Below are 112,593 nucleotides of genomic sequence, written 5' to 3' on the forward strand. Positions count from 1 at the left end.
TCGAAAAGACGGAAAATTCGGATCGAGAGTCGGCGGCCGAGTCGTCGCTCGAGCCGATCAGTCGTCGGCGGGCGTCGCGCCGCTGCCGCCTTCGGCCTGCTCTTTCGTCCACGAGAGCTTGCCGCCGGCCGCGAGGATTGCGCGCTCGCGCTCGGAGGCGTCCAGCGTCGCCGTGTACTCGTCCTCGCCGTTGATGCGGACGGTAAACTCCTCCTGTCCGCTGGTGACGGCGTCGTAGACGTTGTCGACGATCTCGACGTCGTCGCCCTGGTCGATGTTCTCGTAAGTGTCCTCGTCGATCGTCAGCGGGACGATCCCGAAGTTGAAGAGGTTCGCGCGGTGGATGCGCGCGAAACTCTGTGCGAGGACGCCCTCGATACCGAGGTACATCGGGCAGAGGGCGGCGTGTTCTCGCGAGGAGCCCTGACCGTAGTTCTCGCCGGCGACGAGGAAGCCGCCGTCGGCCTCGAGCGCGCGGTCGGCGAAGGTCTCGTCGACGCGCGAGAGGGTGAACTCGCTGAGTTTGGGGACGTTCGACCGGTACATCAGGATGTCCTGGGTCGCCGGGATGATGTGGTCGGTCGTGATGTTGTCCTCCATCTTCAGGAGTGCCTCACCCTGAATGTCGGTGCCGAGCTGGTCTTTCAGTGGGACGTCGCCGATGTTCGGTCCCTTGATGAGTTCGTCGTCGACGGCCTCGTCGGGAGCGATGAGGTCCGTCTTGGAGCCGTCGTACTCGTCGGGGAGCTCGACGCCGGGGGCCTCGAGGTCGCCGAGTTCCTCGGCGAGATTTCGGGGGTCGACGATTTCGCCCTTGAGCGAGGCCGCGGCCGCGACCTCCGGCGAGCAGAGGTAGACGTTGTCGTCTTCGATGCCCGAGCGGCCCTCGAAGTTGCGGTTGAAGGTCCGCAGGGAGACGGAGTCCGAGGAGGGGACGTGGCCGATGCCGATACAGGCACCGCACGTCGCCTCGGAGAAGTTGACGCCAGCGGCCATCATCTCCGCGACCCAGCCCTCACGGGCGAGCATCTCGGAGGCCTGCTTGGAGCCGGGTGCGACGATCGTGTCGGTCTCCATCGAGGTCTCGCGACCCTCGAGCATCTTGGCGACGGGGAGGATGTCCTCGTAGCCGCCGTTCGTACAGGAGCCCACGATGACCTGCTCGACGGATTCGCCTTCGACTTCGCTGACGGGGACGACCTTGTCCGGCATCGAGGGCTGTGCGATCAGCGGCTCGAGGTCGGAGAGGTCGACGACGATCTCGTCGTCGTACTCCGCGTCGTCGTCGGGCTGGAGTTCGACGTACTCGTCGCCGCGGCCGACGCGCTGGAGGTAGTCCTCGGTCTGCTCGTCGGTCGGGAAGATCGACGTAGTCGCGCCGAGCTCGGTGCCCATGTTGGTGATGGTCATCCGCTCGGGTGCGGTCAGGGTCTCGACGCCCGGCCCCGTGTACTCGAGGATCTTGCCGACGCCGCCCTTGACCGAGAGGCGACGGAGCATCTCGAGGATGACGTCTTTCGCGGTGGCCCACTCGGGAAGCTCGCCCTCGAGGCGGACGTTGACGACTTCGGGCATCTCGATGTAGTACGGTGCGCCGCCCATGGCGACGGTGACGTCGATCCCGCCGGCACCGATGGCGAGTTCGCCGAGGCCGCCGGGCGTGGGCGTGTGACTGTCCGAACCCAGCAGCGTCTTGCCGGGGGCCGCGAAATTCTCGCGGTGAACGTTGTGACAGATACCGTTACCGGGGCGAGAGAAATGAGCGCCATATTTGCCGGCCGCAGAGCGGAGGAAACGGTGATCGTCGGTATTTTTAAAGTCGAACTGGTAGGTCTGGTGGTCGCAGTACTGCGCGGCGATCTCGGTCTGAACTTCGTCCAGTCCCATCGCTTCGAACTGAAGCCAGACCATCGTCCCTGTCGTGTCCTGGGTAAGTACCTGATCGATCTCGATCCCGATCTCCTCGCCGGTCTCGAGTTCGCCCTCGACGAGGTGATCGTCGAGAATCTTCTCGGTGAGTGTCTGTCCCATAGCACCCGTAACTCGGCTTTCCGTCCTGATAAATCCAGCGTGTTCTGTGAGGATCGACTGTGTGAAATTCCCGTTCGATACGGCGAATGCGATGCAATTCTTACCACGCAGATGGACGCTCGTTGGCCATACTTCGTCAGGGTCCGACGTGTCGTCTGGGATAAACTCGCCGACCGTCGAACCGTTTCCGTCCGGACATCCTCGCGCGAATACAGAACTCACAGAGTTCTTCATATCGACTCGTAGGCCGTCCGTCCTACCGATATGGTTATTTTTACAGAATAACCGAGGCACTCGCCTCGTTCATCTGTAGATACCCTACGACGAATCGATCCAAACCGAAACGCACTCACTGATATCCGCTCTCTCCGTTCGTATGTTCCGCTCCGGTACGTTCGTCGCCGAGCACGTTTCGCCGACGGCCGACGACCAGATTCAGCCGAACGGGGTCGACCTCACCCTCGATATCGTCTTCGAGCAGCTCGAGCCGGGCCGCATCGGCCGGGACGGGAAACAGGTCGGCGACCGGGTCGCCCGGCCGCTCGAGGAACTCGAGGAGGCCGATCCCGACACCTACTACCTGCCCGAGGGAGCCTACGTCGCCCGGTACGGCGAGCGGATTCACATTCCCGAGGGGCACATCGGGTTCGTCTACCCCCGGTCGTCGTTGATGCGCAACTCCTGTATGCTGAACACGGCGGTCTGGGACGCCGGCTACGAGGGGCGAGGCGAGGGGCTGTTGCAGGTCCACCACGACATCGAGATCGAACGCGGTGCCCGGATCGCCCAACTGGTCTTAGTCGAGGCCGACCACGAGGACGTCTACGACGGGAGCTACCAGCGCGAGAACCTCGAGTAGCACGGAGACCGCCGGTTCGCGTACCCTTTTGCCCATCCTCGACTGAGAGTCCGGTACCGATGATGGCGACCACGCACGTCTTCGCCGGACTCGCCGCCGTCGCGCCCGTCGCCGTCCGGTTCCCGGAGTTCGCGACGCCGCTCGCCGTCGGTGCCGTTCTCGGTGGTCTCGCTCCCGATTTCGACCTCGTCTTCACGCACCGGCGGACGCTCCACTTTCCCGTCGTGGGGCTCGCGGTCGCCGTCCCCGCAGCCGTCCTCGGCACCGTCGCTCCCTCGAGTCCGACGCTCGGGGCGGCCGCGTTCGCCGTCACGGCCTGGCTCCACGCCGCGAGCGATGCGATCGGCGGCGGCCCCGAGATGGACCCGTGGAACGAGCGCACCGAGCGCGCGGTCTACGACCACGTTCGCGCGCGCTGGGTCCGCCCGCGTCGGTGGGTCCGCTACGACGGCGCTCCCGAAGACGCCGTCCTCGGGATCGTGCTCGCGATCCTCCCGCTGGCCGTCTTCGACGGCTGGGTCACCGCCGCCGTCGTCGGCGGCGTCGCCGTCTCGCTGGTCTACGCGCTCCTCCGGCGGCGGCTGGTCGCGTGGACGCCCGACTGGCTCGAGTAACGAGGGCGACAGTGAGCCGCGATCGCGGCGGGGGACGGGATGATCGTGACCGGAAACGTGACAGCAGCGCGTACTGTCACGCCGCCGGAAGTCGGAACGCTGATACGCCCACTGTTCGAGCGAATCCGTATGGTCGACGTTCTCGCCGCCAGAACGGCACATCTGATCTTTGCGGCCCTCTGGGCCGGCAGCGTCTGTTTCGTCGCCGCCGTCGTCTTGCCGCTCGCTCGCGACGGCGCGTTCAATACGACCCGACCACTCGAGGTCATCTCGGGGAAATTGACGTCGATATCTCGCGTGAGTTCGGTCGTCCTCCTGCTCTCGGGCGGGCATCTGGCCGGGAATCGCTACACGAGCGAGACGCTGTTCGGCTCGACCAACGGCCGGCTGGTGCTCGCGATGGTCGCGCTCTGGCTCCTCCTGACAGCGCTCGTCGAAATCGGTACGAAACGGTTCGAAGCCGGGCTCACCGGGAAAAAGATTCGCGAGCCGGCTCGCGACGCGCTGCCGGTGTTCCGGGCCGCGGCCGTCACCGCGATCGGGTTGCTGGTGGTCGCGGGCTTGCTCTCGGCCAACGTCGCTCGCCTGCTCTAGCCTGTCGGCCGGACAACTATTTCAGACGCGAACATCTTAGAAATGAACATTCTTGCGAAAGATACTTAGTCAGTTGCTGTAAGGTACTCGCTAATGATCAGGGGTAAAGACATGGCCCTGTCGCTCCTCGTGGTGGGGACGGCCGCTGTGGCCGGGTACGTCCTCCGGTCCGAGCGGTCGGGAACCCGCACATCTCGATCGAAAGCGAACCTCGGCGCACGCGTCATCGCCCCGGAGGACGTTCCGGACGATGCGACCGTCGTCGACGCATCCGCTCAGCGACTCGGCGAAATTCCCGGGGCGCGGCGAGCGCTCGACCGGGCGATCCGAAACGGTGCGCGCGAGGAATGGGAACACATCACGCTCGAACGAGACGGTGCCTGGTCCGTCGTCGACCGCATCCGGCAGACGCTTCCCTATTACGACGCCGACGGCGACGAGTACAACGGCGTCTACGTACAGTACAACGATCGAATCGTCGTTCTCGATGCGATCGGTTGGGCGCACCTCGAGGAGCCACTCGCCTAGATCCGTTCGCCGATGTCGTGCCATTTTGCGGTGAATTGCCACAACAGTACTCACCGACGGCGGCCTCCGCTGGTCCGTCAGTGAACCGAGGCGGCCAGTCTCTCCCTCTCGACGGCCGCCCCCTGCCGAGTCTGGGCCGACTCCGTGCGACTCGTCGTCGCCGACGACGGGCCCGGTATTCCACCTGCGGAGACCGACGTCGTCACCGGGGAGACGGACGTCACGCAGTTGACCCACAGCAGCGGCCTCGGACTCTGGCTCGTCCGCTGGGTGGTCGACAGCTACGACGGCTCCGTCTCGGTTTCGGAGTCGCCTCCGGGCGGTAGCCGGGTCGAGATCGCTCTCGAAGCCGCGCCGCCGGCGTCGACCGACGCAGCGTGAGACGGGCCGGGCGACCGTCCTCGCGATCGTCGGGCGGTCCACCCCGGTACCGCAACCACTACGTGGCAACTACGCGGAACCGCAACCACTACGACGCCGGCCGGCCGATGCCTACCCATGCAACTGGGCGTAATCGGACTCGGACGGATGGGGCAGATCGTCGTCGATCGAACGGTCGCGGCGGGCCACGACGTCGTCGCGTTCGACCTGGACGACGACGCCGTCGCGGCGGCGGCCGAGGCGGGTGCCGACCCCGCCGACTCGATCGACGACTTCGTCGACCGACTCGGACCGGAGAAGCGCATCTGGCTGATGGTCCCCGCCGGCGAGGCGGTCGACGTCACGCTCGAGGAACTCGAGGACCACCTGAACGACGACGACGTCGTCGTCGACGGCGGTAACTCCTTCTTCGAGGACTCCGTCCGACGCGCCGAGTCCTGTCCCGCGGCGTACCTCGACTGCGGGACCTCCGGCGGCCCCGCCGGGGCCGAACTGGGATTCTCCCTGATGGTCGGCGGCCCCCAGTGGGCCTACGACGAACTCGAGCCGGTCTTCGACGCCGTCGCGACCGGTCCCGACGGCCACGGTCGGATGGGGCCGTCGGGCTCGGGCCACTACGTCAAGATGATCCACAACGGCGTCGAGTACGCCCTGATGCAGACCTACGGCGAAGGGTTCGAGCTGCTCCACGAGGGGCGGTACGACCTCGACCTCGAGAACGTGGCCGCCGTCTGGAACAACGGCGCGGTCATTCGCTCCTGGCTGCTCGAGCTGTGTGAGGAAGCCTTCCGCGAGGAGGGGACCGATCTCGGGACCGTGGCCGACCGCATCGAGGGCGGCTCGACCGGCACGTGGACCGTCCAGGAGGGACTCGAACAGGAGGTCCCCCTGCCGCTGATCTACACCGCGCTGGCCGAGCGGTTCGGCTCGCGGGCCGACGACGGTCGGTTCTCGCGGCGACTCGCGAACCGCCTCCGGTACGGCTTCGGCCGCCACGAGGTCCCGCGTCGCGAGTAGGGCGCTCGCGCCGGTCGGCGCGGACACGGATACCGAAACGCGTATACCTAACGTCGAAATACTCGATAGCAGTCGCAACCGCTCGGCCGCGCATTCCGGCGTGCTGAACGGTCCTTTCCTCCGAAATACGGCGCATGAAATATTGGGACATGTTCTTTACTCCCGGTCCCGCAGCAGGAGTTATGAAACCGGTCGAGTCCACATCCGTTTCCGTCACCCCCGCCGACCAGCTCAGTATGACCGTTATCGACCTCGTCGCCCGGACCGACGACACCGAGCCGATCGAACTCGAGCCGCTGTACGACGCGATCGATCCGGACCTCCTCGATTCGCTTCCCGACGCCGACGGCTTCACCGAACTCGAATTTTCCTACGAGGGCTATGCGGTAACGGTCGCGGATGCGGACGACGGGGTCGAGGTGACGCTCGAGAGTGCGGCGATCTCCGCCGACGGTTCGACCAGCGAGTTCGTCGACACCGGCTCATCGATTTAGGCCGTGCTGCGGCCGATTCCGGCGTTTCGCCGAATCGACCGTGAGCGAAGGGGAACCGTTATGTCGCCGTTGACGCTAGGTTTTCTCGAGGGCGCGTAGCTCAGTGGACAGAGTCCTTGGTTCCGGACCAAGATGTCGGGGGTTCAAATCCCTCCGCGCCCGCTCCGTTTCCCCGTGTTTTGGGACTAATGTCGATCCGACAGTAGACGCCTCGAGAGCGGCGTCTTCGTCCGTTTCGGATGGCCAATACGGCCGCTCCGAATCGGATACAAAGCGGGGTGCATAAATTTACACCCAGGGAGAGCGTATATCGAAGCATAGAGATCGGCGAAGCATGGAGATCGTATTCACATCGGGTTTGGTGGTCGCCGTGATCGCCTTGTATATCGCATACAAGATGCTCCAAGGTGCGTCGGAAGGATGGAACGGGTACAGTGAGACGAAACGATAACGAGATCCATCTTCCCGTCCCGGTCGAGTTCCGAGAAGAGATAGTTCACCGACGGAGGTCACTCCGCGCCCGGGTTTCGTCGAACGAGGGTCGGAGGGAGGGACCTCACCAAGCGCGATGAACGCTGTGATTCCGGCGATCACGGGCTGATAGCGACAGACACACACCACCGTTGCAAGTGAAGCCACATCACGCGGGGGGAGGGAGGTCGCCGTCCGCCGAGCGAACGGGGCGGAAAAACTGCGACCGAGTCTCGAAGCTCCGAAGCCGCCGATCACGTCCGCTCCGTGGCCGAAATCACGGTCGTTTCGCAGCCGAAAGTGTCACCGCTTTAGATGAAATGGCGGACTGTTCTCGTCCGGTCGACTGAGACACCCGTCTTCACATGAAACAGTGGTGTGTCTGAGTTCACTTGAATCAGATGAAAAGGTGGTTTTAAATATCGTATCTCTCTTGATACGGACATGCCTCGGTTCGAGCGGAAGCAGAACATCTTCCAGAACAAGGATGCGCTCGGGGAATCGTATCAGCCCGAGCGGATCGAAGAGCGGGACGAAGAGATCGAGGCGTACATGGACGCGCTCCAGCCCATCATCGACGGCTGGGAGCCGAACAACATCTTTCTCTACGGGAACACCGGCGTCGGAAAGACCGCCGTCACCGAGTATCTCCTCGACGTGTTGCAGGACGACGTCACCGAGTACGACGACGTCGACCTCTCGGTGCTGGGAGTCAACTGCAAGACGCTCAACTCGTCGTACCAGGTCGCGGTCGAGCTCGTCAACACGCTCCGCCCCGACGGCGCGGAGATCAGCACGACCGGCTACCCCCAGCAGACCGTCTTCAAGAAGCTCTACAGCGAACTCGAGGCGCTGGGCGGAACGGTCGTCATCGTCCTCGACGAGATCGATTCGATCGGCGACCGCGACGAGTTGCTGTACGAACTCCCGCGAGCCCGCTCGAACGGCTACCTCGAGTCGACGAAGGTCGGCCTCATCGGCATCAGCAACGACTTCAAGTTCCGCGAACAGCTCGATCCCCGCGTCCAGGACACGCTCTGCGAGCGCGAACTGCAGTTTCCGCCCTACGAGGCGTCCGAACTGACCAACATCCTCGAATCTCGAGCCGAGGTCGCGATCGCGGAGAACGGCTGCGAGACCGGCGTCCTGAACCTCTGTGCCGCGCTCGCCGCTCGCGACAGCGGGAGCGCTCGGCAGGCGCTGGACCTGCTCCGGCTCGCCGGCGAGGTGGCGGAGAACAACGACGACGAGGCCGTCCGGGAGCACCACGTCGATCGGGCGCGGTCCAAGCTCGAGCAGGAGCGAGTCGAGGAGGGGATGCGGGAGCTCACGACCCACGGCCGGCTCGCCCTGCTGGCGGTCGTCTCGAAGGCGGCCAAGGAGTCGACCCCCTGCCGAACGCGAGAGCTCTATCAGGAGTACGAAGCGCTCTGTGCGTCGTCGGGAACCGACTCGCTCGCCCAGCGGTCGGTACACAACCACCTCTCCGATCTCCGGATGCTCGGCATCCTTTCGGCGAAGGAAAACAGGAGCGGCTCCCGCGGCAACTACTACAGCTACGAACTCGACGTTCCGTTCTCGAGTGCCGTCGACGCGATGGCCGACGTGCTCTATCTCGACGACGAAATCGAGACGATCCGCGACATCGCGCGGATGAACAGCGTCGTCTGAGACTCTCTTCCGGACCCAGCGGCAGTCCGCGACCACCCCACACCACCGTTGCAAGTGAACATCGAACGACACGACGCCGGACCGCCGTTTCACTTGTACCGGTGGTGTGTCACCACGTCACAGTTCGAGGCGAACGGAGTCATCGATTCTCGGTCGGACACCTGACGATCGTCTTCACGCGAAACGGTGGTGTCTCGGCTAGGCACTCGTCGTCGTTGCACTCTGGCCATCGAACCGTGCTGCCGTCGCCTGTTCACGTGCAGCGGTGGTGTCTGTGGGGCGGACCCTCGAGCGAAATTCCCCCGACGGAACCCGCTCCTTCAGATGCAACTGTGGTGTGTCTCCCGGCCGATTCGTACCCGTGTCGATTCACTTGAACCGGTGGTGTGGTGGTTGTCGAATCGGTCGTCAAAGGGACTACGCGGGCACCGACTACTTCGGCAGCGGACGAGTCCGCCGGCCGTCGGCGCTACGCGTCCTCCTCCGGCTCGTACTCCTCGTAGATGCGGTCCATCCGGGCCGCCATCACGAAATCGGTCTTGTGGAGGCCGTCGATCTTGTGCGTCCACAGCTCGATCGTCACCTCGCCCCACTCGAGTCCGATATCCGGATGGTGCCACTCTTCCTCCGCCAACTCGCCCACCTCGTAGGTGAACTCGAGGGCGTCACGGAAGTCCTCGAACGTGTAGATTCCCTCGAGGTGGTGGTCGTCGACGACCCTCCACACGTCGTCGCGGATCTCCGCGCGGTAGTCGGCGTACGCCTCGGGCTCGAGTGGCTCGTCCTCGCTGGTACAGGCCTCACACTCCTGATCGGCGAGTGCTGGCTCGGACATGGGTCGGACTACGACTGCGAACGACGTGAAGATTTGTGCGGTGACCGCCGCCGCCGTGATTCGTCTTCGGTCGTGCCGCTCGTTTTAACTGGCGTCCCGATAACGACAGAGTTACCGCATCACACGATGGGAGGGACCAAACGCAACATCGCAGTTCGATTTTTCGGCGGTGCGGGGAACTATACGGTCGTTCTCGAGGAATTCTGCACGTACGTCCTCACCGAGGCCCCAACCGAAGCGGCGGTTCTCGAGTGGCTCAAGTCGAACACGCGAGCGACCAGTGACGACGGCATTCGGCGTCGCCTTCTCTTTCTCGAGGGAATCGGGCTTCTCGAGCGCGATGGCGATAGCGTTCGACTCACCCAGCAAGGGATGGCGTGGCTTTCGGAGACGGAGCCGGCAGTACTCTACGACCTGCTCTCGAGCACCGTCCACGGGTTCGACACGATACTCGAGGCGCTCCTCGACGGGCCGAAGACGGACGCCGAACTGGGTGACGCGATCGCGTCCGAGCACCCCACGTTCGATTGGAACGACACGTCCGGCCCCGCTCAACACAGGGGCTGGCTGCAGAGTCTGGGCTACGTCGAGCGCGCCGACGGCGTGAACTCGCTGACCGACAGTGGCCGGGAACTGGCGCGGCGTCGGACCTCGGTGTATCCGAACCTCGAGCGGGGCGAGTGCTACGCACAAACCGACCTCGAGGACGCGTTCGACACCAGCTTCGGTTCCTACATCAAGGGCATCAGTCCGCGAACGGACGACGACGGAGAACTGGCGTACATCATCGTGAAGGCTCGCGAGGACGGCCCCTACGACGACGAACTCGACGGCGAGCGGTTCACCTACATCGGGGAAGGTGTCCCGGAGAAGGGGGACCAGCAGGTGACCGGTGCCAACGGGGCGCTCCTCGAGCAGGCCGATCGATCGACCATCCCGGTGTACTTCTTCTACCAGCCGGCGGACAGCGACGACCTCCGGTACGAGGGACTGGTCGACGTCGTCGACGCCGAGTACGTCTCACGGGACGGGCGGATGGTCTATCAGTTCACGATGGAGCGACTCGGGCTCGAGCCGGCCGAATTCGAGGCGCTCTCGGAGTCGGTGTCCGAGGGGATCGCGGACGCGGAGGACGACGAACCGGCCCTCACCGACGACGAGGAGGAGTTCACCGCGGTCCAGCGCCGGGTTCGCTCGAGCGCGTTCCCGAAGGAAGTCACGGCCGCCTACGACGGCCGGTGTGCGATCTGCGGGAACTCGCGCGAGTCGCCGAGCGGGACGATCGACATCGAGGCGGCCCACATCTATCCGAAGCAGGCGAACGGCCGGGACAACGTGCAAAACGGCCTCGCGCTCTGTCGGCTCCACCACTGGGCGTTCGACACCGGCTGGCTCGCGGTCTCCGACGACTACCGGGTGCTGGTCGCCGATCGCCCCGATCTCGAGGGCTACGAGGAGTTCGCGGCGCTCGAGGGGGACTCGCTGACGCTGCCGGCGGACGAGGGCCGCCGTCCGCACGCGACATTCCTCGCTGCACATCGGGAACGGCACGGGTTCGAATCGCCGTAAAAGATCCTTTGAAAGAGCTACTGAACCGGTATGTACGGCGAGTCTCACTCACAGATGCAATCGTGCGTCCGCGTCAACTCGACGACTTCGTCGTGCAATTTCGAAGCAAGCTGATAGACTGTCTTGGCCCGGTATTCCCCTGCGATTCCCGTTCGGTAGTATGACTCTGAGCGGTTCTCGAGCCAGAGTGCCTCCAGACGGTCAGCGATGTCTTCCGAAAAGAGGCCTGCCTGGACGGCCAACTCGTACACTTCGGTGTGTCGCTGTGCAGCCACGTCGTACCCCTTCTCCTGGACGTAGAACTGGATCGATCGTTCGATAGCCACGAACGACGACTCGATGATGACCGTGAAGTGACCGTTGCGCTCGAGCAGGAATCCCGCTGCATCGAGGAGACGACACGCTTTCCGAAGTTGGATAACCGACGACTCGGTGACGTACTCGAGTCCTGTTTCCGGGATTTCGGGCGTCCGCTGGAACGCATCCTCGGCGTCTCCGAGTGCGTCCTCGAGATCGTTCGACGTCATTCGCTTTCACCCCCGAACGCAGCACGTTTCACCTGTGTGAGCGTTTCGTCGGCGTACAGCTCGACCCCTTCCTGAAAGATCGGCCGAAGGTCCGACCCTCGGTTTCGAGCACTCTCGTCCGACTCGACGAACACCTCGAATTCGTATCGGTGTCCATCGATCGGTTCGTCCTCGAGTTCGCGTTTCAGATCCGAAACGGTCCGTCGAACGGATACAAGTTCGTCGTCATCATCGACGAGTACGAAGACGTCGATATCGCTCACACGGTCGGCCTCACCGCGAGCCACGCTGCCGAAACAGAGGATTCCCGCGATCGAGGGAACCGTTTCGGTGAGACGGTCGACGAACAACCGGAGCGGTGCTCGGAATTCCGCCTGTGGGATCTCGAAAAAAGGGTCGTCGGAATCCGAGAGGTGTCGCTCGGTGATCCGATACAGCGTTTTGGTGCCGGTGTCGCGCCGGACGACGAGATCCAACTGCTCGAGCAGTGACAGCGCCTTCGAAACGCTCGGCCCGCCGAATCCGGTGAGGTCCTGGAGATCTCGATTCGAGAACTCTTCGGTCGGATTCTGGGCTGTGATCTCGAGGATATCGTCCATCGCCTCGTACCTGAAGATCTGCTCCTCGGGAAGCGGAAGGTGCATCTCGATCCGCATGCGTTATGCCTCATGTAATACGTTATATCACATATAACAGTTCTGCCGAGACTCACGCTCGGTTCCGATGAACGGGTGCTGTCACTGGAGAGAACTACTCGTCGGCGGTGATGAGGTCATTCGTCAGCACGATCATCCCCACTATCCCCGCGCTGGCGCTCGAGTTCGCGCTCGAGCGCCTCCGCATCCGGCCCGAGAGAGGTGGTCGTAAATGACCCCGATCGATCGGTCGGCGACGAATCGCGGTCGGGATCGTCGCCCGGCCGGTAGGGGATTACCGCTTCAGGGCCGACCAGCAACAGTCCGACCTGGCTGGCCTCCGCTCTGATCCCGCGGACGTGTCGCGCGGCCTCGCGACGGTTTTCGTGGTTGGCTGTCTCGAGGTCTGTCTCCGCATCTCGGATGGCCGAGAGCAGGGTGCGCGTGAAGTAATCGATCGCCGCGAGGCAATCGTGAATGGTATCGTTTCGGGTACCTCCATCAGCGCGGACTCGAGCGTTCGACATCGATGCCACTGATCGGTCGGGGCCTTCAAGGTCCCGCGAATTGTGGTCGGACATGGCTTCCGCAGCTGGAATACGGGAGCTAGCGCAGTCCGGTGCCCATACACTGGACTGCATTTTGCCACGGATCGATCGAATAGACCCGTATATAGTCCCCGTGACAAACAGTATTGTTTCAGCCGGATTAAAACTAACAACAGTACTGTTTGTCTATCAAATCATATTGTTTCTAGCCACTACCCAATGAAAATAGTCAAACAGGGAGAGAACGTCGTGGTGGCAGATGCGCCCGAGGTTAGCCGACTGGATGACGCCGGTCGATAGAGATATCCTCGAGTTGCTCCACAATGACGGAGGGTTGCACGAACTCGTTTTGTCTCCTCGAATCATCGCAGAGAATATCGACTGGAGTCGTCAAACGGTCCGGGAACACGTGATGACGCTTCGTGAGCACGGACTCGTCGAATACTACGATGAAACCGGCGGGATCTACCAACTCTCCGATCGCGGCCGTTCGTATCTCGAAGGCGACCTCACTGCCGATGACCTCGAAACAAGAGATCAATAGGACCCATCAGGAAATGAAACACGACTCCGGCTATGAGAGAACGCGCTGACTGGATGGTCCCGACTGACGACGCGATTCTGGAGTACGTCCGGGATGCAGGCGAGGTTCCGCCAGCGGTTATCGGACGGAATATCGACTCTCATCCGAATTATACCGGTCAGCGCTGTCGCAACCTTGCCGATCACGAGCTACTCGACCGCAAGAGTGACGGCTACTATTCGCTCACCGAACTGGGTGCTCGCTATCTCGACGAGACACTCGAGCCGGGCGAATTAGAGACGGGGTAGGATCAGAAATGCGTCCGAAAGTAGCCAACTGGATGACGCCGGTCGACAGGGATATCCTCGAGTTGCTCCACAAGGACCGGAGAGTGAATGAATTCGTTCTATCTCCCCGAATCATCGCAAGAATATCCTGCACTACGCGCAATAACAGTAGTTACAGGAGTAACGCATATAACACGCGCGACAGTAGGCTCGATCATGTCCATCGACCGGGAGACGTTCGACCGCTCGAGCGAGGACGAACTCGAGGACCTCTCCAGCACGGAGCAGGTGCTCGGCTTTCTGGCCGCGAATGACGACCGCGCGTTCAAGGCGACGGAGATCGCGGCCCGAACGGAACTCGACGGGGGGACGGTCAGCACGGCACTGACGCGACTGAAAGACCGTGAGTTAGTCGAACACAAGGGGACGTACTGGGCGATCACGAGCGATGAACAGCGCCTCGAGCGACACGACGGCTACAGCCGTGCGACGCGACTGTTCAACGAGCAACTCGGGGCTGAGGAGAAAGCGGCGTGGAAAGAACACGCGCCGGCGGAGCCACATCCGAGTCTCGAGGAGGACTCGCAGTGAGTGCCGACGAGCCGATTTATCAGGATGGAGACGTCGTCTACGGTGCTGATCCGTACAAGGGGGACGATGCAGCGCGACCGTGGCTCGTCCTTTCGAACCACGAAGGACGGCCGTTCCACGGCGAGCAGTACATCACGCTCACACTCACGACCAAAACCTGGATGGATGGACTGATCGACATTCCTGCGAACGCATGGATTCGTGGCGGCACTCCCGACGATAGTCGCATCGTTCCGTGGGGCGTCCAGTCGATTGCACGAGACGATATCGACTACTGGCAAGGGCGAATCGAACGCAGGCTCGTGACCGAGGCAACTGACTCACTCGTCAGTTACGTTCGCTGATAGTCCCGTTTCCTCGAGCGTTGGCAACGTCTGCCCATCGCTGCGCCGACATTATTTATCAGAATTCTCATCTCTACGCTCCCCGCGCTGGCGCTCGAGGGCCTCCGCCTCCGGTCCGAGATAGGTGGTCGTGAACGAGCGCGGGCGATCGGTCGGCGACGAATCGCGGTCGGGATCGTCGCCCGGCCGGTAGGGGATCACCGCCTCGGGACCGACCAGTAGCAGCCCGACTTGGCTGACCTCCGCTCTGATCCCGCGGACGTGTCGCGCGGCCTCGCGACGGGTCTCGGGGTCGGCGCTCTCGAGGTTCGCTCCCTCAGTCTGAACGGCTGCGTGCAGGGTGCGCGTGAGGGAGTCGATCGCGGTGAGGCAATCGCGGATGGTGTCGTCGGTCGTCCCGCCATCGGCACGGACTCGAGCGTTCGAAATCGATGCATCTGATCGGTCGAGGCCTTCAAGGGCCCGCGAATTGTGGTCGGACATGGCTTCCGTAGCTGGAATACGGGAGCTGTCGCGGTTCGGTGCTCATACACCGGACCGCTTATTTCTGGCAGGCCTACCGATTAGTCTGCCATTCTCACTTTCCCGTAATTCAACGGCTCTGTTGCCACCCTCATAAATCTAATCACTAATACATGATCTATGGGTAGGATATTGATGACTCGAATGTGATGGACCGATAGGCGTAAGAATCTATTCAGGAACACCCATACGATGCGAAAACCCGGCGAATGGATGCAATTGCCAACTGACGAGCGCATTCTCGAAGTCCTCCACTCGTCGGGTCTCACCCTCTCACCGGCCGTTATCGGGAAGAATATCGACAAAAGTCGAGAGCAGGTCAATCGTCGCCTCTCGGTCCTCGTCGACTACGAACTAGTCACTCGAGTCGAACGCGGTTACTACGAAATCGACGACCTCGGAGTCGCGTATCTCGAGGGGCAACTCGATGCCGACGATCTCGAACCAGCCGACGAGTAACGGCCACGCTGGTCCATCTACTCGCTCGCAGTTACACTCGAGTACGCGATAGCAGGTGCACCAAACCACCGCTGGGTAGCGACACGTGTTTTCCCACGGTGATATCTCGAGAAGCGCGAAACAGATCGAAACAACAGAATTCGCTACGGTGTCGCCGGTGCCGTATCGCCGTCATCGTGTGCGAACGGACTGATGATGAGGTCGTCGTAGGGGAAGACCGGTCGCTTCGATTGGCCGTCCTCGTCGAAGCGGATGATCCCCAGCGCCTCGAGGGTCGTCACTTCGTCGTGGACGTTTTTCACGTCGCGGCCGACGAGGCGCGCAGTCTCACGGATGCTATCGGGTTCGTCGGCGCGGATCACCCGCAAGAGTGTGTACGTACGCTCGTTGAGCACGTCGCTGAGCCGCTGTTCGTTCGGAAACGTTACCATCGCGGGCTGGTCGACCGAGTCACTGCCGCGAAGCGTTCGAATCGCTTCGCGTCCCGCTTCGTAAAGCGACTCTGCATTCCCGATCGTGACCAAGAGTACGTTGGTATCCGTCATAGTGTCCAATCCTCTGCATATTACTCCAACAGATACCGGAAATCTTCGACGAGACTTACTAGTACGATTCCTACCAACAAAACATACGCTACAAGCAGTATCTCACCAATGGGTCCTGTAACCTGTGGCTCTACGATGAACAACACGAACAACACAAAGGTTGCAATGACACCGGCCCTGCGAACGGTACCACGATCCATGCCGAATATTGACTGTGTCATAGTTGAAACCCACACAGCGCTCGCAAAACCCCTTTCGGGGTGTTTCGGGGTTTTCACCCCGGTTATGCGAGCAGTCCGCGAAGCAGTCTCCACAGGGCGTAGGAAACCACGGCGAGTTTCGCCGCGACGGTTGCCCACTCCTTCAGCCACTTCGGCGGTGGGTCAATCTGGGTCACTGCGACCCATTTGATCTATTGTTTTACTCCTACTTCAAACGGTTGGTTTGTAAACAAGTAGTTGAGATAATGGATACGCTTAGGGGCCCTCATCTCGAATTGGAAAATGGGTCAATCTGGGTCATCATCCGGTGCGAAAGCACCGGACTGACTCGTTACTACGATTCGATAGTGGCAAGTTTGGTTTTCGAATCGCGAACGCGACCGAATCAGACCGGCTCCCGAAGCGCCCAAATATCCTCGAGTGGCTCGAGCCGACTCGGTTCCGCCCCACGCTGCGTGAGAATGCCCGCGTGGTACAGCATCGCCTTCAGTTGAAACACCGTCGGCGAGTGGTAGACGGAGCCGTCCGCGAGTACCGCGGGCCGAAGCTCGCCGTCTTCGGTAAGCACGCGACTCCGGACGCCGTCGGTCCCCCGAACGAACAGTTCGACGGTAAACGACGGGTGGACTTCGTGCAGGTACTCGACCACGTCCACGAGCGACGGCTCCGTGATCCCGTCCGCGTGCATGCACTGGAGTTCGCGGACGAGCAGCTCCGTCGCCTCGTAGTCGAACAGCACACGGCGGGCCAACTGGCCCCACGCCGGCGCGAGATCGACGAACCGGTTCCCCGATCGGTACCAGTTCTCGAACTCCGCGAGGGCCGCCTCGACGGACCCGCACCGGGATTTCGCGAACCGAACGACCTCCTCGCCGAGCGAGGTCAGTTCGACACGCGCGCTGCCCTCGACACCGACCCCCTCCTCGATCAGTCCGAGGAACGCGGCTCCCTGCCGGGCGCTGTCGACGGCGCTTACGACCTTGTACTCGGACAGCAGTGCCTCCGTGTCCCCGGCCGCGTAGTGGGCCAGCGGATAGCCGAGGTAGTTCTTGGGATGGTTCAGGCCGAACGACGCGTCCGCGACTCCCTGCGCGCTGGCCTGAAACCGCAACGCCGTCGCCTCGGTCGTCGTCCGGTTGCCGACGACGCGGGGCACCTCGAGCGGGTCCACGGTCCCCGCCGAATCGACGCCGAGCACGCCGACGTTCAACTCCCGCGCGAGCGTCCGATCGGTCTCGGAAATCGCGGCCGCCGGCGCGGCGAGATAGGCCGCGTTCGCCTCGTGGAGCCGGTCGTACGCCTGTAGAATGCCCCGTTGCGTATCGACGCCCCCACTGGTCTCCCCCTTCGCCTCGATGGCGATCAACGGCGGCTCGTCGCCGAGGCGCTCGACGGCAAGCAGCTCCGACTCGAGAGTCCCAACGCCGACCAGATCGGGATACCCGCCGCCGATCCGGACGTGGTTGAACGGGGCCAGACGGTCGCGGATCTCCTGTGCGACGGGGTGGCCGGGGAGCCACTCCGCTTGCGAGAACTGGGTGTCGGCCACCGCGTACGCGGTCGACTCGTCCTCGGCTGGAAAGAGTCGCTGCTTCGTGTGGGCCAGCACCTGCGGTTCCGAGAGCGGCCGGGCCGCGCTACTCATGGTTCTCGATTAGACAGTAGTCCCAATAATGTTCTGGCGAGCAGACGGTTCGGCGGACGGAGCGACCGGTCTCGGGGAGCGACGGTTCTCGGACGGAAATCCGCGCCCGCGACGAGGACCGATCGTCGAACGCGACACAGTAGTTATTTCGGTTGACATGGTCGCCCCATTCATGGGTTGCCACGACCTGACACGGGTGAGAGAACCACAACTGCGAGAGAGTGCACCACAGTCGACCGCGCCCGCTATCGAGGTGGTGCGATGAGCTCGAAACCGCGGAGTCGCTGGGGATGGGGGTTCGAGGGCGAAATGATCGACGAGACCGAACTCCGCGAGCGCAAGGCGTTCCTCGAGTCGACGCTCGGCTTTCCGGAGCGGCCCGTCCGCGATCCCGTCCCGCTGTCCGACACGACGATCCCCGATCCGGCGATCGAGATACCCGACGAACTCGCGGATTTCTGTTCGTCGGACCGAGCCGTTCGCGCGAGGCGAACCTACGGCATGGCTCGTCCGGAGACCATCCGGGCGTTCCACGGGGATTTCACGCCCGCCCCGGACATCGTCGCGCGACCGACGACGGAGACGGAGGTCGAGGCGGTACTCGCGTGGGCTTCCGACCGGCGCGTCGCCGTCTCGCCGGTCACTGGCGGAACCGGCGTCGCCGGTGGGACGGGGCCGCCGGCTGGAGACATCCGCGCTGGCTACACAGGAACGATCGCGCTCGATCTCGGGAACCTGAACGACGTCCTCGAGGTCGACGAACGATCGCGAACCGCGCTGATAGAGGGCGGGACCCTGGGGCCGGCCATCAACCGCCAACTCGACGAGTACGGGCTTCACCTCCGGCACTATCCGCAGTCGTATCGGCTCTCGGGGCTCGGCGGGTGGATCGCGACCCGATCCGGCGGCCACTACGCGACCAGATACACCCACATCGACGAGCTCGTCGAGAGCGTCCGGATGATCTGTCCGGCGGGACCGTTCGAAACCCAGCGGCTCCCCGCCCACGGTGCCGGCCCGGACGCGAACCGGCTCGTCTGTGGCTCCGAGGGCAGTCTCGGCGTCATCACGCGGGCGTGGATGCAGGTCGAACCGCGACCGCAGTACCGATCGGACGCGGCGGTGTACTTCGACGGCATCCTCGAGGCCGCGGCGGCGATACGCCGGATCGTCCAGGCGAAACTCTATCCCGCGAACTGTCGCCTCCACGACCGCGTGGAGACGAGCCTGTACGGGATGGACGATGTCGAAGCGGACCTCGTCATCCTGGGGTTCGAATCTACGGACCAGCCGACGGACGCGGCCCTCGATCGAGCCCTCGAAATCTGCGAGGCGGAGGGCGGTTCCTGTCCGGACGGACCGGACCATTACGGCCCGGGCTACGGCCACGATCGCCCCGAGGACAGCGACGTGGTCCGCTGGGGTGAGGCGTTCCAGCTCGGCGGCTCCGGAAGTACCGACCTCCCGCTGTGCGTCGTCGGTGGAACCGTCGAGACTGCAGTGACGTGGGACCGCTTCCCGGAGTTTCACGAGGCGATGCTCGCGGCCGTCACCGATGCGCTCGACGCGGAATGCAAGATGGGACACGTATCGACCCGTTTTACGCACGTCTATCCGGACGGCCCCGCCGTGTACTACACGTTCCGCGCCCCCGGCGATCCCGATCCCGATCGGCGGATCGAACAGTGGCGGCGGATCAAACGCGCCGGCCTCGACACCGTCATGGAGTACGACCTGACGCCGACGCACCACCACGCCGTCGGCCGGGATCACAAGGAGTGGTACGCGAAGCAGATCCCCGAACCCTACGGGGACGCACTGCGCGCAGTGAAAGGCGTCCTCGACCCGGCGGGCGTGATGAATCCCGGCGTCCTCGTCGATCCACCGGGTCGCGACTGAGGTGGGATTCGGTCGGTGAGCGGTCGCTCTCACTACCGATCTCGGCGGCGCTGCCCGTCCCGAACAGGGATCGGGACGAGTACGACACCGCCGCCAACCAGCAGCACCCACCCGCTCTCGAGCCAAGCGTTTGTATCTCGAGCCCGTTCGAACGAACATGACCGAGGCGACACTCGTCTACGACGACGACTGCGGCTTCTGTACGTGGTGGGCGGCGTATTTCGACGAGCGAACGGCGGACATCCGTATCGTCGGGTTCAGCGACCTCACCGACGAACTGCTCGAGCGACTGCCCGCGAACTACGAGGACTGTGCGCATCTGGTGGCCGACGATGGCGTCTACTCCTGTGGAGCCTCGATCGAGGAGGCGGTCCGCCGTACCGACATCGCCGAGCCCGCGGGGGACGTCGTCGAGTTCCTCCGACAGTTCGAGGATTACGAGCGCGTCCGCGAGCGCACCTACCGGTGGGTCGCGGACAACCGCGACCGCTTGGGGACGTACCTCTCGAAGACGCCGCCGGCGCGCCAGCAATCCGACGACGGCTGACCCGGCCACCGGGACGAAAACCGAGTCACCACAGTCGCGGCTGCCGGACCCGCGACGCCTCGAGCGCGGACGGACAACGGAGTGACGCGTACGAACGGGCGGTCCGATCGACCGGTTTCGTCCGTGTTCGCCACCACGACGCCTAGTCGCTGTACCGAAACCGCAACACCCCGCCGGCGACGGCCACGACGAGCCCTGCCGCGGCCAGCAGCCCCAGTCCCGGTGCGTACGAGCCCGTGAGGTCGTGCAGGCTCCCGACGATCACCGGGCCGAGGAACCCGCCGATCTCGCCGACGGCGAAGATGAATCCCACGGCCGTCCCGGTCAGCCGCGCGCCGATCCCCTCGAGCTCCGGCGGGATCGCCCGGATGAGCGGCGAGAGGCCACCGAAGCCGAATCCGGTGACGACGACGCTCCCGAGCAACAGGAGGCCGATACCGCTTGCGATCACGCCCGAAACCCCGAGCCCGGCGACCAGCCCACAGAGCATCAGCGCGGTCCGGCGAGCGCCGAACCGGTCGGCGGCCGCGGGAACGGTCAGGACGCCGACGACGTTGGCGGCGACGAGCAGGCTCGTCGTCCGCCCCGCTCGGTCCGGCGAGTAGCCTCGGGCCTCGAGCAGCGTCGGGAGCCACCCCTGCATGCCGTGGGCGATCAGCAGGTACATCGTCCCGACGACGACCACGAGCTGCAGTTCGCGGTGGGTCAGGACGAGCACGAGATCCCGACGGATCGCGGCGAACGAGAGCGACGAGTCGGCTTCGTCCGCGTCGTTGGCCGCCCGGTTGCGGGCGTCGATCCGCAGTCGCCGCGCGACGACGAACCAGAGCAGGCCGTAGCCGATCGCGACGACGCCGCTCCAGAAGAAGAGGGCGCGCCAGCCGCCGAGCAGCGGCCCCAGGACCGGTCGACCGATCGCGAAGGCGCTCGCGGTTCCCGCCGACGCCCCCACGAGGTAGATCGAGGAGGGGAACCCGGTCTCGTCGGGCGGGAACAGCACCGAGACGAGCTTCGGCAGTCCGAACGTGATGGCGGTCGCACCGACCCCGATCAGCAGCGTCGCCGCGAGCAGCGACGGAAAGCCGACCGCGAAGCTGCGACCGGTCTGGGCGACGCCGTAGATCAGCACGCCGGCCGCGAGGGTCCGGCCCGGACCGACGCGGTCGACGACCATCCCGGTGAACAGCGCGATCGGAATGTACGTCAGCGGAACCGCACCCGCGACCACGCCGGCCTGAGTGCCGGACAGGTCGAGTTCGCCGATGATCGTCGAGAGGTACGCCGGCAGCGAGAACCAGATGAACATCAGGACGGTGTACCCGAGCGTCCCGACGGCGACGGCACCGTACGCGCGACGCCGACTCAGCCGATCAGTCATCTGGACGTGGATGGGTGACGGCGGCCCGAGTAGTTTGCCGTCGCGGTACGTCTCCCCGGAATCGTCCCCGGACAGCTCTTTCCCGCCGGTCGGTGTCGGTGACCCTATGACGCCCGACGAACGCGCCTTCCTCGAGCGGGCCCGCGTCGGTTCGCTGGCGACGGTCGACGCCGAGGGGCGACCGCACGCGGTCCCGATCTGTTTCGCGCTGCTCGAGCCGGCGGCGTCCCCGGCGGACGCGACCGGGGCGCGACGCGGCGACGCCGACGGTGGCGACGGCCGCCGAATCGTCTCGGCGATCGACGAGAAGCCGAAGGCGACCCGCGACCTCCGTCGCGTTCGGAACGTCCGGACGAACCCGCGGGTGACGCTGCTGGTCGACCGCTACCGCGAAGACTGGTCGCGCCTCGCGTGGATTCAGGTCCGCGGTCGCGCACGGATTCTCGAGCCGGACGGCACGACCGGCGATCGACCGACCGGGGCGATCCACGACGCCGCGGTGAGGGTGCTCGAGAACAGGTACGACCAGTACGCGGACCAGGACCACGCCCTCGACGATCGGCCGATCGTTTCGATCCGGGTCACGCGAGTCGTTTCGTGGGGGGCGCTCGAGAGCGAGTCAGGGAGCGACTCGGAAGACGCGAGTACAACTGCGCGGGCGAGCGATCGGGACGGTGCGGAGGACGCCTGACGGCGAGCGGTCAGTCGTCGACGAGCGATCGCTCCGCGTTCCCGGCGATGAGGAGCGTGCCGATCACGACGGCGACGGTCGTCACGAGCGGGTTCACGAGACCGAGCGCGGCCGGCGGGATGGCGATCGCGTTGTAGACGAACGCGAGCGCGAGGTTCTGTCGAATCCGGTCGCGCGCCGCCGCCGCCAGCGCGAACGCCCGCTCGACCGCGGCGAGGTCGTCGTCGACGATCGCCACGTCGGCAGCGTCGGCGGCGAGCGCCGTGCCGCTGCCCAGCGAGATTCCCAGATCGGCCGCGGCGAGCGCGGGCGCGTCGTTCGTCCCGTCGCCGACCATCGCCACGCGGGCCTCGGCTTTCATCCGCTCTACCGCCGCGGTCTTCCCGTTCGGCGGGACGCCGGCGAAGACGTGATCGACGCTCGGATGGCGATCGAAGATGTCCGCCGCCGTCCCGTCGTCGCCGGTCAGCACCACGACGTCGATCCCGTCGGCGGAGAGCGCCGTGACCGTCTCCTCCCACGCCTCGCGGGGCTCGTCGCCGACGATCACGATTCCCTCGGCGACACCGTCCCGGCCGACGACGACCGGCAATCGGCCCGCTTCGCGCACCCGGTCGATCCGCGCCTCGAGGCCGCTCTCGAGGGACCAGTCCCGCTCCCGAAAGAGGTCGGGGTGGCCGACCAGGACCGTCCGGCCGTCGACCGAGCCCTCGACGCCGGTCGCGTGCGTGTGGAAATCCCGCACCGCCAGTTCGTCCGCCGCGGCCGAACCGCCGTCCGCGCGAGTCGCCCCGCCGTCGACATCCTCGGCCGGCCCGGTCCCATCGAACGCGTCCGCGATCGCTGCGGCCGCCGGGTGCGCCGCCCGCCGCTCGAGGGCGGCGGCCGCCGCGAGGAGGTCGTCGGGCGCGTCGGCCTCGCGGACGGTCATCTCGCCGGTCGTCAGCGTCCCCGTCTTGTCGAAGACGACCGCGTCGATCGCTCGCAGGCGCTCGAAGATCGTCTCGTCGAAGACGACGATCCCGTGCTCGAGGGCCTCCTGCAGGCTCGCGGCGACGGAGTACGGCGTGGCGAACCCGAGCGCCCAGGGGCTCCCGACCATGACCGTCATGAGGACGGCCAGCGAGGCAGCCATCGCGCCCGCGCCGGTGAGCAGGACGCCCGCGCCGACGACGACCGCAGCGCCGACGACGACCGGCACCAGCATCGCGGCGAACTCGTCGGCCCGTCGCGTGACGCCGTGGTCCGCGCTCTGGACGTTCCAGACGACGCGGGTGAGCCGTTCGATGCTACTGGTCGTCCGGTCGCCGACGTCGACGACCGCCGCGTCGGTCGTCACGACCGAGCCGCCGACTACCTCGTCGCCCTCGCCCTTCGTGACCGGGAGCGACTCGCCCGTCACGACGGCTTCGTCGACCGCGCACTCGCCCTCGGCGAGTCGGCCGTCGACGGGGATGCGCTCGCCCTCGCGGACGAGCACCCGATCGCCCGACTCGAGTTCCGCGACGGGCACGTCCGCCGTCGAACCGTCCGCGGCGTAGCGCCGAGCGGTATCGACCTGCGAGACGGTGAGGTCGGTCAGCCGGTCGGTCGCGCGGCGTTTGACGGTCGACTCGTAGTAGGTCGCCCCCATCACGACCGCGGCCACGACGATCGTCAGGTCGAAGTAGAGGTCGTTGCGTCCGAGCCCGGAGACGACGACGCTGTAGACGTACGCGCTGACGATCGTCAGCGCCGCGAGCAGGTCCGTGGTCGGTCGCCGGAGCGTCAGGCTGACGTACGCACCCCGCAGGAGCGGCCCCCCGGTCAGATAGAGGATCGCGCCCGTCCCGACGAGAAAGAGCGGCAGGTACAGCGGGCCGCTGAAGCCGGTGAAGGCACCCTCGAAGTGCGCGATCGCGCCCCAGTCGGTAAACGACGTCAGGAACATCGGGTAGAGGACGGCGACGAACGGCAACAGGAGGAACGAGCCGAAGACGACGCCGACCACGTACCGCATCTCGAGCATGTCCTCCGAGCGGCGCTTCCGGAGCCCGGACATCTCCCGCGACCGCCGGGTGCCGCCGGTCTCGTCCTCGGCCGTCGCGTCGTCCCGCAGGTACGCCGTGTAGCCGACCGTACTCAGCGCGTCCTCGAGCGCGTCGGCCGAGACCCGGTCCGGATCGTGGTCGACCCGGATCGTCTCCGTGACGTAGCTCGCCTCGGCCTCGGTCACGCCGTCCCGATCCGCCGCGACGGTCTCGAGGAACGTCTCGCAGGTCGCCGAGTGCATGCCGTCGACTCGGAGGAACGTCCGACGGGTCTCGGGTCGCCCGTCGGCGTCCGCGCTCGCGGTCTGCCCCGGATCGGTCGGCGGGCCCGCTGGACGAGGATCGGTCTCGTCGGCGGGCCGATCGCTGCCTTCGTCGGGTGCACGATCGCCGTCACCCGTCCCGAACTCGGCGGCCACGTCGCGGCAGCCGGTCGAACAGAATTCGGGTGGCTCCGACTCGCCGACGGCCGCCGAAAGCGGCGTCCCACACAGCCGACAGCGGTCGCGTCCGTCACACCCCACGTGTCGATCGCTCACAGCGGCAACTGCGGGTTCGACGGCAATAACAGTGACCGATCACGCCGCTCGCCGCGCCGGTCTCCCCGTCGGTGCATCTCACCCGCCTCAGGTCGTGTCCAGATCGAGCCGCGAGAACCTCCACGACGAGATCGAACTCGACTCGAGGGCGAGTCCGTCCTCGAGGTCGCGCGCGAGGAGCGTCCGGGCCGTCGGCTGGACCAACGCCGAGAGGGGAAATCGCGTGTCCGGATAGAACCGAAACCGGAGCGGCGTCGGCACCGTCTCCCCGAACGCCTCGACGTAGCTGCGGTCCGCGTGATCGTCGAGCGCCGAGGCCAGCAGTTGCTCGAGCGCCGCGTCTTCCGACTCGATCGTCCGCGGGAGCGTGTCGACGATCCGGACGTGATCGCCGACGGTCGAGACCACGAGGGCGGCGATCGGGTCGCCGTCCCGTCGGGCGACGTACGCGGCGTAGGTGTGCGCCGGGTTGTCGAACCGCCAGCGGTAGAACGCCGCGGACCGGTTGGTGTGGATCATCTCGGGGACGGAGCGGTGATAGATCGCCGCGAGGACGTCGGCCGGCGGCGTCTCGTAGCGCTCGACGGCGATCTCGGAGTCGGAACCGACGAGCAACCGATCGCCGGCCCGGTGGGAGGTCGCGATGGCGGTCTCGAACGCCTCCCTGACCGCGGTGGCCGGTCCCCCGTCGGCCGACCGCGAGTCCGCGTCTCTGGCCGTCAGCCCGGTGCTTCCCTGCCCCTCGAGGGCGCTGAGGGGGTTCTGCGGTCGGTAGTAGGCCGGCACCGTGCCGACCTCGCGCCAGCCGTGCGCGAGGTTGCCGGGCTTCGAGTTCTCGTTCGGGAAGTTGAAGAAAAACGACGGCTCGCCGTCGGCGTAGCGCTCGACGGCCCGCTCGTTCATGCGATCGAACAGCCCGCGCCCGCGGTGGTCCGGGTGGACCATCGTATCGCAGGGCTGGAACGCGGTTCTGACGAGTCCGCCGACGCGCATCTCCTGGGCGAAGAACGACCGGAAGCCGACGGGTTCGCCGTCGGCGCTCGCGACGAGAACTGGGACGTGATCGACGTACGGGTTCTCGCGGAACTTCCAGCGGAACCACCCCGAGCTTCTGTCGTGCCCGAAGACGGTGTCGTACATCGACAGAAACGTCTCTCGATCGTCGGGTTCGAACGTGCGGACGGTGTATCGCGTCGCCGTTCGTGTGGGTACACTCATGATCGAGGTCGGTGCACGCCCGTCTACGAGGCGAACGGGGGACGCCCCGCTGTGCGGTCGTGACGGGTGGATATCCGTCTCGGAAGGGAAAGCCGGTTGACCCTGAATACGCCACCCCGACAGGTCCGCGATGGAGTCGGTTCGGCCGACCGTCAGTCGATCGGACTCGAACCGAGACCGGTCGACGCCGCGTCGACCGTCCGCCTCGATACCCGCGAGCTCGGCCGTCTCGACGTTCGAGCGGCGGTCCGCCTCGGCCGCCGCCCTCGGCGAGCCGTCTCACCGCCGTTCGACGACGGTGCCGTCCTCGCCCACTGCGACCGCTCGAGCCCCGTCCGGCGCGACCGAGACGTCGATGAGCGATTCCGGCGCGCGCGTCTCGACCTGCTTCCAGCCCGCCGCGTCGGTCCGCTCGTAGATCGCCCCGTCGGCGTCGCACGCGATCGTCTCGCCCTCGCGCCGGGCGAGCCCGCAGATCGCTTCCTCGCCGACCCGCTCGGGCGTCCACGTCGACCCGCCGTAGCGGTGGACGACACCGTCGTCCGCACTCACCAGACAGTCCCCCCGTCCGAGCGTCGCGAGGCTCTCGAGGGTCCCGCTCGCACCCCCGAGGCCGACGCGATCGAACGACTCGCCCCCGTCGGTCGTCTCGAAGACGCCGTCGTTCGTATCACAGCAGTAGCCCACCGACGCGTCGGCGAGCGCGATCCCGCTCAGGCTCGAGCCGTCGCCGGGTTTGACGGGGTCGTCCCACGAGCAGTCGCCGTCGCGGTAGCGGCCGCGCAGGACCGCGCCGGAGCCGTTGATCAGCAGGATCGTCTCGTCGCCGCCGGCCCCGCCGACGGCGACCCCCAGCCAGTTGTCGGTGACGTCCGCCGGGGCCGTGTAGTCCGTGTGGCGGCCCGTCTCGGCGTCGATCCGCCCCACGGCACCGCTGTCGCCCGCGACCCAGACGGCGTCCCCATCGTCGGTCGCGTCGACCGCGAGGAGGTCCTCGCCGGCGGCGGCCGGGCCGTCCTCGAGGGTAATCGACCACTCGCCGGCGTCCCGGCCGGCGAGGGGAGCCGCGGTGAGAACCACGCCGTCCTCCCCCACGGCGTAGACCGCGCCGCGTGCGGTCGCGCAGACTCCCCGGAGCGTCGCCTCGGTGGGAACGTCGACGACGCGCCAGTCCCGAGTGCGCTCCGCTCGGCCCTCGTCGTCGGCCGGCACGTCGCCACCGGCTTCGGGTTCGCGACCCCGGCGGTCGACGGCAGCGCCCGTCGGAGCGCCCGCTCGATCGGCGTGCGTCCCGCTCTCAGTTCGCCCGTCGGTCTCGGTGTGCTCCCCGCTCTCGGTGTCCTCGAGCGGTTCCGTCTCCGCTGCCGATTCTTCGCCGGCCGCCCCCGTCGGTCGGGCGGCACGCTCTCGGTCGACCGCGGGGTCGCCCGCCGTTCGATCCGCCGACGGCCGCCGGAGATACAACACGATCGGTGGCAGGACGTAAGCGGCGAGCGCGAGCACGGCGAACCCGCGGTGGACGATCGTCAGCGTCCCGAAGGCCGTCATGCCGGCCGCCGCGACCGCGTGGACCCACGACTTCGCGTAGCGGCGAAAGAAGGGGACGAAGTCGTTTCCGGACCGTGAATCGTGGGTAGCCATGGTCGAGCACCGCCGCTCGAGTCCAGCTACCGGGCTGGCGAGCAAAAACGTGCTGCAGGCACGGCCCGAGACGCGACGACCGGGTTCGCGAGCCGCGGTCGCCCGAGAATCCGTTCGGCTCGTCGGTCTCCCCAATCCGGGTCCCGCGGTAGTCACCGTTCGGCGTTCGACGTTCGGCGAGATCGACGCGGGGCAAGCGACTGCCAGTGTCACCGCCGGGTCGGGCTCGGACTACCAGCGTCGAGGGACGGCCTCGAGCGAGACGGTGAGGACGCCGTTGTTGTAGACGGCCTCGCGGTCGTCGCCGACGACGTGCCCGCGGGGGAGGGGCGTGAGCGTTCGTTCGGCGACGCCGTCGACGCCGCGGTCGACCGCGATTCGGAGTCGCCGCGAGCCGGCTTCGACCGTCACGTCCTCGACGGGAACGGGATCGACGTCGACGGCGACGCGAAGCCGGCCGACCCGCCCGTCGTACACGACCTGAATCGGAAACGGAAACGGTGCCGTGTCGGGAGGCGAAGTGAAGGACACGGGGTCACGTTCCGACGACGACCGGATACGTTTCCGCGTGAACAGGTGTGTGCTTGATGTGCCCGGGACGCGGCCACCGATCAGCTATGGACCACGCTTCGTCGGCAGCGCTTCGATGGCGGCGAAGGCAGCCCGTGCCGCCACGAGTACCACTCACCGTGCGGGGTCGTGTCGGTACCGAAATCACCGGCGAATCCGCCGGCGCTTCCGGCCGGTGACGGCAGTCCGACTGACGCGACCGCGATCGGCGTCGCTCGAAACCGGCGGTTCCGGAACCGACCGCACCGAACGGCTCAGAGGTACCCCAGATCCGCCAGTCGGTCTTTGGTCCCCTCGCGCATCTCCACCTCGCCGGCGGCGTCAGCCTCGCCGAACGGCTCGAACCGCCCCTCGAGCCGTCGCCGAAGCGTCCGCACCCGCTCGGGTCGCTCGTCGCTGATGTCGGTGTCCTCGAGCGGGTCCGTCCGGACGTGGTGAAGCCGTTCGAACCCGTCGTCGCCGCGGACGTACTTGTACTCGGGCGTCCGGACCGCTCGCAGCCGGCGATCGAACGTCCGGACCCGATCGGGAATCTCGCCGAAGCGAGCCTCGAGCCGTTCGATCGACGGCTGGGGTGCGACGTACTCGGCGAAGACGGCGTTGCGGGGCTCGGCGTCCGAGTGGGGGTGGAGCGACCGGCTCGACCACTGCTCGCGCAGCGCGGGATCGTCGACGCCGGCCGTCTCGAGCAGCGTGGCCGGCAGGTCGAGTAACTGGACGAGGTCGTGCCGCCGACCGCCGCCGGTGAACGGGCCGCCGTGACAGACCAGCGGAACGTTCAGCAGCGTGTCGTAGAGGTTGTACTGGTGTCCGAAGAAGTCGTGTTCGCCGATGTGCTCGCCGTGGTCGCCGCAGACGACGAACAGGGTGTCCTCCCACTCGCCGGCCGCCTCGAGTGCGTGCCGGAGCTGGCCGAGCTGGTGGTCGACGTAGGCGATTTCCCCCCGATAGAGCCCGCGAAGGAGGGCGAACTCGCGGTCGGAGATGTCGTAGCCGTCGCAGTCGTAGGCGCGGGGGTCCTGTCTGATCGCAGCCGCCTCCTCGTAGCTGGCTCCTGCGGGGAGGAACCGCTCCGCGTACGCTCTCGGCGGGTCGTACCGAACGTGGGGTTCGATGAAGTTACAGAACAGGAAGAACGGCCGCTCGTCGTCCCGACTCGCGAGCCAGTCGCCGATCCAGTCCGTCGACCGGTCGGAGCCGTCGTCGCCGGCCGGCTGCAGGAGCTCGCTGTAGAGGATGTTGGCCGCGTTGACGAGCGGATTCCCGTCGAGGATTCGATTCCGGGTCGCGACGAGCTTCTCTCGGAGGTCTTCGCCGCGGACGACCGCGCCCATGTCGGCGTCGGACTGAATGTACTGCCAGCCCTTGCGAAGATCGTCGAACCCGCGATCGAAGCCGAACTCTTCGGTAATCCAGGTGTTGTTCGAGACGCCGATCGTCTGAAACCCCGCGTCGTCGAAGGCCTCGGGCAGCGTTCGAAGCTCGTCGTCGAGATAGGTGTGGTCGCCGTGGGTCCCGTGTTCGGAGGGAAACGTTCCGGTGAAAAACGATGCGTGGGAGGGAAGCGTCCAGGGCGCGGTCGCGAACGCGTTTCCGAACGCGACCCCCTCGTCGGCGAGCCGCGTCAGCGTCGGCGTCGGGTTCGCACCGCCGCGATTGCCGCTCGAGCGGGGTCGGTCGTCCGGCGGGGGTTGCGCGCCGGCGTGGTCGTCGATCGTCGGTGGGCCGTCCGAGAACGGCTGCATGCCGACGCTTTTGGCCCGGGCCGTATCGAGAACGACGAGAACCACGTTCCGCACAGTACTATGTGACTCGTCGTCACGTCCGTTAGAGTCCGCCATGGATACTGTACGTCCACGGCAGATAGGGAAGGCCACCCGCCCGGAGTATGCAGGGCCGTAATGCGATCTATGGCCCAATATCCGGCCGAAACGGACCGAGTACGGTCCGCTTCGAGATCGACCCGACACCGACTGCGGCCGGGTCCGGGTGCGGCCCGGGTAGTCATCTGCCGGTCGAATCTTCATCCGGCCGGATCACGTACACTCTCCGATGACTGAGCACCAGGATCACGACGCGACGACGGACGGTTCGACGAACGACCTCGAGGGTATCGAGGAAACGGCGGACCTCGAAGCGCTAGAGGCACCGGCCGGCGCGCTCGCGAGCGGAACGCTGCCGCTGGTCGGTGGTGGGCTCTTGCTGGTGGCCGCGGTCCGCTCGCTGATCGCGAACCGACGGCGAGCGATTCCGCTCGCGATCGTCGGCAGCGGGCTGATCGGGATCGGACTCCGTAACCGGCGCTCGAGCGACGAGTCGACGGAGGGCGGCCCCCCGGAAGTCGAGGAGGGAACCGACGGGAAGGAGACCTCGGATCAGGCCACCGCCGCTGCCAACCGCGTCGATTCGGGACGGGAGTCCGAGACCCAGCCCGACGGCGAGATCTCGGAGGAGCCCGAAATCGACGACGCGGTGGATTCGGGCTCGCAGATCGAGTTCACGGACGAACCGGACGAGGATGCATCCCGGTCGCGACCGAACCTCGGGGCGGACGAGGAAGAGCCCCGGCACGAGACCGAGTCCGACGGGGTCGAGGTCGACGTCTCCGATCCGGCGATGGCCGACGAGGTCAGCGAGGCGACGGGGCCGTCACCCGAGCAGGCCCAACCGACCCAGACCGCGGACACCGAACCGGAGGAGAGCCCCGCGGAGGACGCCTCTGGGATGAAAGTCGAGCCGCCGGACGAGGACGAGTCCGAATCGGCGGAGAGCGAGGGGGACGCCGGGGACGGAGAGAACGACGGAGACACGGACAGAGAGAACGACGGAGACACGGACAGAGAGAACGACGGAGACGCAGACAGAGAGAACGCCGACGGCGAATCGGCGGAGAACGACCGCTGACTCACACCGAACGCTCGTCTTTCGGGATCCTCTTTGTCTCAAACAGAACCGAAAATATAGTATGGTCCCTCTGTGCGTATGCGTCGCTATTGCGGAACGGTGTTACATGGACCCGTCGCTTCCAATCGCCAGAGTCAGTTAGAGATCTGCAATACCATCGAGTAGAATTTCGAGTTCAGTGTGTCCTCGATACTGGACCACGTTGCTCCTCGCGTCGTAGTCAACGACACCGGCATCCGCTAATCGAGGAAGTGCTGAGTGGTGTAACTGTCGGGCAACCCGTTCCGCATCGCCGGGGCACTGGTCGCTGATTTCGTTTGCGAGGGTACTAACCGAAGTGACGTCCGCCGTCGAATCGCGGAAGTAAGAGAGGACGGAACGACGACGGTGATTGGCAATCAGGTTCAGAAGATCGTCGATCTCACGGGGATACAGTTGCTGTTGCGTCATTATTTTGATTCACTTGTGATCGAGTGATCACAACTTGGGGCGGTCTATCGAGTTCGACGAGGAACCTGACGGCGTGTTGGTTCCGAGGGAGGCCCAACCCTAACCGATCTCTCTGATCGATCTCTCCCACACGACGATGGGGCCGACTCGCTCTTAACTCTGTTGTGAGCGACTGGCTACATATTCGACTTTTCGCAATCGTGCCGTCCGAAATTGTGTGTTCTGCATTCGAAGGTGTGTATTTCCCCAATTTACATCCGAAATTCTGTGGAAAGTCGACTTCATATCACATGTCATTCATTCGGCGATTCGTCGTCTCCGTCGTCGCCGTGCGCGTCTACGTCCCCCGTCCCTTGCAGGAAGAAGTGATTGAACGGCTGAACGTGCCGTCGTCTCATCATCTCCGAACTTTCGATCTCGAGGCCAAGGTCGTGGATGCTATCGGTGATTCTGGTAACGTCGGTCGTGTTCGTCCCGACGACATCGACGTGGAGATTGCGTCTGCCAGTGAGCATCTCGCGGACGTCGATGATGCCTTTGATCGATCGGACCTTCTCCGAGAGAGGGGAGAGTTCGGTTGGAGACACGGTGACGACGAACGTCATTTGCAGCGGGAGGTTGGCCGCTTCGTAGTCGATTTCTGGATGGTATCCCTTGATGATGCCATCCGCCTCGAGTCGGTCGATGCGGTTGCGAACAGTACTGGCCGAGACGCCAGCCGTATCGGCGATCTCCTCTGCCGTCGTATTACGGGCATCTCTCTGAAGCAAATAGAGGATACTCCGATCGACATCGTCCAAGTCACGACCCATACGACGAGTTACGTCGCGAAGGCTCCTAACATAGGTGCATACCGCGTTGGTTCCCTGATGGGTTCGTTCACGGAACAGTCTCGAAGTCTCCGTGCTGCTACTATAGGTCGGACCGTTCGATCCGACGCTGTACTGGGCGGTCGTCCTCTACTGAAAGGAACGGAACGTTGCTCCGCGTCAAACCGAGGCCCAGCGGACGTGTCCGCAGGAGTGCTCAGAACGACTCTTCCGGTTCCTCGCTTTGCTCACCGAGTGCCGGCGGCGTGCGATCACTGTACCCTTTCCGTCCGATGGCGCCTTCGGGGACGTTGCTGAAGATGGCCGTGCGGACTTCCGTCGCCGAGTCGAACCGCTCTTCGGGCACCGGGCTCAGCACCTCCTCGAGCGTCTGTTCGCCGTCTTCGAACCCGAGGACCGCAGTCCCGTACGCGTCGAGCAGTTCTTCGCACGTCGCCGGATACTCGTGTCGATCGAGTCGGTCGGCGAGCGGGCCGAATTCGACCCCCAGTTCTCTGTCGCGTTCGCTATCGGACATTACGGGAGGATCCTTCATCATCGATCATAATAAATTGCTCGCGTGATTTCTTGACCTGTTTCGTTCGGCACAGATGACGGGGACGCGCTCCGTCGACAGCACGGCGTGGCGAACGGCGGGTGTACTCGAGAGTGATCCCGGCGTTCAGTCGAACGTGTACGTCCGCAACTGCTGTGTCCGAGGACGGGAGAGAGTAGCGCACATTCTTCAAGAATATCCGATTTTTCCACAATCTCTACCACATACACATGCAAATAGTTCCGATTTGTCAACGGTCTGTTTTCGAAGGGGAATCATTACTCACTGCGCTGGAGAAAAGTTATACTGTTATCCAATCATCATCTGAGCATGAGCACTCCGCTTGCAAATATTTGGGGGAATACGGTGATACGAGGAGTGATTGCAATAAGTGCGCTAGTTATATTCACACATTTCTTTACAGGTATGTCCTCTGATGGGGTATTTCCTCTAGTAATATTACTTTCTGGAGTGGTACTGAACGATGTTCTCAGCGAATCGTTTGAGTTTCCGAACGGGACAGAATGGGTCGTCTTTGGCACGTCGCTTCTCATCACCGGTGCATTTTTCGGACTAGTCGAATCTGTACTGATCGGTGTTATATTTTCGATTATTGGAACGTGGTTTTTGTTCGATGGTCTGACAATAATCGGGTACAAGCCATCCCCTGCAACGGAGGAATACGTAGTGACTCGAGAAAATGGAGAATTGCTACTCCGCTTGCAGATATTGAATACCGTATATCAGAATCTCAAGGAAAGTGAGGAGCCACAAACGGTCGAGTCCCTCGCCTCTAAATCGGATCTCACGGAATCACGCGTTCGGGATGCTCTAACGTACCTCGAACGTAGAAATCGCGTAAAACGGATTGAGAATACATATCAAGCGATTCTACCGAAGTGGGGTCGACTGACACCGATTGTGTTATTCATTTCGTGGGTAGTACAACGAGTCCGTTTACCGTTCCAGCGCGCTCGTTCGATAGATTGATTTCCGTCGCTGAAACGGGGTAGGAGAACCTCGTGCGAGTACAGTCGGCGAGTTCGCACAGAGAGGAACCGCCACTGGCCCGCCGGAACCTGTCCAGAGCACTGATTCTCCCACCGCAAAAATCGTGCCGTCCCACCCCCTCCGTCCTCACACGGAGTCGCCGTCGGTTCGCTCGAGCAGGTCGGCGGGAACCGGACAGCCGCAAGGCGTGGCCTTGTGCGTGAGGGGGCCGTAGCTGACGACCAGCGCGATCGCGGTGTCACAGCGCGGGCAGCGAAGCGGCTCTCGGCCGCCCGGCGAGTTGCTGGCGGGGATGACGTCGGCGTCGACGACTATCTCTCCGAGCCCTTCGGGTTCGTCGTCGGCGTCGGCGGTGTCGTCGGCCTCGTCGCTCATCGGCCCCTCCCGCGGCAGCACTCCCGCGATCGGTGCCGGTTCTGCGGATAGCGCCGCCGCTCGAGCGGCGCAGTCGATCGGGTGCGATACGGTCGTCGTGCGAGACGTTTATATCTCGGTAGGAGTAAGCGAATCATGGCTTGCAAACGGCTCGTGTTTGGAAGCCAGTCTCGGGTGTCATCAGCACCCGGGGCGTTTGCGTACGCCCCCGCTGGAGCTGACTTCCAGCGCGAAATGCGCGAAAGAATTACTTATAGCTAATGGAACACGACGGACGAGTACCGCGGTTTCTCGCCTGTATCGACGAACGCGCGCGACGTCGACACCGCCGTCCGAACCGCCGAATCGGCGAATAAAGGGTGAACCGTCGCTCGAGTCGCCGCGGCGACGGCCCGCGAGCGCTACTGCGATCGGGAGGCCGACCGGTTCCGGAACCCGCCGTCGTCCCCGGTGCGGTAGAGGACCGGCGCGACGACGAACGCGGCGACGAGCAGCCCGAGGACACCGCTTCCGGCGAGCAGCGAGACCGGCCAGTAGTAGCCGGTGAGGCCGACGAGCGAGGCGACCGAGAGGACGACCGCGGCGGTTCTCGCGGTGAGCGGGCGACTGGCCCGTATCGGCCCGCGCCCGGCGTCGAGCCCGCGAGCGACGAGGGCGACTTGCCAGCCGGCGAACGCGCCGATCGACGCACCCGTCAGGAGCACGGCGTCGGAGTCCCCGCCGGTCGTCCAGAGGGCGACGGCCGCGAGAACGACCGCGAGCCCGAACCCGAGCGTGCCGCGGTGGGTGGGGTGCCGATCGAAGAGCCGCCAGACGAGAACCAGGAACCCGAGCCCGACGCCGACGCCGGCGATCACGTCGACGAGGTAGTGAACGCCGAGCCCGACGCGCGAGAGACAGACCGCGGTCACGAGCCCGGCCGCGCCGAGGTACCGCCGCCGCCGCGTGCTGACGGAAGTGTACCTGGCCAGACTCAGGTAGACGATCGTCGTCATCAGGGCGTGGCCGCTCGGAAAGCCGTAGCCGGTCGCCGTCGCGGTGGCTTCGTACAGCGGGTGTACCGCTTCCGGAAGCGCGCCGATCTCGACGAGTACGCGGTTCGGCCGCGGCAGCGCGAACGCGTGTTTCAGCGCCGTGATGAGCGAGAGTCCGGCCAGTAACAGCCCGAAGACGGCAGCGATCCGTCCCCGGTCCTCCGTTTCGAACCAGTAGAGCGTCCCGACGAGCAGCCCGAGAAACCACACGTCGCCGAGCTGGGTCACGAACCCGAGCAGTACGACGGCCCACTCCGGTGCGACCTCGCGAAACGCGTCGAACCAGCCGAACCCTCGGGACATATCCGTGTTACGTGCGACGAGACATATAAACGATTCCGCTTGGTCGAACAGTCGTCGGCCGGGACCGATCTCGACCGCGAGTATCGCGATCACCATCGTTCACGCCGCGCGGAGAGTCACTGGAACGCGGGAAAACCCTCATTTTCGCGTCACCTGTAGGCTACCGGAACACGCCGTCGGTCGGCGTCTCGAGGGGAGTCCAATGAGTGAGACACCAGCACCCGAGCGCGAGCGCATCGATCCGGAGTACGACCACCTGCGCGAGGACGGCGTCGACGAGGCCGCACTCGAGGCCCTGCTCGACGAGTACGCGATCGGGCGGGACGAGCACGAGAACGCGCCCGCCTTCGTGATCCGCCCGGACGACGTTCGGGCGGTCGTTCGGCTGCTGCGCGACGAGGCCGGGTTCGACCACCTCTCGTGTATCACGCCCCAGCAGTACGAGGATCGCTACGAGTCGATCGTCCACATGACGAAGTACGACCAGCGGACCCACGAGGTGACGCTGATCGTCCCGCTGCCGACGGGGGAGCCGGTCTGCGAGTCCGCCGAACCCGTCTTCCGAACGGCCGACTGGCACGAGCGCGAGGCCTTCGACCTCGTCGGCATCGAGTACGCGGACCACCCGAACCTCACGCGAATCCTCCTCCCAGAATCGTGGCAGGGCCACCCGCTCGCGCTCGATTACGATCAGGACAAACCGCAGGTCGTCCGGTACGCCGAACACGCCAATCCGCTCCAGGCGGACCGCCGGGCCGAGGAGTCGGACACGATGTTTCTCAACATCGGCCCCCACCATCCGGCGACCCACGGCGTGCTCCACCTCGAGACGGTGCTCGAGGGCGAGACCGTCGCGGCCGTCGAGCCGGACGTCGGCTACCTCCACCGCTGTGAGGAGCAGATGTGCCAGCAGGGCACCTATCGACACCAGATCATTCCGTACTCGAACCGCTGGGATTACACGGCGAACCTGCCCAACGAGTGGGCGGTCGCCCGCGCGATCGAGGACATCGCCGACATCGAGGTACCCGAGTACGCGCAGGTCCTGCGGACGATGACGACCGAGTTCGGGCGCATGCTCGGTCACTTCCTCGCGGTCTCGACGTTCGCGCTCGACGTCTACGGCGACTTCACCGCCATCTTCCAGTACGGCATGCGCGACCGCGAAGTCGTCCAGGACATCCTCGAGGATCTGACCGGCCAGCGGATGATGTTCTACTACTTCCGGCTGGGCGGCGTCTGCTGGGACCTCCCCGAACCCCGCCAGGAGTTCGTCGAGAAGTGTCGGGACTTCCTCGACGAACTCCCCGCCAAGGTCGACGAGTATCACGACCTGCTGACCGGCAACGAAATCTTCCAGCGACGGACGATGGGAACGGGGGTCCTCGAGCCCGAGGTCGCCAAGGATTACGGCTGTACCGGCCCCGTCGCCCGCGGCTCGGGGGTCGACTACGATCTGCGGCGGGACGACCCGTACGGCTACTACGAGAACCTCGAGTGGAACGTCGTCACCGAAGACAGTTGCGACAATCACGCGCGCGTCCTCGTTCGGCTTCGCGAAGTCGAGGAGTCGGCGAAGATCATCGAACAGTGTCTCGACCTGCTCGAGGACTGGCCCGACGACGAACGAACCGTCCAGAGCAACGTGCCGCGGACGCTCAAACCGGACGCGGGAACCGAGACCTACCGAGCCGTCGAGTCCGCGAAGGGCGAACTCGGCATCTACATCCGCGCGGACGGCTCGAACTCGCCGGCCCGGTTCAAGATCCGGAGCCCGTGCTTCCACAACCTCTCCGCGCTGCCCGAGATGGCCGAAGGCGAGTACGTCGCGGACCTGATCGCATCGCTGGGCAGTCTCGACATCGTCCTGGGGAGCGTCGATCGCTGACGCCGGTTCGAGCCGACCGGGGCGTCTCGACGGTCGTTCGACCACGCCCGCGGCGTCTCGCCCGTCGGGGGAGCACCGAGACGCCGACTGTACGAACTTATTTGACCGTGAGCGCGCAATCCACCGTCGTATGGAAACCGGAGGATTCGAGGGATACGGCGGGCGACACGTACCGGAGCCGCTGCGAGAACCGCTCGAAGAGCTAGCCGCGGCGTACGACGACGTCGCGACCACCGACGCGTTCCAATCGGAGCTGCGCGGCCTGCTCGAGGAGTTCGCCGGTCGCCCGACCCCGCTGTACTACGCGCGCAACCTGAGCGAGCGCTACGGGGCCGACATCTACCTCAAGCGCGAGGATCTGCTCCACGGCGGGGCGCACAAGATCAACAACTGTCTGGGGCAGGCCCTGCTCGCCAAACGAGCCGGTCGCGACAGACTGATCGCCGAGACCGGGGCCGGCCAGCACGGGACCGCGACCGCGATGGTCGGTGCCCTGCTCGGCCTCGAGACGGAGATCTACATGGGGAGGAAAGACGTCGAGCGCCAGGAGATGAACGTCTTCCGGATGCGGCTGATGGGAGCCGAGGTCAACGAGGTCACTCGCGGCGACGAGGGGCTGGCCGACGCCGTCGACGCGGCGCTCGAGGACTTCGCCGAGAACGTCGAGGACACCCACTACCTGGTGGGCAGCGTCGTGGGTCCCGATCCGTTCCCGCGGATGGTTCGGGACTTCCAGAGCGTCATCGGCCGGGAGGCCCGCGAACAGATCCGAGAGCGGACCGGAGCACTCCCCGACGCGGCGGTCGCCTGCGTCGGCGGCGGCTCGAACGCGATCGGCCTCTTCCACGCGTTCCGCGACGATCCCGTCGATTTCTACGGTGCCGAGGGCGGCGGAGAGGGTCCGGACTCGAGCCGACACGCCGCCCCGCTCGCGTCGGGAACGGACGACGTCATCCACGGCATGAAGACGCGCGTCATCGACGACGACGTCGAGGTCCACTCCGTTTCGGCGGGGCTGGACTACCCCGGCGTCGGCCCCGAACACGCCATGTACCGGGCCGTCGGTCGCTGCGAATACACGGGCGTCACCGACGACGAGGCGCTCGCGGCGTTCCGCGAGCTGAGCGAGACGGAGGGGATCATCCCCGCGCTCGAGTCCAGTCACGCGATCGCTCGCGCGATCGACCTCGCCGAAGCGGGCGAGCACGACACGATCCTCGTGAGCCTCTCGGGTCGCGGCGACAAGGACATGGAGACGGCGGCGGCGACGTTCGACCTTTGAACAGCACCGCGACTGGTTCGAGCGTCGTCTCGGGACTCGAGAAACCGACGCCGTTAGGACGGCGGTAGCGAGACGAAAGCCACGGCGGTCGCCGCGGGAGGCTGTCAGAGGTGTGCTCGAACGCGGTCTCGCAGTCGCGTCGCGTCGTCGGGATCGAGCCGCTCCCGCGAGAGCGAGAGCATCACGTCGTCGCCCTCGAAGCGGGGGACGAGATGCACGTGCGCGTGGTCGACGGTCCCGACCAGCGGACCGGTCGTGTGAAAGACGCTGAACCCGCTCGGCTCGAGCGTCCTCTCCAGTGCGTTCGCGACGGTCCGCACCGTCTCGAAGACGGCCGTCGAGGTCGGTTCGTCGATCGTCAGGACGTCTTCCTCGTGGCTCCGCGGTACGACGAGACTGTGTCCCTTCACGGCCGGATTCGCGTCGAGAAACGCGACCGTTTCCTCGTCTTCGTGGAGAACGTGCGCCGATCGGTTTCCGGCGACGATTCGACAGAACTCACAGTCGTCGTGCATACCCGAACGTCCTCCCGAGTGAACATATACGTACCTCCAAGTGAGTCCGTCCGGAGAACCGACCGATCGACCGTCACCAGTCCATCGGCGGCGGCTCAGAGCAATCCGTGGTCGTCCTGTAGCGTGCGGTAGAGATCCAGATACCGATCGGCCACCGCCGACCGGTCGTAGTCGACGAACCGATCGTCGTACTCGCGGTGCTCGAGATCGCCCGCGGCGAGGATGGCCTCGGCGAGTTCGTCCTCGCTGGTCGTCCGGTATCCGCGGTCCCAGCCCTCGACGAGTTCGTGGGCGCTCGAGTTGACGTGGTACTCGGAGATGCCGACGCAGCCGGCGGCGATCGCCCACAGCATCTCCGTCGGGAAGACGCAGTGGTCCGCCGTCTGGGCGAAGACGTGGGCGCCGCGGTAGGCCGCGATCCGTTCCTCGAGTTCGAGGTCGCCGGCGAACGTCACCCGATCGTCGATACGGAGGTCGCTCGCGAGGCGCTCGTAGGTGTGTCGTTCGGGCCCGTCGCCGACGACTTTCGCCTCCCAGTCGCGGTCCCGGAGCTCGGCGAGGGCCAACAGCAGGCTCTCGAGGTTGGCTCCCTCGTCGAGTCGGCGGGCGTAGATCACGTCGACTTCCTCGCCCGGTTCGACGTCCCGAATCCGGTCGCAGTCGATCGGGTTCGGGACGGTCTCGACGAGGTCGCCGTCGGCCCCGATTTCGCGAACCCACGTGCCGACGAGTTCCGACGGGGTGACGATTCGGTCTGGGCGGCCCGTCGCGAACCGCGTCCACCGCGTGTCGGCCACGCCGCCGTCGCCGTACCACTCGAGGACGAGCGGCGTGCGCGCGAGCGTCGCGCCCCACTTGGCCGCGATGACCTGACTGGGCGGCCGTGCGCCGACGTGAATCACGTCCGGATTCGCGGCCGCGAGGACGAACGGGAGACGCAGGAGGAACGAACTCCGGGCATCGAGTCCGGTCGAGACCGCGTGGTAGGTGATCCCGTCGTGGTCGTGCGTGGTTTCCTCGCCCGCCCAGAATCCGGCACAGTACCAGTGGACGTCGTGGCCGTGCTCCGCGAGTAGCTCGCAAATGGTCAGAAACCGCTGGTTCGTCTCGGTGTCGTAGTGGTGTACCGTTTCGAACGAGACGAACGCGATTCGCATCTGCTTGCTACATGCGAGCGAGAGAATAAAAACCCACCCAGTTTCCGCTGAGGCGGACCCGCGGGACGGTTCGACCGATCGGGCTACTCGTCGCTCTCGTTGTCCGGAAGGGCGTCCTCGACGAACGAGCCGACGTCCTCGAGAAAGCCGTCGTCGCCCGTACCATCGTCGTCCGCGTCGTCGCTCCCCGACTCGGGTTCGCTGTCGGTCGCGTCGTCACCGGTTTCCTCGTCGTCGGGGTCGTCCGCGTCGTCGGGGTCGTCCGCGTCAGCGCCGGTATCCTCGTCGTCGGGGTCGTCACCCTCGGACGCGTCACCGTCGCCCCCGTCCTCGTCCGCGCCGGCACCCCGATCACCGGTTTCGTTGCCATCGTCGCTCTCGTTCCCGCCGGCGGTCTCGTTTCCACCACCCGCGGTCGGCTCGGTCTCCGACTCGTTGTCCGCAGGGTCGTCGCTCTCGTTCCCGCCGGCGGCCTCGTCGCTCTCGTTTCCGTCCCCGTACCCGCCGGCGGTCGTCTCGCCGGCGTCACCGGCCTGTGGTCCCAGCGACTCCGTTTCGCCGTCGGCCTCCGAACTGGCCGGCGAATCGGCCACGAACAGCCCCGGGCCGACGACCGCGACCATCAGCCCGAACGCCGCGAGGATGATCACGGTCGCCACGAGGACGGTCCCGACCGGCGACACGTCGGTCTCACCTGCCATCGAGTGTGCTCGCCACCCTCGGCGGCTTTGTTAAGCGCAGCCATTGCGGCCGTCGCGCTGCCTCGCCGGGCGTCGGCTCCGCGCGGCTCGAGTCACGGAGCCGGCACCGAACGGGGTGTAACTGCACCCTACTCGTCCGTTTCCGCTGCCCTGCTTACGACCGAAACGACTACTCCCTCGCGTCCGTACGGCCTGCTCATGAGCGGCTACGATATCGAGCGCTATCTCAACGTTCGCAGCGCCTACGGTGCCTCGTTCGGTCCCGACGGCGAACGGCTCTCGTTCCTGATGAACACGACCGGCACGCCACAGGTCTGGACCCTCGACGAACCCCGCGGCTGGCCCGAGCAGCGGACCTTCTACGACGAGCGAGTCACCTTCGCCTCGTGGTCACCCGAGCGTCCGGAGTTGATCTTCGGGATGGACGAAGGCGGTAACGAGCGCGCCCAGCTGTTCAGGCTCGACGCCGAGACCGGGGTGATTGAGGACGTAACGGCGATGCCCGGGGCCAAACACCGCTGGGGCGGCTGGAGCGACGACGGCGAGCGGTTCGCCTTCGCCTCGAACCGCCGCGACGAGTCCGTCTTCGACGTCTACGTGCAGGGTCGCGACGAGACCGGCGCGGACGCCGAACGCGTCGTCGAGGGCGACGGCTGGCTCTCGCTGTCCGGCTGGAGCCCCGACGACACACGGCTGCTGGTCTCGCAGGCGTACTCCAACTTCGATCAGGACCTGTACGTGCTCGACCTCGCGGCCGACGAGCGCGAACTCGAGCACGTCACGCCCCACGAGGGCGACGTCCGCTATCAGAGCGCGAGCTGGGCACCCGACGGCGAGGGACTCTACCTCGTTACGGACGAGGGCGAGGCCGACACCCTCTATCTGGCCTATCTCGACCTCGAGAGCGGCGATCTCGAGACCGTCATCGACGGGGACGGGTGGAACGTCGACGGGATCGCGCTGGACGACGAGACCGGCCGATTCGTCTGTTCGCGCAACGTCGACGGCTACACCGAACTGACCGTCGGGGCGTTCGACGGCGAGGAGCCGACCGCGTTCGAGACGTTTCCCGAGCCCGACCTGCCCGGCGGAATCTCCGGCGGCGTGAGTTTCGATCCCGACGCGGAGCGGTTCGCGCTCTCGACGACCGGCGACACCGTCAACACGAACGTCTTCGTCGTCGATCTCGAGACCGGCGAGGCGGACCAGTGGACGAGTGCGCCGACCGCGGGCATTCCCCGCGAGTCGTTCGCCGAGTCCGAACTCGTCCGCGTCGAGAGCGTCGGCGTTGACGGGCAGCGCCCGTCGGCCAGTGGGACTCCGGAGGAGTCCGACGCTGGGCTCGAGGTACCCGGCTTCCTGACCCTTCCCGACGACGCCGCAGCGGGCGATACGCCGGTCATCGTCGACATCCACGGCGGCCCAGAGAGCCAGCGCCGACCCTCGTTCTCGAGCGTCAAACAGTACTTCCTCGACCGGGGGTACGCCTACTTCGAGCCGAACGTTCGGGGCTCGTCGGGCTACGGTGCCGAGTACGCCGCCCTCGACGACGTCGAAAAGCGGATGGATTCGGTCGCCGACATCGAGGCCTGCGTCGAGTGGCTGCGGGACCACCGCGCGATCGATCCCGACCGGATCGCCGCCAAGGGCGGCTCCTACGGCGGGTTCATGGTGCTGGCTGCGCTGACCGAGTACCCCGATCTCTGGGCCGCCGGCGTCGACATCGTCGGCATCGCCAACTTCGTCACGTTCCTCGAAAACACGGGCGACTGGCGGCGCGAACTCCGGGAGGCGGAGTACGGCTCGCTCGCCGAGGACCGCGCGTTCCTCGAGGAGATCTCGCCGATCAACAACGTCGAGCGGATCGAGGCACCGCTGTTCGTCCTCCACGGGGAGAACGACCCACGCGTTCCGGTCGGCGAAGCGGAACAGATCGCCGACCGAGCGGCCGAACAGGGCGTTCCGGTCCGAAAGCTGATCTTCGACGACGAGGGCCACGGCTTCTCGAAACTCGAGAACCGCATCGAGGCCTACTCCGCGATCGCGGATTTCCTGGACGAGCACGTCTGAGAGGCCGATCTGACGGCCATAACTACGGTACAATAATTACAAAAACTATACATGACAGGGGTACAGAGGGGCAGCCATGGCCGCCATTCAAACGAACGGTCTCACCAAGCGGTACGGTGAGTCGGTCCTCGCTGTCGACGACCTCGATCTCACGGTCGAGAACGGGGAAATATTCGGCTTCCTGGGTCCCAACGGCGCCGGGAAGTCGACGACGATCAACATGTTGCTCGACTTCGTCAGACCGACGGAGGGAACTGCGACCGTACTCGGATACGATGCCCAGGACGAAACGGGAGAAATTCGAGAACGGATCGGCGTTCTTCCGGAAGGTGCGACCCTCTACGAGCGTCTGACCGCACGCGAACACATCGAGTGGGTCGCCGACACCAAGGACGCAGCCATCGACGTCGATGCGATCCTCGACCGCGTCGGCATCCTCGAGGACGCGGACCGAGCCGCCGGCGGGTTCTCGAAGGGGATGGCACAGCGACTGGGACTCGGAATGGCGTTGGTCGGCGATCCCGACCTACTGCTGTTAGACGAGCCCTCCTCCGGACTCGATCCGACGGGCATTCAGGACATGCGCGAGCTGCTGCGAGACGAGGCCGAGTCGGGAACGACCGTGTTCTTCTCGAGCCACATCCTGTCGGAGGTCGAAGCCGTCTGTGACCGCGTCGGCATCATGAACGAGGGTCACCTCGTCGCTCTGGACAGCATCGAGAACTTGCAGGACGAAGCAACCGGTGCAGTGACGATCGACGTGGAACTCGCCACGCCCGTGGATCCCGCCGTCCTCGACGTCGGCTCGATCTCGGGCGTGCAGCAGACCGACATCGACGGGGATACCGTCACAACCGTCTGCGATGACGCCACCGTGAAAGTCGACGTCGTCCGACATCTCGACGACCGGGCGACCGTGACGGATATCCTCTCGACGGACACCTCGCTCGAAGAACTGTTCAATCAGTATACGGGAAGCACGGACGGCGACGGCGCGGTCGAGTCACCGACCGATCCGGAGCGGGAACAGGAGGTGACCGTATGAGCGCCATTTCGGTCGCCAAACGGGACTTTCTGAACGTCCGACGGGCGAAGCTCGTCTGGATCCCCGCCGCACTGTACGCCCTGTTCATGCTCCTGTTCTACTGGGGGCAGAGCAGTCGACAGGAGCCCGACTTCTACAGGGTCCTGTGGAGTCTCGCCGGGATCGGCGGCGCGCTGGTCATTCCGCTGGTCGCGATCGTCGCGGCGTATCTCTCGGTCGCCGGAGAGCGCGAGTCCGGCAGCGTCCGGTACCAGCTGAGTCTCCCCGTCTCTCGGTCGGATGTCGTCGTCGGCAAGCTGCTCGCCCGGACTGGTGTCGTCGTCGTCTCACTGCTCGTCGCGTTCGCCATCGGAACCGTCGCCGCGCAGCTGCTCGTCCCGGAGATGACCATCGAATACGCCGAGTACGCGGCATTCATCGGGCTCACCCTCGTGTACGCGCTCGCGTACGTCGCCGTCGCCGTCGCGATCTCCGCGGCGACCTCGAGTCGGTCGCGGGCGATGAGCGGTGCGATCGGCTTCTTTTTCGTGTTCAACCTCGGATGGAACTTCCTGCCGGTCAGCCCCGTCCAGATGGCCAGGTTCGTCTTCAACGAACTCGGCGTCGACTACAGCGATTCGGTATTAGATTTCATCTTCAGCCTCAGCCCGACTGGGGCCTATCTCAACGGGATGAAACTCGTCTTCCCGGATAACTTCGTCATGCTGCAGACGACCACGGCCGAGAGCAACCCGTTTTACGTGCAGGGCTGGTTCATGCTCGTCATCCTCGCGGGCTGGATCGTCGTCCCGCTGCTCCTCGGGAGTTGGCAGTTCCGGCGGACGGACCTCGGCTGATGGGACGGACCGACCCCGATTGACGCCGTCGATCAGTCGATGACGCCCGTTTTCGTCGCCACGTCTCGAGCGGCCCGCTCGTTCATCCCGTCGCCGAGGATCGTATAGCGATCGCGGATCTCGTGGCAGGTCGTCAGCGCCTCGATCACCGTTTCGTCGTCGATTCCGAGTTCCACGGCGGTCGTCGGCGCGTCGATGCTCGCGAGCGCGTCGCGAATGTCCCGCCAGATGCCCCGATCGCCGCCGTGGAGGTAGGCGGTCATGATCGACCCGACGCCGACCTGGTGGCCGTGGAGGGCCGCCTCGGGTTCCAGTCGGTCGAGTTGATGGGAGAACAGGTGTTCGGCTCCGCTGGCGGGTCGTGACGAGCCGGCGATGCTCATCGCGACGCCCGACGACATGAGCGCCTTGGTGACGATCCAGGCCGACTCTTCGAGCCCCGGTCGAATGAGGTCGGCGTTGTCCACGAGGATCTCGGCGGTCATCTCCGAGAGCGCGGCGGCGTACTCGGAGTACTCGACGTCTTTGAGCCGCTGGGCGAGCCGCCAGTCCATCACCGCGGTGTAGTTCGAGATGATGTCGGCGCAGCCGGCGGTCGTCAGCTCCCACGGGGCGTCGGCGAGAATCCCGGTGTCGGCGACGACCGCCAGCGGCGGTTCCGCCGCGACGCTGTGGCGGGAGTCCCCGTCCGGCACGGAGCCGCGATTGCTGACGATCCCGTCGTGGCTGGCCGCCGTCGGCACCGAGAGAAAGCCCATCTCGAGGTGGTGGCTGGCCAGTTTCGCGATGTCGATGGCCTTCCCGCCGCCGATTCCGACGAGGTAGGACGCGTCCTCGGCTTCGGCGGCCTCGATGACTCGCTCGACGGCGTCGAAGGTCGCTTTCTCGATCGTGACGATCGCGGGATCGATTCCGGCGGCCTCGAAATCGGCCGCGATCGGGTCCGCGGCGACGTCTCGAGGCGTCGGACTCGTGACGAACAGCGGCCGCCCCTGCAGGTGGAGATCGTCGACCACGTCGACGACCTCGCTGCGAACGCCGTGACCGACGACGACATTTCGCGGGAGACGAATCCACGTCGACTTCTCGAACATACCGGTTCTGACACACCCCCGGGACATGTGCTTTTCCTCGTCGCGCTCCCGTCGACGGGAAATCGCGTGCCCGCTTTGCGAGACCGTGGCTCGAGCGACTACCGACCGCTCGCGTCGGACGGAAAGCGACACGTTATAAATTTCCAACTAAACAGTCCAAATATGATCGGAATAGTCACGCGCTGGCTCGGACTACTCGTCGTCGGCTACGTCGCGGGCCGCCTGTACGGCCGGTACGCGATCCGGAGAGCCGACGACGAGCACCGATCGCGCGGGACGTATCGCCTCCTCACTGTCGTGGGCCTCACGACCCTTTCCGCGCTCGTGTTCTCCGGCCTCCTCGGCGCGACCGAAACCGCGCTTTCCGCCGTTCACCCGGCACTGTCCGGCGGACTCGCCGCGTCGCTCGCCTGGGGGGCGACGGGGATCGGCACGATCGTCGCGGTCCTCGTCACCTATCTCGGCGTCTTTCCGTACGCCCGCGAGCGGCGGGACCTCGAGATCAGCGCCGCGACGGCCCTCATCCGGCTCGCCAAGTACCTCGTGGCGATCGGGATCTTCTGCGTCGGTGTGATCGCTCTCCTCACGGTGCTCCTCGGGGCGTCAGATCCCGATCCACGGCTGATCCCGGTCGTCCTCCTCGTCCTCGTCGTCGGAATCTACGCCTGGGTACAACACGCCGTCCGACTCTCGCAGGACGTCTCAGAACCGACGGCCGAACAGCGCCGGCGACTCGAGGCCGCGGCCGACCGGGCCGACCTGACCGCGGTGATCGCCGGCGTGTTTCCGGGTCGCGAAACCGAAGTCGCCGCGGTCTATCTCGATGGCCCGTTCTGGAACCGGCGGGCCTACGCCACCGACTACGCGCTGGAGATCCTCGACGACGACGAACTCACGGCGCTGTGTGCGCGGGTCGACGCGGCCGACGAGCGCTGGCTCCTCGAGCGACGAACGCTCGTCGCGGCGCTTCTGTTCGGCGCGTTCGTCGTCCTGACCGTCTGGGCATCGCTGGCCCTCGCGCTCGTCGGTCTGCTCGTTGGCTGGCCGCTGCTCGCCCGGCATCTCCAGCGCTGTGAGTTCGCCGCGGACCGCCGCGCGGCGAGCGAGGTCGGCGTCGATACCTTCGCGAACGCCTGCGAGGCCGGTCGTGACCTCGCCGCGGGTCGGAGTCGAATCCTCGAGCGCCTCGCCACGAGACCGTCGACGGCGCGGCGACTCGAGCGACTCCGGAAACTGGAGTCCTGATCAGAGCGTCTCGAGAATGCCAAGCACGCGCTCTTCGGCCACCCGGTCCGGGCCGTTCTCGTCCCCGTCGCGGTCGCTCTCGAGGTGGGACTCGACCGACCGGTCCATCGCCGCCTCGAGCGGTGTCGATTCCCAGCCCAGCGCGGCGAGTTTCGCCGTCGAGAGGACGTGTGGATACGTCCGATAGAGGGGGTAGTCGTCGAGTTCGATGTCGCCGGCCGCGAGCTCGCGCGGGCCGGCGTGGACGGTCTCGACCGCAGTGTCCAGGGAATCGGCGATCAGCTCGATCATCTCCTCGAGCGTGACGAGCCGTCGATCGCCGACGTTGTACGCCTCGCCGGCCGCGCCGCGCTCGGCGACGACCCGCAACGCGCTGGCCACGTCTTCGACGTAGACGCGGTGTCGGAGGTTCGTTCCGTCGCCGGGGACCACGATACGGTCGAAGCGGTGCAGCCGGTCGATCCACCAGTCCAGACGCTCGGTGTAGTCGTGGGGACCGTAGACGATCGGCGGCCGGACGGCCATGGCGCGGACGCCGCTCTCGGCCGCCGCGAACACCGCCCGATCGCACTCGGCCTTCCGGTTCCCGTAGGTCTCGACGGAATCGTCGGTCGACTGCTCGGCGGTACAGGGGTGCAACGGCGTCTCACCTTCGCGTTTCGGGATCTCCTCGCGGCCGTACGCCGCGCCGCTCGAGACGTAGACGTAGGCCTCGCAGTCCGCGAAAACGTCGGTCGCGGTACGGACGTCCGCGGGGTGGTAGGCCACGCAGTCGAAGACCGCGTCGGGATCGACCGTCGACGCTGCCGACTCGAGCACCGCGTCGTTCGTGCGATCGCCCTCGATGTGGGCGACGCGGTCATCGTCCACGAAGGGGTTCTCGCGGGTGCCGCGAGTGAGGAGGGTGACGCGGTAGTCGTGCTCGAGCAGATCCTCGACGAGATGGCGGCCGATGAAGCGCGTGCCGCCGATAACGAGTGCGCTGTCCATACGTAGCCGTCACGAGTACCGGAGAAAACGGTGACGGACGAACCGTCGTCGGTCGGGCGATCCCGGTTTGACCGCCAGAAATAGTTTCTCAGTCAATAAGTGTTCTATAGTAACCAGATAATATTGAAAGGAACGCGCGTCGACGACGGTATGCCAAACTGGCATCGCCGTTCGATACTGGCGACTGGTGCAGCACTTTCGACCACCGGCGCGCTCGCGTCGATCAGCGCGACGACCGAGGAGGCGGCTTTGGACACGTCGTCGGGGCCGACCTCGACCGGCGATCCCGACGGCTGGTCCTCCGCCTGGGGCAACGCCGCGAACTCGAATTACCTGCCGCTCGAGGACGAGTTCCCGGAGCCGGAGACCGTCGCCTGGCGATACAAACTCCCGAGTATGCGCACGTGGCACGACGGGACGGTCGCCGCCGTCGACGGGCGGATCTACCTCCTGACGAATTACGAGCGGACCGACGAACGAATCGGCGGGCTCTTCCAAAGTTACGAGACCGAACTCCACGCGATCGACGCCGACGACGGCGAACTCGACTGGCAAGCCGCGGTCGAGGCGACGGGTCGGCCGACGGTCGCCGACGGAATGGTCTACGTCAACGGCAGGGATAGCGTCACGGCGTACGACGCCGCGGATGGCTCGGTCCGGTGGGAGCGGAAGCTCGATACCGTCGAGTGGATCACCAATCCGACGGCCGCCGACGGGACGCTCTACGTCGTCGCCGGGGAGGCTCTCTATGCACTCGACGGCGACGACGGATCGATCCAGTGGCGGCGCGAACAAGTCACGGTACGGGCGGCGGACGACACGGACGAGTCCGTGTCGACGTCGTTCGCGACGGAGCTCGTCGCCGTCGTGGACGGGACCGTTTACGCGATAACGACACCGTGTCCCGAGGACAGCCCCGGTGCCGTCGCGCTCGAGGACGGCGTCGCTGCACTGGATGCGACGACGGGCGACACCGAGTGGGCAGTCGCGCCGGAGGGCGGCGTTTCGACCAGTCTCGTGGCGAGCGAAGCGTTCGTCTTCGGCATGAGAGTAGTCGACATGCATGGGGGCCCGCTCCTCGACCCCGACACTGGCGACGTCGTGCAGCAAGAAACACAGACCACCGTCGCCGCGACACCCGACGCTCGAGTGACCGTGCCGTTTCCGGGCAGCAGTGACATCAGTGTGTACCCGTCCGACGACGGGGAGCGCTGGACCGCTCCCGACGCGTCGGAGCCGCTCATCGCCGGGGACACCCTGATCGCCTTCCGCGACGGTTCGGTCGTCGGCTTCGACCTCGAGACCGGGGCCGTGACGTGGCAATGGGAGGGCGGTCCCAGCAGCACGCGGACGCTCGTCGCCGTCGACGAGAACACCCTCTACGCCGGGTTCGACGATGGAATCGTCGCGCTTCGTCCATCGGACGATGAAAACGAGGGCGACGAGTGCGGCGAGGACGACGAAGACGAGGGCGACGAGAACGACGGAGACGAGTGCGGCGAGGACGACGAAGACGAGGGCGACGAGAACGACGGAGACGAGGGCGACGAAGACGACACCGATTCGGACTGTCCCCGCGAGGGGGCCGGCTCCGCTCGAGCAGACCAGTAAGCCCAGTGACGATCAGGGGCGGGTTCTATTTGGCCACCCGTGGAACCACGTCTCAGCATGTCAGAACGGCTCCAGACGGATCGCACTCCCCAGTACCCGCTCGAGTGCGACTACTGTCACTACCCGATACCCGCCGATCCCGAAGAGAGCGAGGACGGACGATACTGTTCGACCGCCTGCCTCGAGGCCGCCGCGGACGCCGATTCGGCGATGCCGGAACCCGACGCCTACAAGCGATTCATCACGGGCGTCGAACCGCTGGACTCCCTGGTCCCGAACGGCATCCCCGCCGACTCGTTTCTCCTGCTCTCGGGCGACGAGGGGACCCGCTCTGCCGAACTCGGGATCGAACTCGCCTGGCGCGCCCTCGAACGCGGCGAGCGCGCCGTCGTCGTCTCCGTCGCCAACCCGCCGACGGCGACCTTAGAGCGGTTCTACGCGAACGGCTGGAACGTCCTGCCGGCGCTGGAGAACGACCGGTTGCGGATCATCGACTGTTTCACCCATCGGCTGGACGACCGGGAGGATTACCTCGACAGGCGGAACGACTGGTCGACCTTCCTCGGCGAGGCCGCCGACGAGGCGATCGTCGACGTGCGCGATCCGAGCGATCGCCGCGAGGTCGCGAACAGCCTACACCGCGCGCTCGACGCCCTCGAGATGACCGAGACCGGACTGGTCACGATCGACTCGCTGGACGAACTCGAGTCGCTGCTCCAGGAGCAGTTGCTCCGCGACTTGGTCAGAGATATCCGCGCGACGGTCTGCAAGGCGCGGTTCGTTCCCATCGTCGCCGCCACGACGGCGGGGCGGGACGGCTATCCCGAGGACGGTCACGCCGTCGACGGGATCGTCGATCTGCAGCTGACGGAGCAGACGGCGGCCGAGACGCGGCTCAAACGCCTCGCCGTCCGCAAGCTGATCGGGGCCGAGTTTCTTCCGCAGTGGGTGACCTACGACCACGAGCCCGGCCGCGGACTGTTCGCGCTCAGTCCGAACGCCGACGCTCGACGGGGAACCGATCTCGGAAACGGACAGCTCGAGCCGAACCGGCCGCGGTAGCCGAACGCGGCACCGTGACGAGCCGCTTCGGCTGGGCTCGAACGCGGTACTCGAGACCGACGTCAATCGTTCTCGGCCGTTTACGGCCGTCATCGTCCCGAAACGGGCATGCACGCGAACGCACGCTCAGGATTTATCCGCGCGTTCGGGGTAGCCCCGATCGCAGTACCACGACGACCAGCGACGAGCGCAGCAATCGGGGCGAGTCCGGAATCGACGATCGAACGAGTCCGACGATCCACACGGCCATACCCATGAACGACAGATACGACAGCGACCGACGGACGGAAGACCGACGCACCGATCGCTCGAGCGACACGGAGAGCCGAAGCCGGCGCGAAGGACGGGGCCAGAAGACCGACCGAAACCAACAGAGCGGCGACCGCGGCTGGCTCCACGGCATGTTCAGCCGCGGCGAGAGCGAGGACCGCGGCGCCCAGGGGCCCGAACACCGAGGGCGCGGGCGCGAGCGAGCGGAGGGCCACCAGGAGACGGCCGGCGACGCCGGGTGGGGACGCGGCTCCGGAACGACGGGCGGCCGAGGCCGACAGCGCGAACAACAGGCCGGCAGTGAGCAGGGCCAGCAATTCGGCCAACAGTCGGGCCGACAGCGAGGCCCCTCCGGTCGGCAGGGCGGCCAGCAGCGAAGCGGGTTCGAAACCGACGCGCTCGAGCAATCGAACCTCGAGTACGGCGGCGAAGCCAGACACGAGGGCCATCGCGGCAGCCAGCAGGGCTATCAGGGGCAGCAAGACCGAATGCAGAGCCGGCAGGGCCAGCAGGGTAGCGAAGAACGACAGGGAACCCAGCAACGCTGGCACGAGGGCCGAGACACCGGGGCCGACACGATGGACCGCGAACGCGGGTACCAGGGCCGACAGCATCGCGGGCAGCAAAACCGGATGGCGGACCAGCGGGGGACCCAGTCCCAGCGAGGCAGCGAGCAACACGGCAGCCAGTACCGGCAGGGACAGCCCGAGTCCCGTCGCCACCAGCGGGGCGAAGGCCACCAGTCGGGGATGGAGCGAGACCGCAGCGGCAGCGACCAGCGAGGAGAGCGATCACAGCGAGACGACCAGGATACCCAACAGTTCGACCGCGGCGGCTCCGAGCGCCGCGCCGGCGGTCACACGAACCGCGAGCATCAGTCCGGCGGCGGCCTCGAGTACCGCCAGCAGGGACGGCGATCAGAGCAGGGCGAGTGGACGGAGAATCGCGAGACGGAGCGGCGCTCGAGCGGCGACCGGAACCAGCAGTTCCAGGACGAAAACATGAGCAACCGCCGGCATGTCCACGAGCGCGATCCGACCGCCGACGAGGACCGGTCGCGCTAACGCCCGGTACCGATGACCCGCGGCCGACACCGCGGGCTCGAATCAGCCCCGTTTTTACCGCAGCCGCCCCGACGACCCGTATGAGCGGCACGTACGTCCTCGTCATCGACCTCTCTCGAGCGACGACGATCGAGATCGGCGCGCTCGGTGACCGCAAGTTCACCGCCGGCGCGTACGCCTACGTCGGGAGCGCCTTCGGTCCCGGCGGCTTCAGTCGGGTGGAACGCCATCGCGAACTCGCCGCCGGCGAGCGCGAGACGCGTCACTGGCACGTCGATTACCTGCTCGGCCATCCGGCGGCGCGGCTCGAGGCCGCGATCACGTTTCCGGACGTCGACCGGGAGTGCGAACTGGCGACTCGGCTGCCGGGCGAGTCCGTCCCCGGGTTCGGCGCATCGGACTGCGACTGCGAGGCGCACCTCCTCGACGCACCCACCGCAGCGGCGGTTCGAACGGCGGCAATCGACACCGGCGGCGTCGTCGACGGGTGACGAGCGGGGTCCTCGCCCCTCGAGTTATTACGAGGGCTTGCGAACCGGTAGCTATGGGCAATTCAGATTCCGACCCGTCGGCCGAACCGACCCCGGAACTCAGCGACGACGCGATGGCTCGATTCCCCGTCCCGGCGTTCGACGACCTCCCAGCGGACCTCCGGGAGCGAATCGCGGAAGAGACCGACCGCGCCGGCTTCACGCCGAACGTGTTCTCGGCGTTCGCGTACAAACCCTCGCACTTCCGGGCGTTCTTCCAGTACCACGACGCGCTCGTCGAGGACACCGCTCTCGAGCGCGAGGAGATCGAAATGATCATCGTCGCCGTCTCCGGCGTCAACCACTGCTACTACTGCAACGTGGCCCACGGGGCGCTCGTTCGGATCTACGCCGAAGACCCGACGCTGGCCGACCAACTGATCGCGAACTACCGCACCGCGGATATCAACGAGGCCCATCGAACGATGCTCGACGTCGCAGTCACGCTCACCGAACGGCCGACCGAAGTCGAACCGGCCGACCTCGAGGCGCTGCGCGAGGCCGGCTTCAGCGAGGAAGCGATCTGGGACATCGGGGCCGTGACCGCCTACTACAACATGAGCAATCGTATGGCGACGTTCGCCGAGATGCGGCCGAACGACGAGTTCCACACGCTCGGTCGCGAGTAGCCGACCGCGTCACTGATTCCGTGAGCGATCGACCGAGCTGACGAGGACCGTTATTAGATAGGGCTAAAGATTAAGTTAGATGCGGCAAAAATAGGAGACTGCGGAGGTGATCACGCAACGAACGCACCACACGGAACCCTCGACGATCACATCTACCGGGACCGATCGTGCCAGGTGGAAGTCACCCGGTAGACAGCGGAACCCGACGCGCGGCTACGACGCACCCACGTTGACGTGATCAGTCGGCGTAACCGCCAGTCGGTCGGTGAGCTCCTGTCTTCTTGTACCGTTCCGCTGTTTAGTACGCGCCACTGCTCGCGACGCCCGAACGATGACCGTACGGTCTCGAGCGACGGGGACACCGTCCGTATTCGGCGGTCCGTAACGCGGTTCGAAACGGATCGGACTCGTCTAACGCAATGCCCGGGGTAGTGATCGCACCGGTCGCCGATGCTGTTCCCCGGAGCGATCGTGTGTGTCACGCACCCACAGCGACCGAAGACACTTATCGCTCACGCGAGACCGACGGCTATGGTCGACAGGGACGACGTCCGCCGTGCCTACGACGAGATAACGGCGACGTACGCGACCGAGCGGGCCGCGACGCAGGACGAGGCCGAAACCGCCGCTCTCGAGTCGCTGTTCGACGCGTTGCCGTCCGGCTGTCGCCTCCTCGACGCCGGCTGCGGGCAGGGGACCCCGGCGCTCGAGTACGCCGTCGCCCCCTCGAACGGAACCGAGTGCGAGCCGGCGCTGGCCGTCGGCCTCGACCTCTCGCGGGGGCAACTCGAGACGGCGACGGGGCTCGTTCCCGATGCGGCGCTGTGCCAGGGAGAGATGACGCGGCTACCGTTCGCCGCGGACACGTTCGACGCCGTCACCGCGCTGTACTCGCTGATTCACGTGCCAGCCGACGACCACCCGGCGGCGATCGAGTCGTTCGCACGCGTGCTCCGCCCGGGCGGACGGCTCCTGCTCACGGAGGGGTGGGCCGAGTGGACCGGCTCGAACCCGGACTGGCTCGAGACCGGCACCGAGATGCGCTGGAGCATCGCCGGCGCGGCGGCCACGCGGGACCAGCTGGAGTCGGCCGGGTTCGAGCTGGTCGACGAAGGGGAGTTCAGGGACGCACTCGCCGACGAGGAAGACGCCCGGTTCCCCTTCTTCCACGCGCGGCTGGCGGAGTGACCGAGTGCCGGGGGAACGGGACGCGCCGGTCGATCGATCAAGTGCGAGTCGAGAGCCGACCGTCGAGAGTACTGGCAGCGAGAAAAGACGCGGCGCGAGTCAGTCGTCGCTGGCCGCGAAACTGGCCGATTCGGCTTCGGCCGCAGCCTCGGGTTCGCCGGGCAGTTCGTTCCGGACGTCGTCCGACCCTTGCTCGGTGATCGCCTCGTAGTAAGCATCGGGCATGACCTTCACGAAGGCCTCGAGCGCACGCTCCCAGTTGTCGAGCAGGTGTTGGCCCCGCTCGGAGCCGGTGTAGGCGACGTGGTTCTCGACGAGTCGGCGGAGCATCCGTTCGTCGCGCTCCTCTAAGTCCTCGTACAGCGAGACCATACCGGTGTTGGCCTTGGCCGCGAACTCCTCGTCGGGGTCGTAGACGTAGGCGACGCCGCCGGACATGCCGGCGGCGAAGTTCGTCCCGGTCTCGCCGAGGACGGCGACGACGCCGCCGGTCATGTACTCGCAGCCGTGGTCGCCGACGCCCTCGACGACGGCCTTGGCACCGGAGTTCCGGACGGCGAAGCGCTCGCCGGCGACGCCGTTGACGTACAGCTGGCCGTCGGTCGCGCCGTAGAGTGCGACGTTTCCGATCGAGACGTTCTCGGTCGGATCGTAGGCGGCGGCCTCGGGGGTGCGAATCGTGAGTTTGCCGCCCGAGAGTCCCTTGCCGACGTAGTCGTTGGCGCTGCCATCCAGGTGCATCGAGACGCCGCTGGCGAGGAACGCGCCGAAGCTCTGGCCGGCGGTGCCCGACGCGTCGACGGTGATCGTATCCTCGGGCAGCCCGGGTTCGCCGTAGCGGCTGGTGATGCGATTCGAGAGCATCGCGCCGACGGTGCGGTCGACGTTCGTCACTTCGGTCTCGATCGAGACCGGCTCCTGCTCCTCGATGGCGTCGGCCGCGGCCTCGATGAGGTCGCGATCGAGCTGCTCCTCGAGTTCGTGGTCCTGCTCGCGGATCTTGCGGCGGACGTCGCTACCGGGGTCAGCGAGGACGTCCGAGAGGTCGACGTTGCGGGCCTTCGGGTGGTCGACGTCGGTGCGCTGCTCGAGCACGTCGACCTGACCGATCATCTCGTCGACGGTTTCGAAGCCGAGTTCCGCCATGATCTCGCGCAGCTCCTGGGCGATGAACGTCATGTAGTTGATGACGTGTTCGGGCTCGCCGGGGAACCGCTTGCGCAGGTCCTCGCGCTGGGTAGCGACGCCGACCGGACAGGTGTTCTTGTGACACTGCCGGGCCATCACGCAGCCGCCGGTGACCAGCGAGGCGGTGCCGAAGACGTACTCCTCGGCACCGAGCAGGGCGGCGACGGCGACGTCGCGCCCGGTCTTCATCCCGCCGTCCGCCGAGACGCGGATGCGGTCGCGGAGGCCGGTCGCACAGAGCATCTGGTTGGCCTCGGCGAGGCCGAGCTCCCAGGGGAGGCCGGCGCTCTTGATCGAGGTGCGGGGCGAGGCCCCGGTGCCGCCGTCGTGGCCCGAGATGTGGACTACGTCCGCGTTCGCCTTCGCGACGCCGGCGGCGACCGTGCCGATGCCGGCCTCGGAGACGAGCTTGACGTTGATGTCGGCGGCCTCGTTGGCCGCTTTGAGATCGAAGATCAGCTGCTTGAGGTCCTCGATCGAGTAGATGTCGTGCAGCGGCGGCGGCGAGATGAGCCCCACGCCGGGGGTCGACTTGCGGACGTGGGCGATCATCTCGTTGACCTTCGAGCCGGGGAGGTGGCCGCCCTCGCCGGGCTTGGAGCCCTGGGCCATCTTGATCTGCAGTTCGTCGGCGCTCGAGAGATACGTCGAGGTCACCCCGAATCGACCCGACGCGACCTGCTTGACGTTACACTCGCGCTCGGTGTCGAACCGCTCGGGCGGTTCGCCGCCCTCGCCCGAGTTCGACTTCCCGCCGAGGCGGTTCATCGCGATCGAGTTGTTCTCGTGAGCCTCCGGCGAGAGCGATCCGAGGCTCATCGCCGCGGTGGAAAAGCGCTGGACGATGTCCTTGATCGGCTCAACCTCCTCGACCGGGATCGGGTCGCGGTCCGACTCGAACTCGAGCAGGCCGCGAAGCGTCTGGAGGTTCTGCTGCTGATCGTTGATCTGTTCGGCGAACTCCCCGTAGCGCTCGTAGTCGTTCGAGCGGACGGCCTGCTGGAGCGCGCCGACGGTGGCGGGATTCCACTGGTGGTGGATGCCGTCCGAGCGGTGTTCGAACTCGCCGTGGCGGTCGAGGGTCGACTCGTCGCCGTCGGCGTCGAAGGCCGTCGCGTGGCGCTCGCGGAGGTCGTCCTCGATTTCGGCGAGCCCGATCCCTTCGGTGCGGTTCTCGGTCCCCTCGAAGTACTCCGCGACGAGGTCCGAGTCGAGGCCGACGGCCTCGAAGATCTGCGCGCCCTGGTAGCTCTCGACCGTCGAGATCCCCATCTTGGCCATGATCTTCAGGAGTCCGTCCTCGATCGCGCCGACGTATGCGTCGATCGCGACCTCGGTGTCGGCACCGTCGGGGCCGGCGGTGATGTCCTCGATGGTCTGGTAGGCAAGGTACGGGTTGACCGCGCCTGCACCGTAGCCGACCAGCGTCGCGAAGTGGTGGACGGTGCGCGGATCGGCGGATTCCACGACGAGCCCGACGTGGTTGCGCAGCCCGTTTCGCACGAGGTGGTGGTGGACGCCGCCGGTCGCCAGCAGGCTCGGAATCGCGACGCGGTCCTCGTCGACGTTCCGATCCGAGAGGACGATGACGTCGCTGCCCGCTTCGATCGCGTCGACGGTATCCTCGCGGACGCGTTCGATCGCCGCCTCGAGATCGGCCCCGAGTTCGTCGCTCTCGGGCTCGTAGGTGATGTCGATCGTGGCGGCCGTGATGTCGTTTTTCGAACAATTCCGGACCGACTCGAGTTCGGCGTCCGTGAGAACGGGCGAATCGAGCACGAGCTGGCGGGCATGTTCGGGCGATTCGTCGAGCAGGTTCCGCTGGAATCCGAGTCGCGACTCCATCGAGGTGACCAGTTCCTCGCGGATGTAGTCCAGCGGCGGATTGGTGACCTGCGCGAACAGCTGTTTGAAATAGGAGAACAGCGGCCGGTTGTACTCGGTCAGCACCGACAGCGGCGTGTCGTCGCCCATCGAGCCGACGGGGTCTTTCCCCTTCTGGGTCATCGGCTCGATCAGGTTCTCGAGTTCGTCGTGGCTGTAGCCGAAGGCGGCCTGGTAGTCACGAAGGCCGTCGACGGTCCGCCGAGGGGTTCGGTCGTTGGTCGTCCGGATGTCGTCGAGGTGGACCTGTTCCTGCGCGACCCACTCGCCGTAACGGTCGTCGGTGAGGTCGTCGAAGACTTCGTCGTCGGGAATGACGCGCCCCTCGTTGGGGTCGGCGAGGAAGAGCTGGCCGGGCTTGAGCCGGCCCCGCTCCTCGATGTGCTCGGGGTCGGTCTCGAGCGCGCCGGCCTCGCTGGCCATGATCAGGCGGTTGTCGGTGGTCACGTCGTACCGGCAGGGGCGGAGTCCGTTGCGGTCGAGGACGGCACCGACGCGTTCGCCGTCGGTCGCCGCCACGAGCGCGGGGCCGTCCCACGGCTCGACGAGCGAGGCGTGGAAGTCGTACCAGTCTTTCCGATCGGGGTCCATCGCGTCGTCGCCGCGCCAGGCTTCCGGGACGAGCATCCGGAGCGCGTGTTCGAGGTCCCGCCCGTCCTGCATCAGGAGTTCGAGGGCGTTGTCGACGCTCGCCGTGTCCGACTGCTCGGGGTCGTCGATGATCGGCTTGACCGCCTCGAGATCCTCGAGCACGTCGCTCTCGATGTCGGTCTCGCGGGCGCGCATCCAGTTGATATTGCCCTGAATGGTGTTGAACTCGCCGTTGTGGATGATGTTTCGGTACGGATGGGCGAGGTGCCAGGCGCCGAGCGTGTTCGTCGAGAAGCGCTCGTGGACCATCGCGAACGTCGACGCCATGCGCTCGTCGGTGAGATCGGGATAGTAGGCGGGGACCTGAACCCCCTTCAGGAGCCCCTTGTAGACGATCGTCTTCGAGTCGAGGGAGACGACGTAGAACCGATCCTTGTTTTCGATGTCGGCGTCCTCGACGGCATTTTCGAGGGCGCGACGGGCGACGTAGAGGCGTCGGTCGAAGTCGTCGCCGGAGATCTCGTCGTCGGGAGCCACCGCGACCTGCCAGACGTCCGGCTCGGAGTCGACCGCCGTCTCGCCGAGGTCGTCGTTGTTTGTCGGGACGTCCCGCCACTCGAGGACGTCGAGGTCGTAGGTCGAGAAGGTCTCTTCGACGAGCGAAACGAGTTCCTCGCGTGCCGCCGCCTCCTGTGGGAGAAAGAGCGATCCGACGGCATAGGTTTCGGGCAGCGCGGCATCGAGAACGCTCTCGAAGAACGAATCGGGCGTCTGGAGCATGATCCCGGCCCCGTCGCCGGTGTTTTTCTCCGCACCGGTCGTCCCGCGGTGCTCGAGATTGACGAGTAGTTCGAGACCGTCGGCGACGACGTCGTGGCCCCCGTCCCCATCGAGGTCCATGACGACGCCGACGCCGCAGTTCGACCGCGCGTCCGCGGGGTCGGCGAGCCCCTGTGAACGCTCGGTGGATGACGCTCTATGTGGCTGTGACATACACACTCCTATCGGGAACACCTATATGAGGCTAACCCATTATGACTAAGCGTATTATTAACACATATGTATTAGTATAAGGTATGGGCGACGCCCTTAGTCAATCCGCCGACGGCCTCGTCGGCCGGCCGTTTCACGAACGGGTCGCTATCGAGAAGAGCGCCGAGTACGGAAGCAATCGAAACCCCGTCCGGAAAGTACCACTTCCCGGTCCAGGGAATGTCAGAGGCACGTAGTGTTCACCCACCAGAGTGAACACCACATACCCTCCCTCTCTCTCCCCCAATAAGGACTCTCGGGTTAAAGAGTTAGGTTCGAGTGTCAAAAGCACACACTATCAGGCGGAAAACACCCTCGAGGGAGCGCCGGAACCGACCGTACTGCTCGAGGCGGCCGCGGTTGCGGATCAGTACGACGTCGAGAAGGAGGCGATGTCGTCGGTGAGACTGCTACGGATCACAGACTCCGTGTCGCTGCCCTCGAGTCCTTTCGGGCTACTTCTTGGAACTATCAAACAGTACGTGACCGGCTGATTCCAACGCCAGATAGCGATTCAATAGCGACCTCTGACCCGACGTACTCCGAACTCGATCCCTGCGAGCAACAGCATGGCGACGAGAACGATGGGGAAGACGAGGCCGAAGTGAATGACGAGACTGTTACTCTCGTGGCTGACAGTGAACATCGCCCAGAAGGCGTTGTACGTGACTGCGAAGAGTCCGAGCGTTGGACTGACCGACAGCCCACGGCCGAACAACCACAGTGTCGGGAGTGCCTTTCCGGCCAACAGTAGCCAAAATGCGACGAGCGCCGCAAAAAATAGCAGCACATCGAGCGGACCGGCGAACTCGGCTATTAGATCATTCGAACCGGGATCAAGAAGCAACTGTCGGACGATCCACATACAAAAAAACAGCGTTCCCCCAAGGAGACAGCCAGCGAGGGCCGTTCGTCCGGACTCGGTCAATCGCGATCGAAAATAGTAGCCGAGGCCCGCTACGAGCACCCCGACGATGCCAGCTATCGTGAGGATCGTCTGTTCGTCTAAAAACAGCGCTGATGACGATTCCATTTATATAGTTGACAAATATTTTGAATGAGTAGAAGTCTTTTGATTCATATATTCGGGAGTGTGCACTCGGTTGGTCGCGTCGCAAAGTCGTTTAGAGAGGCGGCCTGGGAGGTAGTTACCCTCTGGTAGCTGGGGAACGGCTCAGTACGACTTCGCGAAGTAGGCGATTTCGTCGGCGGGATCGCCACAGACGCCGCACTCGTCGTGATCCGGCTCGGGAACCTCGGCGGCCGACGAGCCACCCTCGTCGATCAGGGGCTGCATGACGATTTCGGCGGCGATCTTCTCCTTGATGGCCTCCTCACAGGCCTCGTCGCCGCACCACGGCGTCTTCACGTAGCCGCCGTGTTTGCCGATCGTTCCCAGAATCTCCTCCGGGCTGTGGGCTTCGCGGACGTTGTTCTCGAGGGTCTCCTCGGCCGCCGCGTAGAGTTTGTCGAAGATCTCGTCGAGGTGGTCGTCGACGGCGTCGACGATCCCGTCGCGGTCCGCGACGGCTTCGGCGTTGTCCGGCCGGTGGACCAGCGTAGCCTCCTCGTCGTCGACCTCGTGGGGACCGATCTCGAGCCGCAGCGGGATTCCGTTGAGTTCGTGCTCGTTGAACTTGAAGCCGGGATTGCGCTCGTCGCGGTCGTCGAGTTCGACGCGGAAGCCGGCCTCCTCGAGGTCGTCGGCGATCCCCTCGGCGTACTCGAGGACGTCGTCTTTGGTGTCTTCCTGCCAGATCGGGACGACGACGACCTGCGTGGGCGCGACGGTCGGCGGGAGCACGAGCCCCTGATCGTCGGAGTGGGTCATGATGAGCGCCCCCAGTGCGCGCCACGAGAGTCCCCACGAGGTGGTGTACGCCGTCTGTTCTTCCTCGTCCTCGTCGGCGAAGGTGATGTCGAACGCCTCGGCGAAGCTCTGGCCGAGGTTGTGGCTAGTCGCCCCCTGGACGGACTTGCCGTCGGGCATCAGCGCCTCGACCGTCGTCGTGGTGTCGGCACCGGGGAACTTGTCGTGTTCGGGCTTCTTGCCGCGCAGCACCGGAATCGCCAGCACGTCCTCGTAGACGCGCTCGTACTGGCCGAGACGGGTCCAGACCTCCTCCCACGCACCCGCGTTACTCGCGTGGGCGGTGTGGCCCTCCTGCCACATGAACTCCTTCGTCCGGAAGAACGGCTTCGTCTCCGTGGCTTCCCACCGCACGACGGAACACCACTGGTTGAGTCGCATCGGCAGGTCGCGGTGGCTGCGCGTCCAGTCGGCCATGAAGGGGGTGATGATCGACTCGCTGGTCGGTCGCACCGCGAGGCGCTCCTCGAGTTCCTCGTGGCCGCCCTGCGTCACCCACGCGACCTCGGGGTCGAAGCCTTCGACGATGTCCTTTTCCCGCTCGAGGAAGCTCTCGGGGATGAACATCGGGAAGTAGACGTTGTCGACGCCGGTCTCCTTGAACCAGCCGTCGAGCGCGCCCTGAATGGCCTCCCAGAGGGCGTAGCCCCGCGGTTTCGTGACGATGAACCCGCCCATCGGGGCGTAGTCCGCGAGACCCGCTTTCTGGACGACCTCGGCGTACCACTCGCCGGGTTTGTGCGATTTCGACTCGGTGATTCCGAGTTCTTGACTCTCGTCGCTCATTGGTACGACATGCAGGCAGCGCGGGCTTAAACCATGCGAAGGACGGACGCTCGCGAGACCGTCGGGGGAGTCGCGTCGTTGCGGTTCGATGTCGCCGCCGGCCGTAAACTACAAACTGTAAATTCGTTTCCACCGGTTCTGACACATTTATGCGGATGAGCAGGTTATATACGGCCGACATGAAGGCCATAGAAATCGAGTCCTACGGAGAGAGCGACGAACTCTCGGTCGTCGACGTCCCGACGCCGGAGCCCGGTGCGGGCGAGGTTCGAATCGATATCGAAGCGGCCGGCATCAACTTCGCGGACATCATGCAGCGCCGGGGCCACTACCCGGACGGTCCCGAACCGACCTACGTCCCCGGCATGGAGGCCGCGGGAACGGTCGACGCGGTCGGCGACGGCGTCGAGGACCTCTCGGAGGGGGACCGCGTCGTCGCGATGCTCGACACCGGCGGCTACGCGGAGTTCGTCACCGCCGATGCGAACCTCCTCTTTCCCATCCCCGACGAGATGAGCTTCGAGGAGGCCGCCGGATTCCCCGTCCAGTTCCTCACCGCCCACGCCTGTCTCTTCGAGTGGGGCGGCCTCGAGGCGGACGAATCGGTCCTGATCCAGGCCGCGGCTGGCGGGGTCGGCACCGCCGCCGTCCAGCTGGCGTCGAACGCCGGGGCGGAGGTGTTCGGCACCGCGAGCACCGGCGAGAAGCTGGACCTCGCGAACTCGCTCGGCTGTGACCACGCGATCAACTACACCAACACGGACTTCCGCGAGGTCGTCGACGAGGAGACCGACGGCGAGGGCGTCGATCTCGTCCTCGAGAGCGTCGGCGACGACGTCTTCGAGCGCAGCCTCGACGCGATGGCCCACTTCGGGCGGATGGTCGCCTACGGCGTCGCCAGCGGCGTCCCCGCGGAGGTCAGCAACCAGCGGCTGCTCTTCGAGAACAAGACCGTCAAAGGGTTCCACCTCGGGCAGGCCTCCCTCCACGATCCGAGCAGAGTGATGAAGGCCGTCCCCGAACTGACCGACGGGTTCGCCAGCGGCGACCTCGAGGTCATCCTCGGCGAGTCGTTCGCGCTCGAGGACGCGGCCGAAGCCCACCAGTACATCGAGGACCGGAAGAGCTCCGGGAAGGTCCTGCTGAAGCCGTAAAACTGGTCCGGGTTCTTCGTTTTCCGTCGCTTTCATTTGGTGTAGCAGCGACACGTCGACGACGGCTTGTTCGAGGGACAACGCGTGGAACCGACGCCGCTCTTCGAGCGCCTCGAAATGAACCAGGCGCTGAGCGATGCCGACCGTGCGGTGCTTACGCTCGCTGTAGAGCGTAGTGCGGTCGCGGTAATGGATGAACGACACGGACGAGCCGTCGCCCGAACGGAAGGGGTTCAGACTCGTGGAACTGTGTTTCTCCTCCTTTCGCTGGCCAGAGACGGCCATATATCGCCTTCAGCGGCCCGAACGACGCTCGAGACGATTTGAATAACGGATAGTACTGCTCACCTGACCGCTACGCAAAGATCTCCGAGAAATTGGAGAGCATGCGGTAGGTCGATCGTTCAGTACGATCGCTTCTCGTCCTGATCGCCCTCGAGCGAGGCGTCCCACGCCATCTCGTGGTCGACGAAGTCGGCTTCGTCCAGCGGCGTTCCGCCCTCGAATCGAAACTCGCCGGCGACCGTCTTCCCCTCGAGCACGCCGGGGAGCCACAGTCGGTCGTCGTCCCACATCCGATCGTAGGGGACGTCGTCGACGGGGACCCACTCGGGGGCGGCCTCCTCGGAGGCCGTCGGCTCGCCCTCGAACGAGCGGGTCCGGTAGACGTGACAGAACGTGTGTGCCTCGCCGTCGAGCAGGAAACGGAGTTCGCCCGCCTTCTCGAGGTCCCGAACCTCGAGGCCGACCTCCTCGCGGGTCTCGCGGATCGCACACTCCCGCGGGGTCTCGCCGGGTTCGCACTTGCCGCCGGGACCGTTGTACCAGCCCTCGCCGAGGCCGCGGCGTTTCTCGATGAGGAGCACTTCGCGCCCGGTTTCGTCGTCGGTGGCGAGATCGGCGTCTGTGGCGGGATCAGCGCCGGTCTCCCCATCTCGGAGCGGGAAACACAGCGTCGCCTCGATCATATCTGCCGATTCGTTCGGAGTGTGAAAAACGTGTACTCTTGCTCGAGCAATCCACTCTTTCGAGAGACGCGAGTCGGCCGCCGCTGCGCACCGGTTTCGCGATTTCGCTCCGGAGAGACGCTGGCACCCGAATCGACGAATTAGTCACCGACGCCGTCGGCGTGCGAGAAGACGAACTCACGGACCAGTTTCGCGGCGAGCGCGGCCGCCTGGCCGTCGTCGCGGTCGTTGACCTCGACCACGTCGAAACCCCCCGCGTACGGGGCGACCGCGCGCACCACGTCGCGGAGTTCGCGGGACTCGAGGCCGAACGGCTCTTTGGTTCCGGTTCCGGGCGCGTACGCGGGATCGGCGGCGTCGACGTCGACGCTCAGATAGACCTCGCGGTCCGCGAACCGGTCGCCGGGCGTCCACTCGCCGACGTCCTCGGGCGGGACGACGGTCACGTCGTCGTCGGCTGCGCGCTCCCACTCGGCTTCGCTGCCGGTGCGAGCGCCGAGGATGATCGCCTCCGTGACGGAATCGACGTCCTCGAGGATTCGCCGCGTGACGGCGGCGTGTGAAAACGGCTCGCCGTCGTACGCGTCGTACAGATCGAGGTGGGCGTCGAGGCAGACGAACACGTCGGGTTCCACTGCGCGCACACCTGCGAGGGAGACGGTGTGTTCGCCGCCCAGCGTCAGCGGAACGGCGTCGTCCCAGACCGCCTCGCGCAGGGCGCTGGTGAGGTACTCGAGGTACGCGCCGACGTCGTTCCACGCGCGGACGTCGCCGCGGTCGGCGACGCCGAGTTCGGAGAAGTGCCGGCCCGTCCGGTGGTCGTAGTCGTCGAACGGTTCCGCAAAAGATCGAATCCGGCGGGGCCCGAAGCGGGTCCCCGGCTGAAAGGTCGTCGTGGCGTCCAGAGGCGCACCGACGACCACGAAGTTCGCGCCGCCGCGGTCGGCCGTCGGGCCTCGCGCGTCGGTGTCGCCTTCACGGTCGGCAGCAGCCGCCGCGTCGGTTCCCTCGCGTTCGTCGGTCGCCCCGGGAAACATCAGACGATCTTTCGCTGGTCTTCCATCTCGAGGTACTCGATGTTCTCGTCGGGGGAGACGTCGGCGTCCTCGGGAACTCGCATCGTGATGGTCTCGTAGGTCTCGAGGTCCATGACCTGCATGTCGTCGCCGTCGACGGAGACGACCTGCCCCTGTTTGCGTTCGATGATCGGGACCCAGATCTTCGCGTCGACGGGCTGGGAGAGCGAGCGCTTCTTGCCGTCGAAGACGCCTTCTGCCTCGACGCGGGCCTTGGCGCTGCCGTGCTTGCCCGGCTTGGCCGTCGAGTAGGCGTTGATTTTACACGGTGTGTCGTCGATCATGACGTAGCTGCCTTCCTGGAGGTCGCGAACCTCGGTCTGCTGTTTCGCCATGTCCCGGCGTAATCAATCGACGTGCATAAACCGTTTGGAATGCGCGCTGTGACGAGTTCAGCCGATAGCGCGGCGTCGCGGACGTCTCGACGGACCCCCGATCGCGCGAATAGCGCCCAGCCGACGGACCGAGCCACGGTCTCGGCGGCGAGTCGTCGACGAGCGGACCGCGGCGTCGGTGCGGTCCGAACGCCGGTCACCGAGGTCGGCCGCCCCCGTCGGGGGCGATACTCGAGGGCAGTCCGTCGAATTGCGGGCCGTCCCACCCCTCCAGCGTCGCCTCGACCGCGTCGGCCTCGGCGACGAGTCGCTCGGTCGTGATCTGTTCCTCGCGACGGACGGCTTCGCGACCGACTCGGCCGGCGAGATGGCGGACGTCGCGAATGCTGAACCCTTCCGTCGCGTCGGCTACCGTGGCGAGATCGACGTCCTCGGCGACGATCCCGCCCGGAAGTGCATCGTCGAGGACCGCGCCGCGAGTTCTGGCGTCCGGCGGTGGCACCTCGATCCGTTCGTCGAAGGTCCCGGCGTGGAGGACATCGATGTGAACGCGGTCGATCGCCCGTGCCGTCCCGACGACGAGCACGTCGTCCTCGAGCGTCGGCAGGAGGGTTTCCAGGCGCGTTGCGACCTGGCGAGTCGCCCTCGATCCGCCCGACGCGGGTGCGAGTTCGTCGAGATCGTCGAGGACCAGGACGCTCGGGGCGATCGACCGCGCGTCCTCGATGATTTCCGCCGCGCGATCGGCCGGATCGTCGACGGCCTCCCGGCGGAAGCGGTCCGGACTGATCTCGACGGTGGGACGGTCGAGTTCCGCGGCGATCGACCGGGCGAGCGTCGTCTTCCCCGCGTCGGGCGGGCCGTACAGCAACGCGCCGTCGACCGGCGTGACGCCGTAGCGCTCGTAGCCGTCGGCGTTGCGAATCGGATCGAAGACGCGGCGCTCGATCGCGGCCGTGAGATCGTCCATCCCCGGAAGGTCGTCGAAGGAGACTGGCTCCTCGGTCGACGACCGGCCGAGATCCTCGTCGAACCGATCCTCGTAGCGGTCGAGCCAGCCCGGGATACTGGTGTCGATCTCGTCGACCGCCTGGCGGAGATGCGACTGCCTGACCGACGTCTCGTCGGCGATCGCGTGGCGGATCGCGACGTCGGCGAGCACCGTCACGTCGCTCGAGGCGTAGCCGGCGGTCGCGTCCGCGATCGCTTCGAGGCTCACGTTGTCGGCGACCGGTGCGTCGGCCAGTTCGAGGTCAAGGATCTCCAGCCGCGCCCGACGATCCGGCGGCGGCACCTCGATCCGCTCGTCGAACCGGCCGGATCGCAGGATTGCGTCGTCGACGTCCTCGAGGTAGTTCGTCGCTGCGAAGACGACGATCTCCGAGTCGTCTTGCGTTTCGAGTTCGGTCAGCAGCTGGTTGACCATCTGCTGTTCGCTCGTGGCCATTCGCTCCGACCGGTCGCCGGCGATCGCGTCGATTTCGTCGATAAACACCAGACAGGGCTCGTTCTCGCGGGCGGCTTCGAACACCGTCGCGACGTTGTCGGCGGCCTCGCCGATGTACTTGCTCGTGACGTCGGTCGGCGTGACTTCGATGTAGTTGTACGCCGTTTCGGCTGCGACCGCGCTCGCAACGAAGGTCTTGCCACAGCCGGGCGGACCGTGAAAGAGGACGCCGTTGACGGCTCCGATCCCGTAGTGATCGTAGACGTCCGGTCGGGTCAACGGGTCGATGACCCGGTCGCGTATCGTCTCCGTCAGCGCGTCCATGCCGCCGACGTCGGAGAAGTCGTGACCGGGCGGGTCCGTATCGAGCTGGTCCGCGTCGAGTGCGGTGTCGTCCCCGTCACCTGCCTCCGAGCCGTCGTCCCCTCCCCCGCTCGGCGAGCCGCTCCCAACCGGCGCGACGTCCGTCCGTTCCGTGACGAACAGCCAGACGAGGGTCGCCGTCGGCGGTGCGAATACGAGCGCGAGGTCGCGGGTCACGACGAACCCCACGACGCCGACGACGTACGCCAGACCGAGCAACAGACGGTCGAGCTGGGTCGTCGCCATCCAGGACACCGTCCGAAGGACGACTGCGAGCGTTCCGAAGACGACCACTGCTGTCAGAAACGCGCTCGAGCCGGGGACGAACGCGCTCCAGCCGCCGGCTTGTGCGGGCGTCAGTAGCGAAACCATTAGCCAGTACGTGACACGAACTCAACAAAACGGTTCTGGTCTCTCCCGGACCCGCGAACGGAACGAGACCGGCGGGAGAGCCCGACTGGGACGGTCGGCTACTCTCGCAGTCGGGGCGACAGCCGGCTGACAGCGACCACCGGACCGCGACGGGGAACCGGCGGAAGCGAGGGCGGAATCGTCGCAATCGCTACCGAGACGGGTCCCACCGGAATCCGATCGACTCCGTCGGCGGTTCGAGCGGACTCCGGGGCAGTCCGTCTCCGACCGCGGGATCGTTGTACGCCCGCGGGGCGACGTCGTTGGGCCCGTCGGGGTAGCACAGCGACGCCAGCGTCTGGAGCTGCCCGCGGCCGACGCCGAGTTCGAACTGGCCGCCGCCGTACAGTCGAATGTCGCGGTCCCCGCAGTAGGCGATCGTCTCGAACAGCGACTCGAGCGACCCGAAGCGGGAAGGTTTGATGTTGAGCCAGTCGGGTTCCCACGGCAGCGCCTCGACGTCCGCGAGCCCGTGAATCGGGGCGTCCCACGAAACCCGGGCTCGAACGGCCGGCTCCTCGAACAGCGGCCGCGTCTCGTCGGTCAGCGCCGGGTCCTCGATCACGGCCTCGGGGAAGGCCTCGAGCACCCGCTCGTACAGGTCCGGATCGGCTGGCACGTCGACGTCCGTACCCTCGTACTGGCCCTTGAGGTCCAGAATCCGGACGGCATCGCGCCCGACAGTCTCGTCGATCCCGGCCACGAGGTCGTCGTCCCACGCCGGGATCGGGTCCAGTTTGAACTCGAGATTCGAGACCTGCCCGCGGAGCGACTCGAGTCGATCGGTCGTCGGCGGCTCGCCCAGTCGGGTGCTGGCGACGAACCGGACGGGATCGTAACTGCGACCCAATTCGCTTCCGAGGTCGGTATCGGACTGCCGGAGCGCGAGGTCCAGCGCGGCGCTCTCGAGTCCCCACCGACGATAGTTCCGGAAGACCTCGCGGTCGGGCGCACCGCCCGGGAAGAGATCGCAGTCGTCGAGCCGGTCCGAAAACGACTCGAGGGTGTACTCGCCGGTGAGGTCGGGCAGTCCAGTCTCCGCCAGCCGGTCGTGATCGGCGGTCTCGTAGGTGACGTCCTCGCCGCGTCCCGTGACCGGTGTGTCGCCCTCCGGAGCCGGCCCCGAAAGCGAGAATTCGGTCGTCACGCGAGTGAACTCGCTCGAGGTCTCGCGCTCTACGCGCTCGGTGGCGACCGCGTCGATCGTCAACGACAGGTCCGCGATCCGATCGTACTCCATACCGGTCGTTCGAGGCCCTCCCGGAAAGAGGCTTGGAGCCGGCTATTCGACCGGGTTCCCGCCGCCCACCGTCCGTCAGGCCGATCCGATGTCGGACCGGGACGCGCTCGAGGCGACCGACACGGTTCGCGTGTGCGAAACCGGCTCGAGGTCGTCGGCTCGCAGGACCCGATCGCGCCAGACGGCGTAGCCGGCCAGGTTCCACGCGAGGCCCGCGGAGCGGTCGACGAGGTCGCCCGGCACGTCCGGGGCGAACGCCGGAACGTCGTAGCGGTCGAAGACGTCCCCGAGCGGGCCCGACGTGAGGAACCGCTCGGCAGGGAAGTTCCCGTTCCCCTTCGGCTTGGACCGGTCGTAGTCGGGGTACCACTCGCCGAGGAGCGTCTTCGGGACGTGTTTCGACTCGCCGTCGCGGAGGTACCGCTCGGGCGAGGAGAGACCGAGCGCGAGTTCGGCGACGGCCTTGCCCGCGAACGGCGTGTACATCTCACAGCCCCGCGCGAGGCCGGCCTGACGCCAGACGGAGACGGCGTCCTCGCAGAAGAAATCGATCCACTGCCCGACGTGCATCTGACGGGCGTAGGGAGAGCCGCTCGCGTCGGGAACGCGGGCCATCGCGTACTCGTATCGCTCCCGCTGTCGCCGCTCGTAGCGCCGGCGACCGATCGCGTCGACGACCGACGGCACGTCCGTGTAAACCGCGAACTGGAGCGCCCGCCCGTCCGGTTCCGACGGATCGCGCCGGATCTCCGCGAGGATCTCGCGGTGTCGCCGCAGTTTCTCGGCGACCGGCGGAACGTATCGGAGGTGGCGCGTCCGCCACACCGTGTGTCCGGTCTCGAGCTGGCCGCTCAGCCCGAAGACGGCGTCCGCGACCTGCCCGCTGACGAGCGTCTCGCCGTCGTCGACCGCGCGATAGATGCCGTCGAACGTCGGCGTCTGGAGCTGGTGTGGCGGCATCCCCAGGGCGTCGACCGCCGCCTCGAGTCGCTCGAGGTACGACGACTCCGTCATCTCGACGATCTCCCGATCGGTCTCGACGAGGGCGTTCGCGCGGTCCGCGTACTCCCGCTCGAACGCCAGTTCGGGCGTATCGAACGAGCCGGTCACGCTCTCGGTCGGGTTCGACAGGTAGGGTTCGAGGACGGTCGAGTCGACGCCGCCGGAGAGCATGAGCGACGACTCGTCCGCGATCGGCGCACAGACCGCCGACAGCACCTCGTCCAGCCGGCGGTGCGCGCTCGCTGGCGACAGCCTCGTCTCGGGCTCGAGTGTCTCCGTCAGCTCCGTCCGGGGCGTCGTCTCGCCGGGCGTCCAGGTGAGCGTCTCGCCGTGGCCGAGGCGGTGGATTCGTTCCACGTAGGAGTCGATCGGCGTCGTCCGGTAGAGCAGGTGGTCTGCCATCGCCCGATCCGGCACCGTCCGGTCGGCGGGTTCGAGGCGAGCGAGCGCGTTCCGGAAGAGATCGGAGACGACCGGTTCGCCGCTCGAGTCGAGGCAGTAGAACACCTCGTAGGCCGACGTGATACCGCGGTGGGCGCGTATCGTCGGCTCGTCCGCGCGATCGGAGAGGACGACGACCGTTCCCTCGCCGGGCAGCGAGTCGTGGAGGGCTTTCACGTCCCGACCGGCGGCTCCGCGTTCGATCGCCGCGCGAAGCTCCCGCCGGTGGGTCCCACAGAGGATCCACCGTCGCCCGTCTCGGTCAACGACGTCGGCGTTCGGATTCGCGAGCAGTACTGTTGCCATCACCCGTCCGAACCGGCATCTCGGGCATTGTAATGGGACGACTACTCCGCTCGAGGTGACAGTCAGCCGATACTGAATGCCTCGCCGTCACTCTTTGCCCCGTCGCTGGCGCAGGTTCTGCCGCGTAAACTGCGGTCGCGCGCCGATCGATTTCGGCTTGCGGAACGAACGGTAGAGTTGAACCGTCACGATCACCGAAAAGATCGCCGCGACGATCGACGCTCTGGGGGCCTCGAGCGCGTACAGCACGCCCATCGAGAACAGCGACATGGTGAGCAGCATGCCGTAGACCAGTCGTTTGGCGAGTTTGTCGAAGACGTTCTCCTCGTCCTCGACACCGATGCGGACGAAGAGGTCGTCGCGGTCGAGTCGGTCCAGCGCTCGCTCGGCCTTGGGCGCGAGTCGGGTCAGCGATTCGCCCGTCCGGCGGAGCTGTTGGCCCGTCTCGTCGATGTACTGTCGGATGGACTCCTCGCGGTAGCCCTCCTCCGTCAGGTAGTCGGTCGCGGTCGAGATGAAGTCGAAGCCCTCGTCGAGGGTGACGCAGACCCCCTCGACGACGGTGGCGACCCGGAGGACGAGCGCGAGATTCTTCGGTAGCCGGAAGGGGAACACGTAGATCGAGTCCTCGATCTGCCCGACGATCTGGTTGACCCGGTACTGCTCGACGTCCTCGCCGCGGGCGTCCTGGATGGCGATCTCCATCACCTCGGCCATGACCCCCCGATCGGCGTCGGGGCTGAGCGTGCCGATCTCGATCAGGGCATCGAGGATCGCGTCGATGTCCTGGTTCGCGACGGCGATGTAGAAGTCGATGATCTTCTCCTGGACGAACGGATCGACCCGGCCGGACATCCCGAAGTCGTAGAAGACGATCTGCCCGTCGTCGGTCACCGCGAGGTTGCCCGGATGTGGATCCGCGTGGAAGACCCCGTCGTCCATAATCATCTGCAGGTAGGCTCGCTCCAGGTTCTCCGCGATCCGGGTCCGGTCGATCCCCTTCCGCTCGAGCGTCTCGAGATCGTTGATCTTCGTCCCCTCGATGTATTCCATCGTGAGCACGCGCGGCCCGGAGTGGCTCTCGATCACGTCGGGGATGCGAAAGCGGTCGTCACCCGCGAAGTTCGCGCGGATCTCGGCGAGCATCGCCGCTTCGCGCTCGTAGTCCATCTCCTCGCGGATCGTCTTCGAGAACTCCTCGGCGAGGTTCTCGAGCGAGAACGAACGGGCGTCGTCGACGAAGTACAGCAGGATCGGGAGCGACCACTTGACGACCCGCAGGTCGGCCCGAACGAGGGCCTCGATGTTCGGTCGGCGGATCTTCACCGCGACCTCGTGGCCTCCCGCACCGTCGGTGCGCGTCGCCGTCGGGTCGCCGTCGATGTGGGCCGCCTCGCGGGCGTCGGGCTCGACCCGCGCCCGATAGACCTGTCCGAGGCTCGCACCGCTGATCGGTTCGGTGTCGAATTCCGCGAACCGCTCGTCGACGGGGCCGAGTTCGTCCTCGAGGACTGCTTTCGCCTCGGGCCAGGGTGCCGGTGGGACCTCGTCCTGCAGCGCCGAGAGCACGTCGATGTACGCCGGCGGGAGCACGTCGGGACGGGTCGACAGCAGCTGGCCGAGTTTGATGAACGTCGGGCCGAGCGTCAGCAGCGACTCGAGCAGCACTTCGGCCCGGTGGCGGTGCGTCTCGGGGCCGACCTGCCGGGGGCGGCCGAACAGGAGAAAGCGCCGCCGGTCGCGGGCGTAGGCGAGCAACAGCGGGAGGAACTGCCACGCGACGATGAAGAACCGTTTGTAGGCGCGGAGTGAAGCCAGCCTCGGTCACCCCGTGTTAGGAGTCCTCGTCGACGATGTCGATCGTGGTCTCCCCGGCGGACCCGCGTTTCGGAAGCCGCAACTCGAGAACGCCGCGGTCGACCGTCGCCTCGGCGCGGGCGTCGGACGCATCGTCGGGCAGCGGGAGGTCGACATCGAGAAAGAGCGAGCGGTTCTCCTCCACGTAGTGATAGTCGTCGGTCGGCGCTTTCTCCCGGTGGGCGTCGATGGAGATGCGACTGTCTTCGATCGCGAGCTCGAGCGAGTCGGCCGAGACGCCGGGGACGTCGAGCACGAGCAGATAGGCGTCGTCGCTCTCGAGCAGATCGAAGAAGATGTCGTCGGAGAGGTCCCGCAACGCGTCGCGGAGCGCTGACATGGATACAGGTTCGAACGCCGATACGAAAAAGGCCGCGGTCGCGGCGAGTCGTCGACCGCGTGAAAGCGGACCGTTGACATCTCGGCGGCGGGTCGTTCCGGGGGGTCGCTCGGCGGAGACGGTTCCGGTTCGGACGACGGCGGACACGGAGCGCCGACGTTCCGTCTCGCCCCGATACGGCCCCTTCGAAGCAGCTACGCCGAACCGGTCGAACGACCTGCGGTGGCGTGCGCTGTCGGCCGTCTGAGCGGGTCCGACACGCCGAGTCGCCCGGAATCGAGCGGGCGGACGACGGGTCCCCCACGCTTTTGGCCTCCGGCGACTCGAGTCAGGGTATGGAAGGTGCCGACCGCGAGCGCACGGAGGCCGGGTTCAAGGTTCGGACGCCGGTCGACGAGGCGCGCCGGATTCTGCAGGAGGCAGTCGAGGGGAGCGGGGACGCCGACGCGGACGTCCCGTGTCGGACGGGGACCGAGACCGTCGACGTCGACCGCGCGGACGGCCGCGTCCTCGCCGCGCCGGTCACGTCGGCTCGAGACGTCCCCCACTACGAGCGGGCGGCGATGGACGGCTACGCCGTCCGGGCCGCGGACACGTTCGGCGCGAGCGATCGGTCCCCCGAAGTGTTGCGGATCGCGGAGCCGGCCGCCGCATCCGACGACAGCGACGAGCACGCCACCGCCGACGGCATCGACCCCGGGGCGGCCGCGCGGGTGCACACCGGCAGCGCGCTCCCCGAAGGTGCCGATGCCGTCGTCATGATCGAGCGCGTTACCGAACTCGAGGCGGCCGGCGAGCTCGAGGTCGAAGACGCCGTCGCGGCGGGCGAAAACGTCGCGCCAGTCGGCGAGGACGTCGTGGCGGGCCAGCAGCTCTACGACGCCGGCCACCGGCTCCGGCCGTCGGATCTGGGGCTCCTGCGATCGGCGGGCTACGGCCGCGTCGCGGTCGCACAGCAACCGACGGTCGGGGTAATCCCGACGGGCGAGGAGCTCGTCGAGGGCGACCCCGGCCCCGGCGAGGTGATCGAGACCAACGGGCTCACCGTCTCGCGGCTGGCCCAGCGCTGGGGCGCTCGCGCGACCTACCGCGACATCGTCACCGACGATCCCGAGTCGCTGCGGGTCGCCATCCAGCGGGATCTCACGAAGGACGTCGTCGTCACGACCGGCGGCTCCTCGGTCGGCGAGCGCGACCTCTTGCCCGAGGTGATCGACGACCTCGGCGAGGTGCTCGTCCACGGCGTCGGGCTCAAACCCGGCCACCCGGTCTGTCTGGGGATCGTCGAGGAGACGCCCGTGCTCGCGCTGCCCGGCTACCCCGTCGCGTGCATCGTCAACGCCGTCCAGTTCCTCCGCCCGGTCCTGCGCTGGCTCGAGGGGACGACCCCCGATCCGCATCCGTCCACGCGGGCCCGACTCGAGCGCAAGATCCCGAGCGAGCCCGGGACCCGGACGTTCGCGCGGGTAAAACTCGAGAAACGCGACGGGGGCGATCTCGGCCCCGACGAGCCCCGATACGAGGCGATCCCGACGCGAGCGAGCGGCTCCGGCGTGCTCTCGAGCGTCGCGCTGGCGGACGGCTGGGTCGTCGTCGACGACGACAGGGAGGGGATGCCGGCGGGCGAGACGGTCGCCGTGGCAGATTGGGAGCCGAACGCGTGAGCATGACCTAGGTTGTTCGTTCTCGCCGTCGAGACCGCGTCACGATCAGGAACCCCGTCAGGAGGGCGACGGCCGCGACCGCTGCGGTGAGAACCGGTCGGTCGGCGGCGACCGAACCCGCGGCCGCGAAGAGCGATCGCTGGCGGCCGTAGTAGACGACCGCGCCGACGGCCGCGTAAAACAGGAGGGTACCGGCCGCCGTGTAGACACCGAACCGGGCCGCCGGCATTCCGGCGAGCCCCGCTGGGATGGAGACGACGGACCGCAGCGCCGGCAGAAACCGGCCCCAGAAGACCGACGACTGCCCCCACCGGCGGAACCACCGCCGGCCGCGTTCGGCCGCCTCCTCGGAGACGTTGATCCGCTCCCGGAGCCGACCGAGCCCGCGCGATCCGGGTCCGCGGAACGCGTAGTACGGGACGTACGCGCCGACCGTTCCGCCGACGGTCGCCGCCGTGACGAAGACGACGAACGAGAGCGGGTCGACGATCAGCAGTGCGGCCGCGGCCGGAACGACGACCTCGCTCGGGAAGAACGGAAAGAGCATCGACGTCTCGAGGAACGTGAAAATGAGCAGCGCGAGCGGCCCGTACAGCCGGATGAATCGCACCGCGGCCGGGCCGAGATCGATGGCGAAGTCCACCATACCCGGAGTTGGGACAGACGACGTATCACGTTTCGGATGACGCGGTTGGCGGTTCGGAAGATGCGTCTCCGTTCCACACGACGCGTTCGACGGTGACCTCGACGGCGGCCGAGACCGCCACCGTCACCGAAGCGCCTGTCGAACCGCGTCGGCCAGCGCGTTCACGCGCGCGACGTGTTCGTAGGAGCCGTCGCGAACCCCGTTCGTCACGTAGGAAAAGCCGATGTTCTCCTCGGGGTCGGCCCAGCCGACGCTGCTCCCGAGACCGGCGTGTCCGAAGACGTATTCGGGGGAGAGCGACCCGTACGGCGCGACCGCCGTGCCGCCTTTCCAGAAGCCGAGCGCGAACCGGGCCTCCCGGCCGATCGTGCCGTCCGCATCCGTCTCGGCCTCGAGTCGGGTCATCCGTTCGACGGTCTCGGGCTCGAGGATCCGCGTGCCCTCGAGTTCGCCGCCGTTCGCGAGACAGGCGTAGAAGCGCGCCATGTCGCCCGCGGTGCCGAGTCCGTTGGCGGCGGGGATGACGGCGCGGTGGATCGCTTCGGAGTTGAACGGCGCCGCGACCTCGGTGTGATCGCCGAGCCCCTCCCCGGGGTCACGACAGCGGTCGAACTCCTCGAAGCCGACCAGCGTCGCGACGTCGTCGTCCTCGCCCTCCCGCAGGCCGATGCCGGTGTCGTCCAGTCCGAGCGGGTCGAACACGCGTTCGGCCGCGGCCGCCTCGATGGGCGTCCCGGAGACCCGGCGAACGAGTTCGCCGACCAGCCAGCCGAACGTGAGCGCGTGGTAGGCCGGGACCTCGCCCGGCGGGAAGTTCGGTTCCATCGCCTCGAGGTGCTCGACGACCGCGTCCCAGTCGCCCCACAGGTCGGGTCGGTCGTCGATCTCGCCCCGGTTGAGCCCCGCGGTGTGGCTGAGCACCTGCCGGACGGTGATCTCGGCCTTCTCGGTTCCCTCGTCCGCGAACTCGGGCCAGTGCTCGACCACCCGATCGTCGTAATCGAGTTTCCCCTCCTCGACCAGGGAGTGCAGTGTAACGCCGGCGTAGGGTTTCGTGCTCGAGAAGAGGACGTGACGCGTCTCCCGGGTCTCTTCCGCGCCGTCCGGCTCGCTGACGCCGCCGGCGAGGTCGATCACGGGCTCCCCGTCGACGTAGACGGCTAGCTGCGCCCCGTGGTGAAGCCCGGCTTCGAGGTGGCGGTCGAAGAGGTCGGCGATGCGCTCGCGGTCCGTCTCGGAAATCCGTGACATGGGTCGCACCTCTTCGGGCGGACGCTTAATCGTTGTCGTACGAGAACATCCCACAGACGGATCGAGGCGGCCCGCAGTCCGCGGCGAGTCGGCCGACGTTTTTATCCTCGGCACGCCAAGGACCGCTATGAACCGCAAGGAGTTTCGCGATCTCGCCTCGCCGGCGGCGGCACGCGAGGCGATCGACTCGCTGTCCCTCGAGGGTGGCGTCGAGCGCGTTCCGCTCGAGGCGGCGCGCGGCCGGGTGCTCGTCGCGCGACTCGACGCAGAACTCGACGTGCCGGGATTCGACCGGGCGAGTCTCGACGGCTACGCGCTCCGGGCGCGGGACACGTTCGGCGCGGACGAGGCCGATCCGGCTCGACTCGAGCTCGTCGGCGAGGTCCACGCCGGCGCGACACCGGACGTGGCGCTCGAGTCGGGAACGGCGGCGGAGATTTCGACCGGCGCGGTGATGCCCGACGGTGCCGATGCGATGGTGCCGGTGGAGCGAACTGATACGGACGCCGACGGCGACGACGTGCTGATCCGCACCTCGGTTGCCCCCGGTGACAACGTCATGTTCGCGGGTGCCGACGTGGCTGCGGGCGAGCGCGCGCTCGGTCCCGGAACCACGATCACGCCCCGGGATATCGGGCTGCTGTCGGCGCTGGGGATCGACGAGGTGCCGGTCCGAGCCAAGCCGCGCGTCGGCATCGTCTCGACGGGCGACGAACTCGTCCGACCGGGCGAGGACCTGCACAGCGAGCGCGGAGAGATCTACGACGTCAATAGCTACACCGTCGCCGCAGGGGTCGAAGACGCGGGCGGGGAGGCGGTCCTCTACCCTCACGCCGGCGACGATCAGGACGAGATGGAACGGATCCTCCGCGAGGCTGCCGACGAGTGCGACCTCGTGCTCTCGTCGGGGTCCACCAGCGCGAGCGCGGTCGACGTAATCTACCGCGTTATCGAGGAGCGAGGGGAGTTGTTGCTCCACGGCGTGAGCATCAAGCCGGGGAAGCCGATGTTGATCGGTCGATTGAACGACTCCGCCTACGTCGGGCTGCCCGGCTACCCCGTCTCCGCGATGATGGTTTTCCGAACCTTCGTCGCGCCGGCGATCCGCGAGGCGGCCGGCGTTCCCGAACCCGCGTCCGCGACGGTTTCCGGACGGCTCGCCCAGCAGGAACGCCACGAACAGGGTCGGCATCGGCTCATGCCCGTCGGTCTCGTGAAAGACGGCGACGGCGAGATGCTCGTCTACCCCGTCGACAAGGGCAGCGGCGCGACGACCAGCCTCGCCGACGCCGACGGCGTCGTGGAGGTCGGCCCGGAGACCGACTACCTCGAGGAAGGCGAACCCGTCACGGTCACGCTGTTCTCGCCGGACGTCCGGCCGCCGACGCTGTTCGGCGTCGGCGAGGACGATCCGACGTTCTCGCGAGTGCTCGACCGGCTCGAGAACCCGCGCTACCTCTCGGTCGGAACGCGGCCCGGCCTGCGACGGCTCCGGGACGGGGTCCCCGACGTGGCCGTCGCCGCAGGCCCGCTCGAGCGCGATTTCGAGGGCGCGACGGAACTCGACGGGTGGGAGCGCGAGTGGGGGCTGGTCGTCCGCGCCGGCAACCCGGACGAGATCGATGGACTCGAGGATCTGGTCGATCGCGATCTCCGGTTCGTCAACCGGACGACCGACTCCGGACTGCGCTCGAGCCTGGGCGCGGCGGTCGCCGAGTTCGCGGCCGAGCGAGGGACCGATCGCCACGAGATCGTCGACGCCGTCGACGGCTTCGATCTCGGACTGCGTGCCCACGAGAGCCCCGCCCGTAAGGTCATCGCGGGCGACGCCGACGCCGGTCTCGGCCTGCGCGAGACGGCCGACCGGCTCGATCTCGGGTTCGTCTCCCTCGGCGAGCAGCCGGTGCGCGTGCTCGCGAACGCCGATCGAACGGCGAAGGAGGGGGTCCGGGAACTCGAGGCGGCGCTTTCGGACGCGTCGACGGCGGAACGCGCTCCGGATCGGTCGGCGTAGTCGAACGACCGAGCGCCCCTGACCGCTCGATTTTTTGTCTTCTAATTGCGGTGCCGAGTTCTCAGTTGTTGGTAATACGATTTCTTTATTCAGACTGCACCGTGAATGTTTGTCGGGCGATTCTACCTTGTTTTCGTCACCAGAAGAAGTGCCTCGAACTCTCCAACACTTCTGATAGATCGGGTGCGTCCTCAGTATCGATCTCCTCCGTGTCGTAATCGATTGCTTGGAGCACGCGCTTCGCTGTGAACACCTTCACCTCCGCAAGATCGTGCTCCTCACCCAGTTCGTCCGACCGAATGATGTTCGCCACCACCCAGAGGTTGTAGAGGTGGACGGCAAAATTGAAGTAGAACAGCCGCATCTGCGTCCGTCGACCCTCCTCGTGTACGTACTCGTCGGCTTCCCCGCCGTCGTCGCTGTTATCTTTCTCCCGTCACTCGGCCCTCTGGGGCTGTTCGTATCCGCGTTTTTCGTCCTTCTCATCGTCGCGATTCGGTCGTGGAACGACGGCGACGAACGACCGCCCCGGACGAACTGTTCCGAATGCGGCGCGCCGAACGAGCCCGACAGAGTCCGGTGTACGTACTGCGATTCGCCGCTCGAATCCGTCCACGAGGACTGATCGTCGAGGCCGCCGTTTTTGGTCGCTCGCTCCCTACGAGCAACCATGCGAATCGTCACGACGCTCCCCTCGGCGACCGAGACCGTCGCCGCGCTGGGGCTCGAGCCGGTCGGCGTCTCCCACGAGTGCGACTATCCACCGAGCGCGGCCGCCGCGCCGTCGATCACCCGGTCGCGAATCGACGTCTCGGCCTCGAGCGGCAAGATCGACCGGCAGGTGCTCGAGACCGCCGACGCCGAGGGTGGGATCTACGACGTCGACGTCGCGACCCTCGACGACCTCGAGCCGGACGTGATCGTCACGCAGGGGATGTGTGACGTCTGCGCGGTCGACGTGGCCGCGATCGAAGACGCCGCAAACCGGATCGAGGGGGACCCCGAGATCGTGCCGACCGATCCCCACGGTGTCGCCGACGTGCTGGACGACCTCGAGCGGATCGGCCGCGCGGTCGGCCGCGAGCAGCGCGCTCGCGAGGTGCGGGCCGACCTCGAGTCGCGAATCGAGGCGATTCGGAACCGAACCGCCGGTTTCGACGCTGCGGACCGCCCGCGCGTGGCGATCTTCGACTGGACCGACCCCGTCATGATCGCGGGCCACTGGACGGCCGAACTCGTCGACTGGGCCGGCGGCGAGTACGGGCTTGCCGACGCCGGCGACCGCTCGCGACCGCGGGAGTGGGACGACATCCGCGCGTACGATCCCGAGGTCGTGATCGTCGCGCCCTGTGGCTTCGGCCTCGAGCAGATCGCGGAAAACAGGTCGGACCTCACCGATCGCGAGGGCTGGGACGAACTGTCGGCGGTGCGGGAGGGCCGCGTCTGGGCCATGGACGGCGACCACTACCTCAATCGGCCCGGTCCGCGGCTCGTCGACACGCTCGAGGCGCTCGCACCGATCGTCCGCCCCGATCGGTTCGACGGGCCGGACCCGGCGGTCGCGGTTCCGTTCGACGAACTCGAGGCGCTCGACTCCGCCGGTCCCGGGTCCCGACCCGCCGTCGACTCGAGCCCGTGATCGTCCTGCCGACCGCCGTCCGCAAGGCGATCCTCGAACGCGCCCGCGAGGGCAGTCCCGAGGAGATCTGTGGGGTCCTCGGCGGCGAATACGAGCCCGACGGGCGGAGCCGCGTGCGGTCGCAGTATCCGGCCGAAAACGTCGCCGAGACCCCGCGGACGCGGTACGAGATCGACCCCGAGCAGCAGCTGACGATCTTCGAGCGACTCGAGGACCGCGGCGAGGAAATCGTCGGCTTCTATCACTCCCACCCCCGCGGCCCGCCGCGGCCGAGCGCGACCGACGCTGCGCGGGCGACCTGGCCCGATCGGTCGTACGTTATCGTCTCGCTCGAGCCGCTCGAGGTGGGGTCGTGGCGGTGGCGGGCGGAGTCCACCGACGGACGATTCGAGCGGGAACGGATCGTCGACGACTGATGCCCAACGGGTCTAATTCGTCGAATACAAGAAAGGCATTATATATTTAGAATGACGCATGAATATTAGTACCATTGACAATTCTGTATAGCCATTATCACCCACACGTAGGAACAAACTGCCGGCCAGTCAGAATATCTAGCCAGTCGTATTTGCTATAGTAGTCGTTAGAAGTCATAGCACTACCGCTCGCGAATTAGCGGCCAGCACCGTTCGTGTTAGCCACTCGAGTGCGAGCGGTGAGTGAATCGTTTCAACGACTTCTGTGGTGCTTTTCTACTGAGAGAGGATTCCACCACGAGGACTGGTTCGACGTTGTGGTTTAGCGCCAATTCTGTGAGTGAACCGGTGTCGTGAGAGCGATTGGATCGTCCAATCTATAGTATCCTATATGAAATATATAACTAAAATATAAAATTTAATTTGGAGGTGGGCCCAATAGATATTATGGGAGAAAATTACTTCCAGGAGAGGTGAGCAGTTTTGAAGACTACCGGTGCGGTTCTTGCCGGACTTGTCGGCATAGTAGGAACAGGATCAGGGCAGCAGAATAGTGAGTACGATCCATCTACGGTTACCTGGTCAGACGAGGAGTCCGTGGTACGTTATAGTAACAGAGTGAATGAACTCAACGAGAGCCAGCAAAGGGAGATAATAGACGAATTATCCGTCGAACAAGAAGAAGCGATCGTCGCTGCGCAAGATGATCAGTTATCTTACGTCCGTACTCGGACAGTCAGCAGGGAACAATCGGATATGGCAACTGAAAATAGGGAACCAACAGCGGCTGCTGCCCCTGGGGTGCCCACGAATTACAAAGAATCCGTCGTCGGTTACGATGGTATCGGACCGTTCAAAGATAAGAAATTCGAGTTTCGCCATACGATTGAGTGGAACTACGATGGTGACGACTACTACGCAAACGTGAGTAGTATCAATGGAGAGACGTATGACTGGGTTTGGAGCTATGAGGGGCCAGGTGCAAAAAGTGACGCAGAGTACGGGTCATTTTTCGATCACCGGAGAGAAGGTGTTTTCGAGGCAGGTATTACTAATCCCACGACGGTTACGCCCCATATAGAACTTCGGGGAACTGCAGACGGTGACGGCAGAACCGTATCTCAAGACGACGACTGGCCGGACGAAAACCTCCCGTGACAGAATACCAAGACACACCTTAGAGATAGCGAAGATCCAGTATATCGAAGCATGGCTACCCTCATGAACTACAAGACTGCTTGTTGCATGCCGAATCAGGGTCAACAGGTTACAAGATATACTGAACGGACAACTGAGTTGCTACCATGGAAAAGAACGAGAATCCGTTCGACGATTACAAGCTTCGGTGTGGGAGAGGACACAGACCAACAGTGACTGAAAAAGCCGAAGTACAACCGGACGACTCACTCGTCCGTCGGTATCGATGTCCGAAATGCGATCAAGTATTCCGGGTGAGAATGTCAGCGGACGGGTCGACCACTGAGACGGTCCGAGAGTGACGAGTATCATGAGTCTCCGTAGTCGAAACCGATCACCGATCTACGTGACACCAAACCAGACGCTCCGTCCGCTCGAGCCCGAGTTCGAAGACGGACGGAGAAACCGGACACCTCAGGCTGTGCGTCCGACGACAGGCCCGGAGATCGAGAATGTAGTCGGGGAACGCTCAGTCGTCCGACTCGTCCTCGAGTTCGTCCGCCCGTTCTCTCGCCTCCGCCGCCCGCTCGCGGAACTCCTCGATCCGCGTTTGCAGCTTCTTGCCGGCGGTGTACGTGAACTCGTCGGGCATCATCCCGTACTCGATCTCGAGAGTGATCATCGTGTCACAGCCCTCGACGATTTCGGGTGCCCAACTGCCCTGTGCCAGCTTGGACTCGTCCGTGACGACGGCCTCGCCGTCCTCGACGTCGATAAAGGCGCTCACGATGTTCCAGATGTTCGGATTGCTCGAGCTGACCTCGTCGAACAGCCCCTCGAGGCGCGACTCTTTGATCTCTGCGTCGCGTAGCTCTTCGAGGAGATCCTCGAGGGCGTCGGCGATTTCGTCGTATCTGGCGGCGTTCTCGCGGAGGTCGGCCGGCGGTTCGTCGGCGTTCGAGTCGGGTCCCGTCATCGTAGCCCCTCCGTTTCGTCGGTGTCCGCAGTCATGTACGACTGGTACCCGCTTCGGCACTGTAAACGTACGCTTCCGTCTCGAGATCGGACGTGGGAACGCGTATCGCGAGTCCGGACGGCGACAGCGACTCTCCTGCTTCCGTGGCAACGCGGAACGGCCACACCCTCCCCAGCCGATTCGTTCGCGATCGCAGATCGCTCACTCATCCCTCGCACAGTGTCGTCTCGCGATTCACTCTCGTTCATCGCTCGACAGCGCGCGCCACCGCAGGATCCGTGTCGGAACGGTTACGACGCATTTTCCAGCACGCCCGTCACCCAGACGCGGTTCGGATCCTCTGTCGCCTCCATCCAGTCGACCAGGCGGTCTCGCATGTCCCGCCGCACGTCCTCGTATGCGGGGTGGTCGATCAGGTTCCGTAGCTCCGCGGGATCGGCCTCGAGATCGTACAGTTCGTCGATATCCGGCCCGTTGTAGACGTACTTGTACCGATCGGTGCGGACCATCCGCTGGCTGTAGAGCCCGAACTCGTCGCCGTGGTACTGAGCGAACGTCGAATCCCGCCAGTCGAGGTTCGCGGGCGGCTCGCCGCCGTTCTCGAGCAGGGGAACCAGGCTCCGGGAATCGAAGTCGTCGGGCACGGGAACGTCGGCGAGCTCGAGGAACGTCGCCGCCAGGTCGTGCAGGTGAACGGGGGCCTCGCTGGTCGTCCCCGTGTCGGCCACGCCCGGCCAGCGAATCTGTAGCGGAATGTGGTAGGTGTCGTCGTACATCAACGGTCCCTTGTTGAACTGGCGGTGGCTCCCGGCGAAGTCGCCGTGGTCCGAGGCGTGGACGACGACCGTCTGCTCTGCCAGTCCGTGCTCGTCGACCGCGTCGAGGACCCGTCCGATCTGGTGGTCGATCAGCGTGACGAAGCCCCAGTACTTCGCGAGCGCTTCGGCCCACAGCTCCCAGTCGAAATCCGCCACGCCGCGGTACGAGAGGTAGTTCTCGTGGACCCGTGGTTTGCCGTCGTAGGTCTCCGCGTAGCTCGCGGGCGGCTCGATCTCGCCGGGGTCGTACAGCGAGGCGTAGGGCTCCGGGACGACCCAGGGGTGATGGGGGCCGTAGAAGTCCGCCCGGTGGAAAAAGGGGTCGTCCCGGTCGCCGTCGGCGTGAGCCTCGATCGCGTCGATCGTCCGCTCGGCGAGGAAGTACGCCCGCGTCTCCTCGACGTCGACGGGCGTCTTCGCGGCGACGAACGTCCCGTTCTCGCCGTCTCGCGGATCGTCGCCGGTGTAGATTTCCTCCTCGAGTTCGACCTCGCCGATCGGCACGTCGCGCACCTCGCGGTGCTCGCGGAACGCCTCGTCGATGTCGTCGTGGTGTTTGTCGCTGCCGCCGAGATACGAGAAGCCGAAGTCGGCGGGCGTCCGATCGCGGCCGGCGTGCCACTTTCCCGTGTACGTGAGGTCGTAGCCGGCCGCGACGAGTTCCTCCGAGAACGTCGGCAGGCCGTCGGGCAGGTTCGCCCGGATCGCGTCCGGCTCGTGGCAGTTGTTCAGCATCCCGTGACCGTGCGGGAACTGTCCGGTCAGCAGCGACGCGCGGGCGCTCGAGCAGATACTGATCGGCGTGAACGCCCGCTCGAAGCGGACGCCCTCGCTCGAGAGCCGGTCCATCGCCGGCGTCTCCACCGGCGGGCCCTCGGATGCGCTGCAGTCGTATCGCTCCTGATCGGTGAGCAGGAACAGGACGTTCGGGCGGGTATCGGCGTCAGCGTCGGCCATCGGGCCAGGTACACCGCCGCCGCAGTTAAGCGTGGGACCTGCAGTCGGTGACACCGCACGGCGGCGGATAAGTCGTCCCCGTGTGAACCCGACCGTTCATTAGAATCGCGTTCGACGGTCGACGCGTGCCGAGTGCGTACTGTGGTGAATGTGAGTGGCAGTACCGGGTCGCGGGGACCGATACCGGCGACCTCAGTCGAGCGATGATCGATCACTTCGTCGAGACCGGCCACTCGCCGGTCGAGCGACGTGACGCGGCCGACCGTCTCGCGACCGACGAGCGGATCGCGCCGTCGGACGAAGCGACCGAGAGCATCGGCGAGCCGTCGAAGAGACGGTAAGGCCGCCTCCGCCGCGGCGTTAGCCGAGGAGGTAGCGCAGCCGGGGCCGCCGTTGCACGAACGCCGTCCGCTCGAGGGAGGCGTCGACGCCGAGGATGCGGCCCGCGGCGAAGACGCCGACGATCACGAACAACAGGAGCCCGAGCAGGTCCCCGTTGACGTAGCCGTGCGCCCAGTCGGCGTTGCCTAGGTAGAACAACGTCATCAGGACGCGGCCGAAGAAGGCGGCGAGGCGCACGAGCGCCCCCAGGATGAGTCCCAGCCCGATGAGGAACTCGCCGAGGGGGATCATCACGTTGGTGACCTCGAGCAGCCAGGGCGTCCCGGCGACGACCTCGAAGCGGCCGGCGATGGGCGATTGGGCGTTCTGCAGGTAGCCGGCCGCGTCGAACGGCTCCCCGGCGACGAACGCGAACTTCCCCCAGCCGGAGCTGAGGAACCAGTAGCCGACGAGCAGCCGCGCCGCCACCAGCACGTAGCTGGCGGCCGGACCGGCGTGCTCGAACTCGTTTCGCCTGCCGGGCCACTGAACGGTGGCCTCGGTAGTGGACATTGGTCGTCACCTCACGAACGAGGATTAGTTCGTTCGGCCCATAATACCGGCCACAGTTCCCGATTCACAGGAGCCGAGTCGGATCTCCCTCTCGATACGGAGTGTTTTTGTACTCGAGTCGAGCGGCGGTCGCTTACGCGAGGTCGTCGTACGTCGGTCGCTCGAGATCGCCGGGGAACTCGTCGACCGGGACCTGCGTCTGGTCGCCCGACTCCATGTCCTTGATCGTCACCTCGTCGTTCGCGAGGTCCTGTTCGCCGACGATGACGACCGTCTCGGCGTTGATCGAGTCGGCGTAATCGAGCTGCGCGCCGAACGAGCGGCCCGCGATATCGGTCTCGACGACGTGCCCTCGCTCGCGCAGTTCGCGGACGATCCGAGCCGCGTCCGCTCGCGTGTCACCGATCTGCAGGACGTAGTAGTCCGTCGTCACTTCCTCCTCGGGCCAGACGCCCGCACGCTGCAGGAGCAGCGACAGCGTCGCGTGGCCCGGCGCGACGCCGACCGCGGGCGTCGGCTGGCCGCCGAAGCTCTCGATCAGATCGTCGTACCGGCCGCCGCCGAAGATCGACCGCGAGACCTCGCCTGCCGAGTCGAAACACTCGAAGACGACGCCCGTGTAATAGTCCAGTCCGCGGGCCGTCTCGAGCGAGACGGTACAGTACTCGCGAGCCCCGAAGTCCTCGGCGGCTGCGAGGACGTTCCGGAGGTTCTCGACGGCGGCGGTCACGCGCTCGGTGTCCGCGACCGCCCGGACCTCGTCCAGGTCACCGCTCGCGATGAGGTCGTCGAACGCGGCGGCCTGATCGGCCGTGAGTCCGGCGTCGATCAGCAGGTCGTGGTACTCCGCACGCGATATCTTGTCGGACTTGTCGACCGCGCGGATCGCTGCTTCGGTGTCGACGTCGGCGTCGTAGCTCTCGAGGACGCCGCCGAGGATGTCGCGGTGGGAGATCCGGAACTCGAAGTGGTCGCCGGTGAGTCCGAGGCCGGTCAACGCGTCGGCTGCCCACGCCAGGATTTCGGCGTCGGCCTCCGGCTCGGACGAACCGAAGATGTCGACGTTCGTCTGGTAGAACTCCCGGTACCGACCCTGCTGGACCTGCTCGTAGCGCCAGAACGGTCGCGTGGAGAACCACTTGATCGGCTTCGAGAGCTCCTGCTGTTTCGCGACGACCATCCGGGCGACCGTCGGCGTCAGTTCGGGTGTCAGCGTGACGTGACGACCGCTCTGGTCCTCGAACGAGTAGAGTTCGTCGACGATGTCGTCGCCGCTCTTGTCGGTCCACATCTCGGCGCGCTCCAGCGCCGGCGTTCCGATTTCGCGGAACCCGTACTCGCGGGCGGTTTCCTCCAGACCGTCGATAGCCGACCGCCTGGAAGACATCTCGCCGGGATAGAAGTCTCGAAAGCCCTTGATCCGGTCGTACATGAACACCCGTTCGGCGACGACGGACTTCTAACCTTTCGTTCTCACGCGACCGCCGAAACCGTGGCCAGTGATCCGGTCTCGTTTGCTTCAGTGCTGATTACCGTTGGTTCCACGATATCGATTCTGAGAACGTCCCGTAAGTTGATACCGACCTGCGTCAGAGTCCGACTTGTGCAACGCGTGGCCGACGACGACTGGATCGCGGAGGTCGGTGAGCAACTGCCGGTATCACCGCTCTCGGCGCTGGGTCTCTTTCTCGCCGCGATCATCGGCACCCGCCTCGCTCTCGAGCACGTCTCGAGCCGAGCGCTGCTCGAGAGCGTCTTTCCGCTGCTGGCGGCGACGGCAGTAGTCTTCGCCGACCGCTGGTTGGTGTCCCGAGGCGTCTCGACCAGGGACCGGCTCACCGTCTTCGGCTACGGACTCGGCGGCTTTCTCGCCGCCGTCCTCGTGACGGCGCTCCACCTCTACGTGCTGTACCTCGAGGGAACGGGCGCCAGAGCGCCGCTGTACCTGCTCCTGATGGGCGGCACCGTCGGCGTCGGTGCGGGCACCGTCGCGGGCATCTACGAGATCCAACAGCGGGCGGCCGTTCGCGAGGCCGAACGCCAGAGCGCGCGCCTGGAGGCGTTCGCGAGCGTCGTCAGTCACGACCTTCGGAACCCGCTCAGCGTCGCACAGGGCCGGCTCCGGGCGGCGTTCACCAGCGGCGATCCGGACCACCTGCAGGAAGTCGATGCGGCGCTGACCCGAATGGACGAACTGATCGAAGAGACACTCTCGGTCGCTCGTAGCGGGACGCAGGTCGAGGACCCCTACGACGTCCCGCTCGTCGAACTCGCGAGCGACGCGTGGACGGCCGTCGAGACGGACGAGGCTACCTACGAGACGGTCGGCGATCGAACGCTGCAGGTCGATCCACTCCGAGCGAAGCAGCTCTTCGAGAACCTCTATCGGAACGCCATCGAGCACGGCCGCGAGGACGTCCACATCCGGGTCGGTCCGTGCGACGGCGGCTTCTTCGTCGCCGACGACGGTCCCGGGATCCCCGCCGACGAGCGCGAGGAGGTACTCGAGCAGGGGTACACCACCGCCGAGGACGGATCGGGGCTCGGCCTCGCGATCGTCCGCGCCATCGCGGACGCGCACGGCTGGCAGGTCGCGATCGGCGAGAGCGAGGCCGGCGGGGCCCGGTTCGAGTTTACCAACGGCGGCTGAGAACCGGAGCCGGGCCGCCACTCGCAGCGTACACCGCGCCGTCGGTCGCCGTCCTCGCTCCTTCACCGGATGTTCGTCACGTACGTCTGGTCGTGGTCCGGGAAGTACTCCGCGATCGCTGCAGGACCCTCCTCCGCGGCGATCAGCGCCCGGAGCTCCGCCTCGTAATCCGCCCTGTCGATCTCCTCGCTCGGCCCCACGATCACGTCCAACCGCGCCTCGACGAGCCTGTCGACGGCCGACCGGCCGAATCCGGACAGCGGCGCGATGTAGTCGACGTCGTGTCGGTCCTCGAGGCTCTGGGCCTGCGCCCGCGAGACCGTCGGCACGCGGTCGTCACGCCGAGTACCGTCGGCGATGGCGTCGAACGACCGATCTGCGAGCTGCTCCAGGGCGTGCGTGTGGACCAGCTGGATTCCGTTTCGCGGAAACCCGTCCTCGCGGATCCGGTCGACGGCCTCGCGGGCGACGTCGGGATCGCACTCGAGGCGCTCGAAGTCGAACCCGGCGGCGTCGGCCGTTTCGCGGGCGTGTTTCCAGTCGTCGCTGACGCCGAAGTGAGCCGTCAGCAGCGTCACGTCGTAAAACTCCTCGAGCAAGAGCGCGGCGAGCGTCGAGTCCTTGCCACCGCTGTAGAGCAGTCCGAGCTCCATCACCGGCGCTGGATGTCGAAGCTCTGCGAGTCGGGTTTCAGCTCCTTGAGGAGCTGTTTCATCTTGTCGTCGTCGATCTTCCCCTGGATCCGGCCGCTGCGAGCGAGGCTGATGACCTGTCGCTCGACCTGCTCGCCGAACTGCGGCTTGCTCATCTTGACGGTGTTGAGCCGCTTCCGGGCCTCGTCGGTCAAGTGCTGGCGCAGTACGGCCTTCTTCTGGGCCTCGGCCTGCTGCTGGGCCGCCTCCTGTCCGCCCTCGCCCTGGGACTCGGCGCGGTCCTGGAGCTGTTCCATCTTCTTCTGTCGGAGTTCCTCGAGTTTCTCCTCGTCGGGTGAGCCACTCATCGTTGGTCCATACTTGTCCGGCACGCGGGAAAATGATTACGGACGAGCGGTAGCAATGGCTCTGCGCGGTGAAACCGGCGCGAAAACGATTCCAGCAATTACGCGTAGCGCTCGAGTTCCGGACGGTCGAGATCTTCGAGGACGGTGCCGGCGGTCTCGTCGAGCAGGCTCCGCCCGTCGGCGGTGATCCGGCGACCCTCGCCCTCGGCGGTCTCGACGAGGTCCTCCTCCTCGAGCTGCTGGAGGATGGTCCGGATCAGGTTCTTCGAGCCGTCGGCGCGCTTGTCGGGTGCGACCTGGTAGCGGTTGGAACCGCCCTTCGCACCGCCGTACTCGGTCGAGAGTCGCTCGACGCCGATCGGTCCGCGGTCGGCGACCTTGCGCAGGAGACTCGCAGCGCGGGTGGCCCAGAAGTCGTCCTGTTCGGGGGGGAGCTCCTTGTCGACGCCGCTCTTGGCGAACTTGCCCCACTCCGGTTCCTCGAGTCGATCCGCGAGATCGTCGGCGAGCGCCTCGATGAGGTCGTCCGCCGGAACGTCGTACATCGTAGCCATTGGCGTGTGATTTCCGTCCGCGGCATTTAAGACCATCGTATCACGCCGACCCGGCGTCGGCCCGGACCGTTTTTCGCCCTCGAGTCGAAACGGAGGGTATGGACGAACGCGCCGCCCTGCGGCTCCTGTCGGGCGAACTCGAGGCGGCCGGCGACGACGCGGCCATCGTCGACGGGCTCGTCGTGACGACGGACATGCTCCACGAGCGAACGGATTTCCCGGCTGGCACGACCCGGTACACGGCCGGCTGGCGCGCCGTCGGCGCGTCGCTGTCGGACGTGGCCGCGATGGGTGCCGAGGCCACGGCGACGGTCGCCGCCTACGCCGCGCCGACGTTCGACCGGGACGAACTGCTCGCGTTCGTTCGCGGTGCGAGCGACGTCTGTGATCGCGTCGGCACAGAGTACGTCGGCGGCGACCTCGACGGCCACGACGAGTTCACCGTGTCGACGACCGCGATCGGTCGGACCGACGATCCCGTCCGCCGGCGCGGCGCGCGCCCCGGCGACGTCGTCTGCGTTACCGGGACGCTCGGCCGGAGTGCGGCCGCACTCCGCCTGTTCGATCGCGGAGAGACGGATCGCGCGAACGACCGCTTTCGGTTCGATCCCCGGATCGACGCCGGCCGCGCACTCGCCCCGCACGCGACCGCGATGATGGACTCGAGTGACGGGCTCGCCCGATCGCTCCACCAGCTCTCCGAGGCTAGCAACTGCGGGTTCGCGATCGATTCCGATCGGATTCCGATCGACGATGCGGTCTTCGAGGTCGCCGACGGCGACGACGTACTCGAGCTGGCGACCAGCTTCGGCGAGGACTTCGAACTCGTCGCGACGCTCCCCGAGGACGCGGTCCCGGCGGTACGAGACGCGACCGACGCGTCGCTGTCGGTGATCGGATCGGTCCGCGACGCCGGCGCGGCGATCACGATGGACGACGAGCCGCTCGCGGACCGCGGCTATACGCACGGGTAGCCGCGGAACCGACGGCGAACCGCCCCGAACGCGCCGGTCACTCGATGATCATGACCGGTACCGGCATGAAACAGAGCAGGCCGAGACCGAACGTGACGATCCCGAGGACGACCCGGCTCCGACCGAGGCGGTCGTCCTGGATCGGCGTCGCCGGCCCCACCGACGCGAACAGCGTCGTCAACAGCCCCCAGAGCACCCAGACGAAGACCGTATTCAGGCTGTGATTCTGTATATAATAGAGATAGCCGGCAAGCGCGAACAGCGCGCCCGGGACGAGCGCCGCGATCGTCTCCTGAAGCTCGCCGACCATCGCCCGGAGGATGTGGCCACCGTCCAGCTGTCCGACCGGAATCAGGTTGAGGAACGTCACGAACATCCCAACCCACGCGCCGATGACGACCGGGTTCACTCCCGTCGCCGGATCGTCTCGGTACAGGGGCTGGTCGAACCCGGCCGCGAGCAACTCGAGCAGCGGCGGGTAGCCGAGCTCGATCCGCACTGCGTCCGGATGCTGAAGCAACGCGGGGTCGACGGTCACGGGCGGCAGGTGAAGCCCGATCACGGTCGCGATGACCGTCGCGACCAGTCCCGCGATCGGGCCGGCGACGCCGATGTCGAACAGTGCCTTGCGGTCGGGCATTCGGCCCTTCATCTTGATAACCGCCCCCATCGTCCCGATGAGCGTCGGGACCGGGATGAAGTAGGGCAACGAGGCGTCGACCTGATGGTATCTGCTCATGACGTAGTGGCCCATCTCGTGAACGCCAAGCACGCCGAGGATCGCCAGGGAAAAGGGCCACGCGTGGACGGTTTCGATTGGGTTCATAAACGGATCGAGTGAGGGGTACCACCACCACGCGCCCACGAACAGCGTCGAAACGACCGTCGCCAGTAGCAGGACGACGTTCGTCCACGGAATTCCGTCGACACCGACGGTCGTCGGCTCGGCGACGAGCACGTACTCGCCGCGGCGGCGCTCGAGTTCGGCGTCGTAGCCGCGTTCGCGGAAGTCGGGCCAGAGCTCCCGCATCACCCGTTCCGGGTGCGCCAGCGGGTCGCCGTAGTATACCAGCTGACCGTCTTCGCGCCGAACCTCGTAGACCGAAAACACCGATTCGATGCGATCGATCGGCGGCCCGTCTTCGGGACGCTGGCCACTGCCGCTCGCCGTGCCGAACCCGGACCGATCGACATCGTCCATCACCTGTGGTTCAGGGTCGGGCGGTATAAAACGCCTGTCGTCGGCAGAGCCGACCGTTTCTCGAGGCGATTCCGCCGGCGGGCCGGGCGCTGCGGGAACGGCCGACCGGCGGCGCTCTCGGGAACGATTCGATACCGAATCCGGAGATGCGACTCGGCATCGGCGTGGGATGCGACGTCTCAGGGTGGGTCGTGCCGGATGGCGTCGGTGACGCGCCGGCACGGGGCAGGGGAGCGGGGATAGTCGTCGGGCGAGTCGATCGGGTCGAGTGAGCGCGACTCAGGCAGGTGCGACGCGCCACGTGGTCGCGCTCGTGTACGACCACTTCTCGATCTCGAGGTCGCTGACCGAGTCCGAGAGCTTGACCATCAGCGCGCCGATCTCCTTGGGGGACATGCCGACATCGTCTGCGATGAACTTGCCTTTGAAGTACAGCTCGCCGTCTTCGGCGCGTTCACGCAGGTAGCGTTTGAGGCGGCGTTCCTTGCTTTCCGTGGAGGGTTGGGCTGTCGTGCTCATCGACATCCACTCCTTGTTGGGGATATCTGTTATAAACGAAGGATGGTTAGTGGCGTTTCGATTGTGTTCAGCGATCTGGGGGGTAATCGACGTTTTATTCGCCGACAGCAGATTGTCAGTTGCAACCTCAGAACCGACGAGACATTTTAAAACAGCAGCTAACTCATTATCTCAGTTTCGACCGTCACGACAGTTTCAATATCTTCCTGCCCGACCGTTTCACTATTTCATCGGATTCGATGAACGAACGGAACGGTCAGGATCGCTCGTGGACCCAGAACTCATCCTCGACCGTCACTTCTTTCTTGAACAGCGGTACCTCGTCTTTCAGTCGGTTGATCCCGTCTTCGACGGTGCGGAACGCCTCCTCGCGGTGGCCCGCGAGCACGACGACGAAGACGATGTCCTCGCCGTCCTCGACGATCCCCGTTCGGTGGTAGAGTTCCACGTCGAAGACGTCCGCGCGGGCTTCGAGGTCGGCTTCGAGGGCCGCCATCCGCTCGTCGGCGACGCCCTCGTACTTCTCGAACTCGAGGTACTGCGTCCGTGCGTCGTCCTCACTGTCTTTGGCACGGACTCGACCCGTAAACGTTGCGATCGCACCCGCTCGATCGGCGCGCGGCGATCGTTTGACGCGAGCGACGAGCGATTCGAGCGTTTCGTGGGGCTCGGCCGCCTCGAGGTCACGGACGAGTGTATCGAGATCGAGGTCGCCGGGGCCGCCGACGGCGGCGAGGATCGTGTCGTCAGCCTCGCTCTCGGACGCGGCAGCAGTTCCGACGGCGATCGAGGGGGACTGAAGCGTCGGGACGCCCGTGACGACGGCGTACTCGCAGTCGCTGGCCAGGCTATCGAGCGCGTCGGCGACGGACAGTCCGGTGCCCGAAGCGGTCCAGTCGCCGTCGACACCGAGGTCGTAGGTGACGTCGCCGCCGAGCGTGATCGATTCGCGCGTCTGCCGGCCGTCCGCGATCGTCGAATCGTATCTGACGACGCCGACGCGACCGCGCTCGGCGAGCCGATCGACGAGCCGGTCGACGACCGACTCGAGCGCGTCGCCGTCGGCCTCCGCCTCGCGAACACCGAGTACGTGCATATCCGAGACATGGGCGGGTCGGGCTTTGTAGCTGTCGCCCGGAACACCCCGGACGAGCGACGTCCCCGCGGCCGGTCGACCGCCGCACGGCGGGACATCGGTCCGGCGACGGTGCCCCGGGATTTTGCACGTGCGCCGCGAAGACTCGCATATGCCCCTTCGAATCGGCTTCACTGGCGACGTCATGCTCGGGCGGCTCGTCGACGACCGCCAGCGCGACCGGCCCGTCGAGGCCGTCTGGGGGACCGTCCTCGAGCGACTGCGCGCGCTCGACGGACTCGTCGTCAACCTCGAGTGCGTGCTCTCGACGCGCGGTCGGAAGTGGACGCGCACGCACCGGCCGTTTCACTTCCGGGCCGATCCCGACTGGGCGGTCCCCGCGCTCGAGCGCGCCGGCGTCGACGTCTGTGCGCTGGCGAACAACCACGTACTCGACTACGGGGACGTCGCGCTTCGCGACACCATCGACGCGCTCGACGAGGCCGGAATCGCCCACGCGGGGGCGGGGGAGACGATCGACGAGGCGCTCGAGCCCGCGGTTCGAACGATCGGGACGGCGACCGACGACGGCGACGAGGGCCTCGAGGTGGCAATCGTCTCGTTTACCGACAACACGCCGGAGTACGCTGCGGACGAGGAGTCGCCGGGGACCGCCCGGATCGAAATCGACACCGACGATCCGGAGACGAACCGACTCGTTCGGGAGGCACTCGATCGCGCACGGGAGGCTGATCCCGACCTGCTGGTGGCCTCGCTCCACTGGGGTCCGAACATGGTCACGGAGCCGCCCGAATCGTTCCGGGCGTTCGGCCGCCGGCTGATCGACGACGGCGTCGACCTGATTCACGGCCACAGCGCGCACGTCGCCCAGGGAATCGAGGTCTACGACGGTAGTCCGGTCATCTACGACGCGGGCGACTTCGTCGACGACTACCGGGTGGACGCGGAGTTGCGCAACGACCGGAGCTTCCTGTTCGATCTCGCGGTGACGCCCGCCGGCCGACCGACCGAGCTCCGACTGCATCCCACCGAGATCGACGGCTGTGCGGTCCGCGAGGCGAGTCCGGCGGCCGCCGCGTGGTCCCGCGAGCGGATGCGCGAGCGCTCCGACCCGTTCGGCACCGCGTTCGATCGCGACGGTGACGCGCTCGTCCTGTCGCTCGCGGAGTGAACAGCGGGCCCGTCCGAACCCCGGCTCGAGCGGTGTGTCACCACGCCGTCCGGGTAGTTGACAACCCTTAAGATAGCAACTCCGCTACACCGGTGTAGTATGAAAGTGGTCGTCTCTATCGGCGGGAGCGTCCTCGTCCCCGAACCCGGCGCGGACCGGGTGGCCGAGCACGCCGCCGTCATCGAAGACCTCATCGCGGAGGGCTGTCGTATCGGTGCCGTCGTCGGGGGTGGCGGCGTCGCTCGCGAGTACATCGGGGCCGCTCGAGACCTCGGGGCGAACGAAATCGAACTCGATCAGCTGGGGATCGACGTCACCCGGCTCAACGCGCGGTTGCTCATCGCGGCGCTGAGCGAGGAATCGGTGACCGCGCCCGCCCTCGACTACGAGGAGGCCAGCGAGGCGCTCCGCCGGGACGACATCTGTATCATGGGCGGCGTCGCGCCCGCCCAGACCACCGACGCCGTCGGGGCCGCGCTCGCGGAGTACATCGACGCCGACCTGCTCGTCTACGCGACGAGCGTCCCGGGCGTCTACAGCGACGACCCCAACGAGGACGACGACGCGACCAAGTACGACCACCTCTCCGCAACGGAACTGGTCGACGTCATCGCCGGCCTCGAGATGAACGCCGGGGCCTCCGCGCCGGTCGACCTGCTGGCGGCGAAGATCATCGAGCGCTCGGGAATGCGAACGATCGTCCTCGACGGCACCGATCCCAGTCGGATCGCGCGCGCGGTCCGATTCGGCGACCACGAGGGGACGGACATCGTCCCCGACGGTGCCGGCGCGGAACCGACCTACTGGGCGAGCGACGAACGATGAGTGCGAACGACGACGGCGAGACCGGAGCCGCTTCGGACTCGACGGCGATCAGCCCCTACACGCTCCAGCGCGAGGACGCGGACGACGCGCGCCACGCGTTCTGGGCGGATACGGTCGCAGACCGTATCGAGGACCAAAACCCCGAGGAGCCGATCGTCGTCAAGGGCGGTATCTCGCCCTCGGGGGTCCCGCACCTCGGCAACGTCAACGAGATCATGCGCGGCTACTTCGTCGCCGAGGTGCTGCGCGATCGGGGGCACGATGTTCGGCAGGTCTTCACCGCCGACGACCGCGATCCGCTCCGAAAGCTCCCGCGGACCCTCTGTGACCTCGACGGGAACCTCGTCGATCTCGGCGAGGTCGACGCGGGCGCGCTCGGCCGGAACCTCGGCGCACCCTACACGGACATCCCGGACCCGTTCGGCTGCTGTGACTCCTACGGCGACCACTTCGCGACGATCATTCAGGACAGCGCCGACGCGGTCGACGTCCCGATCGACATGGTCTCGAACACGGCGCTGTACGAATCCGGCGAGTTCGAGGACGTGACCCGGTTCGTCCTCGAGCGGCAGGATCGCGCACGCGAAGTCCTCTCCCAGTACCAGGACAAGGTCGACGCGGACTACGTCCCGTTCAACCCGATCTGCGAGGAGTGCGGCAAGATCACCGAGACGGTGACGAGCGTGGACCTCGATGCCGGCGAAGCGGCGACCGTCGACTACCGCTGTACCGACATGGACGCCGGCGACCAGACGATCGACGGCTGCGGCCACGAGGGCACCGCGACGCTGCGCGAGGGCAAGCTGCCCTGGCGCTTCGAGTGGCCCGCCCAGTGGCAGCTGCTGGGCGTCGACTTCGAACCCTTCGGCAAGGACCACGCCGAGGGGTCCTGGCCCAGCGGACAAGACGTCGCCCGGAACGTCCTCGAGATCGAGCCCCCGGTCCCGATGGTGTACGAGTGGTTCACGCTCGAGGGACGACCGTTCTCCTCCTCGGAGGGCAACGTCATCCTCGTCTCTGACGTCCTCGAACTGCTCGAGCCCGAGGTCCTGCGGTACTTCTTCGCGAAGGACCCCTCGAAAGCCCGGGACTTCAGTATCGAACGACTGGATCAGCTGGTCGACGAGTTCGACCGGCTCGAGGCGATCTACTTCGACGAAGTCGAGGCCGGCGAGGACGAGGAAGCCTTCGCCGAGCGGGTGTACCCGTTCGTCGTCGAGGAACCGCGAGCGGAGCGCATCCGGCTTCCCTACACCTTCGCCGCGGTGCTCGGGATGACCGACGACCCCGATCTGCGCGAAGAGATCGCCCGACGCGAGGGTCACATTCCGGCCGACGCCCCGGAGTGGGCCGTCGAGGGAGCCCTCGAGCGGGTCGAGCAGGCCCGAAACTGGGCGCGGCGGACCGGCAACGAGTTCGATTACGAACTCAAGCGCACGGAGATTCCGGCCCACGAGTTCGACGCGGCGACGGAAGCGGCACTCGAGGAGCTCGCGGACTTCATCGAGGAGGGTCACGAACCCGACGAGATCCAGGGTGAGATCTACGAGACCGCGAAACGCCACGACGTCGACGTCGGTGACTTCTTCGGGGCCGGCTATCGGCTGTTCTTCGACGAGGACCAGGGACCGAAGCTCGGACCGTTCCTCGCGAAAGTCGACCGGGAGTTCGTCGTCGGGCGGCTGCGGCGGGAACGCTGAGAGCGGCCGATAGACAAAAACCATTTGAGAACGCCACCCGGAGAGACTAGTGATGGATCACGGTCCTCCCGCTGTCGTCTCACCCCCCGAACTCTTCGGCTCGGAGCTCGTCACCTGGGTGCTGATCGGCCTCCTCTGCTACTGGGTCGTCGTCGTCGGACTGCGGAACGGCGGCTACCTCCCCGACTACATCGGCACCCAGGGCCCGATTCTCACGTTCCACACGAAACGCGGCCGGGACCTGCTCGACAGGCTCGCCCGCCCGAAGCGCTTCTGGCGGGCGTGGTCGAATTTCGGCGTCGGCATCGCACTGGTCGTGATGGTCGGCATGTTCGCGTTCCTCGTCCGCGCGGCGATGGTCGCCCTCTCGACGCCACAGATGACGACCTCCGCCGTCCGCCAGCCACGGAACGTCCTCGTCATCCCCGGCGTCAACGACTTCCTGCCGCTGGCGGCGACCCCCGGGATCGTCTTCGGACTCCTCGTCGGACTCGTCGTCCACGAGGGCGGCCACGGGCTGCTCTGTCGCGTCGAGGACATCGATATCGACTCGATGGGGATCGCGATGCTCGCAGTCGTCCCCGTCGGCGCTTTCGTCGAACCGGATCAGGAGAGCAGCAAGGCGGCCTCCCGCGGCGGCCAGACGCGGATGTTCGCCGCCGGCGTCACGAACAACTTCGCGATCACGCTGCTGGCCTTCGCCCTGCTGTTCGGGCCGATCGTCGGCGCGATCGGCGTCGCCCCCGGCGCCGCCGTCGGCGGCGTCGCGGAGGACTCCCCGGCCGCCGCCGCCGGTATCGAACCGAACGATCGCATCACGGCGATCAACGGGACCGCCGTCGAGGACAACGAGGCGCTCGCCGACCGGCTCGAGTCCGTCGACGGCGACCGCGTGGCCGTCGAACTCAACGGCGAGGAGACGGTGACGGTCAGCCGATCGCTGCTGGTTACCGCGGCGATGCAAAACGGTCCGACGGGGCTCTCCACCGGCGACAAGATCCACGCGGTCGACGGCCAGACGGTCGCGACCGAACGCGGCTTCTTCGACGCCGTCGGCGAGAACGAGCGGGTCACCCTGACGGTCGAACCCAAAGACGGCGGGGATCGAGTCGAGCGAACGGCCCCCATCGGCGCGGCGGTTTCCGTCGCCGAGAACGAGCCCCTCGAGGGCAAAACTGGCCCGACCGACGAGACGTTCGTCATCACCCGCTTCGACGGCGAACGGATCCACGAGTACGACGGTCTGAGCGCGCTGCTCGAGGACACCGAGCCCGGCCAGGAAGTCACCGTCGCGGGCTACTTCGGCGACGAGCGCGAACAGTACAACGTGACCCTCGGTGAGCACCCGCGGGCCGATAGCGGGTTCCTCGGGATTCAGGCCCAGCCGGGCACGTCCGGCGTCTCGGTCAACGACATCGGTGTCCAGCTCTATCCCGCGGCGGAGTACCTGACGCTGCTCGGCGGGGAGGGGAACGGCGACGCGCAGCTCGGTCCGCTCACGAGCAGCTTTCTCGGAAAGATCGGGATAGCGGTCCTGCTGCCCGTCATCGGGGTCACCGGCGGGATGCCGTTCAACTTCGCCGGCTTCACCGGCGGGATTCAGAACTTCTACGAGGTGCAGGGGGCGCTCGGTGCGTTCGGTGACGGGACCGTCTTCCTGCTGGCGAACCTGTTGTTCTGGACCGGCTGGATCAACGTCCAGCTCGGTTTCTTCAACTGTATCCCGGCGTTCCCGCTCGACGGCGGGCACATCCTCCGAACGAGTACTGAAACGATCGTCTCTCGGTTGCCGATCGACGCGACCCGCGGGATGGTCCGCCTGGTGACGACCACGGTCGGCGTGACCATGCTCGTCAGCTTCCTTCTGATGCTGTTCGGCCCGCAACTGATCGCGGGCTGATCGCGAGCGACGCGGCGGGACTTCGCGGCCGAGACCGCAGCAATGCTCGTCGGGGGCGTCTCGCGTTCGCGCGCTTATCGTCTGCCCCGCACGCTCGCACTCACGCTCACTCCTCCGTCTCGATGCCGTGGCGGTCGTAGAACTCCTCGGGCGTCTCCTCGAGGCGCTCGAACGTCGCGTCGAAGTAGTGTTCGTAGTGGCGAACCACCTGTTCGACGACCCAGCGGCTGAACGCCTCGTCGAATCGCCACTCGCCCTCGATCTCCGGGATCTCGAACCGGTCGTCCGTCGAGAACGCCGCATACACGTGGAAGAAGCCGAGAATTACGTCGGCGAAGTCTCGGGCCTTCTCCGAGCCGCTCTCGCGGCGCTCCTCGAGTTCCGCCTGCCCCGCCGCCGTGAGCTCGAAGTACTTCCGATCGGGCTCGTCCTCGCGGTCGATGCGTTCGGCCCACCCTTTCTCTTCGAACTTGTAGAGGATCGGGTACACCGAGCCGTAGGACGGTTCCCAGTGACCGCCGCTGATCTCCCGGATCTCCTTCAAGATCTCGTACCCGTATCGGGGTTTCTCCTCGAGGAGCTCGAGCACGAGGTAGGCGATGAGTCCTTTCGGCGGCCCACTTTTCCGCATATATCCGGTGGGTTAAACGGACGGACGTAAAGCGTTTCGGTCACGTCCGAAACGGGCGAACTGAGAGTCGACGACGACGAATTCGACCCCGTCCGAGCGGTGATCCGACGCCGCAGGAGGCGACGGGGAGCGGGCCGAAACCCGGCCCTTCTTAGCGTCCCCGACCCAACTCGCGCTCATGGAACGACGGCGACCGCCACAGACCGAAGAGGGCTGGTACGTCCTGCACGACTTCCGGTCGATCGACTGGGACACCTGGAGAGAGGCACCCGAGCGACGACGCTCGCGAGCGATCGACGAGGGTATCGACTACCTCGCGTCCTGCGAGGCCGTTGACGACGCCGACGCGGGCGAGTCGGCGACGTTCTCGGTACTGGGCCACAAGGCCGACCTGCTCGTCCTCCATCTGCGACCGACGCTTTCCGACATCGACACGCTCGAGCGGCGGTTCGAACACACCGCGCTCGCCGCGTTCACGGAACGGACCGACTCCTACCTCTCGGTAACGGAGGTCTCGGGCTACATGTCGGAAGACTACTTCGACGAGGACAGCGAGGTCGAGGACACCGGCCTCGAGCGCTACATCGAGTCCCGACTCAAACCCGACATCCCCGACAGCGAGTTCCTGAGCTTCTACCCGATGAGCAAGCGTCGCGGCCCCGATCACAACTGGTACGAACTGCCCTTCGACGAGCGGGCCGACTACCTCTCGAACCACGGCGAGATCGGGAAGGACTACGCCGGCCGCGTCACCCAGATCATCTCCGGCAGCGTCGGCCTCGACGACTTCGAGTGGGGGATCACCCTGTTCGGCGACGACCCGACCGACGTGAAGGAACTGCTCTACGAGATGCGCTTCGATCCCTCGAGTTCCCGCTTCGCCGAGTTCGGCCGGTTCCTCTCGGGCCGCCGGTTCCCGCCGGAGCACCTCGGGGCCTTCCTCGCGGGTGAGACGGTTCCGCAGGAGGGCGACGGCAGCGGTCACCCGCACGCCGCCGGCGAGTCCGGCGGCCACCACGGCGACAGCGGCGGTCATCACCACGGCGGCGATGGCTCCGACTCGAGCGGCCGCGACGACGCCGGACGCGCCCACGGGGGCGACGACGAGGACCTCCGCAGCGAACTCGAGGACATGGGCGTCTACGCGGGGCAGCCCCACGGCGAGGACGTCCACGCGGTCGTGCTCTACTCCGCGGCCGACTCCGACGAGCTGTTCGAGGCGGTCGACGGCCTCCGGGCGAACTTCGACCACTACGATACGCACGTGAAGACGGCCGTCTACGAGCCTCGAGACGAGGGCAGCGAAACGGCCGTCGTCAGCCTCTGGGACACCGAACGCGCCGCGAGCACGGCGGCCGGCTTCCTCGCCGACCTCCCCGATATCGTCCGGCAGGCCGGCGACGACGCGGACGACTCCTGGGGGACGATGGGGATGTTCTACACGGTCAAGCCGGATCACCGCGGGGACTTCACCAGCGCCTTCGACGACGCGGCCGGCCTGCTCGCGGAGATGGACGGCCACCGCAAGACCGACCTGCTGGTCAACCGCGAGGACGAGAACGACATGTTCATCGCCAGCCGCTGGGACGCCCGCGAGGACGCCATGCAGTTTTTCCGCAGCGACGCCTTCTCGGAGGCCGTCGAGTTCGGCCGCGACGTCCTCGCGGACCGACCGCGACACGTCTTCCTCGCTTGATCACGTCCGATTAGCTACCGTTCTCGGCTTCGTGCGCCCCGATTAGAAACCGAATTCGAAACGGCGAGAAACGGAACGGTCCCGTCACTCGGCGCTACTCGAGGGGCGATTTCGACAACTGAGATGGCTCACTGTTGTGATTCGTCGTAGAAAAAGTAGGCAGCGATCCCGGCCAGTCCGAAAGCTAGCGTCACGAACGGCCACTTGTCGGCATCCCGATCGGTCAGGCGCGCGTGGGCAGTTACGAAGATCGCGAACCCGATGTGAGCGACGAGCGTCGCGGCGAGAAACGCCTGTGTGTCCATTATCGCGACATTCGACGCCCCGACGAAAGCCGTTACGAAGCCGACTGTCCAACCGGTCGAGACGTGTCGGTTCCGTGGCCGGAAAGGCGGCTCCCGCATCCGTGGTGAGTCGCCTGACTCGGGGACGGGCAGGCACTCACCCGAGACGACCGCGAGCGAGGGACTCTCCGCCTCGCTCGCGATAGACCGCAGTGTAACGGGTGTTAGAAGTCGTGGTCCGGATCGTCCTCGACCTTGCGCTTCATCGAGTCGCGGCGGGACTTGGCGTCGCGCCCGGTCGCCTCGAGCAGGAAGTCGTTCTTGGCGTCGACGGCGTCGCCGGCGTCCTCGAGCTCGTCGGGACCGAGTTCGGTGGGGTCGCGCTCGTGGAACTCGACGGCGAGTTTGTCCTTCTTGCCGGAGTACTCGACGGCTCCGACGACGATCTTCTCGAAGACGGCGTTGTCGGGTTCGCCGATGATGTAGAGGTCGCTACCCTTGAACTCCTGGGTGCCGGTGATGGGCCCGAAGTAGTCCTCGATCGTCGCCTCCATATCGGGGATTCGTTCCTCGAGATATTCACCGCGACGCATCTTGTACTCCTTCATGGCTCGAAGAAACACGGGGGAGTGTTTACCTCTTTTCATAGCCGACGTTTCGGGTGTCTGACTGGTTCTCGAGCGCGAAGAGGGACGATGTCGCAGCTACTCGGACGGGGAATCGGCACACGATGCGAGCGGCTGGTGGCGACTGGGGGAGCGAGCGAACGAACGAAATTGGACCGCGAGGCGACCGGGATCTGAGACCGCGTTACGATCGTCGCTCGCGTTCGCTGAGATAGCCTTTCCGGCAGTCGGGGCAGATGTCGCCGGTCCGCAGGGAGCCGCGGTCGCCGCCGGCGACGAAGTCGCATCGAGGACAGTAGAACTCGGACGGCCCGTTCTCGCCGGCCGTCCCGCTGCTCTCGGCGGGCGTCGGCGCGGCGTCGGCGCGTTCGATGCCGGTGCCCGGATCGGCCGCGGGATCGGAATCGCCGTCGGCGCGATCGCTCGCCGAGGGGTCGGCGGTCACCGATCGGGCGTCGGTGGTGGCACCCGTCGTCCCGTCGGCGGCGGCGCTGTCGACGCCGCCGGTCGAACCGTCGTTCTCGAGGACGACCGCATCGTCCTCGACCGCGGCGGGGGCGTCGTCGGCACCGGTCGTCACCTCGGCGTCGGCCGGGTCGTCCGGCCAGTCGGTCGGCTCGGAGTCGGCACCGACCGGCGGGCCGACGTCGTCCGAGTCGGGCCACTCGCCGTGATCGCGCTCGCGGTTTCGATCGGGCGACGGCTCGTCCTCGAGGATCTCGCCGTCGTCGGTGACCGGGTCGCCGTTCTCGTCGGTCGGGAGGTCGATCTCGTCGGTGTCGTCGGTCTCCGCGGTCTGCGCGGTCTCGGCGGGACCGTCGATGTCGGACTCCGGCGCGGCGGCGGTCGCCGTGTCCGGCGCTGGGTCCGTCGGTTCCGTTTCGCGAGCGGGAGAGTCGGGGACATCGGCGTCGGCGTCGGCGGGGTCGGCCGCCCCGTTCTCGCCGGAATCGATGATGATGGCGTCGTCGGACGGGGAGTCCGCGTCGACGAACTCGGTGTCCGCGTCGGCATCGCCGTCCGTGGGATCGGGCTCGAGTGGTGGTTCGGGTGGTTCGGTATCGGAATCGTCGGGGAGCGAGTCGGCGTCCGTCTCAGTCGAGAGGCTAGTTACTTCGGTGTTCTCGCTGATGACGTTTCGATCGCCACAGCGGGCACACTCTTCGTACTCCTGGACGGTAACGACGACTTCGCTGCCCCGTTCTTCGCGCTCGCGTTCGACTTCGGGTTCGCCGAAGTCGTGTCCGAGCAGCGAACATCGCAGGACCATTGTCCCACCCTACCGACCCATTACATAAAAAACGTACTGCCTGTTAGTTACAGTTGTGTGACAGTCAACAGAGCCGTCCGGATTCGGGTCGGGCGGCGACTCGAGCCGACCGCGCTCCGCCGCTCGCTGGCCCGGTCGATTCCGTTCGGTTCGGCTGAACCACCGTGGGCGAACGACAAACGTCAAATCCCAGGTTGTCGAATAGGCACCTAGATGAGAGCAAAGCGGGAGTACCGGAACCGAGAGGGGACGGAGGTGGCGGTACTCGACGCGCTGGTCGACCGCGCCGACGACGGGATGACCGTCTTCGAGCTCCGGGCGGCCGTCGAGGTCGATATCGACGAGCTCGAGGAGGCTCTAGCGACGCTCAAGGAGGACGACTTGATCGTGGTCGACTCGGGCTCCGAGACGGTGATCAAGCCCGCCGATCGCGTGGTACCCGACGATCCGTCCGACGAGGACGAGGAGCAATCGATCGGGGAGTGGCTTCGGGAGCGGATCCCTTTTTGAATCGAAACGCCTGATACGCTCAGGCCCCAGGAAGTACGCATGAGCGTCATCGAGTCCATCCACGAGGATCACGGGGCGACGTTCGGCGAGCGCGCCGACCGGCGGATCGTCGAACACTACGGACGACCGGAGCGAACCCATCGAGCGGTCCGCAACGGTGTCGGCCTGCTCGAGTTGGCCTACGGCGTGATCGTCGTCGAGGGGGACGATCGCGTCGAGTACGTCGACAACGTCGTCTCGAATCGGGTTCCGACCGAGGACGGACGGGGCTGTTACGCGCTCGTGCTCGATCCCCAGGGCGGAATCGAGGTCGAACTCTACGTCTACAACGCGGGCGAGCGGCTCCTCCTGTTCACCCAGCCCGAGAGCGCCGACCCGCTCGCCGCGGAGTGGGCCGAGAAGGTGTTCATCCAGGACGTCGAGATTCGGGTCGCCACCGACGAGTACGCCATCTTCGGCATCCACGGCCCGCAGGCGACCGAGAAGGTCGCGAGCGTCCTCAACGGTGCCGGCTCGCCCGACGAACGCTACTCGTTCGTCCGCGGAACGATGGGCGACGAGGGCGTCTCGGTCATCCGCACCGACGCGCTCACCGGCGAAGAGAGCTACGAGGTGATCTGTGCCGCCGACGACGCCGCGGCCGTCCACGACACGCTGCTCAATCAGGGGCTCAACGCCGCCCCCTTCGGCTATCGGACCTTCGAGAGCCTCGCACTCGAGGCCGGATCGCCGCTCTTTCACACCGAACTCGAGGGGACGCTCCCGAACGTGCTCGGCCTGCGAAACGCACTCGACTTCCAGAAGGGGTGTTACGTCGGCCAGGAGGTCGTCTCCCGCGTCGAAAACCGCGGCCAGCCCAGTCGGCGGCTCGTCGGGCTGACGCTCGCGGGCGAGGCGGTGCCCGAATCGGGCGCGGCGGTCTTCGACGGCGACGCGTCGGTCGGCGAGATCACCCGCGCGGGCGAGAGTCCGATGCTCGAGGCCGTCGTCGCGCTCGCGATCGTCGACTACGGACTCGAGAACGACGAGGTGACGGTTCGGGTCGGCGGCGGAGAGGTGACTGCGACCCGAACCGACCTGCCGTTCGTCGAGGGCTCGGATCGGTCGGATCGACTGCCCGAGTACCAGTAGGGCCTCGCGGCTCGGTCGGCGAGCGCTCTCGTCCCGTGTCGATCGGGAACTCGTTCAGACCCCTGGATCTCTGATCTGGGGCAATCCCGCGGTCACTAACCGGCGAAGAAGCACCACGATTCCGTTCTCGAGGCCGCGGGCGAAGATCGCCTGCTCTTTCGCGTTGTCGGCGCTGGTCGGATAGTACGAGCCGATCAGGAGCGTCTCGCGGTCGACGAGCAGAATGCGACTGATCGCGACCTCGTTGTCGCTCTCGATTCCGGTGAGCCAGTCGAGGCCGGGTTTCGAACACGCGCGTGTTGGGAAGCTCCGTCCCGAGCGCGTCCGTAATCGCGTCCGTTTGCCCGCCCAGAATGATCGAGAGGTCCTGATCGACCGCACTCTCTAAGCCGTCGAACAGCGCCTTTGACAGGATCCCTTCGTCGACGACGAGGAGCGCGATCTCCGACTCCGCCTCGTCGACGAGCTCCATCGTTCGCGACTCGATCGCTTCGTGACCGGTCAGCGACCAGACCTCCTGAACCTGGTCGTCTTCGGCGACGTTCTGTACGTCCGTATTCCGGAGATGGGTCTCGAGCGTCTCGATCCGATTGTCGTACTTATTGCGCAGGGTCTGTGTCGCCTCGTCGACGCTGACGGCGCGGTACACCTGCGGGCTCGTGTGTTGTACTTCGACCAGCCCCTGTGACTCGAGGACGCGAATCGCGTCGTAGACCCTCGTCCGTGGCACCTCCGAGATCTCGTGTATTTCTTTCGCCGTCCCGCTGGGAAGCCTATTCAACGCCATGAAGCAGCGCGCCTCGTACTCCTGGAGTCCGAGGTCCTGCAACAGGCTAATCGCCTCTCTCGTAGTTTCGTTCTCTGTCATGGCCCAACCACGAATTCGGATATCCGAACACGCGGAATAGACCGCGAGGACGCAAAAGGATTCGTGTAGTAGATTCCTGTCAATATCCATATTTTTCATCCTACCCACGATGAGACATATTTTTCACTCGGATCATCACACAAGCTACTTGAGGATACGTTTGGTAGAGAAACGTGGCGAGCCCTGTTGGCCCAACCACGCGGGGCTCGCTATTCGCCACCTTCCGGTGGCATCTCGGATTACATGTCCGCAAGCAGATACGTGAGCCACATCTGAGAACTGTTCGTGGCGGGCCAGTCGTCGAGGAGAAAACGGGGAGAACGAAGAGACGACGCATCGCCACGCGCGAGTGTGATCACCGAAGGGCTGGCGCTGAGACACGGGTCGATCGGCTCGAGACCGCGCCCGACTCGTTCAGCGCGATGCGGGTGCAGAACAGCGAGGTTGCGTGCGGAACCGGTTCGGAGTCGGCCCACTGGTCGTACGGCCGTTCCAGAATCAGCCTGACGTCGGCGAACCGATCACCCGCTTCGTGCATGCTATCGAACGCGAGACGGTCGCGGTCTTCCCGCCGAGCACCGACGTCCCCGGTTCGGAGCTACTGTTATATAGCCCCAACTCAACGATCAATCCATGTCAGGAGACGTTCTCGAGCGCGGTCTGTTCGAGCGGGAGCCGGACGATCGAATTCAGGTGCTCGACGCCGACGGACGCGTCGCCGACCCCGAACTGGAGCCGGATCTCGAGGCGGTGACGCTGCGATCGATGTACCGGGACATGCGGTTTTCCCGCCGGTTCGACGAGCGAATGATCAGCCTCCAGCGGCAGGGTCGACTCGGGACCTACTCCTCGCTGGCCGGTCAGGAGGGGTCCCAGATCGGGTCGACGTACGCGCTCGCGCCCGACGACATGCTCTCCTTTCAGTACCGGGAACACGGTGCGCTGGCCGCACGGGGGCTCCCCTGGGAGTATCTGCTCTACTGGATGGGGCACGAGGACGGCAACGCCGCACTGGCGGACATCGACGTCTTCCCGCTGAACATCTCGATCGCCGGCCACCTCCCCCACGCGGTGGGCTGGGCGTGGGCGGCGAAGCTGAACGGCGACGAGCGCGTCAGCGTTACCCACTTCGGCGACGGCTCGACCTCCGAGGGGGACTTCCACGAGGCGCTGAACTTCGCGGGCGTGTTCGACACGCCGAACGTCTTCTTCTGTAACAACAATCAGTGGGCCATTTCGATCCCGCGCGAGCGCCAGACGGCGAGTGCGACGATCGCACAGAAGGCCACCGCCTACGGTTTCGAGGGCGTGCAGGTCGACGGGATGGACCCGCTCGCGACCTACGTCGTCACGAACGCCGCGCGGCAGAAGGCCCTCGAGTCCGACAGTGACCGACCGCGGCCGACGCTGATCGAAGCGATCCAGTACCGATACGGCGCACACACGACGGCGGACGACCCCAGCGTCTACCGCGACGACGACGAGGTCGAGCAGTGGCGCGAACGGGACCCGATCGACCGGTTCGAGGCGTACCTACGGAACGAGGGCGTCGTCGACGACGACCGGATCGACACGATCGAAACGGAGATCGAGGACACGCTCACGACGGTGGTCGACCGCGCCGAGGGCGTCGAGGGCGATCCGAGCGAGATGTTCGAGTACACCTACGCCGAACCGACCCCCCGACTCGAGGAACAACGCGAGTACCTCGCCGAGTTGCGCGAGACCCACGGCGACGACGCGTTACTCGAAGACGAGTAGGGAGCAGCGCTGCCGTATAAAGACGGCAGTGGGACAGGCCAACGGCTACCGGTCCGTCGCCACGAGGTGGAAGCAATATGCAACTCGAACAGCCGTCCCAGCGGACGGCGACCTGGAGCGGCACGGTGCCGAGCGCGGTCGACGTGCGGGTGATCGGGGTCGTCGTCGTGACGGCGGCCCTCGCGGCGTCGATCAACGTTCCCTACGGGGGACTGCCGATGGCGGCCGCCGCGTTCGTGCTGCTGGCTGGCGGCGGCATCGCTTGCCACCTGCTCGGCGAACGGAAGCTCCGCGGGATCACCGACGAGCTCGTCGAGCGATGGAACGCCGCCGGCGGGGAGATCGACGCCGTCACGCGATCGTCGAGCGGCATGCGGACGGAGTGGCGCGTCCACACGCCCGAGGGTGAGATCGTCATCGGCGGCCTCGCCCTGGTTCCGATCGCTCGGCTCGCCGTCGAGTGGCGGGGTATCGGCGACGCGATGCCCGCCGACGAGGCCGCAGCGGACATCGACCACCTCGCCGAGAGCCTCTATCGAGAGATCTTCGAGTTCGAATCCGCGACCTAACGACCGCAACGACGCGGTCTCGCGGCCGCCGCCTCGAGCGAGCCGAACGCCTCACTCGAACAACTCCTCGTGGCGCTGAGCCAGGTTCGTGTACTCGCCCGAGGAGAACGACTCGAAGATGGCCGCCGAATCGATCCCCGTCTCCTCGAGCGGCGTGATCTCCGCGGGGACGCCGCGAACGAACGATTCCGGCGGGATGGCGTACTCGTCCGGGACGACGGTCCCGGCGGCGACGATACTGCCGCCGCCGATCACCACGTCGGTGTTGACCGTCGCGTTGAATCCGATCAACGCCCGTTCCTCGACGGTCGTCTCGTTGAGCACGGCCCCGTGTCCGACCATGACCTCGGCCTCGAGCCGCGAGGCGTGAATCGTCGCGTTGTCCCCGACGTGAGTCTCCCGACCGACACGGACCGGACCGATATCACCGCGGAGGACGACGCCGGGCCAGACGCTCGCGTCCGCGTCGATCTCGACGTCGCCGACGAGCGTCGCCTCTCGGCTCACTCGCGCCGTGTCGTCGACCGTCGGTCGATCGCCTTCGAACGCGTAGGTTCTCCTGTCGGTCATACGTGAACGGATCACGATCACGCGCATAATACTGCAGCTACGGCTATCGTGACAGTCACCGTTGACCGACTGTGATCCGACGCGAGGTCGGGGTCGGCACTGCCCGAACCGGAGGGAGACTAATACCATTCAAAACCCCTCAATGGTTTGCAAGCCCATCGCTTATACCGTGTCGAGCCGGACGACTAGCCGAACATGAGTCAGTCAGAATCACCCATTCGAGCGATGTTCGACGCACAGCGAACCGCGGTCAAGCAGAGCCAGCAGCTGTTCAAACACGGGATGGCCACCCAGCGAAACGTCGACACGATGGCACTCACCGGCCTCAAGGGCCAGGAGTCGCTCCAGCGCCAGCAACTCGAGCTCGCCCAGGCGGCGACCCACGGCTACGTCAGCGCGACGGCAGCGATGCTCCCGAGCGACGACGCTCCCGAGGTCCACCGGACCATCGACGAGACCTTCGGCCGGCTGAAACAGACCCACACGGAGTTCTACGGCGCACTCGAGCGGGAAATGGAGCGGGATGTCGATTCCGCCAACGAGCTCTCCACGGAGTTCGTCGACGCGCTCGACGAGCAGACCGACCAGCTCCTCGAGATGACGCAGTCCATCGAGGACCAGACGGTCCAGAACGTCGACGAGTTCTCCGGACAGCTCCGCGAGCAACTCGAGCGGACGCAGGAACTTCAGGATCGGCTCGAAGACCAGCTCGAGAACCAGACCGGTGACGTCGAGGATCTGCTCGAACGACAGGCCGAACAGATCGAGCAGTTCCAGCAGCAACTCGAAGCGCAGACCGAGGCGGTCACGCAGCAGATTCCGGTCCAGGGGACGAACGAACCCCACACGAAGATCGAAACCCACCCGGAGCACACGCTCGAGTCCGTCGACGGAATCGACGCGGACGTCCGCGAACAGCTCTCGGAAGCCGGCATCGCGACGATCGACGACCTCACGCGCGCCGGCCCCGAGGCCGTCGCCGAGGCCGCCGACGTCTCGGAGAGTCAGGCCGAGGAGTGGATCGAACAGGCCGAAGCCTGAACGGGAGGTCGCGACCGTCCGGTCTCTCAGGACTCGATCTTGTCGACGATTTCGCGGGCCTGTTCTTTCGCTTTGTCCTCGCTGACGTGCTTGTCGATCAGTACGCTCGTGACCTCCCAGTCGTCTTCCCCTTCGATCTTGCCGGTGCGGACCTCGCTGCCCTCGGACACCGACGCCGCCGGTTGCTCCGCCCAGTCGGGCGTTCGGATCTCCTCGTACCGGTCGGGATCGCGAAACCGGACGTGGGTGTAGTCGTCTTCCGTCTCTACCTTGTTGATGTCGGGCGTATCGGCCATACTCGATCCTCCGAGGGCAGTACGTCTAAATTCAGACCCTGAATGTGCCCGGCCGACCTCGGTCGGGACGGCGGCCCCGTCTCGCTGCAGATACCCGACGAGCCAGCAGTGCTCGGCGCGACTCCTATCCGAATCGAGCCCCTCCGTGTTCGCATGCTCGTCCTCGGCGACGCCCACGCGTCCGACCCCGATCGATGCGAGACGCTCCTCGCGCTCTACCGGACCCTCGAGCCCGATCGGGTGCTCCAGCTCGGCGACCTCGAGCGGTACGACCTGCCGGCACCCACGTGGTTCGTCGCGGGGAACAACGAGGATCTCGAGATCATCGACGCGCTGCGGACGGACGAGGAGCTCGACGAAACGAACAACGTCACCCTCCTCGCGAGCACGGCGGCGACGGTCGACGGCCTGCGCGTGGCGGGTCTCTCGGGAAACTTCGCCCCGACGAAGTACGAGCTGTCCCGAGACGAACTCACGGGTGAGCGCCGTCGCCACTTCACGCACGAAGACGTCGAACGGGCCGCCGACCTCGAGGATATCGACGTCTTCCTCACGCACGAGGCACCGAACGGCCTGCTGTCCTACGGCTACGATCCCGGCTGCGAGTACGTCGACGACCTGCTCGAGACGATCTCCCCCGAACTCTGTCTGGTCGGTCACCACCACCGCCACCGGGAGGCCGAAATCGCGGGAACGAGGGTCGTCAGTCTCGCGCCAGCCTGGGAGCGATACTACACGCTCGAGCCGGAGACGCTGGCGCTCGAGAGTCACGAGCACGACCTGGCGGAACGCGATTAAAAGAGGAGTCGAAAAGAAACGAACTGGTGTCGACGACGGCGGCTCTCCTTAGAACGTCTCGAGGTAGCGGTCGAGTTCCCAGTCGGAGACGTCGACGAGGTAGTCCTCGAACTCCTGTCGCTTGGCCTCGACGAACTTGGAACTGACGTGGTCGCCGAGTGCGCTGTAGATCGCTTCGTCCTCCTCGAGCGCGTCGACGGCCTCGCCGAGGTTCTCGGGGAGCGTGTCGATGCCGTACTCCTCGCGTTTTGCCTCGTCGAACTCGTAGATGTTCTCCCGAACCGGGTCCGGACAGTCGAGGTCGTTTTCGATCCCGTCGAGACCGGCGTGGATCATGACGGCGAGCGCGAGGTAGGGGTTACAGGACGGGTCCGGCGAACGCAGTTCGACGCGCGACGCTGCGGGCGTGCGCGCCGCGGGCTTGCGGATCAGCGCCGAGCGGTTGCGGTCGGACCAGGCGACGTAGACCGGCGCTTCGTAGCCCGGCACCAGCCGCTTGTAGCTGTTGACCGTCGGGTTCGCGATCGCCGTGATCGCCGGCGCGTGCTCGAGGACACCGGCGATAAAGGAGTGAGCCGCCTCCCACAGGTCGAACTCGTCGTCCTCGTCGTGGAACGCGTTTTCGCCGTCCTCGGTGAACAGCGAGAGGTGGGTGTGCATCCCCGAGCCGTTGATCCGCGGGATCGGCTTGGGCATGAACGTCGCGTGCAGGTCGTGCTGTGCGGCGATCGCGCGCACGACGGTGCGGAAGGTCCCGACGTTGTCGGCCGTCGTCAGCGCGTCGTCGTACGCGAAGTTGATCTCGTGTTGCCCCTCAGCGACCTCGTGGTGGCTCGCCTCGACCTCGAAGCCCATGCCCTCGAGGCCGTAGATGATGTCGCGGCGAACGTCGGAAGCGAGGTCTTTCGGCGCGAGGTCGAAGTAGCCGCCAGCGTCGTTGGTCTTGGTCGTCGCACGACCCTCCTCGTCCTCCTCGAAGAGGAAGAACTCCGGTTCGGGCGCGGCGTTGACCGTATAGCCCATTTCGTTGGCGCGCTCGAGGGCGTTCTTGAGAACGCGGCGCGGGTCGCCTTCGAACGGCTCGCCCGTCGAGGTGTCGTAGACGTCACAGATCATACGAGCGGCGGCGCTCTCCTCCTTCTGGCGCCACGGGAGAATCGCGAAGGTGTCCGGATCGGGCTTGAGCCGCATGTCCGACTCCTGAAT

At 66.0% G+C, this 112,593-nt stretch carries 104 protein-coding genes, 1 tRNA gene and 2 pseudogenes (1 of these 107 only partly in view); 51 read left to right on the top strand and 56 right to left on the bottom strand.

Annotated features, from left to right (window positions below; all coding sequences use genetic code 11):
* Positions 1–57 precede the first annotated feature (57 nt).
* A complete protein-coding gene (locus tag BMX07_RS15310; protein WP_090619115.1) occupies positions 58–2,031 on the bottom strand; it encodes an aconitate hydratase in 1,974 nt (657 codons plus the stop codon).
* 376 nt (positions 2,032–2,407) lie between these two features.
* Here BMX07_RS15310 and BMX07_RS15315 point away from each other — a divergent pair, with 376 nt between their 5' ends.
* The 9 genes and pseudogenes from BMX07_RS15315 (at position 2,408) to BMX07_RS15355 (ending at position 8,660) form a co-directional block, all read left to right on the top strand.
* On the top strand, positions 2,408–2,890 hold the full coding sequence (locus BMX07_RS15315; protein WP_090619117.1) for a deoxyuridine 5'-triphosphate nucleotidohydrolase: 483 nt from the start codon (positions 2,408–2,410) through the stop codon (positions 2,888–2,890).
* Positions 2,891–2,949: 59 nt separating this feature from the next.
* Positions 2,950–3,504 (top strand): hypothetical protein, encoded by a 555-nt coding sequence (locus BMX07_RS15320; protein ID WP_090619119.1) that lies wholly within the window; start codon positions 2,950–2,952, stop codon positions 3,502–3,504.
* Between the two features lie 129 nt (positions 3,505–3,633).
* Positions 3,634–4,098, top strand: a complete 465-nt coding sequence (locus BMX07_RS15325; protein WP_090619122.1) for a copper resistance protein CopD — start codon at positions 3,634–3,636, stop codon at positions 4,096–4,098.
* Between the two features lie 93 nt (positions 4,099–4,191).
* Complete coding sequence (locus tag BMX07_RS15330) at positions 4,192–4,626, top strand: hypothetical protein (RefSeq protein WP_090619124.1); 435 nt, start codon at positions 4,192–4,194, stop codon at positions 4,624–4,626.
* Between the two features lie 141 nt (positions 4,627–4,767).
* A pseudogene (locus tag BMX07_RS15335) lies at positions 4,768–5,007 on the top strand (ATP-binding protein); the annotation flags it as partial.
* Positions 5,008–5,124: 117 nt separating this feature from the next.
* Positions 5,125–6,024, top strand: a complete 900-nt coding sequence (gnd, locus tag BMX07_RS15340; RefSeq protein ID WP_090619127.1) for a phosphogluconate dehydrogenase (NAD(+)-dependent, decarboxylating) — start codon at positions 5,125–5,127, stop codon at positions 6,022–6,024.
* A gap of 236 nt (positions 6,025–6,260) precedes the next feature.
* A complete protein-coding gene (locus BMX07_RS15345; protein ID WP_245742126.1) occupies positions 6,261–6,518 on the top strand; it encodes a HalOD1 output domain-containing protein in 258 nt (85 codons plus the stop codon).
* 89 nt (positions 6,519–6,607) lie between these two features.
* Positions 6,608–6,680 (top strand) — tRNA-Arg (locus BMX07_RS15350).
* Between the two features lie 753 nt (positions 6,681–7,433).
* Entirely contained in the window at positions 7,434–8,660 is a 1,227-nt protein-coding gene (locus BMX07_RS15355; protein WP_090619131.1) for an orc1/cdc6 family replication initiation protein, read from the top strand.
* Positions 8,661–9,129: 469 nt separating this feature from the next.
* On the opposite strand, the gene BMX07_RS15360 is transcribed toward BMX07_RS15355, so the two are convergent.
* Entirely contained in the window at positions 9,130–9,495 is a 366-nt protein-coding gene (locus BMX07_RS15360; RefSeq protein WP_090619134.1) for a 4a-hydroxytetrahydrobiopterin dehydratase, read from the bottom strand.
* 126 nt (positions 9,496–9,621) lie between these two features.
* Here BMX07_RS15360 and BMX07_RS15365 point away from each other — a divergent pair, with 126 nt between their 5' ends.
* Positions 9,622–11,064, top strand: a complete 1,443-nt coding sequence (locus BMX07_RS15365; protein WP_090619136.1) for an HNH endonuclease — start codon at positions 9,622–9,624, stop codon at positions 11,062–11,064.
* Positions 11,065–11,108: 44 nt separating this feature from the next.
* On the opposite strand, the gene BMX07_RS15370 is transcribed toward BMX07_RS15365, so the two are convergent.
* The 3 genes from BMX07_RS15370 to BMX07_RS15380 form a co-directional block, all read right to left on the bottom strand.
* On the bottom strand, positions 11,109–11,591 hold the full coding sequence (locus BMX07_RS15370; protein ID WP_090619139.1) for a DUF8154 family protein: 483 nt from the start codon (positions 11,589–11,591) through the stop codon (positions 11,109–11,111).
* Positions 11,588–12,235: a helix-turn-helix domain-containing protein gene (locus BMX07_RS15375; RefSeq protein WP_245742127.1), complete on the bottom strand. Its 648-nt coding sequence runs from the start codon at positions 12,233–12,235 to the stop codon at positions 11,588–11,590. Before BMX07_RS15375 ends, BMX07_RS15370 begins: the two co-directional genes overlap by 4 nt.
* Positions 12,236–12,363: 128 nt before the next feature.
* Entirely contained in the window at positions 12,364–12,753 is a 390-nt protein-coding gene (locus BMX07_RS15380) for a hypothetical protein (RefSeq protein WP_245742128.1), read from the bottom strand.
* Positions 12,754–13,057: 304 nt separating this feature from the next.
* Here BMX07_RS15380 and BMX07_RS15385 point away from each other — a divergent pair, with 304 nt between their 5' ends.
* The 4 genes from BMX07_RS15385 (at position 13,058) to BMX07_RS15405 (ending at position 14,519) form a co-directional block, all read left to right on the top strand.
* Positions 13,058–13,318 (top strand): winged helix-turn-helix domain-containing protein, encoded by a 261-nt coding sequence (locus tag BMX07_RS15385; protein ID WP_090619147.1) that lies wholly within the window; start codon positions 13,058–13,060, stop codon positions 13,316–13,318.
* 32 nt (positions 13,319–13,350) lie between these two features.
* The gene (locus BMX07_RS15390; protein ID WP_090619150.1) at positions 13,351–13,605 is read left to right on the top strand and encodes a hypothetical protein; all 255 of its coding nucleotides are present in this window, start codon (positions 13,351–13,353) and stop codon (positions 13,603–13,605) included.
* Between the two features lie 195 nt (positions 13,606–13,800).
* Entirely contained in the window at positions 13,801–14,175 is a 375-nt protein-coding gene (locus BMX07_RS15400; RefSeq protein ID WP_090619155.1) for a MarR family transcriptional regulator, read from the top strand.
* The gene (locus tag BMX07_RS15405) at positions 14,172–14,519 is read left to right on the top strand and encodes a growth inhibitor (protein WP_090619158.1); all 348 of its coding nucleotides are present in this window, start codon (positions 14,172–14,174) and stop codon (positions 14,517–14,519) included. Before BMX07_RS15400 ends, BMX07_RS15405 begins: the two co-directional genes overlap by 4 nt.
* 51 nt (positions 14,520–14,570) lie before the next feature.
* Here BMX07_RS15405 and BMX07_RS15410 read toward each other — a convergent pair whose 3' ends face one another.
* On the bottom strand, positions 14,571–15,002 hold the full coding sequence (locus BMX07_RS15410; protein ID WP_090619161.1) for a hypothetical protein: 432 nt from the start codon (positions 15,000–15,002) through the stop codon (positions 14,571–14,573).
* A gap of 231 nt (positions 15,003–15,233) precedes the next feature.
* Here BMX07_RS15410 and BMX07_RS15415 point away from each other — a divergent pair, with 231 nt between their 5' ends.
* Positions 15,234–15,500, top strand: a complete 267-nt coding sequence (locus BMX07_RS15415; RefSeq protein WP_175480172.1) for a helix-turn-helix domain-containing protein — start codon at positions 15,234–15,236, stop codon at positions 15,498–15,500.
* Between the two features lie 143 nt (positions 15,501–15,643).
* Here BMX07_RS15415 and BMX07_RS15420 read toward each other — a convergent pair whose 3' ends face one another.
* Both BMX07_RS15420 and BMX07_RS15430 read right to left on the bottom strand, forming a co-directional pair.
* On the bottom strand, positions 15,644–16,045 hold the full coding sequence (locus BMX07_RS15420; RefSeq protein WP_090619164.1) for an HVO_A0114 family putative DNA-binding protein: 402 nt from the start codon (positions 16,043–16,045) through the stop codon (positions 15,644–15,646).
* Positions 16,046–16,651: 606 nt separating this feature from the next.
* A complete protein-coding gene (locus BMX07_RS15430; RefSeq protein WP_090619169.1) occupies positions 16,652–17,911 on the bottom strand; it encodes a hypothetical protein in 1,260 nt (419 codons plus the stop codon).
* A 261-nt stretch (positions 17,912–18,172) separates the two neighbouring features.
* Between BMX07_RS15430 and BMX07_RS15435 the strand changes: the two genes are divergently transcribed.
* Together BMX07_RS15435 and BMX07_RS15440 are read left to right on the top strand one after the other, a co-directional pair.
* Positions 18,173–19,810, top strand: a complete 1,638-nt coding sequence (locus BMX07_RS15435; protein ID WP_090619172.1) for an FAD-binding oxidoreductase — start codon at positions 18,173–18,175, stop codon at positions 19,808–19,810.
* A gap of 157 nt (positions 19,811–19,967) precedes the next feature.
* On the top strand, positions 19,968–20,357 hold the full coding sequence (locus BMX07_RS15440) for a DCC1-like thiol-disulfide oxidoreductase family protein (protein WP_090619175.1): 390 nt from the start codon (positions 19,968–19,970) through the stop codon (positions 20,355–20,357).
* 142 nt (positions 20,358–20,499) lie between these two features.
* On the opposite strand, the gene BMX07_RS15445 is transcribed toward BMX07_RS15440, so the two are convergent.
* Positions 20,500–21,735 carry an MFS transporter gene (locus BMX07_RS15445; protein ID WP_090619178.1) on the bottom strand — a complete coding sequence of 412 codons (1,236 nt, stop codon included), beginning with the start codon at positions 21,733–21,735 and terminating at the stop codon, positions 20,500–20,502.
* A gap of 106 nt (positions 21,736–21,841) precedes the next feature.
* On the opposite strand from BMX07_RS15445, the gene BMX07_RS15450 reads away from it, so the two are divergent.
* Positions 21,842–22,426: a TIGR03668 family PPOX class F420-dependent oxidoreductase gene (locus BMX07_RS15450; RefSeq protein ID WP_090619182.1), complete on the top strand. Its 585-nt coding sequence runs from the start codon at positions 21,842–21,844 to the stop codon at positions 22,424–22,426.
* 10 nt (positions 22,427–22,436) lie between these two features.
* Here BMX07_RS15450 and BMX07_RS15455 read toward each other — a convergent pair whose 3' ends face one another.
* The 5 genes from BMX07_RS15455 to BMX07_RS15475 all read right to left on the bottom strand — a co-directional run bounded on the left by BMX07_RS15455 (position 22,437) and on the right by BMX07_RS15475 (position 30,265).
* Positions 22,437–24,995, bottom strand: a complete 2,559-nt coding sequence (locus BMX07_RS15455; RefSeq protein WP_090619185.1) for a heavy metal translocating P-type ATPase — start codon at positions 24,993–24,995, stop codon at positions 22,437–22,439.
* A gap of 87 nt (positions 24,996–25,082) precedes the next feature.
* Positions 25,083–26,213, bottom strand: a complete 1,131-nt coding sequence (locus tag BMX07_RS15460) for a GNAT family N-acetyltransferase (protein ID WP_090619188.1) — start codon at positions 26,211–26,213, stop codon at positions 25,083–25,085.
* A gap of 279 nt (positions 26,214–26,492) precedes the next feature.
* Positions 26,493–27,854, bottom strand: a complete 1,362-nt coding sequence (locus BMX07_RS15465; RefSeq protein WP_090619191.1) for a WD40/YVTN/BNR-like repeat-containing protein — start codon at positions 27,852–27,854, stop codon at positions 26,493–26,495.
* 231 nt (positions 27,855–28,085) lie between these two features.
* Positions 28,086–28,385, bottom strand: coding sequence for an Hsp20/alpha crystallin family protein (locus BMX07_RS15470; protein WP_090619193.1), 300 nt, complete (start codon positions 28,383–28,385; stop codon positions 28,086–28,088).
* 293 nt (positions 28,386–28,678) lie between these two features.
* Positions 28,679–30,265, bottom strand: a complete 1,587-nt coding sequence (locus tag BMX07_RS15475; RefSeq protein WP_090619196.1) for a sulfatase — start codon at positions 30,263–30,265, stop codon at positions 28,679–28,681.
* Positions 30,266–30,476: 211 nt separating this feature from the next.
* Here BMX07_RS15475 and BMX07_RS15480 point away from each other — a divergent pair, with 211 nt between their 5' ends.
* On the top strand, positions 30,477–31,328 hold the full coding sequence (locus tag BMX07_RS15480) for a hypothetical protein (protein ID WP_245742129.1): 852 nt from the start codon (positions 30,477–30,479) through the stop codon (positions 31,326–31,328).
* A 138-nt stretch (positions 31,329–31,466) separates the two neighbouring features.
* Here BMX07_RS15480 and BMX07_RS15485 read toward each other — a convergent pair whose 3' ends face one another.
* From BMX07_RS15485 to BMX07_RS15505, 5 genes are all read right to left on the bottom strand, one after another.
* A complete protein-coding gene (locus BMX07_RS15485; protein ID WP_090619199.1) occupies positions 31,467–31,778 on the bottom strand; it encodes a DUF7344 domain-containing protein in 312 nt (103 codons plus the stop codon).
* 293 nt (positions 31,779–32,071) lie between these two features.
* Positions 32,072–32,590: an Lrp/AsnC family transcriptional regulator gene (locus BMX07_RS15490; RefSeq protein WP_090619201.1), complete on the bottom strand. Its 519-nt coding sequence runs from the start codon at positions 32,588–32,590 to the stop codon at positions 32,072–32,074.
* A gap of 214 nt (positions 32,591–32,804) precedes the next feature.
* On the bottom strand, positions 32,805–33,125 hold the full coding sequence (locus BMX07_RS15495; RefSeq protein ID WP_090619204.1) for a DUF5789 family protein: 321 nt from the start codon (positions 33,123–33,125) through the stop codon (positions 32,805–32,807).
* Between the two features lie 1,155 nt (positions 33,126–34,280).
* The gene (locus BMX07_RS15500; protein WP_090619207.1) at positions 34,281–34,529 is read right to left on the bottom strand and encodes a hypothetical protein; all 249 of its coding nucleotides are present in this window, start codon (positions 34,527–34,529) and stop codon (positions 34,281–34,283) included.
* A 401-nt stretch (positions 34,530–34,930) separates the two neighbouring features.
* Positions 34,931–35,866, bottom strand: coding sequence for a phosphatase PAP2 family protein (locus tag BMX07_RS15505; RefSeq protein WP_090619947.1), 936 nt, complete (start codon positions 35,864–35,866; stop codon positions 34,931–34,933).
* Between the two features lie 202 nt (positions 35,867–36,068).
* Between BMX07_RS15505 and BMX07_RS15510 the strand changes: the two genes are divergently transcribed.
* Together BMX07_RS15510 and trpB are read left to right on the top strand one after the other, a co-directional pair.
* Entirely contained in the window at positions 36,069–37,754 is a 1,686-nt protein-coding gene (locus BMX07_RS15510) for an NADH-quinone oxidoreductase subunit D (protein WP_090619209.1), read from the top strand.
* Positions 37,755–37,884: 130 nt separating this feature from the next.
* Positions 37,885–39,036 (top strand): tryptophan synthase subunit beta, encoded by a 1,152-nt coding sequence (trpB, locus tag BMX07_RS15515; protein WP_090619212.1) that lies wholly within the window; start codon positions 37,885–37,887, stop codon positions 39,034–39,036.
* A 104-nt stretch (positions 39,037–39,140) separates the two neighbouring features.
* Here trpB and BMX07_RS15520 read toward each other — a convergent pair whose 3' ends face one another.
* The 3 genes from BMX07_RS15520 to BMX07_RS15530 all read right to left on the bottom strand — a co-directional run bounded on the left by BMX07_RS15520 (position 39,141) and on the right by BMX07_RS15530 (position 41,409).
* The gene (locus BMX07_RS15520) at positions 39,141–39,551 is read right to left on the bottom strand and encodes an HIT family protein (RefSeq protein WP_090619215.1); all 411 of its coding nucleotides are present in this window, start codon (positions 39,549–39,551) and stop codon (positions 39,141–39,143) included.
* A gap of 95 nt (positions 39,552–39,646) precedes the next feature.
* Entirely contained in the window at positions 39,647–40,708 is a 1,062-nt protein-coding gene (locus tag BMX07_RS15525; RefSeq protein ID WP_090619218.1) for a glycosyltransferase family 4 protein, read from the bottom strand.
* Between the two features lie 83 nt (positions 40,709–40,791).
* The gene (locus BMX07_RS15530) at positions 40,792–41,409 is read right to left on the bottom strand and encodes a hypothetical protein (RefSeq protein WP_090619221.1); all 618 of its coding nucleotides are present in this window, start codon (positions 41,407–41,409) and stop codon (positions 40,792–40,794) included.
* A gap of 198 nt (positions 41,410–41,607) precedes the next feature.
* Between BMX07_RS15530 and BMX07_RS15535 the strand changes: the two genes are divergently transcribed.
* From BMX07_RS15535 to BMX07_RS15545, 3 genes are all read left to right on the top strand, one after another.
* Positions 41,608–43,479, top strand: a complete 1,872-nt coding sequence (locus BMX07_RS15535) for a S9 family peptidase (RefSeq protein WP_090619223.1) — start codon at positions 41,608–41,610, stop codon at positions 43,477–43,479.
* Between the two features lie 76 nt (positions 43,480–43,555).
* On the top strand, positions 43,556–44,524 hold the full coding sequence (locus tag BMX07_RS15540) for an ABC transporter ATP-binding protein (protein WP_090619226.1): 969 nt from the start codon (positions 43,556–43,558) through the stop codon (positions 44,522–44,524).
* Entirely contained in the window at positions 44,521–45,360 is an 840-nt protein-coding gene (locus BMX07_RS15545; protein ID WP_090619229.1) for an ABC transporter permease subunit, read from the top strand. Before BMX07_RS15540 ends, BMX07_RS15545 begins: the two co-directional genes overlap by 4 nt.
* A 32-nt stretch (positions 45,361–45,392) precedes the next feature.
* Here BMX07_RS15545 and BMX07_RS15550 read toward each other — a convergent pair whose 3' ends face one another.
* A complete protein-coding gene (locus BMX07_RS15550; protein WP_090619232.1) occupies positions 45,393–46,454 on the bottom strand; it encodes an NAD(P)-dependent glycerol-1-phosphate dehydrogenase in 1,062 nt (353 codons plus the stop codon).
* A gap of 162 nt (positions 46,455–46,616) precedes the next feature.
* On the opposite strand from BMX07_RS15550, the gene BMX07_RS15555 reads away from it, so the two are divergent.
* Complete coding sequence (locus BMX07_RS15555; protein ID WP_090619235.1) at positions 46,617–47,699, top strand: peptidase; 1,083 nt, start codon at positions 46,617–46,619, stop codon at positions 47,697–47,699.
* On the opposite strand, the gene BMX07_RS15560 is transcribed toward BMX07_RS15555, so the two are convergent.
* Positions 47,700–48,689: an NAD-dependent epimerase/dehydratase family protein gene (locus tag BMX07_RS15560; protein WP_090619239.1), complete on the bottom strand. Its 990-nt coding sequence runs from the start codon at positions 48,687–48,689 to the stop codon at positions 47,700–47,702. It abuts the gene before it with no gap.
* 150 nt (positions 48,690–48,839) lie between these two features.
* On the opposite strand from BMX07_RS15560, the gene BMX07_RS15565 reads away from it, so the two are divergent.
* From BMX07_RS15565 to BMX07_RS15595, 6 genes are all read left to right on the top strand, one after another.
* Entirely contained in the window at positions 48,840–50,300 is a 1,461-nt protein-coding gene (locus tag BMX07_RS15565; protein WP_090619241.1) for a PQQ-binding-like beta-propeller repeat protein, read from the top strand.
* A 57-nt stretch (positions 50,301–50,357) separates the two neighbouring features.
* A complete protein-coding gene (locus BMX07_RS15570) occupies positions 50,358–51,362 on the top strand; it encodes an RAD55 family ATPase (RefSeq protein WP_090619244.1) in 1,005 nt (334 codons plus the stop codon).
* A gap of 254 nt (positions 51,363–51,616) precedes the next feature.
* A complete protein-coding gene (locus BMX07_RS25190; RefSeq protein WP_245742131.1) occupies positions 51,617–52,696 on the top strand; it encodes a hypothetical protein in 1,080 nt (359 codons plus the stop codon).
* An 80-nt stretch (positions 52,697–52,776) separates the two neighbouring features.
* Positions 52,777–53,187, top strand: coding sequence for a GIY-YIG nuclease family protein (locus tag BMX07_RS15585; protein ID WP_090619252.1), 411 nt, complete (start codon positions 52,777–52,779; stop codon positions 53,185–53,187).
* Positions 53,188–53,240: 53 nt separating this feature from the next.
* Positions 53,241–53,855 carry a peroxidase-related enzyme gene (locus BMX07_RS15590; RefSeq protein ID WP_090619255.1) on the top strand — a complete coding sequence of 205 codons (615 nt, stop codon included), beginning with the start codon at positions 53,241–53,243 and terminating at the stop codon, positions 53,853–53,855.
* A gap of 531 nt (positions 53,856–54,386) precedes the next feature.
* The gene (locus BMX07_RS15595) at positions 54,387–55,043 is read left to right on the top strand and encodes a class I SAM-dependent methyltransferase (protein WP_090619258.1); all 657 of its coding nucleotides are present in this window, start codon (positions 54,387–54,389) and stop codon (positions 55,041–55,043) included.
* Positions 55,044–55,142: 99 nt separating this feature from the next.
* Here the strand turns inward: BMX07_RS15595 and gltB are convergent, their stop codons facing one another.
* The 3 genes from gltB to proS form a co-directional block, all read right to left on the bottom strand.
* Positions 55,143–59,699 (bottom strand): glutamate synthase large subunit, encoded by a 4,557-nt coding sequence (gene gltB, locus BMX07_RS15600; protein WP_090619261.1) that lies wholly within the window; start codon positions 59,697–59,699, stop codon positions 55,143–55,145.
* A 553-nt stretch (positions 59,700–60,252) separates the two neighbouring features.
* Positions 60,253–60,771 (bottom strand): hypothetical protein, encoded by a 519-nt coding sequence (locus BMX07_RS15610; RefSeq protein ID WP_090619266.1) that lies wholly within the window; start codon positions 60,769–60,771, stop codon positions 60,253–60,255.
* Positions 60,772–60,912: 141 nt separating this feature from the next.
* Complete coding sequence (gene proS, locus BMX07_RS15615; RefSeq protein WP_090619269.1) at positions 60,913–62,394, bottom strand: proline--tRNA ligase; 1,482 nt, start codon at positions 62,392–62,394, stop codon at positions 60,913–60,915.
* 179 nt (positions 62,395–62,573) lie between these two features.
* Here proS and BMX07_RS15620 point away from each other — a divergent pair, with 179 nt between their 5' ends.
* Positions 62,574–63,548 (top strand): quinone oxidoreductase family protein, encoded by a 975-nt coding sequence (locus BMX07_RS15620; RefSeq protein ID WP_090619272.1) that lies wholly within the window; start codon positions 62,574–62,576, stop codon positions 63,546–63,548.
* Positions 63,549–63,952: 404 nt separating this feature from the next.
* On the opposite strand, the gene BMX07_RS15625 is transcribed toward BMX07_RS15620, so the two are convergent.
* The 8 genes from BMX07_RS15625 to BMX07_RS15660 all read right to left on the bottom strand — a co-directional run bounded on the left by BMX07_RS15625 (position 63,953) and on the right by BMX07_RS15660 (position 73,334).
* A complete protein-coding gene (locus BMX07_RS15625; protein ID WP_090619275.1) occupies positions 63,953–64,516 on the bottom strand; it encodes an 8-oxo-dGTP diphosphatase in 564 nt (187 codons plus the stop codon).
* A gap of 140 nt (positions 64,517–64,656) precedes the next feature.
* The gene (speB, locus tag BMX07_RS15630) at positions 64,657–65,553 is read right to left on the bottom strand and encodes an agmatinase (RefSeq protein ID WP_090619278.1); all 897 of its coding nucleotides are present in this window, start codon (positions 65,551–65,553) and stop codon (positions 64,657–64,659) included.
* Positions 65,553–65,927, bottom strand: coding sequence for a translation initiation factor IF-5A (locus tag BMX07_RS15635; protein ID WP_090619281.1), 375 nt, complete (start codon positions 65,925–65,927; stop codon positions 65,553–65,555). Before BMX07_RS15635 ends, speB begins: the two co-directional genes overlap by 1 nt.
* Positions 65,928–66,123: 196 nt before the next feature.
* A complete protein-coding gene (locus tag BMX07_RS15640; protein WP_090619284.1) occupies positions 66,124–68,109 on the bottom strand; it encodes an AAA family ATPase in 1,986 nt (661 codons plus the stop codon).
* Positions 68,110–68,299: 190 nt separating this feature from the next.
* Entirely contained in the window at positions 68,300–69,388 is a 1,089-nt protein-coding gene (locus BMX07_RS15645; protein WP_090619286.1) for an enolase-like domain-containing protein, read from the bottom strand.
* Between the two features lie 75 nt (positions 69,389–69,463).
* A complete protein-coding gene (locus tag BMX07_RS15650) occupies positions 69,464–71,137 on the bottom strand; it encodes an asparagine synthase-related protein (RefSeq protein ID WP_090619291.1) in 1,674 nt (557 codons plus the stop codon).
* 87 nt (positions 71,138–71,224) lie between these two features.
* Positions 71,225–72,895 carry an ABC1 kinase family protein gene (locus tag BMX07_RS15655; RefSeq protein WP_090619294.1) on the bottom strand — a complete coding sequence of 557 codons (1,671 nt, stop codon included), beginning with the start codon at positions 72,893–72,895 and terminating at the stop codon, positions 71,225–71,227.
* A 76-nt stretch (positions 72,896–72,971) separates the two neighbouring features.
* The gene (locus tag BMX07_RS15660; RefSeq protein ID WP_090619296.1) at positions 72,972–73,334 is read right to left on the bottom strand and encodes an Hsp20/alpha crystallin family protein; all 363 of its coding nucleotides are present in this window, start codon (positions 73,332–73,334) and stop codon (positions 72,972–72,974) included.
* Between the two features lie 335 nt (positions 73,335–73,669).
* On the opposite strand from BMX07_RS15660, the gene BMX07_RS15670 reads away from it, so the two are divergent.
* Positions 73,670–74,998, top strand: coding sequence for a molybdopterin molybdotransferase MoeA (locus BMX07_RS15670; RefSeq protein ID WP_090619950.1), 1,329 nt, complete (start codon positions 73,670–73,672; stop codon positions 74,996–74,998).
* A gap of 7 nt (positions 74,999–75,005) precedes the next feature.
* On the opposite strand, the gene BMX07_RS15675 is transcribed toward BMX07_RS15670, so the two are convergent.
* Together BMX07_RS15675 and BMX07_RS15680 are read right to left on the bottom strand one after the other, a co-directional pair.
* Positions 75,006–75,644 carry a DedA family protein gene (locus tag BMX07_RS15675; protein WP_090619303.1) on the bottom strand — a complete coding sequence of 213 codons (639 nt, stop codon included), beginning with the start codon at positions 75,642–75,644 and terminating at the stop codon, positions 75,006–75,008.
* 123 nt (positions 75,645–75,767) lie between these two features.
* On the bottom strand, positions 75,768–76,895 hold the full coding sequence (locus BMX07_RS15680; protein ID WP_090619306.1) for a serine hydrolase domain-containing protein: 1,128 nt from the start codon (positions 76,893–76,895) through the stop codon (positions 75,768–75,770).
* A 127-nt stretch (positions 76,896–77,022) separates the two neighbouring features.
* Between BMX07_RS15680 and BMX07_RS15685 the strand changes: the two genes are divergently transcribed.
* Positions 77,023–78,909, top strand: a complete 1,887-nt coding sequence (locus tag BMX07_RS15685; RefSeq protein ID WP_090619309.1) for a molybdopterin biosynthesis protein — start codon at positions 77,023–77,025, stop codon at positions 78,907–78,909.
* A 136-nt stretch (positions 78,910–79,045) separates the two neighbouring features.
* Here BMX07_RS15685 and BMX07_RS15690 read toward each other — a convergent pair whose 3' ends face one another.
* Positions 79,046–79,273, bottom strand: coding sequence for a hypothetical protein (locus tag BMX07_RS15690; protein WP_090619312.1), 228 nt, complete (start codon positions 79,271–79,273; stop codon positions 79,046–79,048).
* A gap of 306 nt (positions 79,274–79,579) precedes the next feature.
* On the opposite strand from BMX07_RS15690, the gene BMX07_RS15700 reads away from it, so the two are divergent.
* The 3 genes from BMX07_RS15700 (at position 79,580) to BMX07_RS23865 (ending at position 82,122) form a co-directional block, all read left to right on the top strand.
* Positions 79,580–80,548 (top strand): cobalamin-binding protein, encoded by a 969-nt coding sequence (locus BMX07_RS15700; RefSeq protein ID WP_090619319.1) that lies wholly within the window; start codon positions 79,580–79,582, stop codon positions 80,546–80,548.
* A complete protein-coding gene (locus BMX07_RS15705; protein ID WP_090619322.1) occupies positions 80,545–80,964 on the top strand; it encodes a desampylase in 420 nt (139 codons plus the stop codon). The genes BMX07_RS15700 and BMX07_RS15705 overlap by 4 nt, the downstream gene beginning before the upstream one ends.
* Before the next feature lie 483 nt (positions 80,965–81,447).
* Positions 81,448–82,122 carry a hypothetical protein gene (locus tag BMX07_RS23865; protein WP_139210925.1) on the top strand — a complete coding sequence of 225 codons (675 nt, stop codon included), beginning with the start codon at positions 81,448–81,450 and terminating at the stop codon, positions 82,120–82,122.
* 508 nt (positions 82,123–82,630) lie between these two features.
* Here the strand turns inward: BMX07_RS23865 and BMX07_RS15710 are convergent.
* Positions 82,631–83,077, bottom strand: a complete 447-nt coding sequence (locus tag BMX07_RS15710; protein WP_090619325.1) for a hypothetical protein — start codon at positions 83,075–83,077, stop codon at positions 82,631–82,633.
* A 290-nt stretch (positions 83,078–83,367) separates the two neighbouring features.
* Positions 83,368–84,852 (bottom strand): sulfatase family protein, encoded by a 1,485-nt coding sequence (locus tag BMX07_RS15715; protein ID WP_090619327.1) that lies wholly within the window; start codon positions 84,850–84,852, stop codon positions 83,368–83,370.
* A 125-nt stretch (positions 84,853–84,977) separates the two neighbouring features.
* On the opposite strand from BMX07_RS15715, the gene BMX07_RS15720 reads away from it, so the two are divergent.
* Complete coding sequence (locus BMX07_RS15720; RefSeq protein ID WP_090619330.1) at positions 84,978–85,193, top strand: hypothetical protein; 216 nt, start codon at positions 84,978–84,980, stop codon at positions 85,191–85,193.
* Between the two features lie 19 nt (positions 85,194–85,212).
* On the opposite strand, the gene BMX07_RS15725 is transcribed toward BMX07_RS15720, so the two are convergent.
* Positions 85,213–85,746, bottom strand: a complete 534-nt coding sequence (locus BMX07_RS15725) for a DoxX family protein (RefSeq protein WP_090619333.1) — start codon at positions 85,744–85,746, stop codon at positions 85,213–85,215.
* A gap of 133 nt (positions 85,747–85,879) precedes the next feature.
* A complete protein-coding gene (gene hisS, locus BMX07_RS15730) occupies positions 85,880–87,178 on the bottom strand; it encodes a histidine--tRNA ligase (RefSeq protein WP_090619335.1) in 1,299 nt (432 codons plus the stop codon).
* A 171-nt stretch (positions 87,179–87,349) separates the two neighbouring features.
* Here hisS and BMX07_RS15735 point away from each other — a divergent pair, with 171 nt between their 5' ends.
* Positions 87,350–88,396, top strand: coding sequence for a sensor histidine kinase (locus BMX07_RS15735; protein WP_090619337.1), 1,047 nt, complete (start codon positions 87,350–87,352; stop codon positions 88,394–88,396).
* 62 nt (positions 88,397–88,458) lie between these two features.
* Here BMX07_RS15735 and BMX07_RS15740 read toward each other — a convergent pair whose 3' ends face one another.
* From BMX07_RS15740 to BMX07_RS15750, 3 genes are all read right to left on the bottom strand, one after another.
* Positions 88,459–89,049: a DUF7411 family protein gene (locus BMX07_RS15740; RefSeq protein WP_090619340.1), complete on the bottom strand. Its 591-nt coding sequence runs from the start codon at positions 89,047–89,049 to the stop codon at positions 88,459–88,461.
* On the bottom strand, positions 89,049–89,396 hold the full coding sequence (locus BMX07_RS15745) for a DNA-binding protein (RefSeq protein WP_090619342.1): 348 nt from the start codon (positions 89,394–89,396) through the stop codon (positions 89,049–89,051). Before BMX07_RS15745 ends, BMX07_RS15740 begins: the two co-directional genes overlap by 1 nt.
* A 98-nt stretch (positions 89,397–89,494) precedes the next feature.
* Positions 89,495–89,950, bottom strand: a complete 456-nt coding sequence (locus BMX07_RS15750) for a 30S ribosomal protein S19e (RefSeq protein WP_090619345.1) — start codon at positions 89,948–89,950, stop codon at positions 89,495–89,497.
* 98 nt (positions 89,951–90,048) lie between these two features.
* On the opposite strand from BMX07_RS15750, the gene thiL reads away from it, so the two are divergent.
* Positions 90,049–90,924 carry a thiamine-phosphate kinase gene (thiL, locus tag BMX07_RS15755; RefSeq protein WP_090619348.1) on the top strand — a complete coding sequence of 292 codons (876 nt, stop codon included), beginning with the start codon at positions 90,049–90,051 and terminating at the stop codon, positions 90,922–90,924.
* A 37-nt stretch (positions 90,925–90,961) separates the two neighbouring features.
* Here thiL and BMX07_RS15760 read toward each other — a convergent pair whose 3' ends face one another.
* The 3 genes from BMX07_RS15760 to BMX07_RS15770 all read right to left on the bottom strand — a co-directional run bounded on the left by BMX07_RS15760 (position 90,962) and on the right by BMX07_RS15770 (position 93,740).
* A complete protein-coding gene (locus BMX07_RS15760) occupies positions 90,962–92,125 on the bottom strand; it encodes a site-2 protease family protein (protein WP_090619350.1) in 1,164 nt (387 codons plus the stop codon).
* Between the two features lie 279 nt (positions 92,126–92,404).
* A complete protein-coding gene (locus BMX07_RS15765) occupies positions 92,405–92,650 on the bottom strand; it encodes a DUF7123 family protein (RefSeq protein WP_090619353.1) in 246 nt (81 codons plus the stop codon).
* Between the two features lie 250 nt (positions 92,651–92,900).
* Complete coding sequence (locus tag BMX07_RS15770) at positions 92,901–93,740, bottom strand: molybdopterin synthase (RefSeq protein WP_090619356.1); 840 nt, start codon at positions 93,738–93,740, stop codon at positions 92,901–92,903.
* Between the two features lie 151 nt (positions 93,741–93,891).
* Here BMX07_RS15770 and BMX07_RS15775 point away from each other — a divergent pair, with 151 nt between their 5' ends.
* The 4 genes from BMX07_RS15775 (at position 93,892) to BMX07_RS15790 (ending at position 99,336) form a co-directional block, all read left to right on the top strand.
* Positions 93,892–94,911, top strand: a complete 1,020-nt coding sequence (locus BMX07_RS15775; RefSeq protein WP_090619358.1) for a CapA family protein — start codon at positions 93,892–93,894, stop codon at positions 94,909–94,911.
* A 99-nt stretch (positions 94,912–95,010) separates the two neighbouring features.
* Positions 95,011–95,736, top strand: a complete 726-nt coding sequence (pyrH, locus tag BMX07_RS15780) for a UMP kinase (protein ID WP_090619360.1) — start codon at positions 95,011–95,013, stop codon at positions 95,734–95,736.
* The gene (gene lysS, locus BMX07_RS15785) at positions 95,733–97,436 is read left to right on the top strand and encodes a lysine--tRNA ligase (protein WP_090619363.1); all 1,704 of its coding nucleotides are present in this window, start codon (positions 95,733–95,735) and stop codon (positions 97,434–97,436) included. The genes pyrH and lysS overlap by 4 nt, the downstream gene beginning before the upstream one ends.
* Before the next feature lie 52 nt (positions 97,437–97,488).
* A complete protein-coding gene (locus BMX07_RS15790; RefSeq protein ID WP_090619366.1) occupies positions 97,489–99,336 on the top strand; it encodes a site-2 protease family protein in 1,848 nt (615 codons plus the stop codon).
* Positions 99,337–99,442: 106 nt separating this feature from the next.
* On the opposite strand, the gene BMX07_RS15795 is transcribed toward BMX07_RS15790, so the two are convergent.
* Complete coding sequence (locus tag BMX07_RS15795) at positions 99,443–99,967, bottom strand: PadR family transcriptional regulator (RefSeq protein ID WP_090619369.1); 525 nt, start codon at positions 99,965–99,967, stop codon at positions 99,443–99,445.
* Positions 99,968–100,145: 178 nt separating this feature from the next.
* Between BMX07_RS15795 and BMX07_RS15800 the strand changes: the two genes are divergently transcribed.
* Positions 100,146–101,663, top strand: a complete 1,518-nt coding sequence (locus BMX07_RS15800) for a heme-binding protein (protein WP_090619371.1) — start codon at positions 100,146–100,148, stop codon at positions 101,661–101,663.
* A 128-nt stretch (positions 101,664–101,791) separates the two neighbouring features.
* On the opposite strand, the gene BMX07_RS24570 is transcribed toward BMX07_RS15800, so the two are convergent.
* The 3 genes from BMX07_RS24570 to BMX07_RS15810 form a co-directional block, all read right to left on the bottom strand.
* Positions 101,792–101,968: a hypothetical protein gene (locus tag BMX07_RS24570; RefSeq protein WP_175480173.1), complete on the bottom strand. Its 177-nt coding sequence runs from the start codon at positions 101,966–101,968 to the stop codon at positions 101,792–101,794.
* A 203-nt stretch (positions 101,969–102,171) separates the two neighbouring features.
* Entirely contained in the window at positions 102,172–102,555 is a 384-nt protein-coding gene (locus BMX07_RS15805) for a DUF5611 family protein (protein ID WP_090619374.1), read from the bottom strand.
* A gap of 202 nt (positions 102,556–102,757) precedes the next feature.
* A complete protein-coding gene (locus BMX07_RS15810) occupies positions 102,758–103,843 on the bottom strand; it encodes a DUF7093 family protein (protein WP_090619377.1) in 1,086 nt (361 codons plus the stop codon).
* Between the two features lie 213 nt (positions 103,844–104,056).
* Between BMX07_RS15810 and BMX07_RS15815 the strand changes: the two genes are divergently transcribed.
* Both BMX07_RS15815 and ygfZ read left to right on the top strand, forming a co-directional pair.
* Positions 104,057–104,353, top strand: coding sequence for a DUF6432 family protein (locus BMX07_RS15815; protein WP_090619379.1), 297 nt, complete (start codon positions 104,057–104,059; stop codon positions 104,351–104,353).
* Between the two features lie 39 nt (positions 104,354–104,392).
* Entirely contained in the window at positions 104,393–105,484 is a 1,092-nt protein-coding gene (gene ygfZ, locus BMX07_RS15820; protein WP_090619382.1) for a CAF17-like 4Fe-4S cluster assembly/insertion protein YgfZ, read from the top strand.
* Between the two features lie 54 nt (positions 105,485–105,538).
* Here the strand turns inward: ygfZ and BMX07_RS15825 are convergent.
* A pseudogene (locus BMX07_RS15825) lies at positions 105,539–106,352 on the bottom strand (TrmB family transcriptional regulator).
* A gap of 633 nt (positions 106,353–106,985) precedes the next feature.
* Here BMX07_RS15825 and pdhA point away from each other — a divergent pair.
* Positions 106,986–108,113, top strand: coding sequence for a pyruvate dehydrogenase (acetyl-transferring) E1 component subunit alpha (gene pdhA, locus BMX07_RS15835; RefSeq protein WP_090619388.1), 1,128 nt, complete (start codon positions 106,986–106,988; stop codon positions 108,111–108,113).
* A gap of 77 nt (positions 108,114–108,190) precedes the next feature.
* Complete coding sequence (locus BMX07_RS15840; RefSeq protein WP_090619391.1) at positions 108,191–108,682, top strand: hypothetical protein; 492 nt, start codon at positions 108,191–108,193, stop codon at positions 108,680–108,682.
* 51 nt (positions 108,683–108,733) lie between these two features.
* On the opposite strand, the gene BMX07_RS15845 is transcribed toward BMX07_RS15840, so the two are convergent.
* Positions 108,734–109,252 (bottom strand): gamma carbonic anhydrase family protein, encoded by a 519-nt coding sequence (locus tag BMX07_RS15845; protein WP_090619953.1) that lies wholly within the window; start codon positions 109,250–109,252, stop codon positions 108,734–108,736.
* Between the two features lie 195 nt (positions 109,253–109,447).
* Here BMX07_RS15845 and BMX07_RS15850 point away from each other — a divergent pair, with 195 nt between their 5' ends.
* The gene (locus BMX07_RS15850; protein WP_245742132.1) at positions 109,448–110,293 is read left to right on the top strand and encodes a helix-hairpin-helix domain-containing protein; all 846 of its coding nucleotides are present in this window, start codon (positions 109,448–109,450) and stop codon (positions 110,291–110,293) included.
* Between the two features lie 26 nt (positions 110,294–110,319).
* On the opposite strand, the gene BMX07_RS15855 is transcribed toward BMX07_RS15850, so the two are convergent.
* On the bottom strand, positions 110,320–110,589 hold the full coding sequence (locus BMX07_RS15855; protein WP_090619396.1) for a hypothetical protein: 270 nt from the start codon (positions 110,587–110,589) through the stop codon (positions 110,320–110,322).
* A gap of 153 nt (positions 110,590–110,742) precedes the next feature.
* Here BMX07_RS15855 and BMX07_RS15860 point away from each other — a divergent pair, with 153 nt between their 5' ends.
* Complete coding sequence (locus BMX07_RS15860) at positions 110,743–111,387, top strand: metallophosphoesterase family protein (protein WP_090619956.1); 645 nt, start codon at positions 110,743–110,745, stop codon at positions 111,385–111,387.
* Positions 111,388–111,435: 48 nt separating this feature from the next.
* Here the strand turns inward: BMX07_RS15860 and glnA are convergent, their stop codons facing one another.
* A protein-coding gene (gene glnA, locus BMX07_RS15865) for a type I glutamate--ammonia ligase (RefSeq protein WP_090619398.1) crosses the window boundary here: on the bottom strand, positions 111,436–112,593 show its 3' portion. It continues 198 nt past the right edge of the window; 1,158 of the gene's 1,356 nt are visible here — the last part of the coding sequence; its start codon lies off the right edge, out of view; the stop codon is at positions 111,436–111,438.

The sequence above is a fragment of the Natrinema salaciae genome, from assembly GCF_900110865.1.
Taxonomy (GTDB): domain Archaea; phylum Halobacteriota; class Halobacteria; order Halobacteriales; family Natrialbaceae; genus Natrinema; species Natrinema salaciae.

What these genes read in the sequence shown, in the direction of transcription:
- BMX07_RS15745 (WP_090619342.1), bottom strand. Translation starts at nt 89,396, where the DNA reads ATGAGTGGCTCACCCGACGAGGAGAAACTCGAGGAACTCCGACAGAAG.
- BMX07_RS15855 (WP_090619396.1), bottom strand. Translation starts at nt 110,589, where the DNA reads ATGGCCGATACGCCCGACATCAACAAGGTAGAGACGGAAGACGACTAC.
- BMX07_RS15320 (WP_090619119.1), top strand. Translation starts at nt 2,950, where the DNA reads ATGATGGCGACCACGCACGTCTTCGCCGGACTCGCCGCCGTCGCGCCC.
- BMX07_RS15530 (WP_090619221.1), bottom strand. Translation starts at nt 41,409, where the DNA reads ATGGCAGGTGAGACCGACGTGTCGCCGGTCGGGACCGTCCTCGTGGCG.
- BMX07_RS15760 (WP_090619350.1), bottom strand. Translation starts at nt 92,125, where the DNA reads ATGGACGATGTCGATCGGTCCGGGTTCGGCACGGCGAGCGGCAGTGGC.
- BMX07_RS15330 (WP_090619124.1), top strand. Translation starts at nt 4,192, where the DNA reads ATGATCAGGGGTAAAGACATGGCCCTGTCGCTCCTCGTGGTGGGGACG.
- BMX07_RS15595 (WP_090619258.1), top strand. Translation starts at nt 54,387, where the DNA reads ATGGTCGACAGGGACGACGTCCGCCGTGCCTACGACGAGATAACGGCG.
- BMX07_RS15620 (WP_090619272.1), top strand. Translation starts at nt 62,574, where the DNA reads ATGAAGGCCATAGAAATCGAGTCCTACGGAGAGAGCGACGAACTCTCG.
- BMX07_RS15445 (WP_090619178.1), bottom strand. Translation starts at nt 21,735, where the DNA reads ATGACTGATCGGCTGAGTCGGCGTCGCGCGTACGGTGCCGTCGCCGTC.
- BMX07_RS15490 (WP_090619201.1), bottom strand. Translation starts at nt 32,590, where the DNA reads ATGGGTCGTGACTTGGACGATGTCGATCGGAGTATCCTCTATTTGCTT.
- BMX07_RS15715 (WP_090619327.1), bottom strand. Translation starts at nt 84,852, where the DNA reads ATGGCCGACGCTGACGCCGATACCCGCCCGAACGTCCTGTTCCTGCTC.
- BMX07_RS15380 (WP_245742128.1), bottom strand. Translation starts at nt 12,753, where the DNA reads ATGTCGAACGCTCGAGTCCGCGCTGATGGAGGTACCCGAAACGATACC.
- BMX07_RS15545 (WP_090619229.1), top strand. Translation starts at nt 44,521, where the DNA reads ATGAGCGCCATTTCGGTCGCCAAACGGGACTTTCTGAACGTCCGACGG.
- BMX07_RS15670 (WP_090619950.1), top strand. Translation starts at nt 73,670, where the DNA reads ATGGAAGGTGCCGACCGCGAGCGCACGGAGGCCGGGTTCAAGGTTCGG.
- BMX07_RS15495 (WP_090619204.1), bottom strand. Translation starts at nt 33,125, where the DNA reads ATGTCCGATAGCGAACGCGACAGAGAACTGGGGGTCGAATTCGGCCCG.
- thiL (WP_090619348.1), top strand. Translation starts at nt 90,049, where the DNA reads ATGGACGAACGCGCCGCCCTGCGGCTCCTGTCGGGCGAACTCGAGGCG.
- BMX07_RS15685 (WP_090619309.1), top strand. Translation starts at nt 77,023, where the DNA reads ATGAACCGCAAGGAGTTTCGCGATCTCGCCTCGCCGGCGGCGGCACGC.
- BMX07_RS15710 (WP_090619325.1), bottom strand. Translation starts at nt 83,077, where the DNA reads ATGACGGGACCCGACTCGAACGCCGACGAACCGCCGGCCGACCTCCGC.
- BMX07_RS24570 (WP_175480173.1), bottom strand. Translation starts at nt 101,968, where the DNA reads ATGGACACACAGGCGTTTCTCGCCGCGACGCTCGTCGCTCACATCGGG.
- BMX07_RS15415 (WP_175480172.1), top strand. Translation starts at nt 15,234, where the DNA reads ATGCGAAAACCCGGCGAATGGATGCAATTGCCAACTGACGAGCGCATT.
- BMX07_RS15315 (WP_090619117.1), top strand. Translation starts at nt 2,408, where the DNA reads ATGTTCCGCTCCGGTACGTTCGTCGCCGAGCACGTTTCGCCGACGGCC.
- BMX07_RS15500 (WP_090619207.1), bottom strand. Translation starts at nt 34,529, where the DNA reads ATGAGCGACGAGGCCGACGACACCGCCGACGCCGACGACGAACCCGAA.
- BMX07_RS15660 (WP_090619296.1), bottom strand. Translation starts at nt 73,334, where the DNA reads ATGTCAGCGCTCCGCGACGCGTTGCGGGACCTCTCCGACGACATCTTC.
- BMX07_RS15560 (WP_090619239.1), bottom strand. Translation starts at nt 48,689, where the DNA reads ATGGACAGCGCACTCGTTATCGGCGGCACGCGCTTCATCGGCCGCCAT.
- BMX07_RS15510 (WP_090619209.1), top strand. Translation starts at nt 36,069, where the DNA reads ATGAGTGAGACACCAGCACCCGAGCGCGAGCGCATCGATCCGGAGTAC.
- BMX07_RS15700 (WP_090619319.1), top strand. Translation starts at nt 79,580, where the DNA reads ATGCGAATCGTCACGACGCTCCCCTCGGCGACCGAGACCGTCGCCGCG.
- BMX07_RS15815 (WP_090619379.1), top strand. Translation starts at nt 104,057, where the DNA reads ATGAGAGCAAAGCGGGAGTACCGGAACCGAGAGGGGACGGAGGTGGCG.
- BMX07_RS15310 (WP_090619115.1), bottom strand. Translation starts at nt 2,031, where the DNA reads ATGGGACAGACACTCACCGAGAAGATTCTCGACGATCACCTCGTCGAG.
- BMX07_RS15535 (WP_090619223.1), top strand. Translation starts at nt 41,608, where the DNA reads ATGAGCGGCTACGATATCGAGCGCTATCTCAACGTTCGCAGCGCCTAC.
- BMX07_RS15625 (WP_090619275.1), bottom strand. Translation starts at nt 64,516, where the DNA reads ATGATCGAGGCGACGCTGTGTTTCCCGCTCCGAGATGGGGAGACCGGC.
- BMX07_RS15410 (WP_090619161.1), bottom strand. Translation starts at nt 15,002, where the DNA reads ATGTCCGACCACAATTCGCGGGCCCTTGAAGGCCTCGACCGATCAGAT.
- BMX07_RS15505 (WP_090619947.1), bottom strand. Translation starts at nt 35,866, where the DNA reads ATGTCCCGAGGGTTCGGCTGGTTCGACGCGTTTCGCGAGGTCGCACCG.
- BMX07_RS15550 (WP_090619232.1), bottom strand. Translation starts at nt 46,454, where the DNA reads ATGTTCGAGAAGTCGACGTGGATTCGTCTCCCGCGAAATGTCGTCGTC.
- BMX07_RS15690 (WP_090619312.1), bottom strand. Translation starts at nt 79,273, where the DNA reads ATGCGGCTGTTCTACTTCAATTTTGCCGTCCACCTCTACAACCTCTGG.
- gnd (WP_090619127.1), top strand. Translation starts at nt 5,125, where the DNA reads ATGCAACTGGGCGTAATCGGACTCGGACGGATGGGGCAGATCGTCGTC.
- BMX07_RS15610 (WP_090619266.1), bottom strand. Translation starts at nt 60,771, where the DNA reads ATGGAATCGTCATCAGCGCTGTTTTTAGACGAACAGACGATCCTCACG.
- BMX07_RS15325 (WP_090619122.1), top strand. Translation starts at nt 3,634, where the DNA reads ATGGTCGACGTTCTCGCCGCCAGAACGGCACATCTGATCTTTGCGGCC.
- BMX07_RS15400 (WP_090619155.1), top strand. Translation starts at nt 13,801, where the DNA reads ATGTCCATCGACCGGGAGACGTTCGACCGCTCGAGCGAGGACGAACTC.
- lysS (WP_090619363.1), top strand. Translation starts at nt 95,733, where the DNA reads ATGAGTGCGAACGACGACGGCGAGACCGGAGCCGCTTCGGACTCGACG.
- BMX07_RS15795 (WP_090619369.1), bottom strand. Translation starts at nt 99,967, where the DNA reads ATGCGGAAAAGTGGGCCGCCGAAAGGACTCATCGCCTACCTCGTGCTC.
- BMX07_RS15570 (WP_090619244.1), top strand. Translation starts at nt 50,358, where the DNA reads ATGTCAGAACGGCTCCAGACGGATCGCACTCCCCAGTACCCGCTCGAG.
- BMX07_RS15540 (WP_090619226.1), top strand. Translation starts at nt 43,556, where the DNA reads ATGGCCGCCATTCAAACGAACGGTCTCACCAAGCGGTACGGTGAGTCG.
- BMX07_RS15375 (WP_245742127.1), bottom strand. Translation starts at nt 12,235, where the DNA reads ATGCACCTTCCGCTTCCCGAGGAGCAGATCTTCAGGTACGAGGCGATG.
- BMX07_RS15740 (WP_090619340.1), bottom strand. Translation starts at nt 89,049, where the DNA reads ATGGAGCTCGGACTGCTCTACAGCGGTGGCAAGGACTCGACGCTCGCC.
- ygfZ (WP_090619382.1), top strand. Translation starts at nt 104,393, where the DNA reads ATGAGCGTCATCGAGTCCATCCACGAGGATCACGGGGCGACGTTCGGC.
- BMX07_RS15525 (WP_090619218.1), bottom strand. Translation starts at nt 40,708, where the DNA reads ATGCGAATCGCGTTCGTCTCGTTCGAAACGGTACACCACTACGACACC.
- BMX07_RS15370 (WP_090619139.1), bottom strand. Translation starts at nt 11,591, where the DNA reads ATGACGTCGAACGATCTCGAGGACGCACTCGGAGACGCCGAGGATGCG.
- BMX07_RS15385 (WP_090619147.1), top strand. Translation starts at nt 13,058, where the DNA reads ATGACGCCGGTCGATAGAGATATCCTCGAGTTGCTCCACAATGACGGA.
- speB (WP_090619278.1), bottom strand. Translation starts at nt 65,553, where the DNA reads ATGTTTCCCGGGGCGACCGACGAACGCGAGGGAACCGACGCGGCGGCT.
- BMX07_RS15750 (WP_090619345.1), bottom strand. Translation starts at nt 89,950, where the DNA reads ATGGCTACGATGTACGACGTTCCGGCGGACGACCTCATCGAGGCGCTC.
- BMX07_RS15450 (WP_090619182.1), top strand. Translation starts at nt 21,842, where the DNA reads ATGACGCCCGACGAACGCGCCTTCCTCGAGCGGGCCCGCGTCGGTTCG.
- BMX07_RS15555 (WP_090619235.1), top strand. Translation starts at nt 46,617, where the DNA reads ATGATCGGAATAGTCACGCGCTGGCTCGGACTACTCGTCGTCGGCTAC.
- BMX07_RS15645 (WP_090619286.1), bottom strand. Translation starts at nt 69,388, where the DNA reads ATGGAGTACGATCGGATCGCGGACCTGTCGTTGACGATCGACGCGGTC.
- BMX07_RS15365 (WP_090619136.1), top strand. Translation starts at nt 9,622, where the DNA reads ATGGGAGGGACCAAACGCAACATCGCAGTTCGATTTTTCGGCGGTGCG.
- BMX07_RS15480 (WP_245742129.1), top strand. Translation starts at nt 30,477, where the DNA reads ATGACTGAGCACCAGGATCACGACGCGACGACGGACGGTTCGACGAAC.
- BMX07_RS15465 (WP_090619191.1), bottom strand. Translation starts at nt 27,854, where the DNA reads ATGGCTACCCACGATTCACGGTCCGGAAACGACTTCGTCCCCTTCTTT.
- BMX07_RS15520 (WP_090619215.1), bottom strand. Translation starts at nt 39,551, where the DNA reads ATGCACGACGACTGTGAGTTCTGTCGAATCGTCGCCGGAAACCGATCG.
- BMX07_RS15680 (WP_090619306.1), bottom strand. Translation starts at nt 76,895, where the DNA reads ATGTCACGGATTTCCGAGACGGACCGCGAGCGCATCGCCGACCTCTTC.
- BMX07_RS15420 (WP_090619164.1), bottom strand. Translation starts at nt 16,045, where the DNA reads ATGACGGATACCAACGTACTCTTGGTCACGATCGGGAATGCAGAGTCG.
- pyrH (WP_090619360.1), top strand. Translation starts at nt 95,011, where the DNA reads ATGAAAGTGGTCGTCTCTATCGGCGGGAGCGTCCTCGTCCCCGAACCC.
- BMX07_RS15430 (WP_090619169.1), bottom strand. Translation starts at nt 17,911, where the DNA reads ATGAGTAGCGCGGCCCGGCCGCTCTCGGAACCGCAGGTGCTGGCCCAC.
- BMX07_RS15770 (WP_090619356.1), bottom strand. Translation starts at nt 93,740, where the DNA reads ATGCACGTACTCGGTGTTCGCGAGGCGGAGGCCGACGGCGACGCGCTC.
- trpB (WP_090619212.1), top strand. Translation starts at nt 37,885, where the DNA reads ATGGAAACCGGAGGATTCGAGGGATACGGCGGGCGACACGTACCGGAG.
- BMX07_RS15775 (WP_090619358.1), top strand. Translation starts at nt 93,892, where the DNA reads ATGCCCCTTCGAATCGGCTTCACTGGCGACGTCATGCTCGGGCGGCTC.
- BMX07_RS15485 (WP_090619199.1), bottom strand. Translation starts at nt 31,778, where the DNA reads ATGACGCAACAGCAACTGTATCCCCGTGAGATCGACGATCTTCTGAAC.
- BMX07_RS15725 (WP_090619333.1), bottom strand. Translation starts at nt 85,746, where the DNA reads ATGTCCACTACCGAGGCCACCGTTCAGTGGCCCGGCAGGCGAAACGAG.
- BMX07_RS15390 (WP_090619150.1), top strand. Translation starts at nt 13,351, where the DNA reads ATGAGAGAACGCGCTGACTGGATGGTCCCGACTGACGACGCGATTCTG.
- BMX07_RS15590 (WP_090619255.1), top strand. Translation starts at nt 53,241, where the DNA reads ATGGGCAATTCAGATTCCGACCCGTCGGCCGAACCGACCCCGGAACTC.
- gltB (WP_090619261.1), bottom strand. Translation starts at nt 59,699, where the DNA reads ATGTCACAGCCACATAGAGCGTCATCCACCGAGCGTTCACAGGGGCTC.
- BMX07_RS15440 (WP_090619175.1), top strand. Translation starts at nt 19,968, where the DNA reads ATGACCGAGGCGACACTCGTCTACGACGACGACTGCGGCTTCTGTACG.
- BMX07_RS15675 (WP_090619303.1), bottom strand. Translation starts at nt 75,644, where the DNA reads ATGGTGGACTTCGCCATCGATCTCGGCCCGGCCGCGGTGCGATTCATC.
- BMX07_RS25190 (WP_245742131.1), top strand. Translation starts at nt 51,617, where the DNA reads ATGAACGACAGATACGACAGCGACCGACGGACGGAAGACCGACGCACC.
- BMX07_RS15460 (WP_090619188.1), bottom strand. Translation starts at nt 26,213, where the DNA reads ATGAGTGTACCCACACGAACGGCGACGCGATACACCGTCCGCACGTTC.
- BMX07_RS15845 (WP_090619953.1), bottom strand. Translation starts at nt 109,252, where the DNA reads ATGACCGACAGGAGAACCTACGCGTTCGAAGGCGATCGACCGACGGTC.
- BMX07_RS15800 (WP_090619371.1), top strand. Translation starts at nt 100,146, where the DNA reads ATGGAACGACGGCGACCGCCACAGACCGAAGAGGGCTGGTACGTCCTG.
- BMX07_RS15805 (WP_090619374.1), bottom strand. Translation starts at nt 102,555, where the DNA reads ATGAAGGAGTACAAGATGCGTCGCGGTGAATATCTCGAGGAACGAATC.
- BMX07_RS15850 (WP_245742132.1), top strand. Translation starts at nt 109,448, where the DNA reads ATGAGTCAGTCAGAATCACCCATTCGAGCGATGTTCGACGCACAGCGA.
- BMX07_RS15345 (WP_245742126.1), top strand. Translation starts at nt 6,261, where the DNA reads ATGACCGTTATCGACCTCGTCGCCCGGACCGACGACACCGAGCCGATC.
- BMX07_RS15585 (WP_090619252.1), top strand. Translation starts at nt 52,777, where the DNA reads ATGAGCGGCACGTACGTCCTCGTCATCGACCTCTCTCGAGCGACGACG.
- BMX07_RS15810 (WP_090619377.1), bottom strand. Translation starts at nt 103,843, where the DNA reads ATGGTCCTGCGATGTTCGCTGCTCGGACACGACTTCGGCGAACCCGAA.
- BMX07_RS15650 (WP_090619291.1), bottom strand. Translation starts at nt 71,137, where the DNA reads ATGGCAACAGTACTGCTCGCGAATCCGAACGCCGACGTCGTTGACCGA.
- BMX07_RS15475 (WP_090619196.1), bottom strand. Translation starts at nt 30,265, where the DNA reads ATGGCGGACTCTAACGGACGTGACGACGAGTCACATAGTACTGTGCGG.
- hisS (WP_090619335.1), bottom strand. Translation starts at nt 87,178, where the DNA reads ATGTACGACCGGATCAAGGGCTTTCGAGACTTCTATCCCGGCGAGATG.
- proS (WP_090619269.1), bottom strand. Translation starts at nt 62,394, where the DNA reads ATGAGCGACGAGAGTCAAGAACTCGGAATCACCGAGTCGAAATCGCAC.
- BMX07_RS15435 (WP_090619172.1), top strand. Translation starts at nt 18,173, where the DNA reads ATGAGCTCGAAACCGCGGAGTCGCTGGGGATGGGGGTTCGAGGGCGAA.
- BMX07_RS15360 (WP_090619134.1), bottom strand. Translation starts at nt 9,495, where the DNA reads ATGTCCGAGCCAGCACTCGCCGATCAGGAGTGTGAGGCCTGTACCAGC.
- BMX07_RS15860 (WP_090619956.1), top strand. Translation starts at nt 110,743, where the DNA reads ATGCTCGTCCTCGGCGACGCCCACGCGTCCGACCCCGATCGATGCGAG.
- pdhA (WP_090619388.1), top strand. Translation starts at nt 106,986, where the DNA reads ATGTCAGGAGACGTTCTCGAGCGCGGTCTGTTCGAGCGGGAGCCGGAC.
- BMX07_RS15640 (WP_090619284.1), bottom strand. Translation starts at nt 68,109, where the DNA reads ATGGTTTCGCTACTGACGCCCGCACAAGCCGGCGGCTGGAGCGCGTTC.
- BMX07_RS15635 (WP_090619281.1), bottom strand. Translation starts at nt 65,927, where the DNA reads ATGGCGAAACAGCAGACCGAGGTTCGCGACCTCCAGGAAGGCAGCTAC.
- BMX07_RS15565 (WP_090619241.1), top strand. Translation starts at nt 48,840, where the DNA reads ATGCCAAACTGGCATCGCCGTTCGATACTGGCGACTGGTGCAGCACTT.
- BMX07_RS15840 (WP_090619391.1), top strand. Translation starts at nt 108,191, where the DNA reads ATGCAACTCGAACAGCCGTCCCAGCGGACGGCGACCTGGAGCGGCACG.
- BMX07_RS15355 (WP_090619131.1), top strand. Translation starts at nt 7,434, where the DNA reads ATGCCTCGGTTCGAGCGGAAGCAGAACATCTTCCAGAACAAGGATGCG.
- BMX07_RS15790 (WP_090619366.1), top strand. Translation starts at nt 97,489, where the DNA reads ATGGATCACGGTCCTCCCGCTGTCGTCTCACCCCCCGAACTCTTCGGC.
- BMX07_RS15765 (WP_090619353.1), bottom strand. Translation starts at nt 92,650, where the DNA reads ATGTCGATGAGCACGACAGCCCAACCCTCCACGGAAAGCAAGGAACGC.